General features: G+C 39.5%; 81 protein-coding genes, 8 tRNA genes and 2 pseudogenes. 29 read left to right on the top strand and 62 right to left on the bottom strand.

Annotated elements, in window-relative coordinates:
* Positions 1 to 349: 349 nt before the first annotated feature.
* Positions 350 to 1,237 carry an NADP-dependent oxidoreductase gene (locus AC1M84_RS11470; RefSeq protein WP_481595012.1) on the top strand — a complete coding sequence of 296 codons (888 nt, stop codon included), beginning with the start codon at positions 350 to 352 and terminating at the stop codon, positions 1,235 to 1,237.
* Positions 1,238 to 1,374: 137 nt separating this feature from the next.
* Here the strand turns inward: AC1M84_RS11470 and AC1M84_RS11465 are convergent, their stop codons facing one another.
* Positions 1,375 to 1,860 carry a hypothetical protein gene (locus AC1M84_RS11465; RefSeq protein ID WP_481595011.1) on the bottom strand — a complete coding sequence of 162 codons (486 nt, stop codon included), beginning with the start codon at positions 1,858 to 1,860 and terminating at the stop codon, positions 1,375 to 1,377.
* Between the two features lie 307 nt (positions 1,861 to 2,167).
* Between AC1M84_RS11465 and salA the strand changes: the two genes are divergently transcribed.
* The 3 genes from salA to AC1M84_RS11450 all read left to right on the top strand — a co-directional run bounded on the left by salA (position 2,168) and on the right by AC1M84_RS11450 (position 5,912).
* The gene (gene salA / locus AC1M84_RS11460; RefSeq protein WP_481595010.1) at positions 2,168 to 3,475 is read left to right on the top strand and encodes a salicylate 1-monooxygenase; all 1,308 of its coding nucleotides are present in this window, start codon (positions 2,168 to 2,170) and stop codon (positions 3,473 to 3,475) included.
* 59 nt (positions 3,476 to 3,534) lie between these two features.
* Entirely contained in the window at positions 3,535 to 4,899 is a 1,365-nt protein-coding gene (locus AC1M84_RS11455; protein ID WP_481595009.1) for an aromatic acid/H+ symport family MFS transporter, read from the top strand.
* A 122-nt stretch (positions 4,900 to 5,021) separates the two neighbouring features.
* Positions 5,022 to 5,912 carry a LysR family transcriptional regulator gene (locus tag AC1M84_RS11450; RefSeq protein WP_481593644.1) on the top strand — a complete coding sequence of 297 codons (891 nt, stop codon included), beginning with the start codon at positions 5,022 to 5,024 and terminating at the stop codon, positions 5,910 to 5,912.
* A 70-nt stretch (positions 5,913 to 5,982) separates the two neighbouring features.
* On the opposite strand, the gene sbmA is transcribed toward AC1M84_RS11450, so the two are convergent.
* The 4 genes from sbmA to AC1M84_RS11430 form a co-directional block, all read right to left on the bottom strand.
* Positions 5,983 to 7,182: a peptide antibiotic transporter SbmA gene (sbmA, locus tag AC1M84_RS11445; RefSeq protein ID WP_481589098.1), complete on the bottom strand. Its 1,200-nt coding sequence runs from the start codon at positions 7,180 to 7,182 to the stop codon at positions 5,983 to 5,985.
* Positions 7,183 to 7,347: 165 nt separating this feature from the next.
* A complete protein-coding gene (locus AC1M84_RS11440; protein WP_035268363.1) occupies positions 7,348 to 7,686 on the bottom strand; it encodes an FKBP-type peptidyl-prolyl cis-trans isomerase in 339 nt (112 codons plus the stop codon).
* Between the two features lie 38 nt (positions 7,687 to 7,724).
* Entirely contained in the window at positions 7,725 to 8,255 is a 531-nt protein-coding gene (locus AC1M84_RS11435; RefSeq protein WP_481593645.1) for a YaeQ family protein, read from the bottom strand.
* Between the two features lie 101 nt (positions 8,256 to 8,356).
* Positions 8,357 to 9,358 carry a CobW family GTP-binding protein gene (locus AC1M84_RS11430; protein ID WP_481593606.1) on the bottom strand — a complete coding sequence of 334 codons (1,002 nt, stop codon included), beginning with the start codon at positions 9,356 to 9,358 and terminating at the stop codon, positions 8,357 to 8,359.
* A gap of 581 nt (positions 9,359 to 9,939) precedes the next feature.
* Here AC1M84_RS11430 and AC1M84_RS11425 point away from each other — a divergent pair.
* The gene (locus AC1M84_RS11425) at positions 9,940 to 10,170 is read left to right on the top strand and encodes a hypothetical protein (protein WP_035268355.1); all 231 of its coding nucleotides are present in this window, start codon (positions 9,940 to 9,942) and stop codon (positions 10,168 to 10,170) included.
* A gap of 605 nt (positions 10,171 to 10,775) precedes the next feature.
* Here the strand turns inward: AC1M84_RS11425 and AC1M84_RS11420 are convergent.
* The 5 genes from AC1M84_RS11420 to AC1M84_RS11400 form a co-directional block, all read right to left on the bottom strand.
* On the bottom strand, positions 10,776 to 11,291 hold the full coding sequence (locus AC1M84_RS11420) for an acyl-CoA thioesterase (protein ID WP_035268353.1): 516 nt from the start codon (positions 11,289 to 11,291) through the stop codon (positions 10,776 to 10,778).
* Between the two features lie 170 nt (positions 11,292 to 11,461).
* Positions 11,462 to 11,641, bottom strand: coding sequence for a hypothetical protein (locus AC1M84_RS11415; protein WP_035268348.1), 180 nt, complete (start codon positions 11,639 to 11,641; stop codon positions 11,462 to 11,464).
* 153 nt (positions 11,642 to 11,794) lie between these two features.
* Positions 11,795 to 12,790: a patatin-like phospholipase family protein gene (locus AC1M84_RS11410; RefSeq protein ID WP_481595008.1), complete on the bottom strand. Its 996-nt coding sequence runs from the start codon at positions 12,788 to 12,790 to the stop codon at positions 11,795 to 11,797.
* A 131-nt stretch (positions 12,791 to 12,921) separates the two neighbouring features.
* Positions 12,922 to 14,169: a sodium/glutamate symporter gene (gene gltS, locus AC1M84_RS11405; RefSeq protein WP_180028146.1), complete on the bottom strand. Its 1,248-nt coding sequence runs from the start codon at positions 14,167 to 14,169 to the stop codon at positions 12,922 to 12,924.
* 511 nt (positions 14,170 to 14,680) lie between these two features.
* A complete protein-coding gene (locus AC1M84_RS11400) occupies positions 14,681 to 16,009 on the bottom strand; it encodes a DcaP family trimeric outer membrane transporter (protein WP_481595007.1) in 1,329 nt (442 codons plus the stop codon).
* A gap of 376 nt (positions 16,010 to 16,385) precedes the next feature.
* On the opposite strand from AC1M84_RS11400, the gene AC1M84_RS11395 reads away from it, so the two are divergent.
* The 5 genes from AC1M84_RS11395 (at position 16,386) to AC1M84_RS11375 (ending at position 23,711) form a co-directional block, all read left to right on the top strand.
* Positions 16,386 to 17,093: a nitroreductase gene (locus AC1M84_RS11395; protein WP_481595006.1), complete on the top strand. Its 708-nt coding sequence runs from the start codon at positions 16,386 to 16,388 to the stop codon at positions 17,091 to 17,093.
* 145 nt (positions 17,094 to 17,238) lie between these two features.
* Complete coding sequence (gene yccS, locus AC1M84_RS11390; RefSeq protein WP_179999348.1) at positions 17,239 to 19,413, top strand: YccS family putative transporter; 2,175 nt, start codon at positions 17,239 to 17,241, stop codon at positions 19,411 to 19,413.
* 101 nt (positions 19,414 to 19,514) lie between these two features.
* The gene (locus AC1M84_RS11385; RefSeq protein ID WP_035268336.1) at positions 19,515 to 20,075 is read left to right on the top strand and encodes a YcxB family protein; all 561 of its coding nucleotides are present in this window, start codon (positions 19,515 to 19,517) and stop codon (positions 20,073 to 20,075) included.
* 155 nt (positions 20,076 to 20,230) lie between these two features.
* Positions 20,231 to 22,828: a PepSY domain-containing protein gene (locus AC1M84_RS11380; RefSeq protein WP_481595005.1), complete on the top strand. Its 2,598-nt coding sequence runs from the start codon at positions 20,231 to 20,233 to the stop codon at positions 22,826 to 22,828.
* 142 nt (positions 22,829 to 22,970) lie between these two features.
* Positions 22,971 to 23,711: a YdcF family protein gene (locus AC1M84_RS11375; protein ID WP_481595004.1), complete on the top strand. Its 741-nt coding sequence runs from the start codon at positions 22,971 to 22,973 to the stop codon at positions 23,709 to 23,711.
* A 5-nt stretch (positions 23,712 to 23,716) separates the two neighbouring features.
* Here AC1M84_RS11375 and AC1M84_RS11370 read toward each other — a convergent pair whose 3' ends face one another.
* From AC1M84_RS11370 to AC1M84_RS11320, 11 genes are all read right to left on the bottom strand, one after another.
* Entirely contained in the window at positions 23,717 to 24,187 is a 471-nt protein-coding gene (locus AC1M84_RS11370) for a DUF2750 domain-containing protein (protein WP_481595003.1), read from the bottom strand.
* Between the two features lie 76 nt (positions 24,188 to 24,263).
* A tRNA-Val gene (locus AC1M84_RS11365) sits at positions 24,264 to 24,339 on the bottom strand.
* A 92-nt stretch (positions 24,340 to 24,431) separates the two neighbouring features.
* A tRNA-Asp gene (locus tag AC1M84_RS11360) sits at positions 24,432 to 24,508 on the bottom strand.
* Between the two features lie 51 nt (positions 24,509 to 24,559).
* A tRNA-Val gene (locus AC1M84_RS11355) sits at positions 24,560 to 24,635 on the bottom strand.
* Positions 24,636 to 24,658: 23 nt separating this feature from the next.
* A tRNA-Asp gene (locus tag AC1M84_RS11350) sits at positions 24,659 to 24,735 on the bottom strand.
* A 13-nt stretch (positions 24,736 to 24,748) separates the two neighbouring features.
* A tRNA-Val gene (locus tag AC1M84_RS11345) sits at positions 24,749 to 24,824 on the bottom strand.
* Between the two features lie 22 nt (positions 24,825 to 24,846).
* Positions 24,847 to 24,923 (bottom strand) — tRNA-Asp (locus AC1M84_RS11340).
* Positions 24,924 to 24,972: 49 nt separating this feature from the next.
* Positions 24,973 to 25,049, bottom strand: a tRNA-Asp gene (locus tag AC1M84_RS11335).
* 22 nt (positions 25,050 to 25,071) lie between these two features.
* Positions 25,072 to 25,147, bottom strand: a tRNA-Val gene (locus AC1M84_RS11330).
* A gap of 212 nt (positions 25,148 to 25,359) precedes the next feature.
* The gene (gene elsL / locus AC1M84_RS11325; RefSeq protein WP_481595002.1) at positions 25,360 to 25,887 is read right to left on the bottom strand and encodes a cell wall-recycling L,D-carboxypeptidase ElsL; all 528 of its coding nucleotides are present in this window, start codon (positions 25,885 to 25,887) and stop codon (positions 25,360 to 25,362) included.
* A gap of 36 nt (positions 25,888 to 25,923) precedes the next feature.
* A complete protein-coding gene (locus AC1M84_RS11320) occupies positions 25,924 to 26,292 on the bottom strand; it encodes a YbaN family protein (protein ID WP_035269059.1) in 369 nt (122 codons plus the stop codon).
* A gap of 99 nt (positions 26,293 to 26,391) precedes the next feature.
* On the opposite strand from AC1M84_RS11320, the gene AC1M84_RS11315 reads away from it, so the two are divergent.
* The 3 genes from AC1M84_RS11315 (at position 26,392) to dapE (ending at position 28,788) form a co-directional block, all read left to right on the top strand.
* Positions 26,392 to 27,237 (top strand): DUF1853 family protein, encoded by an 846-nt coding sequence (locus tag AC1M84_RS11315; protein ID WP_481593613.1) that lies wholly within the window; start codon positions 26,392 to 26,394, stop codon positions 27,235 to 27,237.
* A gap of 126 nt (positions 27,238 to 27,363) precedes the next feature.
* Positions 27,364 to 27,516 (top strand): entericidin A/B family lipoprotein, encoded by a 153-nt coding sequence (locus AC1M84_RS11310; RefSeq protein WP_092766976.1) that lies wholly within the window; start codon positions 27,364 to 27,366, stop codon positions 27,514 to 27,516.
* Between the two features lie 138 nt (positions 27,517 to 27,654).
* Positions 27,655 to 28,788 (top strand): succinyl-diaminopimelate desuccinylase, encoded by a 1,134-nt coding sequence (gene dapE, locus AC1M84_RS11305; RefSeq protein WP_035269063.1) that lies wholly within the window; start codon positions 27,655 to 27,657, stop codon positions 28,786 to 28,788.
* 74 nt (positions 28,789 to 28,862) lie between these two features.
* Here dapE and AC1M84_RS11300 read toward each other — a convergent pair whose 3' ends face one another.
* From AC1M84_RS11300 to pilG, 5 genes and pseudogenes are all read right to left on the bottom strand, one after another.
* Positions 28,863 to 32,921: a hybrid sensor histidine kinase/response regulator gene (locus AC1M84_RS11300; protein ID WP_481593614.1), complete on the bottom strand. Its 4,059-nt coding sequence runs from the start codon at positions 32,919 to 32,921 to the stop codon at positions 28,863 to 28,865.
* 7 nt (positions 32,922 to 32,928) lie between these two features.
* Positions 32,929 to 34,053, bottom strand: a pseudogene (locus AC1M84_RS11295) (methyl-accepting chemotaxis protein); the annotation flags it as partial.
* Between the two features lie 529 nt (positions 34,054 to 34,582).
* The gene (locus AC1M84_RS11290; protein ID WP_481593615.1) at positions 34,583 to 35,137 is read right to left on the bottom strand and encodes a chemotaxis protein CheW; all 555 of its coding nucleotides are present in this window, start codon (positions 35,135 to 35,137) and stop codon (positions 34,583 to 34,585) included.
* Positions 35,134 to 35,508, bottom strand: coding sequence for a response regulator (locus AC1M84_RS11285; RefSeq protein ID WP_035269071.1), 375 nt, complete (start codon positions 35,506 to 35,508; stop codon positions 35,134 to 35,136). The genes AC1M84_RS11290 and AC1M84_RS11285 overlap by 4 nt, the downstream gene beginning before the upstream one ends.
* Positions 35,509 to 35,526: 18 nt before the next feature.
* The gene (gene pilG, locus AC1M84_RS11280; RefSeq protein WP_035269072.1) at positions 35,527 to 35,913 is read right to left on the bottom strand and encodes a twitching motility response regulator PilG; all 387 of its coding nucleotides are present in this window, start codon (positions 35,911 to 35,913) and stop codon (positions 35,527 to 35,529) included.
* A 276-nt stretch (positions 35,914 to 36,189) separates the two neighbouring features.
* On the opposite strand from pilG, the gene AC1M84_RS11275 reads away from it, so the two are divergent.
* From AC1M84_RS11275 to AC1M84_RS11260, 4 genes are all read left to right on the top strand, one after another.
* Complete coding sequence (locus AC1M84_RS11275; RefSeq protein WP_257227584.1) at positions 36,190 to 36,834, top strand: hypothetical protein; 645 nt, start codon at positions 36,190 to 36,192, stop codon at positions 36,832 to 36,834.
* A gap of 34 nt (positions 36,835 to 36,868) precedes the next feature.
* Positions 36,869 to 37,990 (top strand): efflux RND transporter periplasmic adaptor subunit, encoded by a 1,122-nt coding sequence (locus AC1M84_RS11270; protein WP_481593617.1) that lies wholly within the window; start codon positions 36,869 to 36,871, stop codon positions 37,988 to 37,990.
* Between the two features lie 15 nt (positions 37,991 to 38,005).
* Positions 38,006 to 41,110, top strand: a complete 3,105-nt coding sequence (locus AC1M84_RS11265; RefSeq protein ID WP_481589084.1) for an efflux RND transporter permease subunit — start codon at positions 38,006 to 38,008, stop codon at positions 41,108 to 41,110.
* Between the two features lie 94 nt (positions 41,111 to 41,204).
* Positions 41,205 to 42,920 (top strand): proline--tRNA ligase, encoded by a 1,716-nt coding sequence (locus AC1M84_RS11260; RefSeq protein WP_481595001.1) that lies wholly within the window; start codon positions 41,205 to 41,207, stop codon positions 42,918 to 42,920.
* A gap of 36 nt (positions 42,921 to 42,956) precedes the next feature.
* Here AC1M84_RS11260 and AC1M84_RS11255 read toward each other — a convergent pair whose 3' ends face one another.
* The 8 genes and pseudogenes from AC1M84_RS11255 to apbC form a co-directional block, all read right to left on the bottom strand.
* Positions 42,957 to 43,916 carry a DUF6160 family protein gene (locus AC1M84_RS11255; RefSeq protein WP_481595000.1) on the bottom strand — a complete coding sequence of 320 codons (960 nt, stop codon included), beginning with the start codon at positions 43,914 to 43,916 and terminating at the stop codon, positions 42,957 to 42,959.
* Positions 43,917 to 43,948: 32 nt separating this feature from the next.
* A complete protein-coding gene (locus tag AC1M84_RS11250; protein WP_481594999.1) occupies positions 43,949 to 46,417 on the bottom strand; it encodes a DUF6160 family protein in 2,469 nt (822 codons plus the stop codon).
* A 25-nt stretch (positions 46,418 to 46,442) separates the two neighbouring features.
* Positions 46,443 to 47,132, bottom strand: a complete 690-nt coding sequence (locus tag AC1M84_RS11245; RefSeq protein WP_179999378.1) for a hypothetical protein — start codon at positions 47,130 to 47,132, stop codon at positions 46,443 to 46,445.
* 106 nt (positions 47,133 to 47,238) lie between these two features.
* Positions 47,239 to 48,648 (bottom strand): annotated as a pseudogene (locus tag AC1M84_RS11240) (hypothetical protein); the annotation flags it as partial.
* A gap of 218 nt (positions 48,649 to 48,866) precedes the next feature.
* Positions 48,867 to 49,436 carry a dCTP deaminase gene (gene dcd, locus AC1M84_RS11235; RefSeq protein ID WP_004694514.1) on the bottom strand — a complete coding sequence of 190 codons (570 nt, stop codon included), beginning with the start codon at positions 49,434 to 49,436 and terminating at the stop codon, positions 48,867 to 48,869.
* A gap of 114 nt (positions 49,437 to 49,550) precedes the next feature.
* A complete protein-coding gene (locus AC1M84_RS11230) occupies positions 49,551 to 50,144 on the bottom strand; it encodes a LysE family translocator (protein WP_035269555.1) in 594 nt (197 codons plus the stop codon).
* 272 nt (positions 50,145 to 50,416) lie between these two features.
* The gene (locus AC1M84_RS11225; protein WP_481593621.1) at positions 50,417 to 50,572 is read right to left on the bottom strand and encodes a hypothetical protein; all 156 of its coding nucleotides are present in this window, start codon (positions 50,570 to 50,572) and stop codon (positions 50,417 to 50,419) included.
* A gap of 143 nt (positions 50,573 to 50,715) precedes the next feature.
* Entirely contained in the window at positions 50,716 to 51,999 is a 1,284-nt protein-coding gene (apbC, locus tag AC1M84_RS11220) for an iron-sulfur cluster carrier protein ApbC (RefSeq protein WP_481594998.1), read from the bottom strand.
* 385 nt (positions 52,000 to 52,384) lie between these two features.
* On the opposite strand from apbC, the gene AC1M84_RS11215 reads away from it, so the two are divergent.
* A complete protein-coding gene (locus AC1M84_RS11215; RefSeq protein WP_051586621.1) occupies positions 52,385 to 52,654 on the top strand; it encodes a hypothetical protein in 270 nt (89 codons plus the stop codon).
* A 40-nt stretch (positions 52,655 to 52,694) separates the two neighbouring features.
* On the opposite strand, the gene AC1M84_RS11210 is transcribed toward AC1M84_RS11215, so the two are convergent.
* Complete coding sequence (locus AC1M84_RS11210; protein ID WP_092766966.1) at positions 52,695 to 53,045, bottom strand: hypothetical protein; 351 nt, start codon at positions 53,043 to 53,045, stop codon at positions 52,695 to 52,697.
* Between the two features lie 149 nt (positions 53,046 to 53,194).
* Positions 53,195 to 54,001 carry a hypothetical protein gene (locus tag AC1M84_RS11205; RefSeq protein WP_481594997.1) on the bottom strand — a complete coding sequence of 269 codons (807 nt, stop codon included), beginning with the start codon at positions 53,999 to 54,001 and terminating at the stop codon, positions 53,195 to 53,197.
* Between the two features lie 184 nt (positions 54,002 to 54,185).
* On the opposite strand from AC1M84_RS11205, the gene metG reads away from it, so the two are divergent.
* Entirely contained in the window at positions 54,186 to 56,243 is a 2,058-nt protein-coding gene (metG, locus tag AC1M84_RS11200) for a methionine--tRNA ligase (protein WP_481593624.1), read from the top strand.
* Between the two features lie 61 nt (positions 56,244 to 56,304).
* Here metG and AC1M84_RS11195 read toward each other — a convergent pair whose 3' ends face one another.
* Entirely contained in the window at positions 56,305 to 57,336 is a 1,032-nt protein-coding gene (locus tag AC1M84_RS11195; RefSeq protein ID WP_481593625.1) for a hypothetical protein, read from the bottom strand.
* A gap of 68 nt (positions 57,337 to 57,404) precedes the next feature.
* On the opposite strand from AC1M84_RS11195, the gene AC1M84_RS11190 reads away from it, so the two are divergent.
* A complete protein-coding gene (locus AC1M84_RS11190) occupies positions 57,405 to 58,376 on the top strand; it encodes an MBL fold metallo-hydrolase (protein ID WP_481593626.1) in 972 nt (323 codons plus the stop codon).
* A gap of 75 nt (positions 58,377 to 58,451) precedes the next feature.
* Positions 58,452 to 58,808, top strand: coding sequence for a hypothetical protein (locus tag AC1M84_RS11185; RefSeq protein WP_035267298.1), 357 nt, complete (start codon positions 58,452 to 58,454; stop codon positions 58,806 to 58,808).
* 61 nt (positions 58,809 to 58,869) lie between these two features.
* Here the strand turns inward: AC1M84_RS11185 and AC1M84_RS11180 are convergent, their stop codons facing one another.
* From AC1M84_RS11180 to AC1M84_RS11170, 3 genes are all read right to left on the bottom strand, one after another.
* Positions 58,870 to 59,988 carry a DUF6670 family protein gene (locus AC1M84_RS11180; protein WP_481593627.1) on the bottom strand — a complete coding sequence of 373 codons (1,119 nt, stop codon included), beginning with the start codon at positions 59,986 to 59,988 and terminating at the stop codon, positions 58,870 to 58,872.
* 133 nt (positions 59,989 to 60,121) lie between these two features.
* Entirely contained in the window at positions 60,122 to 60,745 is a 624-nt protein-coding gene (locus tag AC1M84_RS11175) for a LysE family translocator (protein WP_481593628.1), read from the bottom strand.
* A 188-nt stretch (positions 60,746 to 60,933) separates the two neighbouring features.
* A complete protein-coding gene (locus tag AC1M84_RS11170) occupies positions 60,934 to 61,128 on the bottom strand; it encodes an NF038215 family lipoprotein (RefSeq protein ID WP_481594996.1) in 195 nt (64 codons plus the stop codon).
* Between the two features lie 144 nt (positions 61,129 to 61,272).
* Between AC1M84_RS11170 and AC1M84_RS11165 the strand changes: the two genes are divergently transcribed.
* Both AC1M84_RS11165 and AC1M84_RS11160 read left to right on the top strand, forming a co-directional pair.
* A complete protein-coding gene (locus tag AC1M84_RS11165) occupies positions 61,273 to 62,133 on the top strand; it encodes a 1-aminocyclopropane-1-carboxylate deaminase/D-cysteine desulfhydrase (RefSeq protein WP_481593630.1) in 861 nt (286 codons plus the stop codon).
* A gap of 102 nt (positions 62,134 to 62,235) precedes the next feature.
* Positions 62,236 to 63,435, top strand: a complete 1,200-nt coding sequence (locus AC1M84_RS11160) for a BaiN/RdsA family NAD(P)/FAD-dependent oxidoreductase (RefSeq protein ID WP_092766957.1) — start codon at positions 62,236 to 62,238, stop codon at positions 63,433 to 63,435.
* Between the two features lie 118 nt (positions 63,436 to 63,553).
* Here the strand turns inward: AC1M84_RS11160 and AC1M84_RS11155 are convergent, their stop codons facing one another.
* The 3 genes from AC1M84_RS11155 to AC1M84_RS11145 form a co-directional block, all read right to left on the bottom strand.
* Entirely contained in the window at positions 63,554 to 63,763 is a 210-nt protein-coding gene (locus AC1M84_RS11155; RefSeq protein WP_092766956.1) for a hypothetical protein, read from the bottom strand.
* Positions 63,764 to 63,829: 66 nt separating this feature from the next.
* Positions 63,830 to 65,509, bottom strand: a complete 1,680-nt coding sequence (locus AC1M84_RS11150; protein ID WP_481593631.1) for a mechanosensitive ion channel — start codon at positions 65,507 to 65,509, stop codon at positions 63,830 to 63,832.
* Between the two features lie 201 nt (positions 65,510 to 65,710).
* A complete protein-coding gene (locus AC1M84_RS11145) occupies positions 65,711 to 65,962 on the bottom strand; it encodes a hypothetical protein (RefSeq protein ID WP_092766954.1) in 252 nt (83 codons plus the stop codon).
* A gap of 158 nt (positions 65,963 to 66,120) precedes the next feature.
* Between AC1M84_RS11145 and AC1M84_RS11140 the strand changes: the two genes are divergently transcribed.
* Positions 66,121 to 66,543 (top strand): hypothetical protein, encoded by a 423-nt coding sequence (locus AC1M84_RS11140; protein ID WP_035267287.1) that lies wholly within the window; start codon positions 66,121 to 66,123, stop codon positions 66,541 to 66,543.
* Positions 66,544 to 66,645: 102 nt separating this feature from the next.
* Here AC1M84_RS11140 and AC1M84_RS11135 read toward each other — a convergent pair whose 3' ends face one another.
* The gene (locus tag AC1M84_RS11135; protein WP_035267285.1) at positions 66,646 to 67,407 is read right to left on the bottom strand and encodes a ferredoxin--NADP reductase; all 762 of its coding nucleotides are present in this window, start codon (positions 67,405 to 67,407) and stop codon (positions 66,646 to 66,648) included.
* An 84-nt stretch (positions 67,408 to 67,491) separates the two neighbouring features.
* Between AC1M84_RS11135 and gigC the strand changes: the two genes are divergently transcribed.
* Entirely contained in the window at positions 67,492 to 68,370 is an 879-nt protein-coding gene (gene gigC / locus AC1M84_RS11130; RefSeq protein ID WP_481593632.1) for a LysR family transcriptional regulator GigC, read from the top strand.
* Between the two features lie 29 nt (positions 68,371 to 68,399).
* On the opposite strand, the gene AC1M84_RS11125 is transcribed toward gigC, so the two are convergent.
* The 15 genes from AC1M84_RS11125 to ndhC all read right to left on the bottom strand — a co-directional run bounded on the left by AC1M84_RS11125 (position 68,400) and on the right by ndhC (position 85,400).
* The gene (locus AC1M84_RS11125) at positions 68,400 to 69,389 is read right to left on the bottom strand and encodes a hypothetical protein (RefSeq protein WP_481593633.1); all 990 of its coding nucleotides are present in this window, start codon (positions 69,387 to 69,389) and stop codon (positions 68,400 to 68,402) included.
* 117 nt (positions 69,390 to 69,506) lie between these two features.
* On the bottom strand, positions 69,507 to 70,142 hold the full coding sequence (gene upp / locus AC1M84_RS11120) for a uracil phosphoribosyltransferase (protein WP_035267277.1): 636 nt from the start codon (positions 70,140 to 70,142) through the stop codon (positions 69,507 to 69,509).
* A 132-nt stretch (positions 70,143 to 70,274) separates the two neighbouring features.
* A complete protein-coding gene (gene nuoN / locus AC1M84_RS11115) occupies positions 70,275 to 71,831 on the bottom strand; it encodes an NADH-quinone oxidoreductase subunit NuoN (protein ID WP_035267275.1) in 1,557 nt (518 codons plus the stop codon).
* Between the two features lie 3 nt (positions 71,832 to 71,834).
* A complete protein-coding gene (nuoM, locus tag AC1M84_RS11110) occupies positions 71,835 to 73,454 on the bottom strand; it encodes an NADH-quinone oxidoreductase subunit M (RefSeq protein ID WP_179999421.1) in 1,620 nt (539 codons plus the stop codon).
* A gap of 1 nt (position 73,455) precedes the next feature.
* Positions 73,456 to 75,351, bottom strand: coding sequence for an NADH-quinone oxidoreductase subunit L (gene nuoL, locus AC1M84_RS11105; protein WP_481593634.1), 1,896 nt, complete (start codon positions 75,349 to 75,351; stop codon positions 73,456 to 73,458).
* The gene (gene nuoK, locus AC1M84_RS11100; RefSeq protein ID WP_004695395.1) at positions 75,348 to 75,656 is read right to left on the bottom strand and encodes an NADH-quinone oxidoreductase subunit NuoK; all 309 of its coding nucleotides are present in this window, start codon (positions 75,654 to 75,656) and stop codon (positions 75,348 to 75,350) included. Before nuoK ends, nuoL begins: the two co-directional genes overlap by 4 nt.
* The gene (gene nuoJ, locus AC1M84_RS11095; RefSeq protein WP_171076777.1) at positions 75,656 to 76,174 is read right to left on the bottom strand and encodes an NADH-quinone oxidoreductase subunit J; all 519 of its coding nucleotides are present in this window, start codon (positions 76,172 to 76,174) and stop codon (positions 75,656 to 75,658) included. Before nuoJ ends, nuoK begins: the two co-directional genes overlap by 1 nt.
* Positions 76,174 to 76,716, bottom strand: a complete 543-nt coding sequence (nuoI, locus tag AC1M84_RS11090) for an NADH-quinone oxidoreductase subunit NuoI (RefSeq protein ID WP_035267267.1) — start codon at positions 76,714 to 76,716, stop codon at positions 76,174 to 76,176. Before nuoI ends, nuoJ begins: the two co-directional genes overlap by 1 nt.
* Positions 76,717 to 76,734: 18 nt before the next feature.
* Complete coding sequence (gene nuoH / locus AC1M84_RS11085; RefSeq protein ID WP_035267266.1) at positions 76,735 to 77,745, bottom strand: NADH-quinone oxidoreductase subunit NuoH; 1,011 nt, start codon at positions 77,743 to 77,745, stop codon at positions 76,735 to 76,737.
* Positions 77,746 to 77,748: 3 nt separating this feature from the next.
* Positions 77,749 to 80,427: an NADH-quinone oxidoreductase subunit NuoG gene (gene nuoG / locus AC1M84_RS11080; protein WP_035267264.1), complete on the bottom strand. Its 2,679-nt coding sequence runs from the start codon at positions 80,425 to 80,427 to the stop codon at positions 77,749 to 77,751.
* A gap of 11 nt (positions 80,428 to 80,438) precedes the next feature.
* On the bottom strand, positions 80,439 to 81,770 hold the full coding sequence (nuoF, locus tag AC1M84_RS11075) for an NADH-quinone oxidoreductase subunit NuoF (RefSeq protein ID WP_035267262.1): 1,332 nt from the start codon (positions 81,768 to 81,770) through the stop codon (positions 80,439 to 80,441).
* Positions 81,767 to 82,276, bottom strand: coding sequence for an NADH-quinone oxidoreductase subunit NuoE (nuoE, locus tag AC1M84_RS11070; protein WP_035267260.1), 510 nt, complete (start codon positions 82,274 to 82,276; stop codon positions 81,767 to 81,769). The genes nuoF and nuoE overlap by 4 nt, the downstream gene beginning before the upstream one ends.
* A gap of 12 nt (positions 82,277 to 82,288) precedes the next feature.
* A complete protein-coding gene (gene nuoC, locus AC1M84_RS11065) occupies positions 82,289 to 84,076 on the bottom strand; it encodes an NADH-quinone oxidoreductase subunit C/D (protein ID WP_035267259.1) in 1,788 nt (595 codons plus the stop codon).
* Between the two features lie 88 nt (positions 84,077 to 84,164).
* Complete coding sequence (locus AC1M84_RS11060) at positions 84,165 to 84,845, bottom strand: NuoB/complex I 20 kDa subunit family protein (RefSeq protein WP_035267257.1); 681 nt, start codon at positions 84,843 to 84,845, stop codon at positions 84,165 to 84,167.
* Between the two features lie 6 nt (positions 84,846 to 84,851).
* Positions 84,852 to 85,400, bottom strand: a complete 549-nt coding sequence (gene ndhC / locus AC1M84_RS11055; protein WP_035267255.1) for an NADH-quinone oxidoreductase subunit A — start codon at positions 85,398 to 85,400, stop codon at positions 84,852 to 84,854.
* A 469-nt stretch (positions 85,401 to 85,869) separates the two neighbouring features.
* Here ndhC and AC1M84_RS11050 point away from each other — a divergent pair, with 469 nt between their 5' ends.
* Positions 85,870 to 86,226, top strand: a complete 357-nt coding sequence (locus AC1M84_RS11050; protein WP_035267254.1) for a hypothetical protein — start codon at positions 85,870 to 85,872, stop codon at positions 86,224 to 86,226.
* A 55-nt stretch (positions 86,227 to 86,281) separates the two neighbouring features.
* Here the strand turns inward: AC1M84_RS11050 and bfmS are convergent, their stop codons facing one another.
* A complete protein-coding gene (bfmS, locus tag AC1M84_RS11045; protein ID WP_481593635.1) occupies positions 86,282 to 87,931 on the bottom strand; it encodes a sensor histidine kinase BfmS in 1,650 nt (549 codons plus the stop codon).
* Between the two features lie 47 nt (positions 87,932 to 87,978).
* Positions 87,979 to 88,695: a response regulator transcription factor BfmR gene (gene bfmR / locus AC1M84_RS11040; RefSeq protein WP_035267251.1), complete on the bottom strand. Its 717-nt coding sequence runs from the start codon at positions 88,693 to 88,695 to the stop codon at positions 87,979 to 87,981.
* 603 nt (positions 88,696 to 89,298) lie between these two features.
* Here bfmR and AC1M84_RS11035 point away from each other — a divergent pair.
* From AC1M84_RS11035 to AC1M84_RS11025, 3 genes are all read left to right on the top strand, one after another.
* Positions 89,299 to 92,124 carry a ribonucleoside-diphosphate reductase subunit alpha gene (locus tag AC1M84_RS11035; RefSeq protein ID WP_481589064.1) on the top strand — a complete coding sequence of 942 codons (2,826 nt, stop codon included), beginning with the start codon at positions 89,299 to 89,301 and terminating at the stop codon, positions 92,122 to 92,124.
* A 195-nt stretch (positions 92,125 to 92,319) separates the two neighbouring features.
* Entirely contained in the window at positions 92,320 to 92,451 is a 132-nt protein-coding gene (locus AC1M84_RS11030) for a YhgE/Pip domain-containing protein (RefSeq protein WP_179999438.1), read from the top strand.
* A gap of 145 nt (positions 92,452 to 92,596) precedes the next feature.
* Positions 92,597 to 93,880 carry a ribonucleotide-diphosphate reductase subunit beta gene (locus AC1M84_RS11025; RefSeq protein ID WP_179999441.1) on the top strand — a complete coding sequence of 428 codons (1,284 nt, stop codon included), beginning with the start codon at positions 92,597 to 92,599 and terminating at the stop codon, positions 93,878 to 93,880.
* 877 nt (positions 93,881 to 94,757) lie between these two features.
* Here the strand turns inward: AC1M84_RS11025 and AC1M84_RS11020 are convergent.
* Positions 94,758 to 98,009 (bottom strand): BapA/Bap/LapF family large adhesin (locus AC1M84_RS11020; RefSeq protein ID WP_481594995.1); only part of this gene is annotated, 3,252 nt, incomplete at its 5' end.

The raw sequence follows: 98,009 nt of genomic DNA, 5'->3' as shown, positions 1-98,009 counted from the left end.
GAGCTCGACCGACCTCACACCCAAGTTGTCACTTAAATTTAAACAACTTAGGAAAGCTCTATCTTTAAAATCTTTATGCAACAAAGCCATTCTAGTATCTAAATCTTTATCTAGATCACTCATATCAATATTCATATTAATTCTTAAATAATTTTTAAAGTTACTTTTACTTTTAGTATTAAACAGAACTCAATGCAATTTGTAAAACCCACCAACTTTCATTCATAAGTGTTTTCACATAAAAAATTTATTTTTTTGGAAAAACACTGTTCTATTTTTAGCCCTTCACCCCGTTCGTTACGCCTCCCATAATACAAACAACAAAAAGACTCAACACAAGTGAATAACCATGAAAAGCACCATTCTCATTGCACACGCATATGGACAACCCGAAGTCCTCGAATTTACAGACTACACACTCCCACGATTAAACCCTGACATGGCACGCATCCAAGTCAAAGCCGCAGGAATTAACCCCATTGATGCACGTCGCATGACAGGTGAATTCAAACACGCACAACTCCCACAAACCTTTGGAACTGAATTTGCTGGAGTAATCGTAGACGTACCTGAAAACAGTGCATGGAAAGTCGGTGACGAAGTACTGGGTTCTGGTGGAGCATTTACCCATGCAACCGTGATAGACGTTCCCCTCGCCAATTTAGTCGCAAAACCGAAAAATCTAGAATGGTCGATTGCAGGAGCAGCTCAAACTGCGATGACTATTTTAGATGAAACTGGTCCAATGCAAAGTTTATTGGTACACGGTGGGTCAGGCGGTGTAGGTTCAATCACCATTCAATTGGCAGTGAGTCGCGGCATTACAGTTGTGGCAACAGCATCAGCAAAAAACCAAGACTATATCGGCAGTTTAGGGGCGATTCCTGTCGTCTACGGCGAAGGATTGATTGAGCGTCTGAAACAAGTCCATCCAGATCAATTTGATGCTTCGATTGATATGGCAGGTAACGAAGATGCCACTCAAGCCTCATTAGCTACAGTGAAAAATGGCGGATTTATGGGCACGATTGCAGGACGCAAACTCTCATCTGCTAAAATTCAAGCAGTATGGGTTAAATGTAATGTTTCCAATTTAAAACACGTGGTTGAAGGCGTTGTAAATAACAGCTTCAATTGGACAGTCAGTCGTGAATATCCTTTTACAGAAGCACAGCAAGCCTATCGAGACATTTTAGAGGGTCATACGCAAGGTAAAAGCGTACTGTTATTCAAATAGTTTCTATGCGTACAATGTGAAAAGGCAGGATATCATCCTGCCTTTTCTCTAGTTTGAATTATGATGTTGAGTAACGCCACCCTACATTCATCAATCGATAACTTATTTATTTAATTACCATTTATTAAAATAAGAGATTAGCGAGTGATCCCAAGCTTGTTCCAAATATCTGGGGTGAGGAATGTTGTCACCAATTTATTTAAATCAATATAACGCACCACCCCTTTCAGCTGATTATTCACTTCAGGGTTTTTTATGATTTCTTCCCCTGCACTACGACCCAATGCTTGGAAACTTTCACCAACAGCTTGAATACCCTCAGCTTGAATCACCGCTTTAGTCTGTGTTGAACATTGTTCTACGATCACACGTTGCAAGACTTGCGCTAACTTTTGATCCAATGCAGTACGTTGCTCAGCACTGACATTACTAAAGTCTTTTAAATCAGGATGAGTAGACAGTGCTGAATATGTCCACTGTAGTACTGTCGTTTTATCAGCAGCGGTCGTCGACTTGACCAAACAATCACTCAATTGATCTACAGCTGCTCCCGCATTCGAAAATGTCGATACGCCCATGATCAAAGCCGATGCACACAGTGTACGTAAAGCAGTTTTATTCATTTTTAATGTCATCACTTAAACTCAATTTTCATCGTTGTCATTATGTTTTTGTTGTATCACATCCTGAACGCATTTCCCTACAGATACACTGTAAAACAAGTAAGCACATGAAAATTTAGGTAGTAATTTTGCTAAATCACACACATCAATGATCAAATATTGACAATAAAGCTTCAAAACCAGTGGGAATAGACGTCAAATTCAAACTATCAATTTTTTAAATAGTTTTCACCAAAATATATAAATTGGATAAGTAGTTAAAAATCAGTAATGATCTTATTCAGGGCAAAAAACTCGGAATTGAATCATGGAAAGAAGAATTAAGATTGCGCTCATTGGTGGTGGTATTGCTGGATTAGCTTTAATGACCAACCTGGTAAAAAATAAAAAATTTGATGTGCATTTATATGAGTCAGCAGCACAATTTTCAGAAATTGGCGCAGGCATTTCATTTGGTGCCAATGCTGTCAAAGCAATTGAGCTTCTAGGCTTGGGTGAAGAATATCACGCCATTGCGGATACAGTTGCTGCGCCTTATCAAGATATCTGGTTCCAATGGCGTAATGGCTATACCGATGAATACCTATCAGCTTCGATCGCACCTCAAGTCGGTCAATCTTCTGTGCATCGTGCTGATTTTCTAGATGCACTTATTCCATTCGTTCCTTCACAAAATGCACATTTCAATAAACGTGTACAATCTGTTGAAGCTTCAAGCGCTGGTGTTCGTTTAACTTTCCAAGATGGTGAAGTGGTTGAAGCTGATTACGTGATTGGTTGTGATGGTATTCATTCTGTTGTGCGTGATCATGTATTGGCATCGCATCAACTTCCAAAAGTCGATCCTCAATTTTCAGGAACATGGGCTTATCGCGGCATTATCAAGTATTTAGATTTTAAACAGGTTATTGCAGAACTTGGACACGATCCTGAACTTGCAGATGTCCCACAAATGTTATTGGGTAAAGACAAACACATCTTAACTTTCCCTATTCGTAAAGGTGAAGAAATCAATATTGTTGCCTTTAAGTCAGATCGCAAGAATACAACTCTGCCAGAAGGGACTCCTTGGACACGACCAACAACCAAAACTGAAATGCTGGCTGATTTTGCGGATTGGAGTGAGAGCTGTCGCGCATTACTGAACTTAATTGAAAAACCTACCATCTGGGCCCTTCATGAGATTGAGCCACTTAAGACCTATCAGAACAGTGAACACAATGTCATTTTGATTGGTGATGCAGCACATGCGATGTTGCCACACCAAGGAGCTGGTGCTGGTCAAGGTCTTGAAGATGCTTTAATTCTTTCTGCATTATTCAAACATCTGGAACAACACCCTGCGCAAATTTGCACTGAAGATCTTGCACAACTCTCTCATGTCTATGAGCAACTGCGTAAAGAGCGTGCCATTCGTGTACAAAACACGTCACGCGAATCTGGTGAAATTTACGAATTATATTCGCCGCTATATCCAGATTTTGACAGTGTAGGTCAACATTTAGCACACCGTTTTGATTGGTTATGGCAACACGATTTAGAGAAAGACGTTGAACTTGCACAACAACGCTTAGGCCAAGCAATAGAGAAACATCTCGTGGCTGAAGCCATATAAATTAAGCAAAAACATTAACAGGACTGTTATCAACCGATTCATTGACCAGGGAGGTCTCCATGAATACGTTAAATGCAAATGAAATTATTGATCATGCCAAACTCAAAGCCATTCACTGGCGAGTCATCTTACTCAGCGCATTGATTATTATTTTTGATGGCTATGATTTAGTCATTTACGGTGTGGCATTGCCTAAACTGATGCAAGAATGGGCAATCGATCCAATGACGGCGGGCTTCTTAGGAAGTCTTGCCCTCTTTGGCATGATGTTTGGAGCCATCATTTTTGGCAGTATGAGTGACAAACTTGAAAAATATGGTTTTAGTCGAAAAAAACTGATTGCAGTTTGTATTGTCATTTTTAGTGGTTTTACCGTGATGTGTGGCTTAGCGAGCAATCCTCAAGAGTTCGGAATCTATCGCTTTATTGCTGGCTTAGGTCTAGGTGGCGTGATGCCGAACGTTATTACACTAATGACGGAGTATGCGCCTAAACGTTTACGCTCCACCTTAGTGTCATTGATGTTTAGTGGTTACGCTGTCGGCGGAATGTGTTCTGCCATTTTAGGCATGTGGCTAGTACCGCAATTTGGCTGGAAAATCATGTTTATGATTGCAGGTATTCCACTCATTCTATTACCAATCATTTGGAAGTTATTGCCTGAATCCATCGATTATTTGGTTCGTCAAAATAAACATAAAGAAGCTGCTCATATCTTAGAACAAATTGACACAAATCTAAGAATCCCTTCTGATATGCGCATTAGTCTGCATCAAGAAAACCAAGAGTCGTCTAAATCACCAGTGAAAGACTTATTTACTGAAAGTCGTGGTGTAACTACTGTTCTATTCTGGGCAAGTGTCTTTATGGCATTGGTATTGGTATACGCGCTTGGTAACTGGTTACCTAAACTGATGATGGAAGCAGGCTACAACCTCTCAACCAGTTTAGTGTTCCTATTTGCACTCAATATTGGTGGTATGCTGGGTGCAATCTTTGGTGGTTTTTTTGCTGATAAATTCAGTTTACCTAAAGTTCTTTGCACCTTGTTTGTTAGCGGCGCATTTTCCCTATTCTTGTTAAGCTATAACTTACCAACCATGGTGCTTTACTTCTGTGTAGCAATCGCAGGTGCAGCATCGATTGGCGGACAAATTTTATTATTGGCTTATATGTCACAATATTATTCATCTAACATACGTGCGACAGGTCTAGGTATGGCACTTGGCGTAGGTCGTTTAGGCGCGATCTTGGGTCCGATCTTATGTGGATGGTTACTCAGCCTTAATTTGCCGGTGCAATATAATTTCATTGCCTTATCTATCCCTTGTATGATTGCAGTGATCAGTGTGACTGCGATCCATCTGCGCAATAAAAAAATTGCAGGCGCAGCAAACGGCGTTAAAAACGTGGCTTATGAGTAAATGATTCATCAATAACATGTAAGTCATTAAAATAAAAGAGAGAGTTACCTCTCTCTTTTTTTGTTACAGTGGTTATTCGATATAGCGACTGTCTCTAAATATTTACAAGGAATGTAAAGTTGATCGATTTAAGTCTGATTAAAGTTTTTATTATTATTTATCAAACTCAAAATATCAGTCACGCCGCAGAGCGTTTGAATCTCAGCCAACCTTCCGTCACCTATAATTTAAATCGACTGCGGAAAATGCTGAATGATCAGCTTTTTGTACGTGACAAGTTTGGTGTTAAACCCACTAAGCTTGCACAAAGTCTTTATCCAAGTTTTTACGAAGCGATTGTTAAAATTGATATGGCGATTGATTCTGCCAAGCATTTTGACCCGTTAACCTCTTCAAAAGTATTTCGTTTAGGCATTTCTGATTTAGGAGAAATTTGTTTACTTCCCTCGCTGATTGAATATTTAGAACAACATGCTCCCCATATCAAACTTGAAATTGAGGAAATTCACTCAGAAAAAGTAGAGGAATGGCTGGTTGAAGGCTTTTTAGATGTAGCCGTTTTTAATAGCAGTCACACCATTATGCCCAAAATTGAATCTCGAAATTTGTTTGAGGAACGTTATGTCTGTATCGCTAAAAAAGAGCATCCGCGCATACAGCACAAGCTCAGCATGGAAGCGTATTTATCGGAAAAACATGTTGCGATCAAATCGAGTACTGGTCATATTGAAATTGATCAGCGTTTAAAAGAACTCGGTCATTCTCGTCAGATCATGCTTGAAGTCCCCCACTTCAGTGTTTTGCAGAACGTGGTAAAACACTCAGAACTTCTGGTTACACTACCTTCGAGAGCCGCGAAGGTTTATCAGCAGCATACGGATATACAAATTTTTGAACTCCCTTTTGAAGTTCGCCCATTCAATGTCAGTGTTAACTGGTATAACCATAAGGATGACTTAGACGCACGTAAGTGGTTTTGTAAGATTCTAAAAAATATTTTCAGCACGCTCTAAGTTCCCACTCAGACATAAAAAGGCTCGTATATACGAGCCTTTTTTTAATAATTTATATCCATGATGGACACTACTTATCCAAAATAGATTCAAATGCTTTTAGACGTTTACGGATAGAAAGTAGCTCAATAATCGTTTTCCACGAACTCACCAAATATTGGAATGACTCACGAACACGATTGAATACCCCCATAATTTGTTGGATCAATCCCAGTGTCAACAGGCCTGCTGCAATCGCGGGGAATAACACAAATAACATATAGAGATTGTCCAGTTGTCCATACCAACGTGCAAACAAGTTGAAATAGGCATAATGGAAATACAATTTAAAATAGTTAGCACGAATATTCTTAAAAAGTTGTTTTAAGGTTGCAGGTTGCGCACGATTTTCATGGTCTTCGCCGTACACCAACTCTTTACGATATGCCGCTTCCACTTTTTGATTATTAAATTCTAATCCTGGCAGTTTCATACCCACCACCATCAATAAGACAGTACCAAATACCGCCCATCCAATCGCTGCCCATACTAAAGAATATTGCAACTCACCAATAAATGGTAAAACAGGCACTTTCGCAGACAATGCAAATAATAAAGGAAGAAAGGCAATTAACATCAGTACTGCACGTACTAACTCGACCCCTAAATCCTCAACGATCGTTGCAAAACGCATGGTGTCTTCCTGTACACGTTGCGAAGCACCTTCGATATGACGCAATTTCTCCCAATGCTGAACATAGTATTCGTTCATTGCTGTACGCCATCTAAAAATATAGTGACTGGTAAAGAAAGCGCTGATGACCCCTGATGTCACTGAAATACTGGCCAAGCTGATAAAGGTCCATGATTCCGCATAGAGTTTATCCACCTCACCACCACCAGAATTTAAAATCTGTTGAATAGAATCCCAAAATGGTACATACCATGCATTCACAGCAACGCTGACTTGTACCGTTAACCAAATATTAAAAAGGATAAATGCAGAACCCCATACCGACCAACGCTGCCACGGATTGTCTGATTTTATTTTCCAAAACAGTGCAAATAAGGCGGTCGCCACCAAGAACCATAGATAGAACCACAAAAATTGCGGTGACCAAAAACGACTGATATTAATCGCAAGTTCAGCTTCTGCATAACCTTGAGGAAAACCTAAATATTCGCCCCATTGTTTTCCATCCGCAAAAAACCATAAAGCGAGATTAATAAAAAACCATAAGACGACAGAGAGAAAAAACCACTTTGGGTTCGGAAAAAATGACTTAAACATTCAGCGCTTATATCCCTAATTTTGTTTGAATGAATTTTTTGAATAGTAATCCTAATTCTGTTGAGTCGGTGCGTTTTTTAGAAATTTTTTGTTATATCTATTGCACGCTCAGGATTGTTGTAACATAAAAAAGCCCCGCAATGCAGGGCTTTTCATCGACTTTCATTAATCGCGAGTTTTTACATCGTACAATTCAATTTCAAAGATTAGATTAGAATTGGCTGGGATAATATTCCCCATTTTACGCTCACCATAAGCCAAATGTGCAGGCACAATCAGTTTACGCTTACCCCCAACTTTCATTCCAATAATACCTTGATCCCAGCCTTTAATGACACGACCTGTACCAATCACAGTCTCAAAGTAATTACCACGGTCTAATGATGAATCAAACTTCGTACCATCTTCCAACCAACCAGTATAATGAGTGGTAATTAAAGCACCTTTTACAGCCTCTTTACCTTCACCTACCACCAAGTCAATAATTTCTAATTCAGCCGTCATGTGCTTACTCCAAATTTAATCTTTAAAATCTTAGTGGCTTACTGTAATTGAGTCCACTCAATCTCAGCTTGACCTTGATCAGAAATCAATGTCCACTCGCCATCCATCACATTCAATTGCAGTTGCATTGTACGTTCGCACAATGCTTGGATTTGTGTCGTTGTTTGTTCACTGAGTTGCCAGATTTGCACATTTTTCAATGTTTTCAATTTACTGTTGCGCTTATACCATTCATCCACTGATGATCCATAAGTGACCACCGCAACTTCTTTACAACGCGCACTCGCTTTTTTTACTTTATCTTCGTCTGGACTACCCACTTCAATCCACTTTTCCAACTGACCTGTTAAATCTTTCTGCCAAAGTGCTGGCTCATCAGTTTCAAATAAATCTTTAGTAAATTCTAAATGCTCATCTGCAAAACGAGCATATGCCAATACTCGAACCATCAAACGTTCAATCGTTTCCGACGGATGTAGAGCCATCGTTAACTGATAGTCGCCATATTGATGAACATCCATATTGGCTATGTTTAAATCTGCTTTATAAATCGTCGCTTTTAACGCCATAAGGGTATCCTCAAATTTGGTGCTAAGCATACCCGATTCAGCGTACATTGAGAAAATGCTTTTCAATCCGTCTGTATTCTTAGTTGAATAGTCTAACGATTTTATTGATCATCGATTCGCGCCTTAAGAATTGATTGCTCTAAATGCTCCCAATCTTGATTCTGCTGGGTTATCACTTCAATCCGATTATCCATATTCTCTTCGCCTGATTTGTAATTGAATTGATCAGGATTAAAATTGAATGTCATCCAACCTTGGTTAGTATTGAAGATGCCTTTAATACGTACCCAGTGTTTTAGCTCACAAAGGATGTCTAATAATTCATAAAAATCAAACTGCCAACGTTTTGGAAGCTTCCATCCTGCCACAATATACCCTTGAGCCTGTTCTACGTAATGATACGGCAGTTGCTTTACGGCTGGCATTTCCTCATCAGCTTTGAACTGACGTTGAACCTTGAATAAGGGTTTCATTGAACGCTGAATTCCTACATAAGGATAATCAATTTGTTCTAAGCGAATATTGCCTTGATCAGCTTCAAGCCAATGTGGAATATAAGCTAAATATTGTTGTTTTAAATCAGCCAATTGTTTTCGATCCATGTCATTCATGTCTGTAGCATGGGACACAACCACGACTTGAGCCGCTTTTAACTGATCTTGATATAAGCTTTGCTTCATCCAATCTGAGTCATGTAAACGAGATCCATCAATCACTGTTACTACAGAACGCATCTCAACTAGATATTGCCAATGTGGTTCAGTCAACTGTTCAACCAACTGTGCAGGATGACCCAATCCTGTCGGCTCTATAAATAGTCGATCTGGTTGGGATTCTTGTAATAACCGAGACAATGCAATTTGCATTGGCAATTGACTTGTACAACACAGACATCCACCCAATAGCTCTTTGATTTCATAGCCATCGTCATTTGGCAATAACTGTTGATCAACGCCAATTTGACCAAACTCATTCATCAATACAGCCCATCGCTCATTTTTAGGTTTAAATTTGAGAAGTTGTTGTAAAAGCGTGGTTTTCCCTGCACCTAAAAAACCTGTAATGATATGTGTAGGCACTGACTGAGTTGCAAGTACTTTCAAAATGGATCTCTGAATTTGAAGAGGTGTACGGATTCTTGTCGGAATTTATCTAAAAAACAAGTCTAGGATAATTTTCCTCATAATTTATATGAATGCATGAATTCAAAAGACTAAATGATTGGAATTAAATAGGATAAGTGAACTGTTGAATCAAAATTGAAAATATGTAAATCTATTTCACAGATCATTACTCTGAATTTAATTCAAAACTTCAATTTTGATTTTCTAATCGAACCTTTTCAAATGTAAAACTAAGTAAAAAAATTGCTGTTTTTTTCTTCACCATGACATATTTTTTGACAACTTTATGAGGCATATTGACTCTCATTGAGACAAAAAAACTACATTAAACCTTGGTTTGTTAGTCGTGCGTTAACTATCGTGTTTCACTTTGTTGCATTGATTGCCCAATTGAGCTTCTGGACTTAGGATGAATTTCGTTGACTCGCTAACCGTATTAGAGGCGATTCAGCTTTTAACATTTTACGCGATGATCTAGATTTAATTTCATATTCGCTTCTCTCCTCGGAAAGCTTATGAGATTAAATTCTAATTTATTTTATTGAATAAGGATGCCACTCATGAATTTAGTTAAAACTTTATTAGCAACTACACTTGCCTTCACAGCTTTCTCAACATTTGCTGCAACAGAAGCAAAAGATGAAAAAAAACAGGAAGTGTTGATTTCTTCTCAAGAACAACCAGTGAATGCTGAAACTACTGCTGCTGGTCAACCAACAGCTGCTCAACCGGGTACAGAGGTTGCAGCTGAAGAAGGTACTGAAGCTCCTGTAGCTCAACCTGCTCAGTAATTAATCAAAAATAAATTGACTGAATTTTAGACCAAGTCTTCCCCCGATGGCTTGATCTGATTAAAAGTAGAGCTTTGCTACAGCTCTACTTTTTTATGCCTGTTTTTTTGAATAATTCTCTATAAATTACGATAAACACATATACATAATTATTATGAAACGATATAAATGACAAATAAATCACATATTTTAACCAAAAAGCCAATTTAATTCTAAGCACATGACATGAAAATGAAGAAATTTCTTGGGATAGCTATACTCAGCCTATGGCTGGTTGCATGTTCCAAACCTTTACCAGAGGATAAACTGGATTATGTAGGACATTGGATTAGCGCGGACAGTCGTGTTCAATTGAATATTACTGCTAATGGTCGTATAGAATATAGTAACAATCAGCTCAGTAAAAAACCGCCGTTTCAGCTCCAATTAAACAGTTTTCAGATACTGGATTTGAAACAGGTTTAGGTCCTATCAACACGAAATTTATTGTCACTCGTCAACCCTACAAGGATGCACAAGGCAACTGGTACATGATTGTCGATGGACATACCCTCGCCAAGCTACAAAATCCATAAAAAAGACTTCACCATGTGAAGTCTTTTTTCTTAAACCGATTTCTTATATATGCTGCAAGAAGGATGATGATTTTCATTCAAACGAGCAATTTTACGATGCTCAGCAGCTTCAAAACGACAACGTTTCCAGTCATTATCTAGGTTTAGCGGTGGAATTTGTTTTGGTTTCCCATGTTCATCCACAGCGACCATTGTGAAATAACAACTATTGGTATGTCGTACCGTACGTTTTTGAATATTTTGTGCTTCAACGCGGATCCCAATTTCCATTGAGGTACGCCCCACATGATTCACACTGGCTAAAAAAGTCACCAACTCACCCACGTGGATTGGTTCTTTAAAGTTCACTTTATCAACAGATAAAGTTACCACATAAGAACCTGAATATCGACTTGCACACGCATAAGCAACTTGGTCAAGCAGCTTTAAAATTGTTCCACCATGTACATTACCTGAGAAATTCGCCATATCCGGCGTCATTAATACAGACATCGTTAATTCAGACTGATCATCTGCAAGCGGTAACGCTTGGTTAAATTCGGACATAAATATTAGAACTCAATCATGACAGGAGATTTAATACACTATTATAACTTTTTTCTTGATTATAAAATGTTTAATTCAGAAACAAACTCCAATAATTTCAAGGCTTGATAGCTTAAAAGTATCAGAGGAAATCGTTCACTCTCAGAAGCTATGATAAATTTGCTTAAAATTTATTCATCTTTGACTAAACGAAGCATCTCAGCAGAAATATTATCGTATTTTAACTTTAACGATGCTTGATTCTTGACTTGAATTTCATAGGTTTCATCATAGTTAATTCGTATTATTTCGAATGTAATATCTGAATTTGACGCTAAATAAACAATTTGACCAACTTGAAAAACTGACACACTACACCTTAATTTATATTTCATCTTTTTAAGGGTTAGATAAAGTACTAACCCTCGTTTTTATCACCCCAATATACCAATCATTCAATTTATAACTATGATTTTACTTATTTTTTATATATATTTTATGAGACAATTAAGATCTGATTTAATTTAGCAATTTAAACAAACAGCTCTTTTACTATCATCATGGGCAGGATACTGATGAGCATCATATTGTCCTATCGTCCGATGACGTATCTGATCCAATAAACTAACCTTATTCAATGCTGCAGTCATACCTGCTTGAATCGTATTTTCACGACCCTTAACATCAAAGATATGTGCTTTTTCTCTTAGATCTGGCTGTATCACAATATCTGCATTTTTTAGCTCGTTATACGCGATCTTATTTTGCATAATATTTATATTTTGATTAAACATCCCCCACACATTCGAGGTTTCCGTGTGCTCTGGCTGGGCCAAAATATCAACAGCAATGACAATATCTGCCCCTAATTCTCTCGCCACATTGACTGGTACAGGGCTCACTAAACCGCCATCAACATAATCCTTATCAGCAATTTTTACGGGAATAAACATACTTGGAATAGAGATAGAAGCTCTCACTGCTTGCCCAGTATTACCATAGTTAAATACTGTTAAATTTCCATTTTTTAACTCTGTTGCCACCACATACATTGGAATAGGAAGCTGTTCTAAGGGCATAAAGTCCACTTGTTTATTGACATAGTTCTCAACCTTAGCGCCATCAAAAAATCCTTGAATACCAATGTTAAAATCACGTACATCATTGACTTGCATATTTAATGCAACTTCACGTAACGATTTTGATGATTTTCCACTGGCATATATTGACCCGACTATACTCCCTGCGCTGGTACCAACAATAAAATCAGGCTTGATTCCACGTTGCTCTAAAACTTCAATGACACCAATATGCGCATAGCCTCGCGCTCCCCCACTACCAAGCACCAATGCAATACTCGGAGCATCAGTTTTCTTATGCTTATTTTTAATGATATGAGATGAAGCATCCACCAAAGGAGTAGACACTGATTTTGAAAGCTGAGCTTTGGTTACAACCTGTTGACAGCCTTGTAAGCCCATCAAAGATAAGAGGGAAATCAGGAGTACAAACTTCTTCATTGCGTCAGAAATTAAAAATCAAAACTGAATGAAAGCATATCATTGACAAGTCGTCTGTATGAATTTTTTATGACAAAAAGCCCCAGATGCGGGGCTTTTTGTACATGACATTTTATTAAGAAGATTTTATGTTAAGCAAAGAATTTTAAAATCATCTGAATTACAGTTGCATTAATTAAGTCAACAAAAAATGCGCCACATAAAGGTACAATGAGGAATGCTTTATGTGAAGGACCATACATATTTGTAATCGCCTGCATGTTTGCAACAGCTGTTGGTGTTGCTCCCATACCGAAACCACAGTGACCTGCTGCAAGAACTGCTGCATCGTAGTTTTTACCCATCACACGGAAAGTGACAAATGCTGCGTACAATGCCATAGTTAAGGTTTGAGCTGTTAAGATCACAACCAATGGGCCTGCAAGATCAGCCAATTGCCACAACTTAAGTGAAAGAAGTGCCATTGCTAGGTATAACGATAAAGAGGCATTACCAAATACATCAATTGCACGATCGAAGATTTCCACTTTCATGAGACCTTCGAGGATGTTACGCAGGATAACACCACCACCTAATGCCCAAACGAAAGTTGGAAGCTCAAACCAAGTGCCTTTACTATAACCTGTCATAAATTCAGCAAATGCCAAACACGCAGCAAATAAACCTAATGTGGTAATCGCATTATCCGCAGTGATTAAACGAACTTGATTACGGTTTTCAAAAGGCACAAACTCGCCTTGATCATTCGGATTTGCAATTGCATTCGCATCACGTGTGTCTTTTTCAACCGAATTCGTCACTGGTGATGAAAGCTGGTGCTTATTAATCAATAATTTCGCTAATGGACCACCAATCAAACCACCAATAATCAAACCAAATGTCGCACTTGCCATACCCAGTGCTAAAGCACCTTGAATACCATGCTCGACTTCTAAAATCTCACCCCATGCACCAGCAGTACCATGACCACCCGTTAAGGTAATAGAACCTGCAATTAAACCAATAAGTGGATCAATACCAAGTAACGTTGCAAGGCTCATACCGACAAAGTTTTGTACGATAATAAATGATGCGACACAGATCAGGAAGATCACCAGTCCCATACCACCTTCTTTGAGTTTGGCGAAGTTTGCACTTAAACCGATAGAAGCAAAGAACACCAGCATAAAACTGGTTTGCAATTCACTACTCGTGGTGATGCTGTATCCCCACAAATTGTGAACAATTAACGAAACTATGGCAGCAACCAAACCACCAGCTACAGGCTCTGGGATATTATATTTTTTTAAGAAGTCGATTTTGTTGACAAGAAAACGGCCAAGTAATAAAACTATTACTGCAGCAATTAACGTGTAAAAAGCGTTAAAAGTAAATTCCATCATTAATTCTCAGCAAATACAGATGACTGTTAATTCATATTATGCTTGTTTTTTAATCAATAAGATTTATTTCGAATCTCACATCCAAAAATAAACATATCCTTATTCAATATTGATTATCTAAAGGAATAGATAAATTTTTTAATTGAGTAACAATATATTAATTCCTCGATTTCATTGGATTCAATCTTGTTAATAAAAAACATACACTTTTCAAAATAAATCAGTTGCTCAAAACGCACTCTATTCTTAGACATACGTTTGGCTAGATACAATTGATTTATGGCTCAAACAAACACTTAAATATGTTTTAGTGAACTTAAAATGATTAAGAAATTCCTGATGATCAGGACTGCTCACTGTTTAAGCCGAACATTATGCACTTTTTTTTATAATTCGCATTACTTTTGTTTATTCAATCAGCAAAATTCAGACATTCTTTAGTCTGAACTGATGAATGACAAGTGAATAAAAAAACCGAGACTACGCTCGGTTTTTTTATAAATCATGCTTAGAAGCTGTATTTCGCCATTAGGCCTACACGGTCATCATTAAAGCTCTGACCAGCGAAAGTCTCACGCTTACCATTGATATATTCAACACCTAGATCAACAGGCTTCACAGGTGTGTAAATGAAGTTAATCCATGCTTGTTGAACAGTTTCATTTGCACTTGGGTTCGCTTTAGCATATCCCGTGCTGTCATCAGCATAATGTGCGCCATAAGCCAGTGTTGAACGTAACTGAGGTGAGAATTTATATGTAGCACCTACTTGCGTAGCAATAAATTCATTTTGATGAATATTGTTATTTAGGTCTACAACGTATGCTGTATTAGATCCATACAAATAGTTGCTGTTCCCTTTTACATAAGACACGTCAGCAGATACTTTGAGTGGTTCGCTAATTTGATAATTTGTACCGATCGCTACACCAAAACCAGTCTTATCATCACCAGCTTTATCAGACTTATAATTTTCAATTAATGCACGAGCTGAAGCATTACCTTTTCCATCTGCATAAGCTTGCGTAACTTTAGCAGTCAAAGTTGGTAGGCGGTATTTAACATCTGATGAATTAAGTGTAGGTTTTAGACTGATATCATAATCAGGTGCAGGACCTTTAACTTCTACCAAATCAATCTGGTTTGCAGAGCTATTACCTTCTTCTAATGCTACAAACAACTGAGTCTTAGGCGCTAATTTATGAGACCAACGTACTTGCGGTAAACGGTTTGTTCCGCCACCAATGTTGGTACCAAAATCGATCATTTCTGGGGCATGATTGGACAAGAAGTTTGAAGTAGTTTGACCGAATAACCAATTATTCAGTGTTAAATACGCATGACGAATACGTAATGCTTCATTTGAGCCTGCAAAGTCCACTTCTACTTTACCACCAACATCAGCCCCTTCTACTTTAGATTTGAAATCTAAACCAAGACGTGTTGTTTTTGCAGTTGCACGTAATTTATCTTCAACTAACGGATTATTACTCGTTCCAACGCTGTTTACAGCATTAAAGTCATTGTCAGCACCTTCAATGATATAGTTCGCATCCCCACGTACAAAACCATATAGATTCACTTCAGCACCTGCTTTAGTTTTCAAGTTTGTAGGCGCTGCTGCTACTGGTTGAGCTTTAACTTCAGCCAATTGTACTTGCTGCTGTTGTTGTACTTGATGTTGCTGTTGAATTAAAGCTTTTAACGCTTCAACTTCTTGGCGTAATTTTTGAATTTCATCTTTTTCAGTCGCTGCTTGTGCAGTAGAAACTGCTAAAGTTGCAACTGCGATTGCTAAACTTTTCTTTAAAAATGTTTGATGTTTTGATTGACTCATTAAAAATCTCCAATTATTTCATCTTACATCCGTGCATATATGCTTGGTCAACCTGCTGAATCCCAATCACAACGTTTGATTAATTTAAAATAATCAACGATGCACTAAACTGCTTTTTTTAAAATTTGATGAATTGATTAAAATAAATACGTAACATAATGTGTATTCGTTGTAACTTAATCTAGCAACTTATGTTTCATAATTAAATGTTTTTTATTGTCAAAACCAATTTTCTCAATCACAATTTCTGATGATGAATTGAAAAAAGTTTATATCTGTATAATTTATAAAATCTTTATTTAAAAGCATATTCAAAATTATACCTTAGTCGTAGAGACATCATGGATCATCCAAAATTATTCAAATAGGAGTTGCAATGTCCACAGAACATACTCAAGCCGTTGATGAAGTGATCACTGGCCGCCAATCTATACGTGCCTTTTTAGATCACCCCGTAGACACAAAACTTATCCAAGAAATCTTAGAAGTCGCATCAAGAGCACCTTCTGGCACAAATACTCAACCCTGGAAAGTCTATGTGGTGACAGGCGCACGTCGTCAACGTTTAATTGATCAAGTTTGTCATGCACAAATGCAACTTTATCAAAACCCTAAACTTGCTCAACAATACAACGAGACTTTTGCTTATTATCCAGAAACATGGATTTCCCCGTATATCGATCGTCGTCGTGAAAATGGTTGGGGACTTTATGGATTGCTGGGCATTCAAAAAGGTGAAAAGGATAAGATGGCTGCACAACATCTTAGAAACTATCAATTATTTGATGCACCTGTTGGCATTTTCTTTACCGTGGATAAAGCCATGGGCATTGGCTCTAAAATGGATATTTCCATGATGATTCAAAATGTTATGCTAGCAGCAAAAGCACGTGGTTTAGACACATGCCCTCAAGCGGCCTGGAATCATTTTCATCAAATCGTCACTGATGTTCTTGAAGTTCCTGCCAACGAAGAGCTCGTTTGTGGGATGGCTTTAGGCTATGCCGACACCGATGCGCTTGTAAATACGTTTAGAACACCTCGAGTTCCAGTTGAAGAGTTTGCTGTTTTCTTGGAAGACTGATTTTTAAGGATTAAAACACTCATCCAGTTTGAGTGGTTTAATAAAGACAAACAGTCAATTTCAAGCATATAATCCCAATTTAAATTAGATGAATATTCAACTATTATTCATCTATCCCTATCCTCTATTTATAAAGGGTTCTGGTTTGAACAAATGGCTGATTCAGCTTAAAAAAGCAACCTATAATACCTCATTCATGTATAACCTGCGGATGATCGTCGCTTTCGCAGGTACCGCGTTTATTCCCTATCTGTTAGATCAGCAATTAATGACGATCCCATTAACATTAGGGGTTGTTGCTGCTGGGCTGAGCGACATCGATGATCGCTTCTCAGTACGTATTATGAATCTGATTTATACCTATATTGGTTTCTTTATTGCGGCAGCTTCTGTTCAACTGTTATTCCCATATCCTGTGCTTTTTGCTTCAGGCCTGATCATCTCTTGTATTGGTCTCATTTTACTAGGCTCATTAGGCAGACGTTATGCCACCATCTCATATGGTTGCTTAGTAATTTCTGTATATGCCATGCTAGGTGTTGATATTTTTGACGAATGGTACATGCAACCTAGTCTTTTGGTGATTGGTGCCATTTGGTATGGGATCTTGTCTACGCTTAGTTTCTTGCTTTTTCCAGCTCGACAAGTTCAAGATCAGCTCTCGAAAAGCTATTCTTCACTCGGTGATTTCCTTTTTGCTAAATCCAATCTCTTTGATGTGGATATGACAGCGAATAGCTACCAAAAAAGTATGATCAGCTTGTCATTGGAAAATGGGAAATTAGTAGGTATCTTCAATGATATGAAAACCACACTCCTTACCCGACTAAAAGGAGACCGTGGTCAAAGTGATACCCGTCGCAGCTTACAATATTATTTTATTGCACAGGATATTCACGAGCGCGCTGACTCAGCGCATATTGATTACCAACAATTAACCAAAGCCTTTGAACATAGTGATATTTTATTTCGCTTCCAACGCATTTTGACACTGCAAGCAAAAGCCTGTAAAGATTTAAGCGAAAGCATCCTAAATCGTACAACTTACCAGCATAATCCACGTTTTGAACATGCATTTAGTAATCTCAGAAAGTCATTAGAAAAAATCCGTGATGAACAAAAACATGATCTTATCTGGGTCAATGCTCTTTTTGCCTTACTCCAGAACTTAAAAGCCATCGATGCTCAATTACGAAACCTTGAAACTGAACGGCATATTAAATTTGATCGCACTAAACATTTAGAAAACCAACTTAAAGATGACGATCTAAAAGGTTGGGAAGATATCGTTTCTCGTATCAAACAAAATTTAACACCTGAATCCGTTCTCTTTCGACATGCGATTCGTGTTTCCATCGTACTTTTCATCGGATATGTTTTTGTTCAAGTCACCAATATCGAATACGGTTATTGGGTACTGTTAACAGCCCTATTTGTTAGTCAACCAAACTTCAACGCCACAAAACGTCGACTCAGACTCAGGATCATGGGAACACTCGGTGGCATTATTCTTGGTTTTGCAATTCTGTATTTCGTTCCTTCTGTCGAAGGTCAACTCTTATTATTAATTGTGAGTGGCGTCCTATTTTTTGAATTACGCAGTAAGCAATATGCGCAAGCCACTGCCTTTATTACGATCTTAGCCTTAATTAATTTCAATTTGGACGGTTTAGGTTTCCAAGCGGCATTTCCTCGAATGTTAGATACTTTAATTGGCTGTGCATTGGCATGGTTTGGGGTGAGCTTTATTTTTCCAGATTGGAAATTCAGACGACTCCCTCATTCAATCAGACGTTCACTTGAAGCTCAATGCCAGTATCTTACTGAAGTCGTACAACAGTATCATCATGGACGTAATAACAGTTTGAACTACCGCGTAGTCCGCCGCACTGCACATAATCGTGATGCTGATGTTGCATCACTCATATCGACATTAGCAACAGAACCTGATTTTGATCCAACACAAAAAGCTTTAGCATTTGAGTTCCTCTGTCTCAATCATACATTTATCAGCTATATTGCTGCGCTAGGTGCACACCGTGAAAAAATTCAAGATCAGTCAACATTAGAGCTACTTCAGCAAGCGTTAAATGATATCCAAGGTGCTTTTTTACGAGATGAAGTGCCTGAGCTAAATCTGACAAATTTGGAGTCCGCGATTCGTGAACGTTTGAATAAAGATGATCAGGATTCACATAAATCATTGATTGTTTTACAGCAACTTTCTTTAATGCTTGGTGTATTAAGACGATTAAGTACCTTAAAACAAAGTTTAAGTCATGAACATGATACTCAATCCAGCGCATTGGCATCACTGTAAATGTTGAATTTTCAAGGCAGTAAATTAGTACAATATACTCCCTGATTGTATTAATTTAATGCTAAACTCTGCTCAGATATACACATTTTGTTAACGAAACTATGACTGCAAAAAACTTATACGCCTATACTTTACAACCCGTTCCTTACGAGGTTACTGAAGCTGAACAACGCCATGCGCAACTCGCAATCTGGCGCAGCACAAATAAAATTGGAACTAAAGCTTGGGCTATTATGGGTGCAATTACTGCGCTTGCAATTTTGGGTCTAATTTTTATTAAAAATTACTCTACTGTATTTTGCTGGGTGGCTTTAGTCTGTGTGCTGACATACTTTTTAGTACGAAAGTTTGGACTAGAATGGTACGCTAAACGCAAAATGAATGAGTTTCCAGTACAAGAAATTACTGGAATTAAATTAGGTGTTCAGCCTCATGGTATCGTGATGCGTCAAAAAATGGGACTACAAGAAGGTGTAGGTTCAATTGGTTGGAAAGATATCTATGAGTGGTATAACACGCCAGATTTCATTTTGGTGAACTTTAAAGTTAAAGGTCAGCAAGGTGCTTATATCCTGCCAAAACGAATGAACAGCAAAAATTTCTCTTTCGAGACCATCCGTAAACATCTTAAAGAAAGCGTTGGTGAGCCAAAATCACTGTAAATACGGCTTTATATTAAAACCTCCAACTTTGGAGGTTTTTTTATCACAATTTTTTATATGAGAATGAGAATAAATATTATCTTCAAATACATTCCACTTTTTTTGAGTTAGGTTATAATCGCACCATTCAAAAATTCCAATTCACTCAGACCCTTATGTTCAAGAAAATATTTTTCCAGTTACACTGGTTTTTCGGAATAACAGCAGGCCTTATTTTGGCACTTATGGGTGTCACTGGGGCAATATATTCTTATGAGCAGCAAATTATCAAGCTGATCAATCAGGAAAGTTATACAGTTGTTGCTGAACAACGCCCAAAATTAACGCCAGCTGAAATTTATCAACATTTCCAGCAGGAGCATCCTGATCTTAAAATCAATAGCATTACAATTGCTGCTCAACCTACTGACTCATCGAGTATCAATGTTGCGAAGGAAGGTGAACGTCGTGGTTTGACCATGATGATCAATCCCTACAGTGCTGAATTACTTCCTGAAATTAAAGGTCGAAAATTCTTTGCATTCGTACAACAACTTCATCGTAACTTGACAGTCGGACCAGTTGGAAAACAAATTACCGGTGCATGTACACTGATTCTTATTTTCTTTGTCCTCAGTGGCTTATATCTACGTTGGCCGAAAAAACACAGTTTCAAACAATGGTTTTCAGTTAAACCCAAATTAAAAGGTCGAAACTTTATTTGGGATTTACACGCAGTCGTTGGAACATGGGTGGCCATTTTCTATCTCATGTTGGCTTGTACAGGTTTATATTGGTCATATGATTGGTGGCGCAACGGCATGTTTAAAGTGCTTGGTGTTGAGCGCCCGCAACCCCAAATGCAAGCGGGTGGTCCTGGTTCAAATGCTGGCCCAAACGCTCATCGTGAAGGACGTGAAGGACGTGAAGGACGTGAAGGACGTGAAGAGCGTAAATCACTCCAAACAGAACAGATTCAATTTGCGCTCAACCAATCTTGGTCTACATTTAATCAACAGTTTAAAAATCAATTTTCTTCCGTAACCTTCACCATTCCTAAACGTGCAAACGGTGAATTAGAACTGAGTTTCGTTGATCCTGTTCCGCAACATGAACGCGCTCGTAACAAAGCGACTTTCGACTTAAATACGAATCAATTGAAAGATGTTGAATTGTACGAAGACAAAAAGCTCAATGAAAAAATCATGAGCAGCATGTTACCTGTACACCGTGGCAGCTTCTTTGGTCCTATTTACCAGTTCTTCGCGATGTTTGCTGCACTCGCTATGCCGTTATTCTTTGTGACGGGTTGGATGCTCTATCTCAAACGCCGCAAGCAAAAACAATTGACCCGTGAAGCGAAGCAAAATTTAGCAGTGGTTGATGTTGATCCAAATGCAAAACCTTGGCTCATCGCTTATGCAAGTCAAACTGGTGTATCCGAGCAATTGGCTTGGCGTACAGCTTCAATTCTGCAATCAGCACGCCAACCCGTCACTGTTAAATCAGTGCAAAGCCTGACCACTAATGAGCTACAAACAGCATCTCAAATTCTGGTAGTCGCGAGTACTTACGGTACAGGTGAAGCTCCAGACTTAGCTGCAAGCTTTGAAAAGAAATTGATGTCTCATCCACTGAATCTAAGTCATGCTCAATTCGCAGTTATGGCACTTGGTTCAAGTGAATATCCTGACACTTATTGTAGTTTTGGTCATCGTATTTATGAATGGTTCAATGCATCTGGTGCAACTCCCCTCTTTAATGTGATTGAAGTAGACAATGCCAATAACCAAGATATTCAAAATTGGACAGATGCACTCGCGCAAGCTGCTCAATTGGAATTAGCAACACTATCTATTGATAAAGTCTTTGATCAATGGAAACTGCAAAAACGCACACTGCTCAATCCAAACAGTTTGGGTCAACCTGCTTATAATTTAGAGCTTGAGTCTGATCACGACGCGATCTGGCAAGCTGGAGATATTGCAGAAATTCAACCCGGCAATAGCATTGAACGTATTCAAGCATTTTTACAACAACACAACTTAGATGAGGCTTTAGTTCTTACAGCTACAGGCCAAACCTTAGTTGAAAGCCTGTGGAATAAAAATTTAAATAGTGAGATTCAGCCATTTAATACAGCTGAAGAACTCGTTGAGCAGCTTGAAAATTTACCTACTCGTGAATATTCGATTGCTAGTATTCCGACTCAAGGCATGATGCGATTGGTGGTACGTCAACAACGTGATGAACAGCAGCAACTCGGCTTAGGCTCAGGCTGGTTAACACATCATGTTGCGGTTGGTGCTCAGGTACAACTTCGTATTCGAACCAATGAATCATTCCATTTAATTGATGATAATCGACCGATTATCTGTATCGGTAACGGGACAGGGATCGCAGGGCTAATGAGCTTGATTTCAGCTCGCGTACGCTTGGACTACACTGACACCTGGCTCATCTTCGGTGAACGCCAACGCGAACATGATTTCTTTTATAAAGAAACAATCGAAGCTTGGCAAAATACAGCGATGTTAAAGCGTATTGATCTTGCGTTCTCTCGAGACCAACCAGAAAAAGTCTATGTACACCATATTCTGCGTCAAAATGCGGATGAAGTCGTTAAATGGATTCATCAAGGTGCTGTCATCTATGTGTGCGGCAGTATCAATGGTATGGCAAGCGATGTTGATCTAGCCTTAATTGAAATCTTAGGTGAAACTACTGTAGATGAATTAAGACAAGCTGGTCGCTACCGTAGAGACGTTTACTAACACGGTTATTATGATCCGAACCGAGCACGATTTTTACTTAATCTGCTCGGTTTTTTTATGCGATATACTTTTTCTCATTTCCTACTAGTGATGACATCGAATGTATACAAGGATTTTAAAATTTTTCGCTTGGTTAATAGCATTGATACTATTAATCGATGGAATCATTTTAATCAGTCAAAATAAAATTCATTTGGGTACTGTACTTCCAGCATTTATTGGCATAGTGATCATTGTATGTCTACTTTTTAATAGGAAAATCCAACACTACCGTTTGAATCACTCTAACTTTAACTTGTTTTGGAAAATGGGATGGACAATTTTTTCCATCTGGTTAATCAGTTTGGCTATTTTTTTTAATTTTTTAGCCAAATCGAATCATTCCCCTGTCATGAATACACCACCTGATGCGATTATTATTTTGGGTAGTGGTTTAATCAATAACCAACCCTCCCCAACGCTTCAGGCTCGATTAGACCAAGGTGCAACGATCGCCGCTCAATATTCCAGTAGTTCTATTATTGTAACTGGCGGTTTAGGTTTTGATCAGAAAATTACTGAAGCTGCAGTGATGAAAGCATATTTGATCGACAAGTATCGTATTCACCCACAGCGTATATTTGAAGAAAGTCAAAGCACCAGCACCGAACTCAATCTAAAAAACAGTGTTCCGCTGCTAAACAGAATAGGCTTAAACCAAGATAGTCATATTGTGGTTGTCACCAGTGATTTTCATACCCCACGTGCTGCAGCCATTGCCCGATTTCAAGGTTATACCCAAATCACATCAGTCAGTGCTGAAACTCCTTTAACTACACGATATAACGCATGGCTTAGAGAATATTTTGCTTATATTAGTGGCTGGATCTTAAAAGAATACTAAATTTTTTATTTATCATGTATTCGGATTTTTCGAGGAGAAGGAACCCCTTCTCTATTTAATTTTTCAGGTTGATCGATCGATAACTGGTATAGATAAGCTTTTAGGTCAATTAGAAATTGTCGCCCCGATACCAAAACATTTTGACCTTCTGGCATCAAGTTCAGTGACAAATGAGTATTGTGTTGTCGAATATAAGGAACAACTTGTTCAATAAATGGTATCAGTTGGATTTCCTCCACATGATATTTTTCCCACTTATCACGAACCAATAATTGTGCCATTCCTCTACTTTGCCAAACAGCAAGCGTGCGCTGACCAGATGGAGTTGAGCACAATGCCCAACCATCATTATATAAACTATAAACTTTAGCCTGAGCGACAATTGTTTCCATAAATTGTTGGTATTGTTCTTTTGGAGAGACAACTGTAGAGGCAATAGAGGTACTTGAAGGCTTACGCTGGTATGGATTTCTCATAATTCTATTATAAACATGAATTCATCATATTTTATATAAATTATAGAAACTTAAAAGACTTTTCATAGAAAGAATATGGTGGGCGCTGACGGGATCGAACCGCCGACATTCTGCTTGTAAGGCAGACGCTCTACCAACTGAGCTAAGCGCCCTTGAGGAATAAAAATAGCACCGCTATTTTTAAGATGCAAGAAAGAAATCTTGCTGATTTAAACCATTATATCTAGACAAGGGATCTAGAAAATGGCGCAGCGGACGGGACTCGAACCCGCGACCCTCGGCGTGACAGGCCGATATTCTAACCAACTGAACTACCGCTGCAACGGCAACTGCTTACGCAATTAGGGTCATATAAGCTTTTCAGCATGAATATGGTGGGCGCTGACGGGATCGAACCGCCGACATTCTGCTTGTAAGGCAGACGCTCTACCAACTGAGCTAAGCGCCCTTATTAGGCTTTGATTTTTAGGATGGCGCAGCGGACGGGACTCGAACCCGCGACCCTCGGCGTGACAGGCCGATATTCTAACCAACTGAACTACCGCTGCATCACAAAAAATCTGGTGGGCGCTGACGGGATCGAACCGCCGACATTCTGCTTGTAAGGCAGACGCTCTACCAACTGAGCTAAGCGCCCTTAATAAGGTCATTACATAAAATGGCGCAGCGGACGGGACTCGAACCCGCGACCCTCGGCGTGACAGGCCGATATTCTAACCAACTGAACTACCGCTGCACTTATGTAATATCTCTATTAAAGTACAAACAATCTATTAAGCTTAAAGTGGCGCAGCGGACGGGACTCGAACCCGCGACCCTCGGCGTGACAGGCCGATATTCTAACCAACTGAACTACCGCTGCACTAAAACTTAACGTAAAGGCTTGGTGGGCGCTGACGGGATCGAACCGCCGACATTCTGCTTGTAAGGCAGACGCTCTACCAACTGAGCTAAGCGCCCTTTACGACTTCATCGTTTGTGTGGTGCATTATAGAGAATCCTCAGATACTGTCAAACGCTTTTCTACAGGTTTCTCAGTTTTTCAGTTTGAATGATTAAAAAATAGATCATTTCTCTTAAAAAATCGCTTTTTTGTCTATTATTTGCCTGATTAGAGATATGTTTTTATTTTTATTCAAAGTTTTTATCACAAAACATTTTACGATTCTGATTTAAATTTGATCCAATTCGATCTCTTGTTCTGAAATATAGACTAAAGCACCTTCGTCCAATGTATCAAATAGCTCAATGACATCTGCACTGTGCATTCGAATACATCCATGTGATTTAGGAATGCCTAAAGGTTCTGACTCTGGCGTACCATGAATATAGATATATCGATTATAGGTATCACAACCCTCCCCTTGATTAAAACCAGATTCTAAACCTGCTAACCAAAGAATTCGCGTTAGAATCCAGTCACGTTCTGGAAATTGCTTGCCAAGTTCCACATCATAGATCTCCCCAGTCCAAATACGTGCTTTAAATACAGCATTGATTGGGTGGTCATCGCCAATTTTTTGTTCAATACGATGCCATCCTCTTGGGGTTTTACCTGAATTTTCCTGTTCACCTATACCGTTCAATCCAGTAGACACCAAATAGCTTTTTTTCATACGTGGGACATATAGAACTTGTTTCGCCATATCAATCAGGATATCCGCCTGACTTAGGGTATAACTTTCAAGATTTGGGTTCATACAAAACTCAGCGTTAAATTATTTTTAATCATTTATTTAAACAATATTTTTTGATTCAGGTCTTAACCACAACCAAATCGCGACAATTAGCATGGTGAGATTCGTAAAAATTTTTACTAAATCAGGAGCATTGGTATAAAGCATAAGAATACCGCTGATCAACATCATCATCGAAGCGAGCCATTTTGCTTTGCGTGGAACCGTGCCATGCTCACGCCAATTTCGCAGTGTTGGTCCATATTTAGGATGATTGAGTAGCCAATCATCAACCTGTGGCCAACCTTTTGAAGCAGCCCATGCGGCAAGAATTAAAAAGACTGTGGTTGGCAATCCTGGCAATAGCGCACCAATAAAACCTAGAGTCACAAAAATAATGACCAAGCTCCGCCAAAACACGATTTTCATACCGCAACTCATTCACTTGAATCTCACTAGTATATATGCTTTTGTGGTAGTGTCTGATTGTAAATTTATTTTCAGTTTTGAATTCTAGTTGGAGAAGCGGTGCAATCTGATTTTTATGAGCCATGGCAGAACTTTCATCATGCAATTGTACGTCAACTGGCTTTTGTCATCGCAAGTCCTAATATTATTCGTTTTGCGCCTAAAGAATTAACGATCGTTCATCCTTTTGAAATGCACCATGAACTATTTTGGCAAACTCAGTACGAAAAATATATCTCCAGACTGCATGATCTAGATCAAAACCCACAAGAACTGATTGATTTTATTCAGCAACTCAAAAGTACGCGTCTAGGTTTGCGCTTTGAATATTTAATGTGGTTCTGGCTGCAAGATGATCAACGCGATCAAGCTGATTTTTCACTGTTAGATCACAGTGTTCAAATCATTGACGGCCGCCATACTTTGGGTGAAATTGACTTTGTGATATTGAATCATCACACCCAAGAAATTGAACAATGGGAAGTTGCACTGAAATTTTATTTAGCAGAACAAGACTTTCAACTTCAACATTGGTACGGATTAAATCGAAGCGACACCCTATTTAGAAAGCTCAACCATTTTACGCAAAAGCAATTTCAATTTACTCAAGCCAATACTTATAAAATTGATCGAAAAATTGCGGTGCTGAAAGGTCAACTCTACTTTCCGTATCATACGGAACTTCAAACCTTACCTAACTGGGTCAGCCCACATCGTCGTATAGGCACATGGGGACATCAATTACGATCATCTTTTTATCGACTGGAAAGACAGGAATGGATTTGTCCGAATGCGAGTCAGACTTCAAATGAAGCACATTGGTGGGGCAATGGGCTTTATCATAATGTACAGACAAATCAGTTTTATATGTACCGTCAACCAGCATTAAAGCTTCCTTACGTGTAGTTCGTGTAATAAAAAAATGTATCGAATACAATTAATAACATTCTGATAATAAAACTCTCATATTCTTCTAAATGATTAATTTTTATTCTGATTAAGCATCAAAATAATTTACAATCATTGGAGATAATGATGAAAAAAGTATTAGCCGCTTCATTCGTAGTTGCATTTGTATTAACTGGTTGTAATACATTCAAAGGTTTTGGACAAGACGTTTCAAAAGCTGGGGAAACTGTAACAAATACTGCTGAAAAAACTTCAAACGAAATTCGTAACAACTAATTCGAAGTTGAAGCTAAAAGCCCTATTTTTTAATAGGGCTTTTTTTATTTAAATTTGATTTCCTTGAATGATTAATATTTTGCATCAAATTCAACATACTTTATGATAGATCGACTTTGACCAATTCGATTTCTCTCCATGACCCAATCTGCAACACTCGATTTAAGCTTACAATTACTTCGCCAACCTTCAGTGACTCCAGTCGATCATAACTGTCAAAATATTATGGCTGATCGATTATCAAAGATTGGTTTTAACATTGAAAATATGCGTTTTGAAGATGTAGATAACTTATGGGCTCGTCGCGGGACTGAATCACCTGTGTTTTGTTTTGCGGGTCATACTGATGTTGTTCCTACAGGCAATCTAGAAGCGTGGAACTCCGATCCATTCGCCCCAGAAATTAGAGATGGAAAGTTATACGGGCGTGGCAGTGCAGATATGAAAACGGCGTTGGCAGCCATGGTAATTGCCTCTGAACGTTTCGTTGCTAAGCATCCAGACCACAAAGGTTCGATTGCTTTTTTGATCACTTCAGATGAAGAAGGTCCATCTATCAATGGAACAGTGAAAGTTGTAGAAACTTTAGAAGCACGCCAAGAAAAAATGACATGGTGTTTAGTTGGTGAACCGTCAAGTACGAATACTTTAGGTGACATTGTTAAAAATGGCCGTCGTGGGTCTCTCAATGCCAATTTAACAGTGAAAGGTAAGCAAGGGCATGTGGCCTATCCACATTTGGCAATTAACCCAATTCATACAGCCTCAAAAGCAATTGCTGAATTATGTGAGACAGAATGGGATCAAGGCAATGAGTATTTCCCTGCAACGTCTTTCCAAATCTCGAATATTTCTGCTGGAACGGGTGCAACCAATGTTGTGCCTGGCACGATGAACTTATTATTTAACTTCCGTTATTCTACAGAAGTTACTGCTGATGAATTAAAAGCACGTACACATGAAATTTTAGATCGCCACGGCGTTGAGTATGATATCGAGTGGACACTATCAGGTTTACCATTCCTTACACCTGTTGGTGAGCTCGTCAATGCTGCCAAAAAAGCGATTTTGGATGTGACTGGTACGACAACAGAATTATCAACCAGTGGTGGTACATCAGATGGCCGCTTTATCGCACCAACTGGAGCTCAGGTACTCGAACTGGGAGTGCTTAATGCCACAATCCATCAAATTAATGAACATGTTGAAATCGCACATTTGGAACCTTTAGCTGAAATTTATGAAAAAATCTTAATTGAGTTATTGGCATAACGCTAAAATTTAAGAGTAATGAAATATAAAAAAGGATGCGAATGCATCCTTTTTTTTAATTCGCTTAAAATACTTCAATCATGTTTTAAAAGCTGATTGATCTGCTCAATCAACACTGCTTCTTGGAAAGGTTTACCCATATAAGCCGATACACCAAGTTCAAGAGCATGTTGTTTATGCTTATCCCCCACTCGTGAAGTGATCATAACCACAGGTAAGTTCTGCAAATGTGGTTGATTTCTCAGCCATTGCATCACTTCAAAACCATCCATTCTTGGCATTTCAACATCAATTAACATTAAGGCAGGTGTTGAGTGCTGTAAATGTTCAAGTGCTTCAATACCATCTATAGCTGTAACAATCTGGTAACCATGGCGCTCCAGTAGTTTAGATGTCACTTTTCGAACTGTGACCGAATCATCAACCACTAAAATCGTAGGTGCTTCATTGTCATGCTCTAAATTAGAGGGCTTCGACTCTAGATGTATAGACCAATCCTGCTGAGTGAGATATTGAACCACACGATTTACATTTAAAATTGGGCAAATTTCTCCACTGCCCATAATGGTTACACCGCTGAGATAATCAATTTGATGGATCAGCCTCCCAGTCTGTTTCACAATAATTTGTGAATTAGTTCCTAAGACTTCATCAACGAATAAAGCCACAGGTTGAGACTGGTGCATATTTACCAAAATCACTGGAACTTTTTGGGTTTCTGAATATGGTGAGTTTCTGTTTATATGTTGATTTAACAATACGAAGTCAGCCAAATCGTTTAATTGATAACTTGCTTCATGCACTCTCAACAACTGACCCTGTTGTTTCGCGTGATTTAAATCATGTCTATCGATCATTTCAACACGTTGTATTTGATGTAACGGTAAGGCAAAGAATTGATCTGCAACTTTTACCATCAACGCTTCAGTAATAATTGAAGATTTAGGAATTCTGATTTCAAAACAAGTTCCTAGTCCTCTTTCCGAAGTAACATGAACATGCCCACCCAGTGCCTGTATTTCACTTTTTACGACATCTAAACCGACACCACGTCCTGAAACCGTTGTTAATTTTGCAGCAGTGGTAAAGCCTGGTCTAAAAATCAATTGTAATAGTTCAGTTTCAGAATATTCCCGTTCAGTATTGAGCCAACCAAATTCAACAGCTTTTTGCTTAATCTCTTGTGGATCAATTCCTCGACCATCATCCTTGATCAAAATACTCAGCTCATTGTGATGATTCACCAGTGTCAGTTGCATGACTGCTTGTTCAGGTTTATTTAATTTCAACCGCTGTTCTGCTGACTCAATTCCGTGATCAATCGCATTACGCAGAATATGCTCAAGTGAGGTGATCAACTTTTCAAGAATACTACGATCTAATTCGATGTCTGCATGTTCAATCTGTAACTGAACAGATTTATTCAGATTCATCGAAAGTTGCTTGCATAAGCGTTCAAGACGCATTTGTATCGTCTTGAATGGCACGACACGAGTACGCATCAACGAGTGTTGGATGTTGTTTTGTATTCTTGCCTGCTGAATCAATATACTTTCTGCAGACTGAAGCTTTTCGTGCAGAGTGTTTCTGATATCTAACAAGTCTGATGTTGACTCTGATATAGATTTAGAGAGTTGATTGAGTGATGAATATTGATCCATTTCTAAGGGATCAAACCCATGCTCGGCGGAATTATGTAATCTACGTTGTAATAAAATTTGGGATTCTAATTCCCCCTCCATCCGTCTCAATTGTGAAGTAAGGCGCTGAATGGTTTGATCCATTTCTACCAAATTTGACCGATATGATTTTAACTCTACTTCAACTTGCGAACGTTGAATCAAATCCTCCCCAATCAAATTAAGAGTTGCTTCAATTACAGCAGTAGAGACTGAAAGTGTCTCGTTCGCTACGGCAGATTGCACAAACTTTTGCAAATTGCCACTCATTGGGGGCGGTAAAGCACTCTCCTTAGCGTTAGATGGTTCATTCTGATGTGAGTTTTGCTGAATGGAAGAAGAGTCAAACTTTGATGAATTATTATGCGTAGTGACTAAATCACTTAAATTGTTTTCAAGGTCCGCTGATAAAGTTGAATGAATATTAAAATCTGAAGACATGTGGTGAGTGATATCATTTTGCATCGAATGTACTAAGTTCAGCTTCGAGTCACCACCCTTAAGATTGAAATGTCCAAGCTCAATTAAACCCTGAATAAGCCTTGATGCCTGCTCTATCGGATAATCAAGAGACTCAGTTTTAATGATATTGACACGCCGTACCAAATCCTGCTGTAAGGCTTTAATCAAAATAATGAAACTTTTTATATCAATTTGTTGCTCTGAAATGAGTTGAAGATATACAGATTCAAGCTCATGGATTAGATTTGCAAAGTAATCTGCTTGCAACATGTATGCACCACCTTTCAACGTGTGCAGTTGCCGCATAATTTTTTGGATACACGTAGCATCTTCTTGATACTCTAACCATGTATTGAACAAGTCTTCGATTTGAGACAAGATTTCTTCCGCTTCCTCGACAAAAAAACCACTTACTTCGCGATCTAAGCCCTGTTTTGCTTTCGCTGAATCTTTGAGTGCGTAATCTATATTGAGTAATGTCAGAATTGTTTCATCTAAGGATCGAGCAGATACTTCGCTTTCCTGTTCTATATTGGAAATGCAATTCGATTGATTGGAAAAGCTGAAGTATTCATGATTAAGTTGTTTTAAATCACCTAATAGCTGCTGAGAAGCTACATTATTTTGAGCCAATTGACCTATAGCAAGTTCATCAAATATTTCTAAGAGTTTTTCATGCCCTTGTTGTAAAACTCGGTGGACATTTGAGTAGGCAATTGAATTCGGTTCTCTTGCAATGTTGAAGTGAATTGAACTCAAAATTTCTGAAATTTTTTGAAGGAGATCAAAATCAACTTTAATGGCAAATTTAGCAATTGAACTGAGTTGTTGACTCAGTAAGGTCGAACGTTCAGTAGTACGTGTAGAGCTAACGAGGTTAGAAATACCATCTTGTACAAAGGTATCGATAAGGAAAACATCTTCTACACCCAAATCTACAATTTTCTTGAGTAACTCTTGCGGATCAAGATTTGGATCGTTCTGTGTAATCTGTTCTGAGAAGTCTCTCAATGCGATTAAAAATGTATGCTCTAATGCCTGAAACTGTTGTTGTCTCGTTACGTTGTCACCTGTTGTTTGCAAGCTTTCTAAGTAATACTGGATTAAATCAATATACTGCGTTGTGAGCGCTTGCAATTCTTTATTGTTGGTATCAAAAGATGGATTACGTTGTATTATTTTTTCGAATGACTGACTCAATACTTCAATTTTCTCAAGTCCAACAATTGCAGAACTCCCCCTGAGAGAATGGACAACACGTGCAAGCGTATCCACCTGAAATTGTTGATTGGATTTATCCAACATATCTTGCAGGGATTTCAATTGTTCTGAAGCTTCAGCATAAAAACTTTGCAGAACCTCGTTATCCCATATTTGAGTATTCTCAATTGTGGCTGTTGCTGAGAGTGAATTTGAGTCACTCAAACAATGACATTCAATCCTGAAATCTAGATCTAGCTGTGTGAGATGAGCGTTGATCGCCAACAAAGGATGCAATGATTGATCTATGGTATTTGAATGTTCTAATTGCCGACCTAAAAGCAATAGAGGTTTAACATCTAATTGAATCGCTTGTTTCACTGTTAAACTAGGCACAATAATGTAGCGATATATACGAGAGATCAGCTCAACATACTCAAGGACCATTTGACTCCATGAAAGTTGCTGATCAAGCCTAATATTTAATATTGTCTCAACAGTCCATGCAAGCTCAGAAACTGAGTTGAATCCAAGCATTCGACCTGAACCCTTTAAGGTATGAAAATTACGGCGCAAAGCTTGCCAAATATTTACCTGTTCTAAATCATTCGATAAGACTTGAAAATTTTCTGATATTTCTAGAAGTAATTCCTTAAGCTCTTCAGCAAAGGTCGTAAGGAGCTCCTCATCTTCAAAATTTAATTCATCCTGAGGAAGCTGCATATCTATATATGCACGATGGAGTGCTTCTGAAAGATATAATTGTATTTTATTAGGATTATTATTTTTCATGGCTCAATCACTCAGGTAATTTGAAGTTTGCAACTGATTTCCTTAAAGAATCAGCCATTTGAGTGAGTTCTGCTATCGATTGAGCAGTATCTAAGGTTGAAGCATGATTTTCTCGTGTGACATCTTGCACAAGCGACATTGTTTTCGCAATTTGACCCGCAGCAGCTGACTGAACTTTTGAGGATGCTGAAATATTCGCAATGAGTTGAGCCAACTGTTTTGAAATCAACTGAATATCTGCAAGTGCTGCTCCTGCATCTTGAGCAAGTCCAGTCCCCTTAACCACCTCAGAAGTTGTTTGCTCCATAGAGCGAACGGCCTCATGTGTATCTAATTGAATATTTTTTACCAATATCTCAATATGTTTGGTCGCAGCAGTTGAACGTTCAGCTAAACGCTGCACCTCATCAGCAACACTAGCAAAACCTCGTCCAGCATCGCCTGCCATTGCGGCTTGAATGGCTGCATTTAAAGCCAACAGATGCGTTTGCCCTGCAATGTCTTCAATGGTTGCAACAAAGTTTCCAATCTCTTGAGTAGATTCACCCAGCCTTTTAATTTTTTTAGATGTTTCTTGAATCTGGCCTCGTATTTGATCCATTCCATCTATTGATCGTTCAACCACTTCCCCACCCTTCACTGCGATAAGTACAGCGCGCTGAGCAACTTTTGCAGATTGCGCTGCATTTTCAGAAACGTGATCAATTGAGTCCGCCATGTCATGAATGGCGAGCGATGTATTTTGGATTTCACGAGCTTGCAGCTCTGAAGATTGAGCCAATTGTGAACTCATGTGCTGAGTTTGATGAATATATTGGGTAACTTGTTGGGCAGCCTGATTAATTCTCATCACCAAATCACGCAAATGATCTATCGCTACATTAATTGAATCCGCGATTGTCCCCGTAAAATCTGCAGAAACCGCAGCATATTTGGTCAAATCGCCTTCAGCTAAATCTCCAATTTCATCTAAAAGCCGATAAATCGCGGTTTGATTCTTCTTATCTTTATCCACCAGTTCCATTAAACGCAGACGATCTTCTTGGCTTCTCAAAATAAAAAGTTTAATTACAGCAAAGGTGAAGCTCGATAAACTAATCAACAATAAAAGTGACAGTAAAATCAGTAACCACGTAGAACCTGTGCGAATTTCATTGAGGGCTACTTGAATTTTTTGTAACTGAGACTCCGTGATATTGCTTTGAGACTCTAACCATAGTCGATCTACTTCATTTAAAGCCGGACTATAAAAATAAACTGATTTTACATTTTCAAGTTGTGAACTAAAAATAAGCTGAGAGTTTTTGAGAATCTGTAATGTGTAATCTGTAGGATTATCCTCAAACTGTTGAGTCTGAATAATCATCATTTGATTGAGATATTTCAGTTCCCCCACCCCACGACTTTGCTCCACTGTACGTGGGAGATTAAACATAAGAAACAATAAAATCAGAAAAGCACAAACGAGGCTAATAATAGCCATGATTAAATAAGACTTCGTTTGGGCAGATTGCCCAAACAGCTCTGAAAACTGTTCAAGTTTTAACTTAAGTGAAGCTTTCCATCCCTGTGTGTTGGAATCTGAATCATTCACATTCCGACTGGTCTTTTTTAACCGTAAACTCACTCAGCTCCCCCAAAAAACTATTGCTGACTAGACATTAAATTGAATTAGATGTGAACATATGCTTTAGGCGATCATGCTCATATAGCAGACTCATCATCAGCACAGCTACAGGTGTTGAATGATCGAGAAAATAACCTTGGCAAAATAATCTATATGGTTCTGCGATCAAATCCGAACCGGCGCTATAGGTATTATTCTTATAATGTTTTACACCGAGGACTTCATCCACAAGTAATCCAACACAGTCTTGCCCCACGTTAAAACATAAAATTTTAACATTAGCGTGTAGTTGTGTGGTTTTACCCAAAGCAAATTGCTTTAGATCTAATACGGTCAGTACTCGACCTCGCAAATTCGCCAAACCTAAATACCACGGCGGCGTAAGTGGTAAAGAAGTAATGCTCAGTAAAGGGCTAACCTCCGCAATATCACCAAGTGGGGTAATAAATTGCTGCTGCTCAACTTTAAAACATACACCAGACCAGAGGTCCTGATTTTGCACATCACGGTACTCATTTACTTGAGCCGAATTAGCATTACTGGCTTGCGTTAACCAGTGTTGTTGATCACTTTCATCTTGAGTGATCATGCTGTGCCTGTATTTAAATATTGCTGAATGACATCAAGTAATCTTGATTCATCTACAGGTTTGATCAGGTAGTCGACCGCGCCTTGTCTTTTGCCCCAAATTCGATCCGTATCCTGATCTTTGGTACTGACAATGACAACTGGAATATGCTTCGTTACATCAGCTCTTGCAATTTGCCGAGTTGCTTGAAATCCATTCACACCAGGCATCACCACATCCATAAGTACAAGATCTGGTTGCTCTGCTTGCGCCAAGGTAACACCATCTGCACCATTGGTTGCTTCTAGCACTTCATAGCCATTTTTGGACAGAATTTCTTTAAATCTAAACATTTCTGTTGGAGAGTCATCTACCACTAAGATACGTGTCATATTTTGTTTTCCCAGTACTTAACGTGAAGCGACAAGTTTACGAATCGCATTCAATAGCTCATCTTTACTGAATGGTTTCGTGAGGTATTCATCAGATCCAACAACTCGTCCTTTTGCCTGATCAAACATACCATCTTTACTGGATAACATGACCACTGGAATATGTTGGAAATTTTGTGAGTTTTTTAACAATGCGCACGTTTGATACCCATCTAAACGCGGCATCATAATATCTACAAAAATAATATCAGGTCGAGTTTCAGCAATTTTAGATAATGCTTCAAATCCATCTACTGCAGTTACAACGTCATATCCTTCACGCTGTAATAAAGTTTCTGCGGTCCGACGAATCGTTTTTGAATCATCAATGACCATCACTTTAATATTTTGCAGATTATCATCCATTGAATGATCCTTCCTGAGATGAGATTTAAAGAAAAATGAAACGCTTAATTTAGAGAATAACCATTATTTTCTAACATAACATTACATTGATTTTCAATGCAGTTGAGTACTCGCGGAGAGATTGTGTCACAAAGCTTCATAGAATTTAAGGGTGAATCAGATTAAGCGTAAATTATTTAACGGTTTATATTTATAAATTTACCAGAACCACATAAAATGCTTGTTATTAAAAGCAAAAATTAAAAAATTGAATTGATATCACGGGGGCCAATTCCAATGTTTAATCTTTCGCACAAATCAAGAATTGGGTTAAAGCATCTTCATCATAAAACATTCTTAGTGATCATGATGACATTTGGTTTATGTATCAGTGAAGCAATTGCTAATACCACAGTGACCAAACCGTCTTGGTATCGTTATTATGATAAAAATGGCGTAGCTAATATTAGTAGTTCGGTAACACCAGAGCATATTCGTCACGGTTATGAAGCACTTGACCGTAATATGCAAGTGATTAAAAAAAATCGACCTTATGATGCCGATAAAGAACAGCAACAAAGTGCTGTACGTACGCAACAAGCCAAACAACATGAACAAGATCTACGCTTAAAACGCGCTTATGGTTCTAGTAAAGTGGCTGCGAACAAACGTGATGATATGTTGAAAAACATCAACAAACAAATCACCTTTCAAAAACAACAGTACCAACAACTGGAGCAAGATCGAATATTGTTTAAAAAGCAGGAACAGACCTATATCAAGAAAGGGAACCCTGTCCCTAAAAACTTACAAGATCGAATCACTTATAATGCACAGAATATGAGTAATATCCAAAAAAATATTGAATCTTTACAAACAAACTATCGAAATACTCAGTCACAATACGACAATATTATCAAGCGCTTAAAAACTCTTGAATAAAGAAGAGTTTGTCTGAATGGAAAGGAATTATCACATGCCGAATGCGACTCGACACAGCAGTCAGTTTAAGAAATATCTCGTATTAGGAACGCTGTGTACGAGTTGTCTTTTAGCCGCTTGTCAAAAAAATGACGAAAGTGTACAGCCAACCTCATCTACCCCTCAAAAAATTGAATTAATACAACAGGACTTAGTCAAAGTTGAAAATGGGGTCTCAAATCTGAGATTTGCTTTCACAGGCACCATACGCGCTGTGAATCAAAGTACAATTCAAGCGCAAGTGACTGCCACTGCTAGTCAAGTCTCTGTACAAGTCGGTGAAAGGGTGAGTAAAGGACAAGTCTTGGTACGTTTAAATAATCAAGATAATGCAGCCCGACTCGCACAAGCTCGCGCTAATCTTGCTTCTGCACAAGCGCAGGCACAACAAGCTGCAAATATGGTCACTCGAAAAAAACGACTTTATGATCAAGGATTTATTTCTAAGGTTGAATATGAACAAAGTCAAGTGGAGCATAAAGCTCAACTCGAAACTGTACGAGCTCAGCAAGCAAATGTGGATATCGCACTGAAAGCCGATGCTGATGGATTAATTCGTAGCCCCATTTCTGGCGTAATTACCAAACGTCAAGTCGAACCTGGTCAAACCGTTTCAATGGGTCAAACATTATTTGAAATCGTAGATCCACAAAAATTGGAGATTCAAGCAAAACTCCCTGTCGAATCTCAACATGCGCTCAACATTGGAAACAACATTGAATATAAAATTCAAGGGGCTACCCAAAATTATACTGCCAAGTTAACACGCATTTCCCCAATGGCCGATCAAATCAGTCGTCAGGTTGAGTTTTTTGCTCAACCGAATGAATCAATCAATTCACTGAGTATTGGTGCTTTTGTCGAAGGTTTCATCTTAGATACAAAGCAGATTCAAGGACAAAAAGTTCCGCTTGATACTATTCAAGATGCAGATGGCAAACCTTATTTGTGGATCATCCGTGATCAGAAAATTCAGAAAGCCAATATTCAAATTTTGGATCGACAACCCAACGAGAATATTGCAATGATCAGTGGTCTTCAGCCAACGGATTACATCAGTAGAATTAAGTTTATCAATGATGACTTAAATAAAACAGTCTCAATTGCTTCAAAGTAAGACAGGATCTGAACTATGTGGTTAACTCGAATCAGTGTGAAATATCCTGTCTTTACGATCATGATGATGCTATGCCTGATGGTATTGGGCTTATCATCATGGCAACGAATGGGAGTTGAAGAATTCCCTGATGTCGATTTCCCATTTGTGGTCGTGTATACCACTTATCCAGGTGCTTCTCCTGAAACTGTTGAATCTGAAATTACCAAAAAGATGGAAGATCAGATCAATACGATCTCAGGTGTTAAACAAGTGATATCGCAGTCAAGTGAAGGACTCTCTACAATTATCACTGAGTTTAATTTGGATGTTCCTTCAACCGTTGCAGCTCAAGATATTCGAGACAAAATTGCGCCAGTGACAGCTGAATTTCGTGATGAAATTACTGATCCTATTGTTGAGCGCTATGATCCTTCCGCAGGTGCCATCATGTCGGTGGTATTTGAGTCTGAGAATATGTCACTCCGAGAGCTCAGCTCTTATTTAGATCAAAAAATTGTTCCTCAATTGAGAACTGTTCGTGGGGTAGGTACAGTTAACCTGCTAGGTGACTCGCAGCGTCAAATTCGTATTGAAGTTAATCCACAAAAATTACAAAGTCTTGGTGTTGGCGTTGATCAAGTCATTAACACATTAAAAGGCGAAAACATTGAAGTCCCTGGGGGCACACTCAAACAGTCAAATTCAGAGCTGGTTGTTGAAATTAAATCAAGAGTAATTCATCCCCAATCCTTTGGGGATCTCATCGTCGCGAGTAAAAATGGCACGCCAATCTACTTAAAACAAGTAGCTGAAATTTACGACAGCCAAGCTGAACTCGAGTCGAGTGCATTCATTAACGGTCAAAATGCTGTCGCGTTGGATATTCTCAGAAGCTCTGATTCAAATGTAATTGATGTTGTAGATGCGGCTTATAAAACACTAAACCGTATAGAACAACAACTCCCGCAAGGGACAACATTGAAAGTAGTTGTCGATACATCTCGAGGCATACGAGCAAGTATTGGTGATGTTGCCCGTACAATTATTGAAGGTGGTGTACTTGCGGTTGTCATCGTTCTACTGTTTTTAGGTTCATTTAGATCGACGATTATTACAGGCCTTACCCTGCCAATCGCCCTACTCGGCACATTAACGTTCATTTGGGCTTTTGGTTTTACCATCAATATGATGACTCTTCTTGCCCTGTCTTTAAGTATTGGTCTTCTTATTGATGATGCAATTGTGGTACGTGAAAATATTGTCCGCCATGCTGATATGGGGAAAGATCATGTGACTGCTGCTTTAGATGGAACCAAAGAAATTGGGCTGGCAGTTCTCGCAACCACTTTGACCATTGTTGCGGTGTTCTTACCAGTTGCATTCATGGGCGGTATTATCGGTCGTTTCTTCTACCAATTTGGCGTGACAGTAAGTACCGCTGTACTGATCTCAATGTTTGTCAGTTTTACGCTCGATCCAATGCTCTCAGCTCACTGGGCTGAACGTCATCATCCAAATAAAAAACCGAGCGCATTGAAACGCTTCTTCAATGGGATCTCAAATAAACTTGATTCATTAAATGAAGTGTACGAGAAGCTGCTAAAACTGGCACTAAGATTCCGCTTTCTAACAATTGTCGTTGCTGTTGCTTCACTGTTTGGCGCGCTCGCGCTATCGAAAATGGTGGGAACAGAGTTTGTACCTGTTCCAGATAAAGGTGAAATTCGGATCAAATTTGAAACGCCCGTAGATGCTTCACTCGAATACTCTCAGGCAAAGTTAAAACAAGTTGAATCTATTATTCGACAGCATCCAGAAGTTAAAGGAACGTACGGCGTTATTAATGGGGTGACTGATCGCGGGAAAAACCATGTAAGCATCCGAGTCAGTTTAAGTCCTCGTCAAGAGCGCTCTCAGACACTGACTGATTTAACCAATGAGTTTCGTGATCGACTACAAACAGTGGCGGGTATTACCCTCACCTCTATTGCTTCAGCAGATGAAACTGTGTCTGGTGGTCAAAAGCCTGTCATGATTTCCATCAAAGGACCTGAGCTAGATGAATTACAAAAAATTTCTGATCGTTTCATGGTGGAAATGGCAAAAATTGATGGTGTCGTCGATTTAGAAAGCTCGCTCAAAGAGCCTAAACCTACCCTTGAAGTGCATGTAAATCGTGTACTTGCAAACGATTTAGGATTATCAGTCAGCCAAATTGCCAATGTGATCCGCCCTCTCCTTGCTGGTGATGATGTAACGACGTGGAAAGACGAAAAAGGTGAAACCTATGATGTCAATTTGCGCCTCTCTGAAGATCAACGTACGCTTCCAAGTGACATCAATAATTTATATTTAAAATCGCAAAAAGTGGATGCGAATAATCAACCTATCTTGGTTCCGCTCTCAAGCGTAACAAGCACACAAGAAAGTTATGGTGCATCTCAAATCAACCGTCGTGATTTAGCACGTGAAGTCATGGTTGAAGCCAATACTTCAGGTCGACCTGCAGGTGATATTGGTCGAGATATTAAAGCATTGCAAGATAACTTCGAGATGCCTGCTGGCTATGGTTTTGAAACACAAGGTGCAAACGCAGATATGGAAGAATCGATTGGGTACGCTGTTACAGCCGTTACACTTTCTATTGTATTTATCTATATTGTTTTAGGCTCTCAATTCAATAGTTTTATTCATCCTGCGGCGATCATGGCCTCATTACCATTGTCATTGGTCGGAGTATTCCTTGCATTATTCTTATTTAACTCAACAATGAATTTATTCTCCATTATTGGCATCATCATGTTAATGGGATTAGTAACCAAGAATGCGATTCTCCTCATTGACTTTATTAAGAAAGCTATTGATCGCGGTGAGACACGTTTTGATGCCATTATTGCTGCAGGTAAAACACGACTTAGACCCATTCTGATGACCACGAGTGCGATGGTCATGGGTATGGTGCCATTGGCATTAGGCTTGGGTGAAGGAGGTGAACAAAGTGCTCCGATGGCGCATGCTGTCATTGGGGGCGTCATTACATCCACCCTGCTGACCTTAGTTGTGGTTCCCGTTATCTTTACTTACTTAGATGACTTTAAGAATTTTATGGTGCGTCAAACACGAAAATTCATGTCATAATGTAGAGAATTGTCATGAGGTGTCATTCAAAATGCTCACCTCATTTTTTATCGTATAATCTTATGCTTTAACGCTCATTATTAGGACAAATTCCATGCGCGCGAGTCGCTTTTTATTTGCAACGTTAAGAGAAACCCCAAGTGATGCTGAAGTAATCTCTCATCAGCTGATGCTTCGTGCGGGTATGATTCGTAAATTGGCTTCAGGATTATATTCTTGGTTGCCAATGGGCGTACGTGTGTTAAATAAAGTCGAAGCGATTGTTCGCGAAGAAATGGACCGTGCTGGTTCACTACAAGTATTGATGCCTGTGACCCAACCAGCAAGTTTATGGGAAGAATCTGGTCGCTATGTGCAATATGGTCCAGAACTTTTACGCTTTAATGACCGTCACAACAACCCTTTTGTTCTCGGTCCTACACATGAAGAAGTCATTACTGATTTAGCACGTAACGAACTCAAAAGTTATAAACAATTACCCGCTAATTTTTACCAAGTTCAAACTAAATTCCGTGATGAAGTGCGTCCTCGTTTTGGCGTTATGCGCTCTCGTGAATTCGTGATGAAAGATGCTTACTCATTCCATGCAGATCAAGCTTCATTACAAGAAACTTACGACACGATGTACGATGCCTATTGCCGTATTTTTACTCGTTTAGGTTTAGACTTCCGTCCAGTACAGGCGGATACAGGTTCAATTGGCGGTTCAGGTTCGCATGAATTCCATGTATTGGCATCAAGCGGTGAAGACGATATTGCATTCTCAACTGAATCAGATTATGCAGCCAATATTGAAATGGCTGAAGCGATTCTTGTAGGTGAACGTGCTACACCAACTCAAGAATTAAAAATTATTGAAACACCAAATCAAAAGACTATAGCTGATGTATCTGCTTTCTTAGGTACCGATGCAAAACAGTCTGTCAAAGCTTTGTTGGTACAAGGAGTCGCTGATGAAGGTAAAACTGCGCCTGTCGTGGCACTGTTCCTTCGTGGTGACCATGAGCTAAACGAAATCAAAGCTGAGAAACATCCGCTGATTGCATCACCACTTGCATTTGCAACTGAAGAACAACTGAGTGCTTTAGGCTTAACCGCTGGTTTTGTTGGTCCTCAAGGTTTAGTCGAAAAAGGGATTAATGTCATCGTTGACCGAGCAGCATCAGTTTTGTCTGATTTCGTTGCAGGTGCAAACGAAGCAGGCAAACATGCGACGGGTGTGAACTGGGAGCGTGATGCTCAATTCACTGAAGTTTATGATCTTCGCAATGTTGTTGAGGGAGATCCATCTCCAGATGGTAAAGGTGTACTTCAAATTAAACGTGGTATTGAAGTTGGTCATATTTTCCAATTAGGTCAAAAATACTCTGAAGCTTTGGGCTGCAAAGTATTAGGTAAGGATGGTAAACCATTCACTGTAACAATGGGTTGTTATGGTATTGGGGTGACTCGCGTAGTCGCGGCTGCCATTGAACAAAATTACGATGAAAAAGGAATTATTTGGCCTGCTGCTATCGCACCCTTCCATGTCGCAATCGTTCCGATGAATGCTCATAAATCTCCTCGTACTGTAGAGGCTGCTGAAGCACTTTATGCAGAACTTCAAGCTGCTGGTTATGACGTGCTTTTAGATGACCGTGATGAACGACCAGGCGTTAAATTCTCTGATATCGAAATTACAGGTATTCCGCACCGTATTGTTATCGGTGAAAAAGGTTTAGATGCTGGTACTTTTGAGTACAAAGGTCGTTCTGATACTGAATCAAGCAACCTGAGTAAAGAAGAAATACTCGCTAAAATCGCCCAATAATTTGAGCATAAAAAATCCCGCTATTCGCGGGATTTTTTATAGACCGTTGATATTCACTTTCAAATCTTTCACAGATGTACCAATAGCCCCAAAGCTCCCCATTGAGCCATTCGCTAAACCATTAAAGACCGTCGGACTACTCGCCCCCTCACGTCCCAACATCACCTTGTTGAGACCAACATTCATTTTACTAGATTGTCCTGTATTTCCGATGTAAATACCTGAAGGTGCAACACCTGCATGGAAACCAGATAATGAAAAACCATTGTTTTGATCAGTAGCTTTAGCCTGAAAATCGAATTTTGCAGAAGAATTACCAGATACGAATGCAATAGGACAGCCTGAGCCTGTGCCACAGATTGATTGAATTGCGCCTCCAAACTGGACCATGTAGCCTTGAGGCACATTTCCTAATTGAACATTGATCTGAGGACGTTGGGATTGATTTAATGTAATTTCAAAGTTTCTATCAGCACTGCCTATTTCTAAAATTTTAGCGACACCGGGCACCAATTGCTTTAGATCATTATAAATCGATTTAGTTTGTGTAGCACTAGACACCTGATTACTGCTTGCGATATAGAGTGCGAATGGACTCAATTTAAACCCCGTAATTTGCTCCGCAAAAGTGATACCTATATTGGCAAATGGCGTGCCATTGCCTCCGTCTGTATCAATTTTTGCATTGATAGTAGACGAACCAAGCGTATGACCTAAAAATTGAACCTGAATTGGATTACCAGTTGGACCTGCGACCACTAAGCCAGCAGCTTGTGAATAATTTTTTCCTAATATTGGATCTTTAATTCCGTCTTGATCAATGATCGCAGCCTGTGTGAACTCGATCTTATCCATTCCAATACCAATGCTGATCCCATCTTGACCAGTAGTAGATGAAAGAGACTGATCATCTAATGGTTGCATAGCAAAACACGGGAATCCCACCGCAGTGGTCAAAATAAGTAAACTGAATCGTTTTGTTTTTATCATATTCATGAGTCTATCCCTCAACTTTTCATATTTACTTATTAATTTCGAGGTGTAATGCGCAATTCACTATTCAAGCGACCGCCAGTAATAGCCAATTCGCCTAAACGAGCGCCAGCACCTACAGTTGGAGGATAGAAGTTGATGTCTCTTGCTCTAAAAACACCCGAAGTTGTCTTTTGAGGATTGAACATCAAGGCAGCATTCACACCAAATTGTCCCGCACCATTTTGATCTTTACTAACAACCAATGCATTATTAAATGCAATTTTACCTGTCAAACGGTCTAAACCAAGTGTTGAACCATTATGAGGATCGGTAATTTGGAAGGTGTTATTGTCACCTTTCAATTCTAATTCACCTACAAAAGTTAAGTTCTGACCATCTTCAGCAGCATTATTCGGAATTAAAGAAAAATCAACATCACCACCAAGACGTGATTTAACGACAAACATCACATCATCAGCTAAAGCAAAATTGTTGTCTGGAGATGAACTTCGCGTAGCACATCCTGCTGCTCCACTATTTAATTTACAGGTTTTATAAATGGTACCTGGCAGATAACCCGCAGCAACTTCTGTTGATAAAACAATCAACATATCGCGCAAGCTGACATTTACACTACCATTTTCTACGCCCATATTTCCTGTACCCTTCGCGTACAGATCAATATTACGTAAACCCATATAGTAATCTGTTGATGTTGCCGTATCTCCACTGCCTACCTTACCTCCATCAACCACTAAAATTGACGTGGTTTTATTACCTAGCGCTTGACCATTAGCTCGGTCTACCCCAGAGGTACTCATTGCAAAAGACAAACCAATTCTTGAGGTATTACCCGCTGTAGCAATCATGTTTTTAACAACATCGGAGCCTGCTAAAGTGTAATAAAAAGCTTGATCTGCACGAACTGATGTTCCATATAGAGCAAGATTGGCATTCAGATTATAAAAAGGCAGTGCCAAGCCCCACTCATTTTTAACATTTGTATTCGCAAACAAGTTAGCTGCTGGTGTTCCTGCACTATTGGTAAAACGTCCACGGCGGGAAATAGACTGAAATTCAGCACCACGAATCGCAGCAATCAAGCTGTATGGATTATCACCTGTTACTGCATTATGAATTTGGTGCTGATAATCAGTTGCTAAGGTTAAATAACTTCCATTACCAAAACGACTTTTTTGGAACACTTCGTTTTCAGGTAAGCGCAGTGTTTTTGTATCGGCTAAATTGAGATACACATTACCACTGTCAAAAGATGCTCGAGTATTTGGTCTTAACCCTGTTAAGTTACTAAACTCAAAACCATATGCATTTAGACCTGCCCCACCAATTTCTAAAGTCGTTGCTTGTCCATCACTTCCGAGCATTGAATCATTGTCTTTGGTAAAGTCAGCTTTCATACGGAACCCGATTCCAGAATCACCAATTACACTATTACTGGATGAAGCCGTTGGACTATTGGCATTTCCTAGAACACTTTCATTGCCTTTTGTACCACGAAATTGCAACGATGAATTGACCATTCGCCCGCTGGCACCTACACGGATGAGTCCTTTAGCTCCTTGAGGATTATTTGTATTGCTATTTAAAGCATATGGGTCATTTGAACTCACGTTCTTATTCAACATCACTTCGATATTTAGACCCGAGTTTGTTGTTTCACCCTCTGCACCTGACTTACCATTGCCATAGGTTCCTGTGTTAATAAATCCTGCTTTTTTTGAAGCCGAATTTGCAACACGGTTTAAATCCACATAACCCAAATTATCATTAGGCGTACTACTCATACCTGCAATGTTATCTGTCGAACCTGTACGTGTGTTCGACTGCATTCTCAATCCCTCAACCTCATCCACAAAAATAGCACCACGTGCTTTGAAGTTGAAGTTGAAGTTGTTTAAAACAAGTTGGTTGAGTTGATTTCGTGCATCAGTCTGCCCTAAATAGATATTGGCATTTTTAATCCCTAGTGCGATTTCGCTAAGGTTCTCTTTGCTGAATAAGCCGTGAATCGTTCTAAGCGATAAATCAGTATTGGAAGTGGTTTGTAAAGCCAATTGACCCATTGAAAAACTACAACGGCTTGAGCTCTCATTATCACAAATTCTGAGATTATTCATGGTCACTAAAGCAGGTGTCACACTGGCATTGAAGTCTAACCCTGCTTGGTTCGCATTGCTTCCAGCGTTAATTTTAATGTCTGCCCCTAGTGTTTGATTAGATACATTACTTTTTCGAATAAAGACATTATCTGCTGTTGCCTGCAATGTATTATTGGTTGCTCCACTACTGCCACGACCTGCTTGATCTTGCCAATAGACCTGATCCATGTTGGCTTCAGTCAATGTTGTCGAGATATGAACACCATCTTGACCATTTACATTTCGCAAAGCTTCGTCATGCATCACTTCTAAAGCCATAGCATGACCACTTGCAAGCAAGATACTCAGGCTTAATGCATTCATAACCAGCAATGAGCTGTGATTATATTTTTTATTGTTCATCACATTTCCTTATGCATCTTAAATTTCAACAACGCTGGTGACTGCCGTCACAACCAAACATCATGACTTTACCCTGAACAGCTAAATTACCATTCATTTTTAAACCCATAAAACCAGTTTCTCGCCCATGGTCATATGCAGAACGAGGAGCATTAGATGAATCATAACGTGTCACTTGCAGGTAACCATAGTCAGCAGGACTTGTTCCTACACCCTCAGTGGTGGCATTACTGGTAAATTTATCCTGACCAAAAGCCAAAGCATCAAAACCAAAATTACGAATTTGAATTGGCTTAGATGCATCAAAGCTCAGTTGCATCGCTGCTTTAAGCTGATCAGTACCAGAATCATTTTTATAGCTGAGATCTACACCATCCAAGCCAATCTTTTGAATATTTAGAGTGCCCTGAATCCCTTTAAAAACAAGCCATAATTTAAAACCATCTGTACTACTTGCTTGACCATCTTTGATATAGCGATTATTGACAGCAAGCGCGAGACGACAATATTCCACATCCTTACACAGTGCATCATCAAACACATAACGTTGAACATTATTCTCAGTCACTAACTTTTGGTTTAAAGAAAGTTTTAATGAGAGATCAGCTCCAGCTTGTCCTTCAACATTTTTTAAAGCTTCATCTGACATGGGCTCAAGTGCATAAGTCATTGATGCTATAACACTGAATAGGACAGCGACTAATGAATTTTTCATGAATGCTCTCCTATAATCCTTTTGTGGTGATTTTCATATGCTGAATAAGAACACCATCAATGACCGCAGAACCCATATTTTTAAAATTTGACGGTGGCAATGCAGCATTAGGCGTTTGGGGAATTGGATTGACTGCACCAAAACTTATACCTACTGCATCTGATCCTTTATAAGCACTTAAAGTATTATTCTCAGCGTTATAAGAAGTACTTCCAATAGTGATACTGCTATGTGTTGCATTCGTCCCTTGATAGCCATTCAAACCATTGTTACCACATTTATAAAAGTTACAGGTTGAGCCCGCATATTCTGTCGAGTTTGGATTGCTATAATCTGTGTATATTTTTTTATAAATTTCAGGTTTATTTGGAATACGCGTGAGTTCCAAACTAAAGTTTTTACCATCAGAGCCTAGAATCAAAGGCTGATAGAGTGAACCCAATACGATATTGGCATTCAAATTCTGAATAAAGATACCCTCATTGGCATCAAATACTGGTGCCAGAGTATTGTTGATGGCAGGGGTTTGTAAATTAGGAGTGTCTGATGTTTCACGCGTACTCAGTCTAAGAATATTGGCTGTTTTATTCCCCGTCGTCAGATTTTGACCATCCCCTGAGTTCAAACGCACAAGTCCAGCAACACCCAAGGTGTTGTTATAAAATGCACTCATGCCTGCTTGGTTACTTGCACCATTTAAAGTTTGAAAGATTTTTATATTACTTCCATTAATGGAAAAATTATTCCAAATGGCCTGTAAACGAAGTCGATTAGCACGATCCGCATTACTCGTTCCTGCTTTTTCACCCAATTGGTAAAGTAGTGGATCCCCTTCTTTACGAGAAGGATCAAGCACAAAAGCATCCGCCCACATGGCCATCTTCAATCTGTAAGCATCAAGACCATTGGCTGCATCCGTAGGACGAACTGTGTCCATTAATGGAGCTTCAAGCGTCAAGAATGGAACCTGACAGCTAGGATCATTACTTATACATGTTTTATTTAAATCAAAATTTGGAACCTGATTTTCAGTACCGACTCGAAGTAGCCATGGATTGGTTGCTGTTCCCCATGATCCTATACGTGCATCTTTATCTGTCGCAGCTAAGCGCGTATTGTGATTATTATCAGATTTAGATAATGCGAGACCATACACGAACAAATCAGCCTTACCCACGGAATGATCTTCTGACCCTACTGTTCCATTTTTATTGGTATCCAATGCCGCATCCGTTAAAGGCCCCACTGGAATGAGATGAATATATCCAGTATCTTTTTGGCGATTCATTAAATCTGCCGCAGTTGAATTTTCCCCTTGAAAAACAAAATAAGCATCTTGAGGAATCATGGCGACACCCTCACCAGTCGTCGCACTTAAATTTTCATCCGAAAGAGGCTGCAATGCGTAGAGCGAAACCGTAGTAAGCGTCATTAAACTTGCAAGTAAAGTCTGATTAAATATGTTCGTATAATTAAGTGCCATCTCGACCTTCCCGTATACGATGCCTTGCACCATATTTATATTTTTAATTGTTCAGAGAAGAATTCCATGCTTCTCTTTTAATATTAAGATTACATCACAGTTTATAGTATATAAATGAAGTGGAATTTGCAAAAAATTGCGATTGGGTTGGCATTTTTTCCGATAAATGAATAAATTCAATTTTTCAAATACTTATAAAAAAAGCAAACTCATTGAGTTTGCTTTTTGCATGAAGTCTTACAATTCAATACTTATGTTTTAGGTAAAGTTACACCTGTTTGACCTTGATATTTTCCACCACGATCTTTATAAGATGTTTCGCACACTTCATCAGACTCAAAAAACAACATTTGAGCAACACCTTCACCAGCATAAATACGTGCAGGTAAATTGGTTGTATTTGAAAATTCCAAGGTCACATGACCTTCCCACTCTGGCTCAAGTGGCGTCACGTTTACAATAATACCGCAACGTGCATAGGTTGATTTACCTAAACACACCGTCAAAACATTACGTGGGATACGGAAGTATTCTACTGTACGAGCAAGTGCAAATGAGTTAGGTGGAATAATACACACGTCAGCTTCGATATCTATAAAACTTTTATCATCGAAATTTTTTGGGTCAACAATAGCAGAGTGAACGTTTGTGAACACTTTGAACTCACGCGCACAACGAACATCATAACCATAGCTTGAAACGCCATATGAAATGAGTTTTTGACCATTTTCGTCTAAACGAACTTGGTTTTCTGCATACGGTTCAATCATGCCGTGTTTTTCGCTCATTTCGCGAATCCAACGATCAGACTTAATAGCCATTTATTTATTCCCAGAATACATATTCAATTACTGCGCTGTACTTTAACTGAAAACCCCGTCAATGGAAATAACCCACGATTTGTATTCCTGTTCAGTCTGCTGCGGTGAATCATCTTAAAGACTTAACAATGCCGAATAACTCATTGGAATTGAGAAACTCATCAGGACTAAGGATGCTGTTTTTTGCATATTGGACTGGTTTAACCATTTAATTTTATTATTGGCTAACAGCGACCCAATGAGTGTCCAAATAAAAGCGATGGGTAGGATCAATAAAATAAACATCAACATGTGCGCAATATAATAATCTACACTCACCCAAACAATTGCAGGGAAAATAGCCGAGGCAAAAAGCAAAGCTTTAGGATTGAGTAAAGTTGCACAGAATAATTCAGAAGCTTTGATGGTGGGCTGATTCAACTGATGTTCTACGTTGGCAGTGCGCCATAATTTGATGGCCAGATAGATAATATAGAATGAACTAAATAATTTTAATATCACTGGCAAAATTGGCAAATGAGTGGTGACACGACCAATTAAAAATCCCCATGCAGTGATGGCAATAAGATAGCCTAATGCTTCCGCGGGTATTAAGCGAAATGACTTTTTAATACCTACCTGTATGCCTGAAGATGCAAGTAAAGTATTGGTTGGTCCGGGTGTGAATAAAATCGTGGTAACCAACGCAATAAAGAGCCATGAAATCATAGGATGACCTCGCTGATAATGCGCTCAGATTAATCAAGATTATTTCAATTGGCAAAATATTATTTGTGTGAAAATTTCTCAAGAATGAAACACAATTTTTTTTGTAATATTTTTCATCAGGTTAGTTTGTCATTTAAATTATAACTCTGAAGTCACACAATGTAATCGAAACGAAAAACATGATGTACTCTTGCAAAAATGCTTATAGCACGTTCTTCATCGATGAAATTCAGCATCACAGTCCATTCACGCTGTGATGCTGAGTTCAAGCATTAATTTGACTGTTGTTCAGCTTCTTGAACCAGAATATTTAAAGATTTCTTTTGGAATTCTTCAGGATAATCAACATAAGGAATGATGGCAGCAGAAGCTGTCGTTGACAGAATGAGAGAAATCATAACCATCTTCATTGCAGTGATTGAACGCATTTCTATACCCATATAACGTGAAATTTCACAAAATATTTTAGGTAGAAAAATTAGAGTAAATAATCCTAAAACGACGAACGGTCAACAAAAAAACCTGCCTAAGTCAGACTTAGACAGGTTTAACATTGAGTCTTTTCAAATACTTAGAAAATCCGACTTTTATCTTTTTCAGCTTTAGGCAATGCAGCTGCAATCTTCTGTGCAATTTCAATATAACTTTCTGCTGCATCGCCACCAATCAATACAGATGGTTTACCTTCATCGGCATGCTCTCGGATTTTCACATTCAATGGTAAACGTCCAAGTAATGGAATATCGTATTGTTCCGATAACTTATCGCCACCACCAGTACCAAAGATTTGCTCTTCATGGCCACAGTTTGAACAAATATGTGTCGACATATTTTCCACCACGCCCATCACAGGAATTTGAACACGGTTAAACAATTCAATACCTTTGGTCGCATCCATCAGTGCCACGTTTTGCGGTGTCGTCACGATCACTGCACCAGTCACTGGAATACGTTGTGCCAGAGTTAATTGAATATCCCCTGTTCCTGGTGGCATGTCGATCATTAATACATCAAGATCAGGCCAAAGGGTTTGGTTGAACAGTTGCATCAATGCGCCTGTTGCTTTTGGACCACGCCAAGCCACAGGAGTATTGTGATCTCCTGTCAGATGACCAATCGACAACACCGCCATACCAAAAGCATCCAACGGTACAAAATGTTCTGCCTCGATCATTGGGGTTTTACCGGCATTACCAAGCATCGTTGGGATACTTGGACCATAGATATCTGCATCCAATACACCTACTTTCAGCCCGAGCTTTTGTAATGCCAAAGCTAAATTGACCGTAGTGGTTGATTTGCCTACACCACCCTTACCTGACGAAACTAAAATCACGTTCTGGATACGTGGATGCTTAGGTACATCACGTTGCTGTGGTGCAGCTTTTTGAATCGGTGCTTCTTCTTGTTGAGGTTGGTAATTCGCATTCGCTTGTTTTACCGCATCCTGGCTTGCAGATGCATCTACAACAGGAGGCAGATTAGATTTTGGGGCCTCAGCTTTTTTACTTGAACAGCTTTCACCTGCTGCATGGTTGTGCCCACAGCCACCTTGTTGTTGAGCATGACTTCCAGTTTTCTGCTGAATGACATGCATATTCAGCTCTTTAATCCCACACTTTTCCAAAGCATCAGCCAGTTCATCGTGAATTTGCTGTAACTGATCTTTTTCACTTGGCACGGTATTAATGGTAATTTGAAGTACATCACCTTCAACATTGACCTGTGTGATTCGATCTTTCAAAAAATTGTCAGAATTCGGCAAAACGTAGTGTTGTAATACGTGTTGTACAGCCTCTTCATTCACCTCCTTTGAGGGTGAAAAAACAGATTTGAGTGAAGAAAGCCACGACATACCGTACTCCAAGTCTGGACAGAAACTGATAAAGAAATAGTTTAACGAGAAATATCAACAAGGTTAAGCAACAATATATTGATCCCCGTTTGAATAGAAATATGTTAGTCGAATTCCAACTAAATTAGTCAGCTTTTTTATTATTTTTATTGGCGTATCTCGATTGATGTCATTGATACAGGCTATAAACTTGATTTCACTGTTAAACGCCTTGATTCATGTTGCAAGTGATTCATGCTTTCAACAAATACCAACACAATAGCGAATTTTTAACATTAAAATTGAAAAGAATATAAAACCAAGATAACGCTACGATATGTCTTTAAAACAAATAAATCTGAAACTTAAATTAAAAACACGCTCAATAACTGCCCTAATGAGCACAATGCTCCTTCTACCAATTTTAGGCTATGCCGCCAATGAATCCCGAAGTTTTCGTACTCCTTCAGGACAAATCATCAGCTTAGGTGACTCTTATGCAAAATTAAGCTCACACATGAAGCAGACGCCGACTTCAACACAACATTATGAATGGAAAGAAGGAAAAAATCGTTTTACGGCTTATAGCTATACCTACGAATTTCATGATCTGATTTACACCTTTACTGTGGTGAATAATGAAATTAGAAAAATCGAATGGATTAGAAAAAATTAAAAAAAAAGCTCATCTGATGATGAGCTTTTTTGTGATCAATTTACTTTTTCAGTTGATCAATTTTTTCTGATGCTTTTGCTTTAAGATCCGCAAATTTTTCACTCGCTTGATCTTTCAGGTCATGTAATTTATCTGCTGCTTGCTCTTTCAAATCTACCGCTTTATGTTTTAAATCATCTAAAGTTGAATGCGCTTCAGAAGAATTTTGCTGCGTGTCATGTTTAAGATCATTCAGTTTTTTTTCACCTTCAAGCTTGGCTTCTGCTGCACCATGCTTCACTTGATCCAATGCTTTCTCGCCTTTCAGCTCAGCTTCCTTCGCCTTCAATTTCAGATCATCACCGAGTTCTGAAGCTTTGTTTTTTAAGTCATCAATTTTATTATTCGACATCTTCAATCCTCTTTATCGCTTTGATAGTGAATCTTAGTTATATCGAAGATTTGCAGTGCTCATCGTAAATGTTTCGAATCACTACAATTTCTCACATGATGATGTAGAACAACACTACGCTGTAACTTTTTGAGTTGAAAATGATGAATTTAGGAGCGAATACTCGACATAAAGTTCAATGCAGAAAACAACCAAATAAATAAAATAAAGCTTCGTGCTTGTGTGAAATGCTCGACATCCGTGCCATGCAAAATGTTATGACGTGTCGCGGTTACATTCGAGCTTGAATCCATTTTATAAGCCGCGAGTTCTGCAAAGTATGGATTAAGCTCAATGGCAATCTTAGATTTATGCCAAAGGCTCTTAATTTCATTGCCTTTCAAACCCGGTACAATTTTATAAACATCGACTAACTTGGTGACATTTTGCTTTAAGAATGCTTGTTGAATCAGCACATCTGTCAGTAAACCTTCAAGTTGGGCATAAAGTAATGGTACACAACCTGCATAACAGCCGAGTTTATACATTTTAAAAGCTTCGATAATCACAGAACGACGCAAGGCTTTATTCTGCTCATCGATCTGCATAGCATCGAAAGCGGTCAACACATCTTTTTGAAAAGCTTCAGTGTTAATAACATCAAGTAAGTTAAAACTTTGCACATCTTCATAAGCATGAATTTGTTGCCAAAAGTGCATCAGATTTAACGCATCATTGGCAACTTTCGAACCGACAGGTTGATCCAACTGATCGGCAAGCACATTAAAATATTCATCTTGCTGGGCAAGTTCACGTAAATGATTGACTAAAAGTGTATGTTCGCCTTGTGAGATTTGATCAAGATAATCCTGTGCCTGATTAAGAATTTGCTTACCCAGAGTTGGTAAGCCCTGCACATTCGATTTGATGCGTTTTACAGGTTGCTCATCTTCATAATCATCAAAATCGTCATACATGGTCAAACACTCAGGTGAATAGCAGGATGTCTATTATCCCTGATAAGTCTGTAACAAAGTAGCCTTTCCGCGTGCTCTAACTTTGTTAATAAATAAGAATTCATCAAAAGGCTTATGCAAGTCTCGCCTATCTCATGTAAAATTATCGCCCATTGCATAAAATACGAATGAGAGAGTCAGATCCGTGCGTAATATCTTAGTCACTAACGCCCTTCCATACGCCAATGGCCCGATCCATATGGGTCACTTACTCGGTTATATCCAAGCAGATATTTGGGTACGTGCGATGCGTGCAATGGGTCATAACGTGACTTATGTCTGCGCGGACGATGCTCACGGCACAGCAATTATGCTACGTGCTGAAGCCAACGGTATTACTCCAGAACAACAAATTGCCAATGTACAAAAAGAACATGAGCGTGACTTTGCCGGCTTCAAGGTTGATTTCGATCATTACGATTCAACCAACAGCGCTGAAAACCAAGCTCGCGCTTCTGAGATTTATATTAAGAACCGTGAAGCAGGCAATATTGCGGTGCGCCCTGTAACGCAATTGTTTGACCCTGAAAAAGGCATGTTCTTGTCTGACCGTTTTATTAAAGGCACCTGCCCGAAATGTAAAGCGGAAGATCAATACGGTGACTCATGCGAAGTTTGCGGTACAACGTATAACGCAACAGAATTGTTAAATCCAAAATCGACTTTAAGCGGTGCGACTCCTGTTGAGAAATCTTCAGATCACTACTTCTTTAAACTACCGAACTTTGGTGAATACCTACAAAAATGGACACGTGACGAAGGTCGTTTACCTGTGTCGATTGCCAACAAATTAGATGAATGGTTTGAAGCAGGTTTGTCGGATTGGGATATTTCTCGTGATGCGCCATATTTTGGTTTTGAAATTCCTGATGCACCAAACAAATATTTTTATGTTTGGGTCGATGCGCCAATCGGCTATATGTCGAGCTTTGAAAATTACATCAAAACTAAACGTCCTGATTTAAGCTTTGATGATTACTGGAAAAAAGATTCTCAAAATGAGGTGTATCACTTCATTGGTAAAGACATCGTGTATTTCCACGCATTGTTCTGGCCTGCAATGCTTGAAGGTGCCAACTACCGTACACCGACAAGCCTATTCGTAAACGGTTTCTTGACTGTAAATGGTCAGAAGATGTCTAAATCTCGTGGTACGTTCATTAAAGCGGAAACGTATTTAGAGCATTTAAACCCTGAATATTTACGTTACTACTTTGCGTCTAAACTTTCTGACAAAGTTGAAGATTCTGACTTGAACCTTGATGATTTCGTTCAAAAAGTGAATTCTGACCTTGTTGGTAAAGTGGTGAACATCGCAAGTCGTTGTGCGAAATTCATTAACACGAAATTTGACAATAAATTGTCTGCGACTTGTGCAGAGCCTGAGTTGGTTCAAAGCTTTATTGATGCTGGTGATTCAATTGCTCAGGCTTATGAAGCTCGTGAGTTCTCAACTGCGATTCGTGAAATCATGGCGCTTGCAGATAAAGCCAACCAATACATCGATGAGAAAAAGCCTTGGGCTTTAGCGAAGATTGAAGGTGAAGAACAACAAGTTCATGATGTGTGTTCAGTGGGTATTAACCTATTCCGTCAATTGGCGGTGTACCTTGCGCCTGTATTGCCAACATTGGCAGAACAAGTTCAAGCGTTCTTACAGCTTGACAGCTTCAACTTTGAATCGCGTCAGCAAATCTTGGTTGCACATGAAATTGCATTGTTCCAACCATTGATGCAACGTGTTGATCCGAAAGCGGTTGCTGCCATGGTGGATGCATCTAAAGATTCTTTAGCTGCCCCTGCTGAAGCACCAAAAGCTGAGAAGAAAAAAGAGAAAGCCAAAGAGAAGAAAGCTGAGCCGAAAGTGGGTGAAGCTGAAATTATCGGTATCGAAGACTTTATGAAAGTTGACCTACGTGTAGCGGAAGTTCTTGAAGCCGCAACGGTTGAAGGTTCAGACAAGCTTTTACAACTGACTTTAAATGTTGGTGAAGCTGAACCACGTAATGTGTTTAGCGGTATTCGTGAGTTCTACAAGCCTGAAGACTTAAAAGGCAAATTGGTGGTGATGGTGGCAAACCTTGCACCACGTAAGATGCGTTTTGGTATTTCAAACGGTATGGTACTCGCTGCGGGTAATGGCGACGGTGTTTGGGTGATTTCACCTGAATCTGGTGCTAAACCGGGTGATAAAGTGTCTTAATTTTTAGATTAAGATAAGAAAAAAGCCTCTACTGATGTAGGGGCTTTTATGTATTAGTATTTTATGGTACTAATTTTTTTACTACGTCTAATAAAGCCGAGTTGGATTTTAAAATTTCTGTATTTAATTTAGTTTGATCTTCAAATGAAGAGTTACTTCCCTTGGGGTTATCTACAATGCTCTGTCCAAAATATTTTTTTGCTAAATCGGCTTTAATTTCATTTTGCTTATCTTCGGGAAGATTTAATAGATACTCAGGTAATGCCTCTAATTCCATATAAGTTTGATGTGCTTGTTCTGCTATTTGTCGATAAAAGCCAATTTGTTTAAAACAATAAGTAAATAAAGTAGCTATTACAGCTATTATTGTTAGTTTAGTAGTAATAGCATTACTGACTGATAAATCATCAAAGAATTTGTATGCAAATAGCTGACAAATAACTAAGATTACAGATAACACAATTAGCATCATGATATAAAGTTCATAAACTTCTACAGTTCGTTTATATTTTTCATATTTATCTCTATAAATAAATTTTGTTTTTTTAGATGCGGCTTCATTTTTATATAGTTCTAAATCTCGGATTAAATTTTCGCTTCTTTCGTAATTATCTTTTAATTTTGGCTCTAGCACATTAGATATTTTTTTATTAATAAGTTCTATTGATATAGTACTCAAGTTGCTTAAATTTATGAGATCACTATATATAAATAATATGTTTTGATCTATTTTAAAGAGATATGGAATTTCTCCTCCGCTTTTTTTCCAATCTTTAAACTCCTCGGGAATATAAATAGCAAAACTACGGAAACAATTATTTAATCTATGAGTGGCATTTGAACTCATAGAGAAAAAAAAATTCTTAGAGTCCTCGCTTAGAGAGCTGATATTTTTTCTTAAAAAATCATCTTTTTCTTGTATTATTTTAAAATTTTCTTTAATTCTTTTACCAGTCTCCTCATGGCTAACAGGTATGTCATATTCATAATGTTTACTGAAAATTTCACCAATTTCAGTATTACTTTTGGTATCTAGATAACCATTAATACGCTGTATATTGCTACTAATCTGTTCTATATTTAATTGATTCATATTTTTTTATGAAATAGAAAATTAATTAAATTATATTTTATTAATTTTTAAATTTATAGGTGATCTGAATGAAAAATCTAAAACCAATCCTCCTTACAATAAGCCTTTTAACAGCATCATTTACACAAGCAGTGATTCCTGCATCATCACCCGCAGCCAAACCCCAAGTGGCAGGCTATTATCATTACGACTTTTATGGTCATCAGATCACTGCTTTATTAGATGGAACAAACTACCTCAATCCATCTATGTTTAAAGGCTTAAATGACAGTGAAAAAACTGAGATTCTTAAAAAATACGCAGCGATCAATGACAAAGGCATCCAAACCTCAGTCAATGCATTTTTGATTAATACAGGCAATCAGCTTTTAATGGTCGATAGCGGTGCGGCAAGCTGCTTTGGTACACATTTAGGCTCAATCTATAACAACCTCAAAGCATCAGGTTATCAGCCTACACAAGTGAATGGCATTTTCCTGACCCACTTACACCCTGACCATGTCTGTGGTATTTCAAACAATGGCGTGGCGAATTATCCAAATGCGATATTGCATATTTCAAAAACCGAATATGACTATTGGCTGAGTCCAAACACCGTAAAAAAACTGCCAAAAGATAAGCAAGCAGGCTTTTTAGGAACAGTTGAAAAAATCAAAGCAGCACTTGCGCCATATGAAAAAGCTAAAAAGATTAAAGTCTTTTCAGACAAATCTTTACGCTTCGGCGATGTCGAATTTAAACCATCCTTTGGTCATACCCCAGGACATTACAGTTTTAAACTGAAAGCTGATGGACAAGAAGTGGTGTTTATTGGTGACATCGTACATTCACATACCTTGCAGTTCGACAAACCTGAAACCGCGATTGAGTTCGATATCGATCCACAAACAGCAATCCAAACACGTTTAAAACATTTTGCTGAATATGCCAAAGAAGGTCAGCTTATTGCAGCACCACATTTACCATTCCCGGGGCTTGGGCACATTTATTCCAAAGATGGACAAAGCTATCAGTGGGTGCCAGTTCACTTTAAAGATTAAACTAAAGTCACGTAATGGTTGAAATTTCAAGTATTTTTATTTAAAGTTCCCTCGCTTAAAAACGGGGGTAAACTAATGAAAAAATTATTAATTTCAATTATCGCAGCAACTTCAGTATTGGCGACAGGCTGTTCAGTTCGTATGGCTGATATGACAGTTGCTTCAACTAAAAACTATAATCTCAACTCTAATCAGTTCGTGAAAGGTGAACGTGTAACAGGTGAAGATAAGGTCCCAGTTGTCTTGTTCCCTTTAGGGGTTCCAAACTTTAAAACTGCTGTAGATCGTGCTATTGAAAAAAACCGTTGCGCTGTGGCTCTTTCTGATGTGGTGATCACTCAATTGAATCAAGCATTCATTGTTGGTCAAATTGGTTATCGTGTAGAAGGTACACAAGTAATTGACCGTTCACAGCCTGAATGTAAGAAATAAGATTTTAAAAAAGCCTCTAATACGTTTAGAGGCTTTTTTATGGGCATATTTAAATCAAAAATTAGGTGTCTAAATTTACGTTCTGTCTTCGGTCGATATATTCAACATAACCTCGCCCCTTACGTTCAGTTCCATTCAGCAAACCACTCCACTGATAAGAACTCACATAACCTGCAGCTAAACCATAACAATATTCCGTATCTGCCACCGCAAGAATATCTAACACTTTCTCACCTTGATGATGTGCAATCCATCTGAAAGACTGAGGCACCTCCATTTCAAAACCGTCAGGTGTTATTTTCGGATCAGGCTTTAATGCGATCACTTGAAAAGCAACCTCACCATCATATTGAATAGAAGTACCATCAATATGGCGATAAGACACCGCGGTATAAGTAGGTTCACCTGCAAAACCGATATAGGCCAAGACCAATTGTGACTCATCATCTATGTTGATGACTTGATAACTAAAACTGTCTAAAGGCACCAATCCTGTGGTCGGTTTATTGGGAGTCGGCAACATTGAGCTTGAGACTGCTTTCCAATGTTCCAGTGTACATAACCCTTTAACTTCAACACGTTTTCCATGTTGGGTCAAATGACCGTCATATTGCATCAATACACTAAAGTGCTGATATAACATGCTATGTGCAAACCACGTAATGGCAGGCGTCGGGGTTAACCAAATATCAACTTGCAGATCATCACGTTCAGATACTAGATGATAACTCCCTTCAATTTCAGCAAGGAAAGATTCTCGACCAAACTCAACCTTAAATGGCTTTTGATGGAATACAATTTCGTCTTGAATATTATAAATGCGAAAGGCTTCTTCATCTGTCGATAAGGCTGTTCCATGAACCAAAGTAGCGGTATTTTCAGGACTAAGACCAGAAATCGACTTGGGTAAATGCGTTATCTTCGCACCAACATCACCAATGACAGAAGCATAGGACAGATATCGAAAAGGCTCAGGCAAATCTGGAATCATAACTCCATAATGCGTACTCGCGAATTGACGATGAAAAACATGCGCGTCTAAATTATATTCGCGTGGTAAAAGTGCTTGTTCTTCTGGCTCTACTGCACCCAAAAGGTTTTTGGCCATTTGACCCAATTGATAGTAGAACTTTTGTTGTAGACTTTTATTTTTTGAATGACTACTGAGGAGAGAATACATAACAAACTCACAAACAATGAGAGATGTTTACACCCTAAACAACCTCTCCTCAGTTCTTTATAGCTGATCAGGACTGGCAAATGTGAATTCAGGTCAGATCATAAAAATTGTTAGACAAGATTAAAAATGTGATCTACTTCACACCAAAAATCAACTTCAATCCGAGCACAGACATCACAATGCCCGCACCACGATCAAATACTTTCTTAAATTTTAAATACACCGCACGCGGTTTTTCCGCTGATAATGCAACCGCCACCAACGAGCACCAACCAGCATCGATAAAAAAGCACAGCATTGGTAACACAAAGTAAAAATACAACGGAATCTCTTTGGGTAATAAAGCTGTGAAAATACTGGCAAGTACAATCGCAATTTTAGGATTCGACAATTGAGTAATTAAGCCTGTGGTAAATGCACGTCGTAAACTCATCGGATGCAATGCAGAATGATCAGCTTCGATTGGATCTTTGGCATGTTTAATAATTTTATAAGCCAAAAACAATAAATATAATCCACCGCAGATTTTCAAAGCCAAATATGCTGAAGGCACTGCAACTAAGAATGCCTGTAAGCCTAATACTGCCAATAAACCAAAAATCGCAGCACCGAGACCAGTTCCCAGTGCAGTAAATAAACCATGTTTACGCGAAATAGCGATTGAATTTTTAGCGACATAGATTGAAGTCGGCCCCGGACTCATTGCGCCCAGTAAAAGTGCTGCTGCAATCGAACCTAAAATCCAAATTGATTCCACATTAATTCCATAGTAGATGATTGATTTATCGCGTTATTCTACTTGGAAGCCTTATGAATATTTCCCTAATTATTTGAGTGATTTTTTTAAATATTAAAATTATTCACTATTTATTTCATTATTTTTAGCGAATTAATTTACTGTATAAATTAAATACAATTGATTTTATAAAAAATATCCAAGTCATGCTAATCATCATCTGACAGTGCTTCATTATATGCAGTTTCATGTGGAGACAGACGATAGTCCCTTTCCTGTACAGGTACGCCAGCAATAACCATACTTCGAGCTTCTGTTTTAGGTTTGTTTAGAAAATCCTGCTCACAGCCTAAGGTCGTTAAAACGAACAAACCCAATAATAAAATGGATAGAGATTGCTTCATGCCACCCTCCCAAAATTCCGTTTTCTTTCAGATTAGCACTTCTGATTATTTTTTAAACATATTTTTTCACTGTTTTTCAATTTCTCCGAGTAAGAGCTAAGATTCGAAATCCGCTATACTCTTAAAAAACCAAATGCTCGCACTATGTTTGATACGATTGCCCAACAGGTTCAAGATCAGGAAATTTCTTTAAATGGTTTAAACATCACAGTTCGCCGTTTAGACCAAATTCATCCACATATCTCTGGAAATAAGTTTTATAAACTGAAATACAATTTTATTGAGGCAAAACGTCAAGGCTTTCAAAATGTAATGACCTTTGGTGGGGCTTATTCAAATCATATTGCCGCCACAGCGTTTGCTGCGCATCAATTTGGCTTTCAGTCTATTGGGATCATTCGTGGTGAGGAACTCAAAAACTCAGCCCGCAATCACACCCTCGCCACCGCAGAACGTTTTGGTATGGCGCTGCATTTTATCTCACGAGAAGCATATCGACACAAAAATGATCCTGAGTTTTTAGCTCACTTAGCGCAACGCTTTCCTGAAAGTTATTTAATTCCAGAAGGTGGCACCAACTCGCTTGCCATTCAGGGCACTCAAGAAATTTTAAAAGATGCTGATCAGACCTTTGACTTCATTTGTTGTGCTGTCGGAACAGGCGGTACGATTTCAGGATTGATTGAGCGCAGTTTAAACCGTCAAAGAATTATTGGATTTTCTGCATTAAAAGGCAATTTTCTGAATGATGAAGTAAAACTACTGACGGGTAAAAACAACTGGCATATCACTGATGATTATTGCTTCGGAGGCTATGCCAAAACCCGACCTGAACTGATTCAATTTATTGAAAAGTTTGAATATGAATACCGTATTCCACTTGAACAAGTCTATACCGGAAAAATGATGTTTGGCATTCATGATCTTATACAACAAAACTATTTCCCCAAAAACGCTAAAGTTTTAGTCATTCATTCGGGCGGGCTTCAAGGTCGAACGATTTAGTTGATCTTGCTTCTGCTTCTGTTCGCTTGAATTAATCCGATAATGCTCAGTTCATCGTAATTTACCGTTATAATTGCGCTGTTTCGTTTTTTGATTATTTTCATGTCTTCCAAGCAATACGATGTTTTAGTAATAGGTGCGGGTGCATCTGGTTTAATGACCGCATATATGGCTGCTCAACGTGGGCGTCGTGTCGTGGTGGTTGAAAAAGCCAATAAAGTGGGGAAAAAAATTCTCATGTCAGGTGGAGGTAAATGTAACTTTACCAATCTGTATGTTGAGCCTGACAACTATATTTCTCATAACCCGCATTTTGTTATCTCAGCACTCACCCGTTATACCAATTGGGATTTCATTGGCTTGGTCTGCGAATATGGCATTGAATACGAAGAACGTAAACACGGTCAGCTCTTTACCCTTAACGGCGCGAAAGAAATCTTAGCCATGTTACTTGCTGAGTGTGACAAAACTGGTCTAGTCGACATCAAAACCAGTTGCGAGGTGAAAGCCGTCAACGCCCTTGAGGAGCACGGTTTTCAGGTGGCAACCAATTTAGGTTTTTTTGAAGTTGAATCTGTCGTGGTCGCATCTGGTGGTCTCTCAATTCCGACGCTTGGTGGCTCAGGCATTGGCTATGAGATTGCTAAACAATTTGGACACTATGTTTATCCAACTCGTGCAGGTCTAGTCCCCTTTACTTTTTCTGATGGTTTCAAAGAAGTGACGACACGACTTAGTGGCAATGCTGTTGAAGTGACATTAAGCAATCATCTCAATAGCTTTACTGAAGCACTCTTGTTTACGCACCGTGGTTTAAGTGGTCCAAGTTCTTTACAGCTCTCAAACTATTGGGATGTGGGTCAAAGTTTTAAAGTCGACTTTTTACCAAGTATCGATCTCTTGAATTTTTTTAAAACTAAAAAACAAAATCAACCTAAAGTGTTACTTCGCACCTTACTCGCTGAACACTTACCGAAGAGTGTCGTAGTTGAATTACAACAGTTGATTTGGATGGATCAAGCTGAAATATCAATCGGGAATATCAGTGATGAGAAGCTAGAGGCGATTGCCCAGCGCCTTCACGCATTTGAAGTTAAACCTTCTGGGACTGAAGGTTACCGTACGGCTGAGGTGACTTTAGGTGGAGTTGATACCACTGAAGTTTCCTCAAAAACAATGGAAAGTAAAAAGCAAAAAGGGCTTTTCTTCGTCGGAGAAATACTCGATGTAACGGGCCATTTAGGTGGATTTAACTTTCAATGGGCTTGGTCATCTGCACATGCTGCATCTGAGTATGTCTAATTAACAACAAGTATTGTTCATTTTGTAATTAAAGGGGCATCCTTCGCCCTCTTTGACTATCATCCCTATTGATCAATCGAATGCTTCATTATTCATTTATCTTTTCTAAAAGCAGAATTTATGAGGGTCTTTGGGCATTGGTATCAGTTGAATCAAGCATTTGTGTGGTTGGATCTGTTACTGCATCATCAATAGATGGTGTATTGAGTCTGTTGTTTTCAGTAGCTTTTGAATTTGCAAAAACAAAGCGGTAAGCGCTTGCTAAAAAACCCACGGTGATACCTGCAATCACTATTGGGGCGAATAATTTATTAAATTTCTTACTCATAATTTTTACTCTTTTTCATGAGGATCAGCCAAACCATGCTGACTGATCCCGACACAAATTTACATGTTATTTAAGGTCATTTTTAGGCTGTGTATTTTGATCTGACTCTCCTGTAGATCCATAAGGATTATTCAATGGTTGAGTTGGCGCTTCTACATCAATTTGCGTTGGTGGAATATCTTCATCTTGATATTCTTCCGCAACAGTTGAAGCATCCATTTGCTCAGTAAGTGGTGGCGTGACTTGTTCAGGCTGATTTGGTCTTGGCTTATTCGCGTCAGATTTCGCTTTATCGATTAAGTCAGTCAACAATCGCTCTGCAGGTTGGCGACCACCTAGACCAAATGCAAGTGCAAAAGCGACAGCAACCGCTCCAAGTGTTAATCCAAAGGCTAAATTTACGATCGAGTCAGCGATTCCCATTGCACGCAAGCCCATTGCCACAACTAAACCAATGATCAGTACTCGGACAAGATTCGCTAACCAATGTGCGCTATTGGTCTCACCACGTTTCACCACATTGGCAACTAGATTTGCTAGCCAGAAACCAATGACGAGGATAACTGCACCTAAAAGTACATTCGCTCCGAAATAAATGAACATCGCAATCAAATCACTAATTTGATCGAAGCCCAAACGATTCGCAGCTTCAGACACCGCAAAGAGCATGGTGAAGAATACAATCAAATGACCGACAACTTTTGATATTTTGGTTTGACCCAAAAATCGTTGCATATCGAGCTTTTGAGGAATGTTATCAACACCTGTCCCAGCGATCACTTCAACCACAAGATTAGATACGAAACGTGAGACCACATAAGCAATGATCAGGATTAAACCTGCTGCGATGATATGTGGAATTGCATTCATGATTTCATACAACATAGCCGTTGCTGGTTGTGAAATCGCGTCTACACCCAAAGCCTCAAACGCAATAATCAGTGAAGTAATGATGACTAAGGCAAATACAAATGATCCTAATAGCTTAGGCAGATTAGAATTTTTAAAAACTCCGACTTTTTCAGCTTGCTGTTGGACATTCAAACTTGAAAGTAGCCCTTCGACAATACCGCGTACAATTTTTGCCAAAATGTAACCAACAAATAAAATCACACCTGCCATAAAGATATTCGGCAAGTAGGCAACGGCTTCAGTCACCATATTCTGAACTGGATATAACAAACCATTTAAGCCCAAAATAGACAGCACGATCGGTAAGAACAGCAATAAAATGAGCCAATAAACAATTTCACTGATATTTTGGCTAAATGAGCTCACACCAACGTCTTGACTGAGCTTTTCATCCAATTGTGTACGACTGAGTAGTCGAGTTAATCCAACTTTGACCAAATTGGCTACGATCCATCCAATAAAACCAACTGCTACTGCAGCCAATAATTGTGGGATAAATAGTAAGAATTGTTGAACCATATTACTAAAAGGACCACTCACACTGGTCAGGTTTAAAACGTTGAGTGAACCGATAACAGCAATAATGAGGATCAGCCAGAAAACGACTCTGGAGATGATATTTTCTATATTTGAGCGATGTCCTGTCGCGCTACTTAATTTTTGATTGGTATTTAATTTTGCAAGTACCTTCTTAACCCCTGCGGCAACGATTAAAGCGATGATCCATCCTATGAGTAAAATGGCCACTGCAGCAATAATTGGTTGGAATTGCTCCCAATAATACATTGCATCAAAGCCCCCAGTTCGAGTGAAGTCGTTATATTCATCATTCATTGGTTACGCCTCTTCTTATGTTAAGTGTTCTGAATTACGATTGATTTAATTCTTTTCCCTAGATCATTTTTCGATCGCGTCATCACACCATAAATTTCGAATATTTTTTAATCAACTCAAAGCATCATAAATACAACACATTGTTGCAAATCAAGAAAAAACCCAGCCGAAGCTGGGTTTAAACGTGAAAAGTGTAGTGGTTTATTGATCGTTTGCGACCGCAGTAACGGTATTATCCACTGCTGAATCTGTTGCCGTTGCTGTATCTGCATTATCTTGAGTTGCAGGAATAGTCGTATCAGCAGGAATTTGACCTGGTGTTGGATCACGATCAGCGAGCATATAGAAAATGAAGGCTGCTAAAAAAATACCAACGATAATCAGAATATACACTGGGATCTTACTTTTCTTCTTTTGATCATTATGGGTCGGATGATTGGATTGATCTACCATGATGCCCCTCTTATGTATTTTGATGATTTTTTATACTAGCAATCTATCATGTTGTTTTGTGTGAAAAAACATTATCAATTCGTACCGATCAAAGCACATGAGCTGTGATGCAAAATAGAGTATAATATGCACCCTCCTCATTTTTATTGTCGATCTGTATGACCTATCGCCGACAAAGTGTCTCTTTAGATTTAGACACAGATGTCACTCATGCCTGTTCTTTGCATCATACCCGTGATGGGCATTTGATTGGAATTATTGAGTTTACGAAACCAAGCTATGTGCTGAAGTGGGGTGACTTAGAGTATTTCCGCCGTCGCACTGAAGAATTTTCGGTGATGCCCTTTCCTGAATGTGTCAACGGCATGATCATCGACATTCGTAACATCGCTTGCTTCTTAGATAATGAAGTGCCCATTATTCCTTGGCGTTTACTCGAGGAAGAATGCCCAATTCGTTTAGTGGTTCCACACGATCGTTTGGAACATTATGCAGGTTTATTTGAACCGACTTGGCTCACGAGCGATGTCGATACTGCGATTCAAGAGATTCGTCAATTTATGGATATGTTTGTCCATTAAGTATGTCGCATAGTATTCCTATGTAATTTAGAAAAAAACCTCCGAGATGGAGGTTTTTTTGTGCCTCAATTCCCTCTCCTCGTAGGATAGGATGATTTGGACTTACCAATAGTTCTCTACCGCAATATTTCCTTCACCACGACGATTCATGGTCAGGCCACGTGCTTTCAGAGCCTCTTTTGTATCTTCAACCATTTGGGGATTCCCACACAGCATGATATGTGACGTTTGCGGATTAAAATCGACACCTACGGTTTTCTCTAACGCTCTATTTTCGATTAATACTGGCAATCGATCATGCAATGGCGCATTTGGATCACGTGTAATAATTGGCACAAATTTAAATCCTGTATGACCTTCACCAAAGGTATCCGCGACTTCCTGAATTCGGTCTACGTAAGCCAATTCGCTTGCTGTCCTCACACTGTAAACCAAATGAATATTTTTATATTTTTGCCATACTTCAAAGTCTTGCAACATAGAAATAAATGGTGCGAGCCCCGTGCCTGTCGCCAATAACCACAGGTCATTTGGCATAGGTAATTGGTAACGTGCTAAAGTCAAAAATCCATAAGGAATCTTTTCCAAATAAAGTTCATCGCCGACTTTGAGATGTTGTAAATTTGATGTAAAAGCACCATCTGGTACAACAATTGAAAAGAATTCTAAGGTTTCATCAAAAGGCGATGAAACGACAGAATACGCACGTACCACTAAATCATCGCCAACTTTCAAACCAATACGCGCGAACTGCCCTGCGGTAAATTTAAAATGTGCGGGACGCGTCATGGTAAAGCTAAATAAAGTGTTGGTCCAACGATGTACAGAAAGGACTTTTTCTACGCTAAATTTTTCAATTGACATAATTTCTACGTGGCATGACAGACTGCGCTCATGGTAGCATGACAATATAATTTATTAATATTTTTTCACATTAAGGCTTCATTCATGCGCATGACATTACGCCAACTGGCTGTTTTCGTAGCTGTCGCTCAAGAGGGTACAGTAACTAAAGCAAGTGATGCTGTACGACTCACACAAAGTGCTGCAAGTATGGCGTTAGCAGATCTTGAAGATGGTCTCGGTGCACCATTATTTGATCGCTTAGGAAAACGACTTCAACTGAATGACTTGGGTCGTTTTTTACTCCCACAGGCGCTTGAAATTTTAGGTCGATGTGAATCATTTGAACAAGCAGCTAAAGGCGAGCTTCAAAGTATTGATCTTCGTATTGGGGCGACTTTGACCATTAGCGATTATTTGATGCCTGATTTAATGGCTGATTTTCTTCAATTACAACCACAAGCACATTTGCAACTTCAAGTGGGCAATACGCGTCAAATGATTGAAGCTGTTAATCAGTTCCAACTTGATTTAGCACTTATCGAAGGTTCATGTCACTTACCTCAATTACAATCGATCCACTGGCGTGATGATGAGCTTGCTGTGTGTTGCTCACCAGATCATCCCTTGGCGAAATTAGACCGCCCTCTGACCATTGAAGACTTTAAACAGGCTGAATGGATTTTACGTGAAGAAGGTTCAGGGACTCGTGAAGTCTTTGACAACGCAATCCTGCAAGACTTACCGAATGCCAATATTCGTTTAACTTTGGGTCATAATGAAGCTATTTTGAAAATTGTTGCTGGTGGTTTAGGCATGTCATGTATTTCAAAATTAGCCATTGAACCATTAAGAGAAAAACAGCAACTGGTGATTTTAGAAACGCCGTTCTGGCAACTCACACGTCCTTTATTTATGTTAGTACACCGTCAAAAATATCAAGGACCTGGTTTAAAAGCCTTTATGAAATTCTGTAATGCTTAATAAAAAAAAGCTCCTCATAGGAGCTTTTTTTATTTCTCAGCTTCTTTCTTTTGTTCTTTGATAATATGTTCTTGTTCTACCGCATAAATTTTTGCTTTTGCATCTTGCTCTTCTCTGTATTGCTCATATTTTTGAAATCCCCAAACACCCAGATTAATGAACACTAAAATAGGGACAATACTTGCAAATATCCATGGATTAAATTGCTTGTTTGGATCTTTTATCTTCTTGGCTTTTTTCTTGGATTTTTTATCAGTTCCGAATTCATCAACACGCGAACTCGTGATGAATTTTTGCGCATTAAACTTTAATTGAAAATGCGTTTTGACATCAGGGACTTCTTTACGTACAACTTTTGGTGGGCGCCCTTTTGCATGGGTTGGCTCGGGTAAATGATCATCTACGTTCTCTTCAGGCACAATCTCATTCAAAGGTTGAACTTTCGTGAGTGGTACGACAGCTGACTCATCTAAGACTGGCACACGGCGACTTGGCTTTGATTCGAGCATTTCTTTAATTTGCTCTTCCTCAAGAGGTTCACCTAAGGAAATTTTAGTTGCTGGATCTGAAACTTGATCTGCAAGATGTTCCGAGCTAGAACCATCTAGCACGATTGATTCTTTGCTCAACGTATTGAAATTTAGTTCAAAATCTTGGATTTGTTTTGGTGAGTCCAGCGTATTTCCCTGATCTGCAAGGCGCTTTTCGATCAGCTCATCTAGCTCTTGTTCAAACTTCTGAGACTTACCTTCTAAATCTTCGTGCGCACGATAAAAAAGTTGATTCAAGGGTTGCTCGACCCGTGCATGTTTATTGTCTAACCGCACGATAAATTTTGCATGACGTTGGTCGTCTTTATCGACCACGATACATTTCACACGCTCACCAATTTGAGGCGTGATACTGGAATTTGCCATGTCATTCAATACGAAATGTACATCAAAATCATGATCATTGATTTTGATAATTCCTGCTTTCAATGCAGGGTCGTACGAATGTAAAACACCCCTGTAAAACATGTTATTTCCCCAGCATAAAAAAGATTGATTCTTAGTAATTAGTTTTTTAAATTTATCGATGAATCAAAATCTTAATAAAAAAGGAGGCCTTAGCCTCCTCTATAATTTAATCAAATTTTAATCTTTTTGTACAGAACCAAAAATTTTATCGCCAGCATCTCCAAGACCCGGAACGATATAACCATTCTCGTTTAAACCGTTGTCTACAGCTGCGGTAAAAATGACAACATCAGGGTGTGCTTCTTCCACACGTTTAATGCCTTCTGGTGCTGCAACCAAAACCATCACTCGGATATCTTTACAACCACTCGCTTTAAGGACATCAATAGCAGCAACCAATGATGAACCAGTCGCAAGCATTGGATCAATAATCATCGCTATACGGTTTTGTACGTCAGGTACCAATTTCTTATAGTAAGTACGTGCTTCTAATGTTTCCTCATCACGCTCTAAACCAAGAACAGAAACTTTTGCACTAGGAATAAGATTTAAGAAACCATCAAGCATACCAATGCCAGCACGTAAAATTGGTACAACAGTAATTTTTTTACCTGCAATACGCTGTGTTGTCACCGGGCCATTCCAGCCATTAATTTCGTGATCTACAACAGGTAAATCTTTGGTTGCTTCGTAAGTCAGTAACATTGTGACTTCTTGCGCTAACTCACGGAAGTTCTTCGTGCTGATATCTGCACGGCGTAATAAACCTAATTTATGACGAATGAGCGGATGACGAATTTCTTGGATTGGCACGGGAGAACACCTGAAGCATAAATGTAAATTCTGTCTATTATAAATGTTTTTAATATAAGAAATAAGAAAAGCCCTCAATGAATGAGGGCTTTTTTTGTTAACAACAATAGTTTTTTTAGATTAATCGATCAACTATTGAAGAACGATATGTAATGGCGCGATCAATTGTGCTTGATTTGCCATCGCAATGACTGGATCTGGATATACACCGATTACAAGCACTGCAAGCGCAGCAAGCAATACCATAATACCACCCACTTTTTGCCCCCAATGTTTATCAGCATCAATACGTGGAGTGTCTGGTGGCGTCATATACATGACGATCATGACACGTAGGTAATAGTATAGACCAATACCAGAACCCACAATGATCATCGCAGCGAAGAACCAATGTGCTTCAGACACAACTGTCATGATCAGCATGAATTTACCGATGAAGCCTGCAGTTAACGGAATACCTGCAAGAGATAGCATCATCACAGTCAGTGTTGCCGTCAATACTGGACGACGCCAGAATAGACCACGGTAGTCTGCAAGTGATTCTGCTTCGTCATTGTTGTTGTATGGGCTAGACATCAATGCTACAGCACCAAACGCACCAATCGTCGTTAATACATACGTTAATACATATAAACTTACTGACGTTAAGCTTAAGAAAGATGTCGTAACAACAGCAAGGAATAAGTAACCAAAATGCGCAATTGACGAGTATGCCAAAATACGTTTTAAGTTCACTTGTTTCACTGCAAGCATGTTACCAATCAAGATTGATAACACTGCAATGACGATCAAAATCGTTTTGATCGATTCGATACCAATTACACCTGAAGACAGTAAGTAACGTACGAATAAACCAATCATTGCAACTTTAGCTACAGTAGCAAGGAATGTTGCAATTGGTGCTGGAGCACCTGCATACACATCTGGCGTCCATTTATGGAATGGCGCTAAAGACAATTTAAATGCAACAGCTGCGATGATTAAACCAAGACCTAAGATTCCAAATACAGTGGTAAGTTTCTCACCAAATTGAGGAATATAAGCTTGCAGCGCCATCATCAATTGAGGATCTTGAGACTTAGTTAACGCCCAGAACATATCATCCACTTGACCCGCAAATGATAATGAACCTAGAACTGAGTAAACATAAGCCATACCCATCAACAACATTGCAGAAGCAGTTGCTGAAAGTACAAGATATTTAATACCCGCTTCGAGTGACTTACCGCGTTGGTAGGTATAAGCAATCAGACCGTACACTGGAATCGACATTAACTCTAAGCTAATGAAGAATGATGCAAAGTGTGAACTTGTTACCATTAACATTGCCCCTGAAACAGAGATCAACATTAATAGATAAAGTTCTTCACGATTATCTTTATAGGTTTCGATATATGCATGTGACAGTGTGCAACAAGCCAATGCAGCAATCAAAATAATCACTTGATAGAACAGACCAAAAGCATCAACCATAAATAGGTTCATGACATTTGGTGAGATCTGAGAACCTGTAAACAACGTGAATAGAATATTCAACAATGCAAGGTTAAGACCGATAACAGAGACTGTCGCAATCAAATTATGATTACGTTTGATTGCAGTCAAAATCATTACGATGATTGCTGTTAAAGCAACAATCATCACAGGAGCTAATGGCATTAGCTCAGAAAATGATAGTGTGAAGTTCATGACTTATTGCATCTCCACATTTTCGAGTTGAGTTGTGGCTTGTTCAACCACTTCAACTACTTCTTGTACTGGAATGTAGCTATTCGCAATCCAAGCCAAACTTGATTCTGAAATATCAAGGAAGCTTTGTGGATACAAACCAAGCCATAACAGACCGAACGCACAAATTAACAAAATACCAAGCTCACGCGCATTAAGATCTTTTAATGGATTCGCATAGTGTTGTTTTTGCTCTTCGTTTGGCACACCAAATAACGCTTTATGAATCAGGATTAAACCATATAGACCCGCAAATACTAAGCTGATCGCAGCAATAATCGTGAATGTAGGGAATTGAGCAAATGCACCCATCAAGATGAGGAACTCACCAATGAAGTTACCTAAGCCAGGGATACCTACAAGCGCAGCAATAAAGAACATCAAGAAGAATGGTAAATACTGGAATTGACCACGAATACCACCCATCAAGCGTAAATCACGTGTGTGAAGACGCTCATACACTTGACCACACATAATGAATAATGCTGCTGACGATAAACCGTGAGCCAACATCATGACCATCAGACCTTGGAAGGTCAGGATGTTACCTGCGTAGATTGCAAGTAAAACAAAGCCCATGTGTGAAATCGACGTATACGCCAACAAACGTTTCATATCGGTTTGCTGGAAAGCACACCAAGCACCGTAGAAGATACCGATTAAACCGAAAATGATTGCTACATCAGCAAACTGCGCTGAAGCAACTGGGAAGAATGGAATGACGAAACGAAGTAAACCGTAAGCCGCTGTCTTAATTAAGATACCCGCAAGGTCTACAGAACCTGCTGTAGGTGCTTGTGCGTGCGCGTCTGGTAACCAACCATGCAATGGGAAAACAGGAAGTTTGACTGCAAAACCAATAAACAAACAAATCATAAATGCAAAGGCAATTGATGACGTTTGTGGGTTAGCATCCAATGTATTCGCAACAGCGAGTAAATGGTTATAACTGAAGCTGATTGTATCTGTCATCATGAAACCGTAGATCACAAGACCTAAGATACCAATCAACATGATCAGACCAGCCACCTGCGTGTAAATAAAGAATTTAGTCGCAGCGTAAACACGAGATTTACCAGAAGCACCTTTGTGGCCCCAGAGTGCAATCAAGAAGTAGATTGGAACGAGCATCATCTCCCAGAAGAAGAAGAACAAGAACAAATCAACAGCCAAGAATACACCGATCACGCCACCTAAAGACCATAAAAGGTTTAAGTGGAAGAAACCAACGTTCTTCTGAATTTCACCCCAAGAACAGCCAACCGCCAATACACCTAGTAAAGCAGTTAAACCGACCATGAGAAGTGAAAGACCATCCACCGCTAAGTGGATGTTAATGCCAAGGGTTTGAATCCAAGGTACATAGAACTCTGCAGACCAAGTCGGTACAGTTTCACCAATTTGGTAGCTGTAGGTACCGGATTGCCATAAAGCAACGGTGATGCCCAAAGTAATGAGCATACCCACAAGTGCGATATAACGTGGTAGGTGTTGATCTAATTTATCAACGACCCAACAAATAAAACCAGCAATGAACGGAATGAGGATCAGCGCGGGTAAATACCAGTTATTGATGTTTTCCATCTTATTTCCCCACGATCTGAGTCACGATCAGAATCATGATAATCACCACGATACCGAACGCCATGCTCGATGCGTACTCACGCAAAGAACCTGTTTGACGTGAACTAGTGAAGCTATGACCACCTTTAACAATCGCTGGCAATACAAGCCATACGCCATCAATCGGGTCACGACCAATCATTTTTGCAATAAATAAGTAAGGTTTTACAAACACGAGGTCATATAACGCATCGAAACCTAGCGCATTACGACAGATATTTGCAAGTCCAGCACCCAATGAAGTGCGAGCAAAACCTTGAACTGCTTTATAAGCAAAAGCAAATAAGACAACACCAACCGCTAAACCAGCAAGTGCGATTGCAATAGCGACATATTCTGCACCATGCGCACCAGCCTCTAGCGCTTCAGGAATAACAAATGCAGGAATTTGTGCTGCATCAAGAATACTCATGACTGGCGCTTTAAGTACGATTGCCAAACCTGTAGAAAGGACAGCAAGAATCGCTAAAGGAGCCCAGTAAGTTGCACCTTTGATTTCGTGATATGGCGTTTTCTCTTCGCCAAAGAACACAATCCAAATTAAACGGAACGTATAGACTGATGTTAAGAATGCACCAGCAACACCGACCCAATACAATGTATTGAATACAGGTAAACCTGCGATATGACTTTGTGTCCACACAGCCGCCAAGATTGCGTCTTTTGAGAAGAAACCAATCGTTAAGAATGGAATCGCTGCTAAGGCACCGCCACCGATCGCGAAACAAGCAAATAAGAATTTATTACGCTTGAACAAACCACCCATTTTGAAAATGTTTTGTTCGTGATGGTATGCAAGAATCACCGCACCTGATGACAAGAACAACAACGCTTTGAAGAATGCGTGAGTGAGCATGTGGAACAAGCCTGCTTGGTATGCTTCAGCACCTACAGCCATAAACATATAACCCAACTGACTCATGGTTGAGTAAGCAAGAATACGTTTGATGTCTGTTTGAACCAGTGCAGCAAAACCTGCAACTAATAATGTCACCGCACCTGTGATTGAGATAAACACCATGACTTCTGGTGCCATTTCAAATACAGAGAACATACGGCAGCATAGGTAAACACCTGCTGTTACCATTGTTGCAGCATGGATTAATGCAGATACTGGTGTAGGACCCGCCATCGCATCTGCTAACCATGTTTGTAATGGGATTTGCGCAGATTTACCTGCAGCACCCAAGAACAACATTAATGCAGTCCAAATGGTTAACGATGAGCTTTGTGTCATTACCACAGGCGCAGCAGCAACGATTTCAGCAATATTCAATGTTCCAAATTGTTGGAAAATTAAGAATAATGCAATGAGTAAGAAAACGTCACCAATACGTGTCACGGTGAATGCTTTAATTGCAGCAGCACCATTTGCTGGATTTTGGTAGTAATAACCAATCAGCAAGTATGAGCACAGACCAACACCTTCCCAACCTAAGAATAACAACGCAAGGTTATCACCCAACACAAGCAATAACATGCTTGCTACGAATAAGTTGAAGTAAGAGAAGAAACGTGCAAAGTCTTCTTCACCACGCATATACCATGATGCAAAGATATGAATTAAGAAACCCACACCCGTAATCATGCCAAGCATAAGTAAAGATAAACCATCTAAGTGCAAGCTAATACCTGGCTCAAAACCACCCACACTGAACCAAGTCCAAAGGTGAGTCACTTGAGATGTTTCACCGCTGTTGATGAAATTCATACCAGCCAATAATGCACATAGTGCTGAAAGACCAACTGAACCCACACCAATAATGGCAGCTACAATTTCAGGAAGCTTATTACGCCCTGCCGCTAAAAGGATAAAACCAATGAGCGGAAATAATATGGTTAATGCTAATAAACTCATCCGCGCATCTCACTAGCAGCATCTACATCCAAATGATGGAAGCGATGATAGAACTGAAGGACGATCGCAAGCCCGATACACGCCTCTGCCGCAGCAAGCGTTAAGATCAAGATAAACATGATCTGACCATCTGGTTGCACCCATGCACTACCAGCGAGGACGAATGCAAGCGCTGCTGCATTCATCATGATCTCAAGGCTCATTAACATAAATAGAAGGTTGCGTCGCACCATTACACCGTAGAAACCGAGTGCAAAAAGAATGGTTGCAACAATCAAACCATGCTCTAAAGGGATATTACCCATTATTCTTTTTCCTCTTCTGCACTTGGTTCACGTTTGCCTAAGTGGAATGCAGCGACTAACGCAGCAAGCAATAACATTGCGGCAACTTCAACCAATAATAAATATTGTGTAAAGAGTGCTTGACCAACTTCTTTAGGGCCTACAACTTCTGTACCCATTAAAGGACCAGAAATGCTGTGCTCTGAAGTCATTGTCCAAACTAAAACCAGACCCATTAAAAAGCTCATCAATGCAGGGTAAGCCCAAGCATCAGATGTTAACCATTTACGTTCTTGTTCAACAGTTTGAGAACCAAGGTTCAACATCATCACAACGAAGACGAAAAGAACCATAATGGCACCAGCGTAAACAATAATCTCAAGCGCACCTGCAAATGGTGCACCCACGATCATGAACATACCAGCAACTGCAAGTAACGAAACGATTAAGCTTAAAAGTGCGTGTACCGGATTCGCATTAGTCACAACACGAACCGTAGAAACGATGGCCACAAGTGCCATCAAATAAAATGGCCACATCATGGTAATAAGCTCCGTACATCGACAGGTGCGCTTTCACGCTGAGCCTGACCTTTGTCTTTACCAGCTACAGCCATACCCGTTACACGGTAGAAGTTATAGTCTGGATATTTACCAGGACCAGAAATGAGCAAGTTTTCTTTCTCATAAACTAAGTCTTGACGAACGTATTCACTGAGTTCGAAATCAGGTGTCATCTGAATAGCAGTTGTAGGACATGCTTCTTCACACATACCGCAGAAAATACAACGAGAGAAGTTGATACGGAAAAATTCCGGATACCAACGACCATCTTCTTTTTCAGCTTTCTGTAATGAAATACAGCCAACAGGGCAAGCTACAGCACACAAGTTACAAGCTACACAACGCTCTTCACCATCTGGGTCACGTGTCAATACGATACGGCCACGGAATCGTGGTGGAACGATTTCTTCAGCTTTAACTTCAGGGTATAAAATAGTGTCACGTTTACGTGTTGCGTGGCTAAATACCATCCACAACGAACGTACAATTGACCCAAACCCAGCTAGAATTTTATACATAATGTTCTCCCTGCTGTCCTAGGCCTGATTCATCAGAATCACAGCACCAGTCACCAACAAGTTGACCAACGCTAAAGGCAAACAAATCTTCCAACCAAAGTTCATCACTTGGTCATAACGTGGACGCATTAATGAACCACGTGCCAAGACAAACATCATCACAAAGAATGCTGTTTTAATCATGAACCAAAATGCTGGAGGTAGGAAATCTAGACCAAATGGTGCTAACCAACCACCGAAAAATAAGGTTACGATCAAAGCTGAGATCAGGACAACGTTGACGTATTCCGCAACGAAGAACATCCCCCATTTCATACCACCATATTCGACATGGTAACCTTCCGCCAATTCTTGTTCCGCTTCTGGTTGGTCAAATGGGTGACGATGCGTTACCGCAACACCTGCAACCACGAAGATGAGGAAACCTAAGAATTGTGGAATGACAAACCATACATCTTTTTGAGCTTCTACGATTTCACGCATGTTGAATGAGCCTGCAATTGCAACCACACCCATCAAGGAAATACCTAAGAAGACCTCATAAGAAATCGTTTGCGCTGCTGAACGAAGACCACCGAGTAATGCATATTTATTGTTTGATGACCAACCACCAAATAAAACTGCATACACTGCAATACCCGCCATTGCCATAAAGAACAATAGACCGATACTCATGTCTGCAACACCTAAATAAGGTGATACAGGGATAACCATGAACGATAACACCGCAGTTGCCATTGCAACTGCTGGAGCTAAACGGAAAGTCAATTTATCTGCAAACTTTGGTGTCCAGTCTTCTTTGAACATGATTTTCAGCATGTCGGCAACAATCTGGAACATCCCCCCAGGACCTACACGGTTTGGACCGTAACGGTCTTGCCATAAGCCAAGTAAACGACGCTCAATGAAAGACATCAACGCAGCAATCAAAACTACAACGAGCAAGATCACAATCGCTTGAACTACAGAGTAGGCAATTGGCCAGTTCTCAGCCCAAAGCGGCGTTTGACGGATTAATTCTTGTTCCATGAATTATGCTCCTACCGCGACTGATACAGGCTCAGCTAACGATACCGTTGGCGCGAGACCAATTGGGTAACCAATATAACCTGTAGGTAAATATTCAATGACTTGAACAGGAAGAACGATCGAAGCCTCACCTGCTTTCACAGTAATGTTTTGGCCATCTTTCACATTCAAGCGCGCTGCATCTTGCTCACCCACTGCAAATACCGCTTCTGGAATACGAGACTCCATTGCAGGTGTTTTCACTGTGAATTCACCAGATCCAAAAATATGATGCATTGGAACAAGGCGGAAACTCTCAGCATTTACAAGAACTGGTGCTGGTGCAACGTATGTGCGTGCTGGTAATTTCGCAAGGCGATCAAATAAACGAATACCTGAATCACCACCTTTTAAAGAACCGCCCACTGATTCTTGGAACTTATTCCAAGCTTGTGGTGAGTTCCAACCTGCTGACCATGCAAATGGAACTAACGCTGACGGCGTTTGGTTCCCGACATAACCTTCCATAGAGAATGTTAATGCAGAGTCTTGATCAGTTGGTTGTTTAGGCTCATGGACAGATAACGGCGCACGAAGTGAAGTACGACCAGAGTAACGACGTGGTTCACGTGCCACTTTAAGACCATGGACACGGAATCCTGCATCTGGTGCTACATCTTGAATCGCTTCAAGCGCAGGTACATTCTTAGCAACTGATTCGATGACATCATCAAGCACAGTCCAAGAAATTGCTTTGCCTTTCACGCCAGTTTCAATGGCATGTAACCAACGCCAAGATTCTTTGATCGCAAGTTCTGGTTTGTAGTAACTTGGGTCATATACTTGATAGAAACGTTGTGCACGACCTTCTTGAGATACCACAGTACCATCACCTTCAGCAAAGCTCGCTGCAGAAAGAACGATATTCGCTCTTTTCACCGTTTCAGTTTCTGAATGGTCAAGCACGATCACGTCTTTACCAGACAAAGCAGCATCTACTTGCACTGCAGGTAAACGACGATAAAGGTCGTTTTCTACAATCACGACAGTGTCATAGTCTTGTGCAAATGCTTGCTCAAGGCTGTTACCGCCAAAGATTGCTAAGCCCATTGAGTTCACTTCAGGAACAGTCAAAGTTAGACCCGCATTACCCAGATTCTGTGCAACTTGTGCAGCAGCTTCCATAATTGCAGCTTCTTGCAAGCTTGTACCAGAGATAATCAATGGTTTTTTTGCAGCTTTTAAAGTGTCAGCAATGGTTTGAGCAAATGCTTTTGCATCTTCTTCTAAACCGGTAATACTTTCACCTTTCACCGCCGCAGCAACAGCAAAACCTAAACGTGCGATATCATTTGGAGAAGCAACGACTTCACCAGTAGCTACGTCAGATAAACGTGTTTGAGTCGCAGCCAAGATATAAATTGGTGATTTTTCGTCTTGAGCAATACGTTGTACTGGCTCAGCCAACCATTCTTGTGTACGGCGTTCTGCAGCCATTTCTTTGGCTTTGTTCTTCGCAGCTTGACGTACTGACAATGCCATACGTGGTGCAGTTTGTGTTAAATCTTCACCGAGAATTAAGACAGCATCATAGCTTTCAATTTCACGCATACCTGGGTTATATACACCCTCGGTTTGCATAATTGATGCAGCAAGTTCAACCAAGTTTTGCTCTTTTTGAGACATACCTGTTGAATAGTTTGCTTGTCCAACCAATTCACGAAGCGCAAAGTTAGACTCAAGAGATGCACGTGGAGAACCAATACCCAATACTTTTTTGCCTTGGATTTTCTCAATCACGGTGTCTAACGCTGTATCAACTGAAACAGTCTCTACATTGCTACCTGAACGGAATTGCGGTTGACGTGGACGGTCTTCACGGTTCACATAACCCGTACCGAAACGGCCTTTATCGCACAGGAAGTATTGGTTGACTTCACCGTTAAAACGGTTTTCTACACGACGTAATTCACCATAACGCTCACCCGGAGAGATGTTACAACCTGAAGAACAGCCTTGGCAGACGCTTGGCGCATACTGCATGTCCCATTTACGGTTATAACGTGCAGAGTGTGTTTTGTCTGTGAATACGCCCGTCGGACATACTTCAGTTAAGTTACCCGAGAACTCAGACTCTAAAGTACCTGATTCTGGACGACCAAAATAAACACGTGAAGCGTTTGCATACACACCGAAGTCTGTGCCACCTGCGTAGTCTTTATAGTAACGAACACAACGGTAACATGCGATACAACGGTTCATCTCGTGCGCAATAAACGAACCAAGTTCTTGGTTGTAATGCGTACGTTTCGTGAAACGGTAACGACGACGGTCATGTTGTGTCATCACAGTCATATCTTGAAGGTGACAATGACCACCTTCCTCACAGACTGGACAGTCATGTGGGTGGTTCGTCATCAAGAATTCAACAATAGATGCACGGAAATCTTTTGCTTCTTTGTCTTCAATCGAGATGTAGGTATTGTCAGCTGCAGGTGTCATACATGACATAACTAAACGACCGCGAGTATCTTCTGGATTCGCGTATTGAGTTACAGCACATTGACGGCAAGAACCGACAGAACCTAAGGATGGATGCCAACAAAAGTACGGGATATCAATACCCAAAGACAAGCATGCTTGTAGCAAGTTCTCTGAGCCATTGACTTCATACGATTTGCCATCGACATGAATTGTAGCCATAGTCGAATTCCTTAAGCTTGTTCTACGTTGCTAACTTGAGCAGCGGCATTCACCACTTTTGCTTCAAATTCGCCACGGAAATATTTGAGTGCACCCATGAGTGGTTCCATAGCACCAGGAGCGTGAGCACAGAAAGTCTTACCAATCCAAAGCTTACGTGTAAGCTCTTGCAAATGATCGATGTCTTCTTTCTTGCCTGTACCATCTTCAAGTGCTTTAAGCGCTTTCACCGCCCAAGGTAAACCATCACGACATGGTGTACAGAAACCACATGATTCACGCGCAAAGAATTCTTCTAAGTTACGTGTTGCTGAAACCATACATTGAGTTTCATCAACCACCATAAGCAAACACGTACCTAAACGCGAACCTGCTTTCATGATGCTTTCCGCATCCATTGGAAGATCGATGTGTTCAGCTGCCAAAAAGTCAGTTGATGCACCACCTGGTAACCATGCTTTAAGCTTTAAGCCATCACGCATACCACCCGCATGTTCTTCAATCACTTCACGTGCAGTTGTACCAAATGGAAGCTCCCAAAGACCAGGGAATTTCACTTTACCTGATGCACCATAAATTTTTGTGCCAGGATCTTTCGACTTACCTGCAGATAAATTGATATACCACTCAGGACCACGCAGCATAATTGCTGGTAAGTTATTGTAAGTCTCTACGTTGTTCACAATCGTAGGACGACCCCAAGCACCTGCAACTTGCGGGAATGGTGGTTTTGTACGTGGATTTGCACGGCGACCTTCAAGCGAGTTAATCAATGCAGTTTCTTCACCACAGATATAACGACCCGCACCAGTGTGCACATGTAGTTCAAAGTTCCAGCCAGAACCGAGGATGTTTTCACCCAAGTAACCTTTGGCACGAATTTGCTCTAAAGCTTGGTTCAAATACTTCGCAGCTTCGATGTATTCACCACGGATAAAAATATAACCATGGGTTGCTTCAAGTGTATAACCTGCAATTAACATCCCTTCGATCAATTGATGAGGAAGTTTTTCCATCAACAGACGGTCTTTGAATGTACCTGGTTCCATCTCATCGGCATTACAAATCAAGTAACGAGGACCTGAATTGTCATTTGGTGCCATGAGCGACCATTTAATCCCTGCAGGGAAACCAGCACCACCACGACCTTTCACAGTCGCTGCTTTAATGATTTCCAATACATCTTTAGGCGGCATTGTGAGTGCTTTCTTGAAACCCTCATACCCTTCAAGAGATTCATAGTCTTCTACACTATGAACAAATTCTTGCTTGCTCAAACGCCATGTTAATGGGTGAGTTTCTGGGTTACCGTCGCCATAAATCGGTTTTGGTTCAGTATTCATACATACTTCTCCAATAACTGTTTCACTGAAGAAACTTCTACTAGACCGTGAGTATCTTCATTAATCATCAAGGTTGGACCCTTATCACAGTTTCCTAAACAGCAAATCGGGAGCAAAGTAAAACGACCATCAGCAGTCGTTTGACCAAATGAAATTCCGAGTTCGCGTTGGAATGCTTCTGCTAAAGTTTCTGCACCCATCAAGAAGCAAGCAATAGAATCACAAAGCAAAATTACGTTGCGACCTACTGGCTGGCGGTAAATACGGTTATAGAATGTTGCCACACCTTCCAAATCAGCAAGGCTCATTGACAACATCTGCGCAATCGCATTCATTTGCGCATCATCCACCCAACCATTACGACGTTGAACACATTTAAGTGCATCTAAACATGCCGCACGTGGGTATGGGTAATGACCAATGTGATGCTCGATTTCGTGGATTTCTTCCGCAGTTAAAATCCCTTCGACATTCACACGTGGCTTTTTATCAGTCAAAATCATCATAATGCGTACCCCTTAGCGATCCACGTCAGCCATTACGACATCAATCGTCGCTAAATAAATGATTAAGTCAGATACAAGACTGCCGTTAATTACAGAAGGAATTTGCTGTAAGTGCGTGAAGGTTGGTGTACGAATACGGGTACGGTAACTCATCGTTGACTTGTCTGAAGTCAAGTAGTAGTTCGATGCACCTTTTACCACTTCCGCCATAACAGATGCTTCACCTGCTGGCATGACAGGACCCCATGACACGCTTAAGAAGTGCGTAATCAAAGTTTCAATGTCTTGTAGTGTCTTATCTTTCGGTGGTGGAACAGCCAATGGGTGATCCGCTTTATAAGGACCAGATGGCATGTTATCCAAGCACTGTTTGATGATTTTTAAAGATTGTTCGATTTCACGGTAGTGAACGATCACACGTGCATATGCATCGCCTTCGTATTCTACAGGCACTTCGAAGTCGTAATTTTCATAACCGCTATATGGACGATATTTACGTACGTCAAAATCAATACCTGTTGCACGTAAACCTGTACCTGTTACCCCCCATGCCAATGCAGATTTTGCATCGTATTGCGCAACATTACGGGTACGACCTTCAAATACCGAGTTTTTAAGTGCTGCAGTATGATATTCCTTCAAACGTTTAGGCATCCAATCCAAAATTTCACGGATCAAATGTTGCCAGTTGTTTGGAAGATCGTGTGCAGTACCACCGATACGGAACCATGCTGGGTGCATACGGTAACCCGTGATTGCTTCAATCGCGTCATAGATCTTTTGACGATCGGCGAACATATAGAATACTGGGGTCATACCGCCGGCATCCTGAATCGCTGTACCGATATAAAGCAAGTGGTTATTAATACGGAATAGTTCCGACATCATGACACGAATACATTGCGCACGTTCTGGCACAGTGATCCCTGCCATCTGCTCCACACCCATCACATAAGGCATGTTTTGCGCACAACCACCTAAGTAGTCAACACGGTCAGTATACGGAATGAATGAATGCCAAGTTTGACGTTCAGCCATCTTTTCCACACCACGGTGGTGATAACCGATATCAGGCACACAGTCTTTCACTTCTTCGCCATCTAACTGCAAGATCACACGGAATGCACCATGCGCAGATGGATGGTTAGGACCCAAGTTCAAGAACATGAAGTCTTCATCAGCATTACCGCGTTTTAGACCCCAATCTTCAGGTACAAAACGTAAATGCTCTTGTTCGAAATCTTGTTTCGCTTGGTTCTGACGATAAGGTGTGTATTCAGTCGCACGTGCAGAATATTCTTTACGCAACGGATGGCCTTCCCAATACGTTGGCAATAAAATACGACGGAGCATTGGATGCCCTTCGAAGTTAATGCCGAACATATCGTAAGCTTCACGTTCGTACCAGTTGGCATTTGGCCAAATGTTGGTTGCTGTTGGAATATTGAGATCAGACTCATTCAACGCAACTTTAATACGAATATCCGTATTACGCTCTAGTGACAACAAGTGATAGAACACAGTGAAGTCAGACGCAGGTAACCCATCGCGGTGAGTACGTAAACGCTCATCTACCGCTGACAAGTCAAACAACATCACGTAAGGACGTGACACTGTACGCAAGAACATTAATACGTCTTGTACACGTGAGCGCTCAACCCAGACTGTTGGAAAGTCTTCAAAAGTCGTTTGCACGTAGAAATTCTCACCAAACTTGGTTTTGAGCTCTTCTACAATTGCAAATGCTGGGCGTGAATCAACTGGAGTTGATTCTGGCATAGCAATGTCAGTTTCAGCCATTGGCTTGGCTTCCTATTTAATACAAATTCATTCAACCAAAACGACAATTACACCCAAGCGGGTGCATCAATATTATTTGCCGTTAAGATTATTTAATTTCATCCATAGAGCGTAAGTGTTTTACTGCAATACGTTCAGCATTCTTACGGTCACGTTCAGGCTGCATCTTTGGCTTATAAACTGGCTTAAGATCATCACCGATCACCGCAGAAAGCGGACGACGCTCTAATTGAATTTGGTCTTGCAATAACATCAACGCTTGGATTAATGCTTCAGGACGCGGTGGGCAACCTGGAATATACACATCCACTGGAATGATTTTATCGACACCTTGTACAACCGAGTAAATGTCATACATACCGCCAGAGTTTGCGCATGCACCCATTGAGATCACCCATTTAGGTTCTAACATTTGCTCATAAAGGCGTTGAATTACAGGTGCCATCTTGACGAAGCATGTACCCGCTACAATCATCAAGTCCGCTTGACGTGGTGAAGCACGAATTACTTCGGCACCAAAACGTGACAAGTCATGCACGCCTGTTAAAGTCGTTGCATACTCTACGTAGCAGCAAGATGTACCAAAGTTGAACGGCCAAACTGAGTTTTTACGACCCCAGTTTACTGCTGTATGCGCCAAATCCTCTAAACGAGTCATGAACACATTCTTATTCACTTCTTCTTGTAGAAGCGGATCTTCTACAACGATACGCTCTTGAAGTGGATACTGATCAGCATCCGGATTCGCACGGGTTAATGTATATTTCATCCCGTATTACTCCTTATCAGATGATGTAGTCGTTGGCGAAGCTTTTACACGACCAGATGATTGCGCTGGAATTTGACCTGTAGGGTCAACCACCAACTCCTCAATTGAGTTGAAGCGAGTAATTTCTGCGAGATCCATATTTGGCGAACCAATTTTAGGTTTAATCCCTGCTGCTTTACGCTTATCAGATGGCGCCCAATTTAATGCACCAGTAGACAACTCATAAATCAAGCCAACGAGTAAAACTAAAATAAATACAGCTGCTGCTGCAAAACCGATCCAACCCACTTCACGAACTGACGCAGCCCATGCATAGAGATAGAGCGCTTCTAAGTCAAACACAACGAAGAAGATTGCAACCAAATAGAATTTTGCAGATAGACGAATTCGTGCTCCACCAGCACTAACTACGCCTGACTCGAACTGCTCTTGCTTAGCACGTCCCCACGATTTACCCCCTAGGAGTAGCGGGACAGTGAGCATAAAGACGCATAAAAATGTAACGCCGATCACGAAGGCAATTATTGCCCAATCGTATGGAGTAATGGCACTCATGCGGGGATAACTCCTGGCAGGCCTATTTATTAACAAAGAATGTATGTATTGGCCTTCAAATACACCAAACACAAAATTAATCCCGCCAATTGTACCTGATTTATGATTTCTGTTGCTAGCCAATCCCTCTAAGTCTTTAGGATGAATTTTGCCCTTTTTCCAGATTTCATGGTGATTAAAGTCAATAAAACCTTATTTAATCGTAGAAAGTTATCAAGGTGATAAAACTGATTATTTTTTCCGAATAATCATTCAAAAAATTCAATCGCCTCCAACCTACCCACTATCACTTTTTTAGTTTTACCATTCGTGTTGGGTCAGCTTTTTTTGCACCAATATGGCTCAATTATTTTTGATTTATTCTATTTTAAAAGTTTTAAATTTTAATTGCTTACAATGTTTTAATTAACTTTATACAAATCGTGCTGATTTTCGTTATATGCTCAATTAAATAATAAGGAGAAGATCTATGAGTCTAGAATTCACACACAAACCTAACTATTTTTTATTTGCTCAGTTGATCGTCCATCATTTAGACAGCTATATCAAAAAACATCCTGATGCAACGAATGCTATTTTTGATTTACGCGATATTTATCAAATTTTCCGCCAAGACCTCGCCTCTACAACCACTAATCTTGATGCTATTCTAAACATCGCAGATGAATATACAGTTGAGACCATTCACGGCGATCAAAAACTGATTAGCAATTATCATGTTGATGCAACCAATAACAGTTTACTGATCGATTTCAATGCCGATGCTTTAAATGCACTTAAGGAAGGAAAACGCATCATTGAACCGAATGCCAATAATTACCAATAAAAGGCAATATAAATTATAAGAAAAGCGCTTAATCGCGCTTTTTTTAATTCTCGTTTTACTCTGATGTTTGACTGGTTTGAACAATCTTCTTCTTTTTAAATCTTTTGGCTGGCCACTGCATGGTGAATCTTGCACCACCCATTTTAGGACTTTGATCCACTTGAATCGTACCACCAAACCAATAGGCAATTCGACTTACAATAGACAAGCCCAAACCATATCCGCCTGAGGCACGTGTACGACTATCATCCAAGCGAGCAAAAGCTTCAAACACTCGCTTACGATCCTCTTCTGGAATCCCTGGACCATCATCTTCAACTGAAATATACGCCATTCCCTGCGCATCAATCCCACCAGTGATCAGCACTGTATCATCGCAGTATCGGATCGCATTTCCGACTAAGTTTTGTACTACACGATGTAAATAACGGCGTTCAGCATCCACCACCAAAGCTTGTGATGGCAAATGTAATTGAATATTTTTATTGGTTTTTAATGCTTTAGTTTCAATAGCGACTTGCTCAAGCACTTCGTATAGTCGAATTTCCTCAAAATCAATAGAAGGCATGCCTTGCTCAAGTTTAGCATAGGTCATAATTTCATCAATGAGCGTGTTTAAAGCCTCAATGTCTTTATCAATCATTTCTACTTGTTGCTGACGATACTCATAATCCTCTTCATCAACCAACATTTCCATACCAAAGCGAATACGTGCGACTGGCGTTCGCAGCTCATGTGATACAGCTCTCATTAACTCTCGCTGAGCTTCGATCAAACGCTGTATATGATCTGACATACTGTTATAGCTGGCTGCTAAATGCGCTAACTCATCATACCCTTCGACAGGAACGCGAACGGACATATCCCCTTTTTGCATAACATTTAAGGCTGAGTTAACTTGCTTCAACTTGCGTTGCATTGGGACAATCAGACCATACACACCAAGCGACAAAATAAACATACTCAGCAAAGTAATCCCTGCTGCCAATTGGAATGGCATCCAATTGAACATTGGCACTGGTCCCATCACCAAGACATCACCAGAGGAATTCGTCATTGGAGAAATGACAGAAATCGTAGTACCACGAATGCTAGCGCTATCCTGATACAAGATAACCCCTTGATCCGCACGTAAACGACCAATTTGCTCAGAATCTAAATTGAGATCAGACAGATTTTGAATGCTTAAATCATAAGAAAAGTGTTGCTTAATTTTTGCAAGATATTCCCTTTCCTGCCCTGGATAATAAACCAAGTATTCCCATACAAAGATTGGTAAGGCCTTCATTTGACGCTCACCGATATTATCCACTTTTACATAAAGTAAATGCTCAGGGTCATCTATTAAACCAATAATGACATAAGCAATACTTTCTTTGGCGTCATACCGCACAACTGCTTTGCGCTTTTCTAAACGATATTTTTCGGTGCGTGAAAGTTCGACTTTATCAGATTCTAGATAATAGATTGGAAGTTCGAGCAAATCAGATGCATCTGATATCCAATCCATTCTTTGTTGCATGGTTTGTTGTCTTGAAACACCCTCGCTAATGACGTACGAAATCCCATCAGTCAATGACTCACGGTATTCCTGCGCGCGTTGATAGTTGATGATTTGCACAAGCAAATAACCAAATATGGCAACCAGCACCACCAAAATGACGAGACCTGCGTAGATACGCAGGAATATACTGTGTTTAGACACTAAGGTATGACCTTCTGAGGAGTGAGGACATTACCGCGGGGATGTGATTACATCCCGTTGGTTTCTTTAACGAATAAATATCCTTTGCTACGCACTGTTTTAATACGTTTAGGATTTTCAGGATCATCACCAATTTTTGGACGGATACGAGAAATACGAACATCAATTGAGCGGTCTTGACCATCATATTCAATACCACGTAGACGCTCAAAAATGTCTTCACGTGAAAGGATACGACCAGCATTAGATGCCAACAACCATAATAAGTCATATTCTGCACTTGTGAAATCTACAAGCTCACCGTTTAAGGTTACAGAACGACCACCATTATCAATCACTAAATCATCAAATTCGATACGTTGAGCAACTTCATCCTCTGGTGTTTTGTCTGTACGACGAAGCAAAGCACGAATACGCGCTAATAGAACGCGTGGCTGAACTGGTTTCGCAACATAATCGTCTGCACCCATTTCAAGACCCAATACTTGATCCATGTCTTCAGTACGAGCAGTCAACATTAAAATCGGTTGATGATAATGTGGCCGAACCTCACGACATACGGTGAGACCATCAGCACCAGGAAGCATAACATCCAGCACCACCATATCTGGTTGCTCTGCGATAATACGGCGGATTGCACGATTACCGTCTGGTTCTACCCCAACTTCTAATCCATTACGAATTAAATACTCTTGCGTTAAACGCGCAAGACGCTCGTCATCTTCAACGATCAAAATCTTTGGTAACTTTTCTTCTTGGCTCATAGAATGCCCCTATATTGTTACGATATCTGCTGATTAAACTTCACAGATTTACATCGATATGTTTTGCAATATACACACGTTTACATTGTAAACAAGAGCCTGTTCACGAAACTGATACACGAGCGTAGTCTTTTGTTATCTTTTTATTAACTATTGATAAATAGATAGTTTTGCCAAGTCGATCAATATTTGCAATCAACTTTAAACTTTCAAACACAAATCAATTTGATGATATTTTAAACAAAATATTTCAAAAAAATTATTTTCGAGAAGCAATTTGCACTTTCAGAGTTATCCACAAACTTATCTATAAGCACTCTAAAAAGTCTCTGTTATGCTTGCACCCTGTGACGCTGACTACATAACAAAAATGGCGGAACGTGGAAAAAGTATAGGGAAATTTGAGTGTTAAACTCAGAAAAAAAATTATCAAAATGTCAATATTGATCTACCCTGAAATTTACCGTATCTTGTGTCTTAATTTACATTAAACCACTAAGTCTTGTGTTTACCCTCAAATATCGCGATAGCTCATTTTTTGAGTTTTTATCCGATTCAAATGGTCCATAAGCATAAAAATGATGAGAATGGAGCGACGCTGAAATGAGCGCTAATACAACCCCTGGTCAACTTCAAGTGATTAAACGCACTGGTGATGTTGCCACTTTTGATGCAGATAAAATCTCTGTAGCAATTGGTAAAGCATTTTTGGCTGTTGAAGGTCAACCAAGTGCAGATTCGAGCAGAATTCATGATCGTATTACTCAGCTGACTGAGATGGTGATGAATACATTTAAGCGTCGTTTACCTTCTGGTGGCACGATTCATATTGAAGAAATTCAAGATCAAGTTGAATTAGCTTTAATGCGCACAGGTGAACAAAAAGTAGCGCGTGCATACGTGATCTATCGTGAACAACGTGCTGAAGCGCGTAAAGAGTTAGGTGCTCATCATCACCCTACTCTTCAGATCACAGGTCAAAATGGTCAGCTCCAACCATTAGATTTGAGTCGTTTACAAGCGAAGATTGAAAAAGCTAGCGAAGGCTTAGAAGGCATTGATGTTCAAGCGATCATCGATGAAACTGTAAAAAACCTATACAACGGTGTTAAAGCATCAGACATCTCTACAACGATGATGATGGCGACACGTACACGTATTGAACAAGAACCAAACTATACGTACGTCACTGCACGTTTATTGCGTGATAACTTAGTTGCAACAGGTCTTGAGTTTCTTGGTCTATCTAAAGACACGCTTGAAAATGATGCGCTTGAAACCTTCTTGAAAAAAGGTGTTGAGCTAGAGCTTCTTTCTCCAGAATTATTAAATTTTGACCTTGTAAAATTAGCGGCTGCGATTAAACCAGAACGCTCTAATCAATTTACATATTTAGGTCTTCAAACATTATTTGATCGTTACTTCATCCACTCTGATGGCGTACGCTTCGAATTACCACAATTATTCTTCATGCGTGTTTCTATGGGCTTGTCGCTCAATGAGGACAACCGTGAAGATCGTGCAATCGAATTCTATAACTTGTTGTCTAGCTTCGATTACATGGCATCTACGCCAACCCTATTTAACTCAGGTACATTACGTCCTCAGTTATCAAGCTGTTATTTAACAACGATTGATGACGACTTGTTCGATATTTATGGCGCTATGCGTGATAACGCAATGCTGTCTAAATGGGCAGGCGGTTTAGGTAATGACTGGACACCAGTTCGTGCCTTGAACTCATACATCAAAGGTACTAACGGTAAATCGCAAGGTGTTGTTCCATTCCTTAAAGTAGCGAACGATACAGCAGTTGCAGTTAACCAAGGTGGTAAGCGTAAAGGTGCGGTATGTGCATATCTTGAAACTTGGCACTTGGATATCGAAGAATTCCTAGAGCTTCGTAAAAACACGGGTGATGACCGCCGTCGTACACACGATATGAACACTGCAAACTGGGTTCCAGATTTGTTCATGCAACGTGTATTTGAAGATGCTGAATGGACACTCTTCACCCCGTCTGAAACACCAGATCTTCACGATTTAACGGGTGCTGAATTCGCAGAACGTTATGCTTACTACGAAAGCATTGCGAAAGAAACAGACATGCTTCATAAGAAAGTCCGTGCGAAAGACTTATGGCGCAAAATGTTATCAATGTTATTTGAAACAGGTCATCCTTGGATCACATTCAAAGACGTATGTAACTTACGTTCACCGCAACAACACGTAGGTGTGGTGCACTCTTCTAACTTGTGTACTGAAATTACATTGAACACAAGCAAAGATGAAATTGCGGTATGTAACTTGGGTTCAATCAACCTTGTTCAACACGTTCAAGGTGGTCAATTAGACCGTGAGAAACTTGCTCGCACGATTAAAACTGCAGTTCGTATGCTCGATAACGTCATCGACATTAACTACTATGCAGTTCCACAAGCGCGTAATTCAAACTTGAAACACCGTCCAGTGGGTATGGGTATCATGGGCTTCCAAGATGCACTATACGAAATGAAAATTGCTTACGGTTCTGATGCTGCGGTTGAGTTTGCGGATGAATCGATGGAAGTGATTTCTTACTACGCGATTCAAACTTCAAGCGATTTGGCGGTTGAACGTGGTACGTATGAAACATTTAAAGGCTCATTGTGGGATCAAGGTATTTTACCAATTGACTCTCTTGAGCTGGTTGCGAAATCTCGTCCAGAACGCATGTTTGAAGTCGATCGTACACAACGTTTGGATTGGGACACGTTACGTGCCAAAGTCCAAAAAGATGGTATGCGTAACTCGAACGTGATGGCCATTGCGCCGACTGCAACCATTTCAAATATTTGTGGTGTATCTCAATCTATTGAGCCAACATTCCAAAACTTATATGTAAAATCGAACTTGTCTGGTGAGTTCACTGTCATCAACCCTTACCTCGTTCGTGCATTAAAAGAACGCGGTCTTTGGGATTCTGTGATGGTTAATGACCTAAAACATTTCGAAGGTTCAGTACAAAAAATTGCGCGTATTCCTGAAGAGTTAAAAGCAATTTTCGCGACAGCATTTGAAGTTGAAGCACGCTGGATTGTTGATGCTGCATCACGTCGTCAAAAATGGATCGACCAAGCACAATCTCTTAACCTTTACATCTCTGGTGCAAACGGTAAGAAATTGGACATCACGTATAAGATGGCATGGTTACGTGGTCTTAAGACGACTTATTACCTTCGTGCATTGGGTGCGACATCTGCTGAGAAATCTACGATTAACACAGGTGCATTAAACGCAGTTAAACCTGCGACAGTTGCAGCACCAGTAGCAGCAGTTGCTCAAGAAGCTAAACCTGAAGCAGCAGCGTCAGAAGAAGGCTTCGAACAAGCAGCACCAGTGCCAATGGCATGTTCAATTGACAACCCTGATTGTGAGGCTTGTCAGTAATGAATAGTGTTAATCCTGATTTAGTTTTAGGTATATTGTCTATAGTTTTAGGTTTTTCAACGATTGTTGTTCCTATCGTTATAGCTATCATTATTGCAATGAAAAACTAAAACACTCTAAAAGGTTGGTAATTAATTATCAACCTTTTAGGCTTATCAGAATTAACACTAATTCATCTACAAAAAGGATTCCATCATGCCCCATATGACCCATAACTATATGTTAGGACTTGCGGTATTGGTCTTTGCCTTTATTTTCTTTTACACGCCGATGGTCTATGCATTTTTAGCCATTCGCAAACAACAGAAGCGTAAGCAAAATAAGTAGTGCGGAAATTCAATCTACTCAAATGAACAAATTGAGTACATTCATCGGCAAAACTTAATTTTGCTTACACAATATAAGCGTATAGTAGGATGTCTCACGTTGAGATGTCTGAATAAAAGATATAAGCAACGTAGAGAGAATTGATATGTCTATCCTCAGTTGGGACGATTTCGAAGATGATGAACCGAAACAAACTGCACAAGCACAGCAGTCTGCGCCCATCGAACCGCAAAAAGCGCCTAATCCACAAGTGGTATCTGATGCACGCAACGAATCGACGCGTGTGGCAGCTGCACAACCCGCTCGAACCAGTTCAAGCGGAACAACAAATTCAGCCGATCCGTTGGCAAGAGCATCTAACGCCTTAGAACATTTGGACGTTGCTCCAGGTCTTGAAGAGTTAGAAATGGGCGCTCAACGTGTTCAAGTTGATGATAAAGCAATGATCAACTGTCGCGCTGACTTGAACCAACTTGTACCATTCAAATACGAATGGGCTTGGCAAAAATATCTAGATGGTTGTGCAAACCACTGGATGCCACAAGAAGTTAACATGAATCACGATATCGCACTTTGGAAGTCAGAAGATGGCTTAACTGAAGATGAGCGTACTATCGTGATGCGTTCTTTAGGCTTCTTCTCTACTGCCGATTCGTTAGTTGCGAATAATTTGGTTCTTGCGATTTACCGACACATTACGAACCCTGAATGCCGTCAGTACATCTTGCGTCAATCATTTGAAGAAGCGATTCACACGCATGCTTACCAATATTGCATCGAATCTTTAGGTATGGATGAAGGCGAAGTCTTCAACATGTACCGCGAAGTTCCATCAGTTGCGCGTAAAGCTGCATGGGGCTTGAAGTACACTCAAGAATTAAGTGATCCAACATTCAAAACAGGCACCCCTGAAACAGATCAAATCTTGCTTCGCAACTTGATCGCATTCTACTGTGTTCTTGAAGGTATTTTCTTCTACTGTGGTTTCTCTCAAATCTTGTCAATGGGTCGTCGTAACAAGATGAATGGTGTTGCTGAGCAATTCCAGTACATCTTACGTGATGAGTCAATGCACTTGAACTTTGGTATCGATATGATTAACCAAATCAAGATTGAGAATCCACATTTGTGGACTGCTGAGTTCCAAGAAGAAATCATTCAAATGATTCTTGAAGGTACAATGCTTGAAATCGAATATGCACGTGACACAATGCCACGCGGTGTATTAGGTATGAATGCTGCAATGATGGAAGAATACTTGAAGTTCATCGCAAACCGTCGTTTAGCTCAATTAGGTTTACCTGAGCAATTTGCTGGTGTGAACAATCCATTCCAGTGGATGTCAGAAATGATGGACTTACGTAAAGAGAAGAACTTCTTCGAAACTCGCGTAACAGACTATCAAACTGGTGGTGCGTTAAGCTGGTAATAGATCACGCTATTGTATCTAAAAATAAAAGAGCCTTATATGGCTCTTTATTTTTTATACTCAAGCAGGTTTAGTATGATTCAAGAATAGAAACAAATAGCAGTGTTAAATTTTCAGTTTAAAAATTTTCATATTCACATGTTTATTTAAGCATCAAAATCAATCAAAGTTAAAGCACTGAGTTTTCAACCAATTTAAGAATATCGAATTATGCAAGCACTCCTTTAAATCTAATGTGAATAATGAATAATGAATAATGAATAATGAGTAATGAGTAATGAGTAATGAGTAATGAGTAATGAGTAATGAGTAATGAGCGGATTATTCTTCAAACTCAGGCAAAATGATCTCTATAACCTAATTCTGCAACACATATCGAGTTATAAACTTAGACATTACTACTACCCCCATACTAGCCACCTGAAAACACAAATAAAAATGAGCAAGGTTAATTTTTTTTAAAGGAGCGAGTGTTTGTTTCTATATTCTATTTAATAACGTTTAAAAAACAGGTCTAAATATAGAGATGAAAATCTCTTTGGAGTGGGGATTTAATTTTTTGAATCATTACCATTTTTTATTATCAATAAATCCTAAACAACATTTTTTTATGATTAAGCCTACCCCTGATGACTAACACATAAAGCTCTATAAAATGGTGCTTGGATGTGATTTTTTTGTTGCAATCGCGTCTCCATAATGAATTTTGTTTTATTAGAATATTTTCCAAATGACGAAATAACAAATAAAATGTTTGTTCTTCAAAAATTAAGTTATTCAAATTAATAGTATTTTATTTTTTTCATACCAATTACTTTTGATTTCACATTTTTAAAAATAAAAAGAGGTCTCGAAAGACCTCTTTTCATTTGTTTAATTAAATTTGATTATATTTTAACAGATCATCGATCGCATAAAGACTGCTATCTGTATTTTGCAGAACAATAAGCTCAGTTGGGTTATATTTCGTTTTAGCCCCATCAGTATCAACACTAATCACCGTATTTGCACCATCTTGTTTGATCGTTACAAATTCACCAATGTTAGACGATGTAACATTCTGATCTTTTAATAAAGCAGAAATATCAACTCGATCACCTTCAGCTTGATTAAAGTCAGTCCAAATATCTGGACTTTCGGTATGTTGAGCTTGATTGAGCACATCATAAAGGACTGTATCTGCGCCTTCACCAAGAGTAAAAGTATCGATTGAAGCAGATGCTTGTACGGTATCCGCCTCCTCACTTCCAGTTAGCGTCATCGAAACATTAATTTCAAGTGTTGCAGATTGTGATGTTCCCGCTTTAGAAACTGTTGTATAGGTGAATGTTTCAAGACCTCCACTTAAACCTGATGGTTGATACTCATAGGTGCCATCTTTGAACACAGTAAGGACACCATGCTTACCCTGAACTGTGAACTCTTGACCACCTTTAGCTGGATCATTTACATAAAGCTCTTTAGATCCAATTTTCAGAATATCAATTTGGTCGATAGCTGTATCATTTTCAAATAAATCACCCTCGAGCAATGGTGTATCAGTTGGAGTAATATTATTGACCATTATTCCAGTAATTGATGCACTAGAAACATTCACTGAATTAAATGTACTACTCGTTGTGTTAATTGAAATAACATAATCACCTGCATCGAGCACTTTGCCATCATCTAAAATAATTTCTGAGGCATAAGTCGTTGATGTCGAAGGATTCAATATTGTTCCAGCTGGCCATGTAATACTAACATTTCCGGTATAAACTTGTTCAAGCACTTGCTGTTCAACGCCGTTGACAAGCTGAGTAGTCACCTTATTAATCACAACACTCATTGAAGGATTATCATTAGTTAAAGTACGAGTGATATTACCTTGGAGATCTAAGCTACTAATATAAGATCCTTCTTCAACTTTAAATTCTAATGTACGACTTGCAGATCCAATAATTCCAGATTCTACAGATTCATTGAGCGTTGAATAGTTTGCCGCTTGAACGTCTACAACTTCTGCATCGTTAGCTACTGTATTGGTATCAATCTTAATATTGAGAACTTCAATGTAAGTTGTACCATCTGCTCGTTCCACTACAACCTCAAAACGATCAATCTCACCATATGGTGGAGTCCAACCCACTGTACTTTGTGGAACTGTAACATTGTAGGTATAAGTACCGTCAGTATTAATATTGAGTGAGCCATATTGACCCTGTACAACTAAAACTTCTCCTTCCACCACATCAGTGTTATTTACCAATATTAATTTATCTGTCGTAATCGGGGTTGCATCACCTTGAACTGATCCAGTTATCGTTTCTGGGTTTGCATAATCATAAATATTGACATCTGTAACTTGAGCCGATGCTCCTCCAATTACGTTTACACCACTAGTTTGTTTGATAATACCAACGTAAGTACCCTCACCAAAACTCAATGTTACAGGAGTTGAAACACCACCGCCGATGATCACTTGAACAAAATTCGGAATTTCATGTACTTGAACCAACTGTTCAGTATTCTCATCTAAACGATAGATAACCAAACTAAATGTTGAAAGTAGCGTTACCCCGCCCGCGGAACCAGTAAAGGTCATTTCTTGGAAAGTACCGTCTTCAACAGTAAAGTCCATGACACCTTCCGTACCAATTACACTTGCAGACAAAACATCACCAGCAATACCTAGATCAAGTAAATTCAATGCGACTGCATTTGAAATACCTAATGCTTCGCCTGTGGTTTCAGTTAAATCAGGAGTAACATCAAGTAATACTGTATTATCAATGATGGCATTTTCATCTGTGGCAACACGCACTAATTCAATATTTAATTCAGCTGTACGTTTTTCACCATTTGGTGCCGTTACCTCATATACAAAACGATCAACTTCACCGTAATCTCTAAATAATGGATCTACTGTATATGTATATTGTCCATTTTCAGAGATAGTTAAAGTGCCATACTCCCCTTTAATTGTAGCAATACCATCTGTAAATTGATTAATGGTATCTTCACCATGAGTAACTCCACTGATTTTACTACCCTCTGGGACGACATCTGTACCATTTTGATAATCCTGATCCGTAATCACATTACCGTTTATTGTTCCTGTCACAGCTTCTGGATTATTAAAATCACGTACAGCATCTGATTCAAATCTTAATGTATACCCCGTAACAGCTGACAACCCTTGGCCGTTACCTAATACAATGAGCCACTCTCCTTCATCTAAAGAACGACTTATCGTTTCTGACACACCACCTAATACAACGAGATACCAATTATCAATTTTTTCTTTTAATTCATATTCACCAGTTGACTCATTTAACTTATACATAAATAAGTTCATCGTCCCTGCTGTAAGACCACCAGCATCAGCATAGAAACTAATATCTCTTTCGGTGCCTTCTTCGACTGAAAGGGAAACTGAAGAGCTAAATACGCTTTCAAGCACACTTGCATTTAACACTGGACCTAAGCCAACAGAACCCACCGTAAATCCTGTTGAGTTAAGCTCTGTTGGTGTTTCATTAACATCTACAGTCGGTGTGATATCCAATACCAATTGCACATCATTATTCGCTGTTGCAAATGGCTCAGGTACCTCAATATCTACGAGATCATCTATTCTTTCTTGCAATAGAGCTTTTGCAGCTTCAATCGCATCTGAAGTTTGATCAATATTGTCTAATGCTTGTTGTGCAAGAGTTTTTGCTGCCTGAGCAGCTTCTAGGGACTCTTGCAATTTATCAGCCTCTGCCTGTGTTACAGTACCGTCTTGCAAGGCGTCAGCTAAATCCTCTTCAGCCGTTGTATAAGCTTCTTCAGCACTTTCTATTAAAGCTTCGACCCCCGCTAATAAAGTATCAATATCATCAGAAATATCATTTTCATTTTGATCATTTACTGTTGGTAAAGTGATATCAACCAGATCATTTAAACGACCTTGTAGCGCATCTTTTTCTGCTTGTACTGCCTCAGGTAAGGCTGTCACTTTTGTTTGTGCTTCTGTTTTCGCAGCAAGTGCATCATCACGTGCTTGAGTCAGTGCAGTAAGTTCTGTTGGGGTGATGAGGCCATTGGCATTTGCATCGATCAGTGCTTGTTCTGCCGCAGCGTATGCTGCTTCTGCTGCCTCTAC

Source organism: Acinetobacter sp. 24-47-66, from assembly GCF_056779755.1.
This window is presented reverse-complemented; position numbering and strand designations above follow the sequence as displayed.

Coding starts and splice junctions, on each gene's coding strand:
- AC1M84_RS11300 (WP_481593614.1), bottom strand. CDS start 32,921: ATGAAAAATAATAATCCTAATAAAATACAATTATATCTTTCAGAAGCA.
- AC1M84_RS11275 (WP_257227584.1), top strand. CDS start 36,190: ATGTTTAATCTTTCGCACAAATCAAGAATTGGGTTAAAGCATCTTCAT.
- bfmR (WP_035267251.1), bottom strand. CDS start 88,695: ATGAGCCAAGAAGAAAAGTTACCAAAGATTTTGATCGTTGAAGATGAC.
- AC1M84_RS11255 (WP_481595000.1), bottom strand. CDS start 43,916: ATGAATATGATAAAAACAAAACGATTCAGTTTACTTATTTTGACCACT.
- AC1M84_RS11135 (WP_035267285.1), bottom strand. CDS start 67,407: ATGTCAATTGAAAAATTTAGCGTAGAAAAAGTCCTTTCTGTACATCGT.
- AC1M84_RS11290 (WP_481593615.1), bottom strand. CDS start 35,137: ATGATCACTCAAGATGAAAGTGATCAACAACACTGGTTAACGCAAGCC.
- AC1M84_RS11465 (WP_481595011.1), bottom strand. CDS start 1,860: ATGAATAAAACTGCTTTACGTACACTGTGTGCATCGGCTTTGATCATG.
- nuoG (WP_035267264.1), bottom strand. CDS start 80,427: ATGGCTACAATTCATGTCGATGGCAAATCGTATGAAGTCAATGGCTCA.
- AC1M84_RS11440 (WP_035268363.1), bottom strand. CDS start 7,686: ATGACGGCTGAATTAGAAATTATTGACTTGGTGGTAGGTGAAGGTAAA.
- AC1M84_RS11380 (WP_481595005.1), top strand. CDS start 20,231: ATGTTCAAGAAAATATTTTTCCAGTTACACTGGTTTTTCGGAATAACA.
- AC1M84_RS11215 (WP_051586621.1), top strand. CDS start 52,385: ATGCTCCTTCTACCAATTTTAGGCTATGCCGCCAATGAATCCCGAAGT.
- AC1M84_RS11180 (WP_481593627.1), bottom strand. CDS start 59,988: ATGTATTCTCTCCTCAGTAGTCATTCAAAAAATAAAAGTCTACAACAA.
- AC1M84_RS11060 (WP_035267257.1), bottom strand. CDS start 84,845: ATGAAATATACATTAACCCGTGCGAATCCGGATGCTGATCAGTATCCA.
- AC1M84_RS11250 (WP_481594999.1), bottom strand. CDS start 46,417: ATGAACAATAAAAAATATAATCACAGCTCATTGCTGGTTATGAATGCA.
- pilG (WP_035269072.1), bottom strand. CDS start 35,913: ATGGATGATAATCTGCAAAATATTAAAGTGATGGTCATTGATGATTCA.
- AC1M84_RS11185 (WP_035267298.1), top strand. CDS start 58,452: ATGAAAAAATTATTAATTTCAATTATCGCAGCAACTTCAGTATTGGCG.
- salA (WP_481595010.1), top strand. CDS start 2,168: ATGGAAAGAAGAATTAAGATTGCGCTCATTGGTGGTGGTATTGCTGGA.
- AC1M84_RS11125 (WP_481593633.1), bottom strand. CDS start 69,389: ATGTTTTACAGGGGTGTTTTACATTCGTACGACCCTGCATTGAAAGCA.
- nuoF (WP_035267262.1), bottom strand. CDS start 81,770: ATGAATACTGAACCAAAACCGATTTATGGCGACGGTAACCCAGAAACT.
- gltS (WP_180028146.1), bottom strand. CDS start 14,169: ATGGAATTTACTTTTAACGCTTTTTACACGTTAATTGCTGCAGTAATA.
- AC1M84_RS11030 (WP_179999438.1), top strand. CDS start 92,320: ATGCCCCATATGACCCATAACTATATGTTAGGACTTGCGGTATTGGTC.
- AC1M84_RS11230 (WP_035269555.1), bottom strand. CDS start 50,144: ATGATTTCATGGCTCTTTATTGCGTTGGTTACCACGATTTTATTCACA.
- apbC (WP_481594998.1), bottom strand. CDS start 51,999: ATGTCGTGGCTTTCTTCACTCAAATCTGTTTTTTCACCCTCAAAGGAG.
- AC1M84_RS11190 (WP_481593626.1), top strand. CDS start 57,405: ATGAAAAATCTAAAACCAATCCTCCTTACAATAAGCCTTTTAACAGCA.
- AC1M84_RS11420 (WP_035268353.1), bottom strand. CDS start 11,291: ATGTCCGAATTTAACCAAGCGTTACCGCTTGCAGATGATCAGTCTGAA.
- AC1M84_RS11025 (WP_179999441.1), top strand. CDS start 92,597: ATGTCTATCCTCAGTTGGGACGATTTCGAAGATGATGAACCGAAACAA.
- nuoL (WP_481593634.1), bottom strand. CDS start 75,351: ATGAGTTTATTAGCATTAACCATATTATTTCCGCTCATTGGTTTTATC.
- AC1M84_RS11455 (WP_481595009.1), top strand. CDS start 3,535: ATGAATACGTTAAATGCAAATGAAATTATTGATCATGCCAAACTCAAA.
- AC1M84_RS11410 (WP_481595008.1), bottom strand. CDS start 12,790: ATGAAGAAGTTTGTACTCCTGATTTCCCTCTTATCTTTGATGGGCTTA.
- AC1M84_RS11435 (WP_481593645.1), bottom strand. CDS start 8,255: ATGGCGTTAAAAGCGACGATTTATAAAGCAGATTTAAACATAGCCAAT.
- AC1M84_RS11195 (WP_481593625.1), bottom strand. CDS start 57,336: ATGAATCAATTAAATATAGAACAGATTAGTAGCAATATACAGCGTATT.
- nuoI (WP_035267267.1), bottom strand. CDS start 76,716: ATGTATAAAATTCTAGCTGGGTTTGGGTCAATTGTACGTTCGTTGTGG.
- nuoE (WP_035267260.1), bottom strand. CDS start 82,276: ATGATGATTTTGACTGATAAAAAGCCACGTGTGAATGTCGAAGGGATT.
- nuoM (WP_179999421.1), bottom strand. CDS start 73,454: ATGGAAAACATCAATAACTGGTATTTACCCGCGCTGATCCTCATTCCG.
- AC1M84_RS11285 (WP_035269071.1), bottom strand. CDS start 35,508: ATGACACGTATCTTAGTGGTAGATGACTCTCCAACAGAAATGTTTAGA.
- sbmA (WP_481589098.1), bottom strand. CDS start 7,182: ATGTTTAAGTCATTTTTTCCGAACCCAAAGTGGTTTTTTCTCTCTGTC.
- AC1M84_RS11395 (WP_481595006.1), top strand. CDS start 16,386: ATGTCCACAGAACATACTCAAGCCGTTGATGAAGTGATCACTGGCCGC.
- AC1M84_RS11145 (WP_092766954.1), bottom strand. CDS start 65,962: ATGGTAGATCAATCCAATCATCCGACCCATAATGATCAAAAGAAGAAA.
- AC1M84_RS11155 (WP_092766956.1), bottom strand. CDS start 63,763: ATGAGTAAGAAATTTAATAAATTATTCGCCCCAATAGTGATTGCAGGT.
- AC1M84_RS11265 (WP_481589084.1), top strand. CDS start 38,006: ATGTGGTTAACTCGAATCAGTGTGAAATATCCTGTCTTTACGATCATG.
- AC1M84_RS11205 (WP_481594997.1), bottom strand. CDS start 54,001: ATGTATGACGATTTTGATGATTATGAAGATGAGCAACCTGTAAAACGC.
- AC1M84_RS11385 (WP_035268336.1), top strand. CDS start 19,515: ATGACTGCAAAAAACTTATACGCCTATACTTTACAACCCGTTCCTTAC.
- AC1M84_RS11370 (WP_481595003.1), bottom strand. CDS start 24,187: ATGAGAAATCCATACCAGCGTAAGCCTTCAAGTACCTCTATTGCCTCT.
- dapE (WP_035269063.1), top strand. CDS start 27,655: ATGACCCAATCTGCAACACTCGATTTAAGCTTACAATTACTTCGCCAA.
- ndhC (WP_035267255.1), bottom strand. CDS start 85,400: ATGAGTGCCATTACTCCATACGATTGGGCAATAATTGCCTTCGTGATC.
- AC1M84_RS11140 (WP_035267287.1), top strand. CDS start 66,121: ATGACCTATCGCCGACAAAGTGTCTCTTTAGATTTAGACACAGATGTC.
- AC1M84_RS11210 (WP_092766966.1), bottom strand. CDS start 53,045: ATGTCGAATAATAAAATTGATGACTTAAAAAACAAAGCTTCAGAACTC.
- nuoH (WP_035267266.1), bottom strand. CDS start 77,745: ATGGAACAAGAATTAATCCGTCAAACGCCGCTTTGGGCTGAGAACTGG.
- AC1M84_RS11245 (WP_179999378.1), bottom strand. CDS start 47,132: ATGAAAAATTCATTAGTCGCTGTCCTATTCAGTGTTATAGCATCAATG.
- AC1M84_RS11165 (WP_481593630.1), top strand. CDS start 61,273: ATGTTTGATACGATTGCCCAACAGGTTCAAGATCAGGAAATTTCTTTA.
- nuoC (WP_035267259.1), bottom strand. CDS start 84,076: ATGGCTGAAACTGACATTGCTATGCCAGAATCAACTCCAGTTGATTCA.
- nuoK (WP_004695395.1), bottom strand. CDS start 75,656: ATGGGTAATATCCCTTTAGAGCATGGTTTGATTGTTGCAACCATTCTT.
- AC1M84_RS11260 (WP_481595001.1), top strand. CDS start 41,205: ATGCGCGCGAGTCGCTTTTTATTTGCAACGTTAAGAGAAACCCCAAGT.
- AC1M84_RS11470 (WP_481595012.1), top strand. CDS start 350: ATGAAAAGCACCATTCTCATTGCACACGCATATGGACAACCCGAAGTC.
- AC1M84_RS11035 (WP_481589064.1), top strand. CDS start 89,299: ATGAGCGCTAATACAACCCCTGGTCAACTTCAAGTGATTAAACGCACT.
- gigC (WP_481593632.1), top strand. CDS start 67,492: ATGCGCATGACATTACGCCAACTGGCTGTTTTCGTAGCTGTCGCTCAA.
- nuoJ (WP_171076777.1), bottom strand. CDS start 76,174: ATGTGGCCATTTTATTTGATGGCACTTGTGGCCATCGTTTCTACGGTT.
- AC1M84_RS11170 (WP_481594996.1), bottom strand. CDS start 61,128: ATGAAGCAATCTCTATCCATTTTATTATTGGGTTTGTTCGTTTTAACG.
- AC1M84_RS11150 (WP_481593631.1), bottom strand. CDS start 65,509: ATGAATGATGAATATAACGACTTCACTCGAACTGGGGGCTTTGATGCA.
- nuoN (WP_035267275.1), bottom strand. CDS start 71,831: ATGAACTTCACACTATCATTTTCTGAGCTAATGCCATTAGCTCCTGTG.
- AC1M84_RS11400 (WP_481595007.1), bottom strand. CDS start 16,009: ATGAGTCAATCAAAACATCAAACATTTTTAAAGAAAAGTTTAGCAATC.
- AC1M84_RS11270 (WP_481593617.1), top strand. CDS start 36,869: ATGCCGAATGCGACTCGACACAGCAGTCAGTTTAAGAAATATCTCGTA.
- elsL (WP_481595002.1), bottom strand. CDS start 25,887: ATGAACCCAAATCTTGAAAGTTATACCCTAAGTCAGGCGGATATCCTG.
- AC1M84_RS11310 (WP_092766976.1), top strand. CDS start 27,364: ATGATGAAAAAAGTATTAGCCGCTTCATTCGTAGTTGCATTTGTATTA.
- AC1M84_RS11050 (WP_035267254.1), top strand. CDS start 85,870: ATGAGTCTAGAATTCACACACAAACCTAACTATTTTTTATTTGCTCAG.
- AC1M84_RS11160 (WP_092766957.1), top strand. CDS start 62,236: ATGTCTTCCAAGCAATACGATGTTTTAGTAATAGGTGCGGGTGCATCT.
- AC1M84_RS11225 (WP_481593621.1), bottom strand. CDS start 50,572: ATGCGTTCAATCACTGCAATGAAGATGGTTATGATTTCTCTCATTCTG.
- AC1M84_RS11320 (WP_035269059.1), bottom strand. CDS start 26,292: ATGAAAATCGTGTTTTGGCGGAGCTTGGTCATTATTTTTGTGACTCTA.
- dcd (WP_004694514.1), bottom strand. CDS start 49,436: ATGGCTATTAAGTCTGATCGTTGGATTCGCGAAATGAGCGAAAAACAC.
- AC1M84_RS11425 (WP_035268355.1), top strand. CDS start 9,940: ATGAATTTAGTTAAAACTTTATTAGCAACTACACTTGCCTTCACAGCT.